This is a genomic window from Nostoc sp. LEGE 12454, from assembly GCF_056620565.1.
The window spans coordinates 1-115,343 of sequence record NZ_JBWQXL010000015.1 but is presented as its reverse complement, the minus strand read 5'-3'; the positions used below and the strand labels follow the sequence as shown (position 1 = coordinate 115,343).

Annotated in this window: 94 protein-coding genes and 2 pseudogenes (1 of these 96 running past the window's edge); 54 read left to right on the top strand and 42 right to left on the bottom strand. The window is 42.3% G+C overall.

The window, feature by feature from the left end; genetic code table 11:
- On the top strand, positions 1 to 165 hold the 3' end of the coding sequence (locus AC1F2U_RS17810) for a glycosyltransferase family 4 protein (protein ID WP_480262307.1). 966 nt of this gene lie to the left of the window's left edge; only the last 165 of its 1,131 coding nucleotides appear in the window; its start codon lies off the left edge, out of view; its stop codon occupies positions 163 to 165.
- A 149-nt stretch (positions 166 to 314) separates the two neighbouring features.
- On the top strand, positions 315 to 2,936 hold the full coding sequence (locus tag AC1F2U_RS17805; protein ID WP_480262306.1) for a GAF domain-containing protein: 2,622 nt from the start codon (positions 315 to 317) through the stop codon (positions 2,934 to 2,936).
- A gap of 61 nt (positions 2,937 to 2,997) precedes the next feature.
- Here the strand turns inward: AC1F2U_RS17805 and AC1F2U_RS17800 are convergent, their stop codons facing one another.
- A complete protein-coding gene (locus AC1F2U_RS17800; RefSeq protein WP_322636799.1) occupies positions 2,998 to 3,273 on the bottom strand; it encodes a DUF7219 family protein in 276 nt (91 codons plus the stop codon).
- 629 nt (positions 3,274 to 3,902) lie between these two features.
- Here AC1F2U_RS17800 and purC point away from each other — a divergent pair.
- The 7 genes from purC (at position 3,903) to AC1F2U_RS17765 (ending at position 12,909) form a co-directional block, all read left to right on the top strand.
- The gene (gene purC, locus AC1F2U_RS17795; protein ID WP_480262305.1) at positions 3,903 to 4,640 is read left to right on the top strand and encodes a phosphoribosylaminoimidazolesuccinocarboxamide synthase; all 738 of its coding nucleotides are present in this window, start codon (positions 3,903 to 3,905) and stop codon (positions 4,638 to 4,640) included.
- A 176-nt stretch (positions 4,641 to 4,816) separates the two neighbouring features.
- On the top strand, positions 4,817 to 7,360 hold the full coding sequence (locus AC1F2U_RS17790) for a BamA/TamA family outer membrane protein (protein WP_480262304.1): 2,544 nt from the start codon (positions 4,817 to 4,819) through the stop codon (positions 7,358 to 7,360).
- 211 nt (positions 7,361 to 7,571) lie between these two features.
- Positions 7,572 to 8,417, top strand: coding sequence for a UDP-3-O-acyl-N-acetylglucosamine deacetylase (gene lpxC, locus AC1F2U_RS17785; protein WP_480262303.1), 846 nt, complete (start codon positions 7,572 to 7,574; stop codon positions 8,415 to 8,417).
- A gap of 80 nt (positions 8,418 to 8,497) precedes the next feature.
- Positions 8,498 to 9,028, top strand: a complete 531-nt coding sequence (gene fabZ, locus AC1F2U_RS17780; RefSeq protein WP_289797905.1) for a 3-hydroxyacyl-ACP dehydratase FabZ — start codon at positions 8,498 to 8,500, stop codon at positions 9,026 to 9,028.
- 311 nt (positions 9,029 to 9,339) lie between these two features.
- Positions 9,340 to 10,158, top strand: coding sequence for an acyl-ACP--UDP-N-acetylglucosamine O-acyltransferase (gene lpxA / locus AC1F2U_RS17775; RefSeq protein WP_480262302.1), 819 nt, complete (start codon positions 9,340 to 9,342; stop codon positions 10,156 to 10,158).
- A gap of 133 nt (positions 10,159 to 10,291) precedes the next feature.
- On the top strand, positions 10,292 to 11,458 hold the full coding sequence (gene lpxB / locus AC1F2U_RS17770) for a lipid-A-disaccharide synthase (RefSeq protein ID WP_480262301.1): 1,167 nt from the start codon (positions 10,292 to 10,294) through the stop codon (positions 11,456 to 11,458).
- Between the two features lie 197 nt (positions 11,459 to 11,655).
- Positions 11,656 to 12,909, top strand: a complete 1,254-nt coding sequence (locus AC1F2U_RS17765; RefSeq protein ID WP_480262300.1) for a DNA cytosine methyltransferase — start codon at positions 11,656 to 11,658, stop codon at positions 12,907 to 12,909.
- Between the two features lie 34 nt (positions 12,910 to 12,943).
- On the opposite strand, the gene AC1F2U_RS17760 is transcribed toward AC1F2U_RS17765, so the two are convergent.
- The 4 genes from AC1F2U_RS17760 to AC1F2U_RS17745 form a co-directional block, all read right to left on the bottom strand.
- Complete coding sequence (locus AC1F2U_RS17760) at positions 12,944 to 13,909, bottom strand: aldo/keto reductase (RefSeq protein WP_480262299.1); 966 nt, start codon at positions 13,907 to 13,909, stop codon at positions 12,944 to 12,946.
- Positions 13,910 to 14,202: 293 nt separating this feature from the next.
- Positions 14,203 to 14,445, bottom strand: a complete 243-nt coding sequence (locus AC1F2U_RS17755; protein ID WP_480262298.1) for a hypothetical protein — start codon at positions 14,443 to 14,445, stop codon at positions 14,203 to 14,205.
- Between the two features lie 129 nt (positions 14,446 to 14,574).
- Positions 14,575 to 15,375, bottom strand: a complete 801-nt coding sequence (locus tag AC1F2U_RS17750) for a hypothetical protein (RefSeq protein ID WP_480262297.1) — start codon at positions 15,373 to 15,375, stop codon at positions 14,575 to 14,577.
- A 181-nt stretch (positions 15,376 to 15,556) separates the two neighbouring features.
- Positions 15,557 to 16,078 (bottom strand): hypothetical protein, encoded by a 522-nt coding sequence (locus AC1F2U_RS17745; protein ID WP_480262296.1) that lies wholly within the window; start codon positions 16,076 to 16,078, stop codon positions 15,557 to 15,559.
- Positions 16,079 to 16,319: 241 nt separating this feature from the next.
- On the opposite strand from AC1F2U_RS17745, the gene nfi reads away from it, so the two are divergent.
- From nfi to AC1F2U_RS17705, 8 genes and pseudogenes are all read left to right on the top strand, one after another.
- Positions 16,320 to 16,985, top strand: a complete 666-nt coding sequence (nfi, locus tag AC1F2U_RS17740; RefSeq protein WP_480262295.1) for a deoxyribonuclease V — start codon at positions 16,320 to 16,322, stop codon at positions 16,983 to 16,985.
- A gap of 107 nt (positions 16,986 to 17,092) precedes the next feature.
- A complete protein-coding gene (locus AC1F2U_RS17735) occupies positions 17,093 to 17,644 on the top strand; it encodes an FHA domain-containing protein (RefSeq protein WP_480262294.1) in 552 nt (183 codons plus the stop codon).
- A 122-nt stretch (positions 17,645 to 17,766) separates the two neighbouring features.
- Positions 17,767 to 19,725 carry an FHA domain-containing protein gene (locus tag AC1F2U_RS17730; protein WP_480262293.1) on the top strand — a complete coding sequence of 653 codons (1,959 nt, stop codon included), beginning with the start codon at positions 17,767 to 17,769 and terminating at the stop codon, positions 19,723 to 19,725.
- A 506-nt stretch (positions 19,726 to 20,231) separates the two neighbouring features.
- Positions 20,232 to 20,726 (top strand): class I SAM-dependent methyltransferase, encoded by a 495-nt coding sequence (locus AC1F2U_RS17725; protein WP_480262292.1) that lies wholly within the window; start codon positions 20,232 to 20,234, stop codon positions 20,724 to 20,726.
- A 745-nt stretch (positions 20,727 to 21,471) separates the two neighbouring features.
- Positions 21,472 to 22,002: a hypothetical protein gene (locus AC1F2U_RS17720; RefSeq protein ID WP_480262291.1), complete on the top strand. Its 531-nt coding sequence runs from the start codon at positions 21,472 to 21,474 to the stop codon at positions 22,000 to 22,002.
- 149 nt (positions 22,003 to 22,151) lie between these two features.
- Positions 22,152 to 22,280 (top strand): annotated as a pseudogene (locus AC1F2U_RS17715) (UPF0175 family protein); the annotation flags it as partial.
- Positions 22,281 to 22,305: 25 nt separating this feature from the next.
- Complete coding sequence (locus AC1F2U_RS17710; protein ID WP_480262290.1) at positions 22,306 to 22,533, top strand: PIN domain-containing protein; 228 nt, start codon at positions 22,306 to 22,308, stop codon at positions 22,531 to 22,533.
- Positions 22,534 to 22,967: 434 nt separating this feature from the next.
- Complete coding sequence (locus AC1F2U_RS17705; RefSeq protein WP_480262289.1) at positions 22,968 to 24,734, top strand: tetratricopeptide repeat protein; 1,767 nt, start codon at positions 22,968 to 22,970, stop codon at positions 24,732 to 24,734.
- Positions 24,735 to 24,811: 77 nt separating this feature from the next.
- Here the strand turns inward: AC1F2U_RS17705 and AC1F2U_RS17700 are convergent, their stop codons facing one another.
- Entirely contained in the window at positions 24,812 to 25,309 is a 498-nt protein-coding gene (locus AC1F2U_RS17700; RefSeq protein ID WP_335182881.1) for a pentapeptide repeat-containing protein, read from the bottom strand.
- A gap of 291 nt (positions 25,310 to 25,600) precedes the next feature.
- Here AC1F2U_RS17700 and gcvT point away from each other — a divergent pair, with 291 nt between their 5' ends.
- The 3 genes from gcvT to gcvP all read left to right on the top strand — a co-directional run bounded on the left by gcvT (position 25,601) and on the right by gcvP (position 30,362).
- A complete protein-coding gene (gcvT, locus tag AC1F2U_RS17695) occupies positions 25,601 to 26,737 on the top strand; it encodes a glycine cleavage system aminomethyltransferase GcvT (RefSeq protein WP_480262288.1) in 1,137 nt (378 codons plus the stop codon).
- Positions 26,738 to 26,862: 125 nt separating this feature from the next.
- Positions 26,863 to 27,252: a glycine cleavage system protein GcvH gene (gene gcvH / locus AC1F2U_RS17690; protein ID WP_289797706.1), complete on the top strand. Its 390-nt coding sequence runs from the start codon at positions 26,863 to 26,865 to the stop codon at positions 27,250 to 27,252.
- Between the two features lie 197 nt (positions 27,253 to 27,449).
- On the top strand, positions 27,450 to 30,362 hold the full coding sequence (gene gcvP, locus AC1F2U_RS17685; RefSeq protein ID WP_480262287.1) for an aminomethyl-transferring glycine dehydrogenase: 2,913 nt from the start codon (positions 27,450 to 27,452) through the stop codon (positions 30,360 to 30,362).
- 675 nt (positions 30,363 to 31,037) lie between these two features.
- On the opposite strand, the gene AC1F2U_RS17680 is transcribed toward gcvP, so the two are convergent.
- The 4 genes from AC1F2U_RS17680 to AC1F2U_RS17665 form a co-directional block, all read right to left on the bottom strand.
- A complete protein-coding gene (locus AC1F2U_RS17680) occupies positions 31,038 to 32,015 on the bottom strand; it encodes a LysR family transcriptional regulator (protein ID WP_480262286.1) in 978 nt (325 codons plus the stop codon).
- Between the two features lie 319 nt (positions 32,016 to 32,334).
- The gene (locus AC1F2U_RS17675; protein ID WP_480262285.1) at positions 32,335 to 33,192 is read right to left on the bottom strand and encodes a WGxxGxxG-CTERM domain-containing protein; all 858 of its coding nucleotides are present in this window, start codon (positions 33,190 to 33,192) and stop codon (positions 32,335 to 32,337) included.
- A gap of 828 nt (positions 33,193 to 34,020) precedes the next feature.
- Positions 34,021 to 35,322 carry a HEAT repeat domain-containing protein gene (locus AC1F2U_RS17670; RefSeq protein WP_480262334.1) on the bottom strand — a complete coding sequence of 434 codons (1,302 nt, stop codon included), beginning with the start codon at positions 35,320 to 35,322 and terminating at the stop codon, positions 34,021 to 34,023.
- A 104-nt stretch (positions 35,323 to 35,426) separates the two neighbouring features.
- Entirely contained in the window at positions 35,427 to 35,840 is a 414-nt protein-coding gene (locus AC1F2U_RS17665) for a QcrA and Rieske domain-containing protein (protein WP_480262284.1), read from the bottom strand.
- Positions 35,841 to 36,354: 514 nt separating this feature from the next.
- Between AC1F2U_RS17665 and AC1F2U_RS17660 the strand changes: the two genes are divergently transcribed.
- The 8 genes from AC1F2U_RS17660 (at position 36,355) to AC1F2U_RS17625 (ending at position 46,350) form a co-directional block, all read left to right on the top strand.
- On the top strand, positions 36,355 to 38,001 hold the full coding sequence (locus tag AC1F2U_RS17660; protein WP_480262283.1) for a ferredoxin--nitrite reductase: 1,647 nt from the start codon (positions 36,355 to 36,357) through the stop codon (positions 37,999 to 38,001).
- Between the two features lie 335 nt (positions 38,002 to 38,336).
- Positions 38,337 to 39,839 (top strand): NarK family nitrate/nitrite MFS transporter, encoded by a 1,503-nt coding sequence (locus tag AC1F2U_RS17655; protein WP_480262282.1) that lies wholly within the window; start codon positions 38,337 to 38,339, stop codon positions 39,837 to 39,839.
- Positions 39,840 to 40,098: 259 nt separating this feature from the next.
- Entirely contained in the window at positions 40,099 to 42,324 is a 2,226-nt protein-coding gene (locus AC1F2U_RS17650) for a molybdopterin oxidoreductase family protein (RefSeq protein ID WP_480262281.1), read from the top strand.
- Positions 42,325 to 42,620: 296 nt separating this feature from the next.
- Entirely contained in the window at positions 42,621 to 43,079 is a 459-nt protein-coding gene (locus AC1F2U_RS17645; protein WP_480262280.1) for a phosphate-starvation-inducible PsiE family protein, read from the top strand.
- A 106-nt stretch (positions 43,080 to 43,185) separates the two neighbouring features.
- On the top strand, positions 43,186 to 43,635 hold the full coding sequence (locus AC1F2U_RS17640) for a nitrate reductase associated protein (RefSeq protein WP_480262279.1): 450 nt from the start codon (positions 43,186 to 43,188) through the stop codon (positions 43,633 to 43,635).
- Between the two features lie 293 nt (positions 43,636 to 43,928).
- Positions 43,929 to 44,531 carry a DJ-1/PfpI family protein gene (locus tag AC1F2U_RS17635; RefSeq protein WP_480262278.1) on the top strand — a complete coding sequence of 201 codons (603 nt, stop codon included), beginning with the start codon at positions 43,929 to 43,931 and terminating at the stop codon, positions 44,529 to 44,531.
- Between the two features lie 187 nt (positions 44,532 to 44,718).
- Positions 44,719 to 44,844, top strand: coding sequence for a hypothetical protein (locus tag AC1F2U_RS17630; RefSeq protein WP_335002856.1), 126 nt, complete (start codon positions 44,719 to 44,721; stop codon positions 44,842 to 44,844).
- A gap of 123 nt (positions 44,845 to 44,967) precedes the next feature.
- Positions 44,968 to 46,350 carry a PrsW family glutamic-type intramembrane protease gene (locus AC1F2U_RS17625; RefSeq protein ID WP_334719882.1) on the top strand — a complete coding sequence of 461 codons (1,383 nt, stop codon included), beginning with the start codon at positions 44,968 to 44,970 and terminating at the stop codon, positions 46,348 to 46,350.
- Between the two features lie 367 nt (positions 46,351 to 46,717).
- On the opposite strand, the gene AC1F2U_RS17620 is transcribed toward AC1F2U_RS17625, so the two are convergent.
- The 4 genes from AC1F2U_RS17620 to ndhM form a co-directional block, all read right to left on the bottom strand.
- Positions 46,718 to 47,365, bottom strand: a complete 648-nt coding sequence (locus AC1F2U_RS17620; protein ID WP_480262277.1) for a hypothetical protein — start codon at positions 47,363 to 47,365, stop codon at positions 46,718 to 46,720.
- A 146-nt stretch (positions 47,366 to 47,511) separates the two neighbouring features.
- Positions 47,512 to 49,086 (bottom strand): CHAT domain-containing protein, encoded by a 1,575-nt coding sequence (locus AC1F2U_RS17615; protein WP_480262276.1) that lies wholly within the window; start codon positions 49,084 to 49,086, stop codon positions 47,512 to 47,514.
- Positions 49,087 to 49,439: 353 nt separating this feature from the next.
- On the bottom strand, positions 49,440 to 51,707 hold the full coding sequence (locus tag AC1F2U_RS17610) for a protein phosphatase 2C domain-containing protein (RefSeq protein ID WP_480262275.1): 2,268 nt from the start codon (positions 51,705 to 51,707) through the stop codon (positions 49,440 to 49,442).
- A gap of 648 nt (positions 51,708 to 52,355) precedes the next feature.
- Positions 52,356 to 52,715, bottom strand: coding sequence for an NAD(P)H-quinone oxidoreductase subunit M (ndhM, locus tag AC1F2U_RS17605; protein WP_480262274.1), 360 nt, complete (start codon positions 52,713 to 52,715; stop codon positions 52,356 to 52,358).
- An 866-nt stretch (positions 52,716 to 53,581) separates the two neighbouring features.
- Between ndhM and AC1F2U_RS17600 the strand changes: the two genes are divergently transcribed.
- Complete coding sequence (locus AC1F2U_RS17600) at positions 53,582 to 53,866, top strand: Npun_R1517 family heterocyst differentiation transcriptional regulator (RefSeq protein ID WP_094350942.1); 285 nt, start codon at positions 53,582 to 53,584, stop codon at positions 53,864 to 53,866.
- A 655-nt stretch (positions 53,867 to 54,521) separates the two neighbouring features.
- Here AC1F2U_RS17600 and AC1F2U_RS17595 read toward each other — a convergent pair.
- The 4 genes from AC1F2U_RS17595 to ctpB all read right to left on the bottom strand — a co-directional run bounded on the left by AC1F2U_RS17595 (position 54,522) and on the right by ctpB (position 60,604).
- A complete protein-coding gene (locus tag AC1F2U_RS17595; RefSeq protein ID WP_322671518.1) occupies positions 54,522 to 55,217 on the bottom strand; it encodes a response regulator transcription factor in 696 nt (231 codons plus the stop codon).
- A 337-nt stretch (positions 55,218 to 55,554) separates the two neighbouring features.
- The gene (locus AC1F2U_RS17590; protein ID WP_480262273.1) at positions 55,555 to 57,552 is read right to left on the bottom strand and encodes a putative bifunctional diguanylate cyclase/phosphodiesterase; all 1,998 of its coding nucleotides are present in this window, start codon (positions 57,550 to 57,552) and stop codon (positions 55,555 to 55,557) included.
- Between the two features lie 573 nt (positions 57,553 to 58,125).
- Positions 58,126 to 59,115 (bottom strand): glycosyltransferase family 2 protein, encoded by a 990-nt coding sequence (locus AC1F2U_RS17585; RefSeq protein WP_480262272.1) that lies wholly within the window; start codon positions 59,113 to 59,115, stop codon positions 58,126 to 58,128.
- Between the two features lie 148 nt (positions 59,116 to 59,263).
- Positions 59,264 to 60,604 carry a carboxyl-terminal processing protease CtpB gene (gene ctpB, locus AC1F2U_RS17580; protein WP_480262271.1) on the bottom strand — a complete coding sequence of 447 codons (1,341 nt, stop codon included), beginning with the start codon at positions 60,602 to 60,604 and terminating at the stop codon, positions 59,264 to 59,266.
- A gap of 312 nt (positions 60,605 to 60,916) precedes the next feature.
- Between ctpB and AC1F2U_RS17575 the strand changes: the two genes are divergently transcribed.
- The 4 genes from AC1F2U_RS17575 to AC1F2U_RS17560 all read left to right on the top strand — a co-directional run bounded on the left by AC1F2U_RS17575 (position 60,917) and on the right by AC1F2U_RS17560 (position 63,059).
- A complete protein-coding gene (locus tag AC1F2U_RS17575) occupies positions 60,917 to 61,615 on the top strand; it encodes a YdcF family protein (protein ID WP_480262270.1) in 699 nt (232 codons plus the stop codon).
- A 78-nt stretch (positions 61,616 to 61,693) separates the two neighbouring features.
- Entirely contained in the window at positions 61,694 to 61,987 is a 294-nt protein-coding gene (locus tag AC1F2U_RS17570; RefSeq protein WP_480262269.1) for a type II toxin-antitoxin system RelE/ParE family toxin, read from the top strand.
- Positions 61,988 to 62,000: 13 nt separating this feature from the next.
- Positions 62,001 to 62,306 carry a HigA family addiction module antitoxin gene (locus AC1F2U_RS17565; RefSeq protein ID WP_480262268.1) on the top strand — a complete coding sequence of 102 codons (306 nt, stop codon included), beginning with the start codon at positions 62,001 to 62,003 and terminating at the stop codon, positions 62,304 to 62,306.
- Between the two features lie 129 nt (positions 62,307 to 62,435).
- Complete coding sequence (locus AC1F2U_RS17560; protein WP_480262267.1) at positions 62,436 to 63,059, top strand: hypothetical protein; 624 nt, start codon at positions 62,436 to 62,438, stop codon at positions 63,057 to 63,059.
- Between the two features lie 194 nt (positions 63,060 to 63,253).
- Here the strand turns inward: AC1F2U_RS17560 and AC1F2U_RS17555 are convergent, their stop codons facing one another.
- On the bottom strand, positions 63,254 to 64,456 hold the full coding sequence (locus AC1F2U_RS17555; RefSeq protein WP_480262266.1) for a 3-dehydroquinate synthase: 1,203 nt from the start codon (positions 64,454 to 64,456) through the stop codon (positions 63,254 to 63,256).
- Between the two features lie 462 nt (positions 64,457 to 64,918).
- On the opposite strand from AC1F2U_RS17555, the gene AC1F2U_RS17550 reads away from it, so the two are divergent.
- From AC1F2U_RS17550 to AC1F2U_RS17520, 7 genes are all read left to right on the top strand, one after another.
- Positions 64,919 to 65,797 carry an EboA family metabolite traffic protein gene (locus tag AC1F2U_RS17550; RefSeq protein WP_480262265.1) on the top strand — a complete coding sequence of 293 codons (879 nt, stop codon included), beginning with the start codon at positions 64,919 to 64,921 and terminating at the stop codon, positions 65,795 to 65,797.
- A gap of 214 nt (positions 65,798 to 66,011) precedes the next feature.
- A complete protein-coding gene (locus AC1F2U_RS17545; RefSeq protein ID WP_322712138.1) occupies positions 66,012 to 66,920 on the top strand; it encodes a TatD family hydrolase in 909 nt (302 codons plus the stop codon).
- Between the two features lie 88 nt (positions 66,921 to 67,008).
- Positions 67,009 to 67,941 carry a UbiA-like protein EboC gene (gene eboC, locus AC1F2U_RS17540; RefSeq protein ID WP_480262264.1) on the top strand — a complete coding sequence of 311 codons (933 nt, stop codon included), beginning with the start codon at positions 67,009 to 67,011 and terminating at the stop codon, positions 67,939 to 67,941.
- A 147-nt stretch (positions 67,942 to 68,088) separates the two neighbouring features.
- Positions 68,089 to 69,315 carry a metabolite traffic protein EboE gene (gene eboE, locus AC1F2U_RS17535; protein WP_480262263.1) on the top strand — a complete coding sequence of 409 codons (1,227 nt, stop codon included), beginning with the start codon at positions 68,089 to 68,091 and terminating at the stop codon, positions 69,313 to 69,315.
- Between the two features lie 11 nt (positions 69,316 to 69,326).
- Entirely contained in the window at positions 69,327 to 70,700 is a 1,374-nt protein-coding gene (locus AC1F2U_RS17530) for an alkaline phosphatase family protein (RefSeq protein WP_480262262.1), read from the top strand.
- A gap of 207 nt (positions 70,701 to 70,907) precedes the next feature.
- Positions 70,908 to 72,401, top strand: coding sequence for a catalase (locus AC1F2U_RS17525; RefSeq protein WP_480262261.1), 1,494 nt, complete (start codon positions 70,908 to 70,910; stop codon positions 72,399 to 72,401).
- A 54-nt stretch (positions 72,402 to 72,455) separates the two neighbouring features.
- Complete coding sequence (locus tag AC1F2U_RS17520; protein ID WP_480262260.1) at positions 72,456 to 72,797, top strand: hypothetical protein; 342 nt, start codon at positions 72,456 to 72,458, stop codon at positions 72,795 to 72,797.
- 239 nt (positions 72,798 to 73,036) lie between these two features.
- Here the strand turns inward: AC1F2U_RS17520 and AC1F2U_RS17515 are convergent, their stop codons facing one another.
- From AC1F2U_RS17515 to AC1F2U_RS17495, 5 genes are all read right to left on the bottom strand, one after another.
- Positions 73,037 to 74,728: a tetratricopeptide repeat protein gene (locus AC1F2U_RS17515; RefSeq protein ID WP_480262259.1), complete on the bottom strand. Its 1,692-nt coding sequence runs from the start codon at positions 74,726 to 74,728 to the stop codon at positions 73,037 to 73,039.
- Entirely contained in the window at positions 74,722 to 76,161 is a 1,440-nt protein-coding gene (locus tag AC1F2U_RS17510) for a caspase family protein (RefSeq protein WP_480262258.1), read from the bottom strand. Before AC1F2U_RS17510 ends, AC1F2U_RS17515 begins: the two co-directional genes overlap by 7 nt.
- The gene (locus AC1F2U_RS17505) at positions 76,161 to 76,358 is read right to left on the bottom strand and encodes a hypothetical protein (RefSeq protein ID WP_480262257.1); all 198 of its coding nucleotides are present in this window, start codon (positions 76,356 to 76,358) and stop codon (positions 76,161 to 76,163) included. The genes AC1F2U_RS17510 and AC1F2U_RS17505 overlap by 1 nt, the downstream gene beginning before the upstream one ends.
- Positions 76,358 to 77,533 (bottom strand): RBBP9/YdeN family alpha/beta hydrolase, encoded by a 1,176-nt coding sequence (locus AC1F2U_RS17500; RefSeq protein ID WP_480262256.1) that lies wholly within the window; start codon positions 77,531 to 77,533, stop codon positions 76,358 to 76,360. Before AC1F2U_RS17500 ends, AC1F2U_RS17505 begins: the two co-directional genes overlap by 1 nt.
- Positions 77,534 to 77,703: 170 nt before the next feature.
- On the bottom strand, positions 77,704 to 78,132 hold the full coding sequence (locus AC1F2U_RS17495; RefSeq protein ID WP_480262255.1) for a hypothetical protein: 429 nt from the start codon (positions 78,130 to 78,132) through the stop codon (positions 77,704 to 77,706).
- 364 nt (positions 78,133 to 78,496) lie between these two features.
- On the opposite strand from AC1F2U_RS17495, the gene psbQ reads away from it, so the two are divergent.
- The 4 genes from psbQ to hemJ all read left to right on the top strand — a co-directional run bounded on the left by psbQ (position 78,497) and on the right by hemJ (position 81,967).
- Positions 78,497 to 78,952 carry a photosystem II protein PsbQ gene (gene psbQ / locus AC1F2U_RS17490; protein WP_480262333.1) on the top strand — a complete coding sequence of 152 codons (456 nt, stop codon included), beginning with the start codon at positions 78,497 to 78,499 and terminating at the stop codon, positions 78,950 to 78,952.
- A 91-nt stretch (positions 78,953 to 79,043) separates the two neighbouring features.
- Positions 79,044 to 80,147 (top strand): NAD(P)/FAD-dependent oxidoreductase, encoded by a 1,104-nt coding sequence (locus tag AC1F2U_RS17485; protein WP_480262254.1) that lies wholly within the window; start codon positions 79,044 to 79,046, stop codon positions 80,145 to 80,147.
- 146 nt (positions 80,148 to 80,293) lie between these two features.
- Positions 80,294 to 81,145, top strand: coding sequence for an alpha/beta fold hydrolase (locus AC1F2U_RS17480; RefSeq protein WP_480262253.1), 852 nt, complete (start codon positions 80,294 to 80,296; stop codon positions 81,143 to 81,145).
- Positions 81,146 to 81,385: 240 nt separating this feature from the next.
- Positions 81,386 to 81,967: a protoporphyrinogen oxidase HemJ gene (hemJ, locus tag AC1F2U_RS17475; RefSeq protein WP_480262252.1), complete on the top strand. Its 582-nt coding sequence runs from the start codon at positions 81,386 to 81,388 to the stop codon at positions 81,965 to 81,967.
- Positions 81,968 to 82,060: 93 nt separating this feature from the next.
- Here the strand turns inward: hemJ and AC1F2U_RS17470 are convergent, their stop codons facing one another.
- Positions 82,061 to 82,954 carry a peptidoglycan-binding domain-containing protein gene (locus AC1F2U_RS17470; protein ID WP_480262251.1) on the bottom strand — a complete coding sequence of 298 codons (894 nt, stop codon included), beginning with the start codon at positions 82,952 to 82,954 and terminating at the stop codon, positions 82,061 to 82,063.
- Between the two features lie 229 nt (positions 82,955 to 83,183).
- Between AC1F2U_RS17470 and AC1F2U_RS17465 the strand changes: the two genes are divergently transcribed.
- Entirely contained in the window at positions 83,184 to 86,510 is a 3,327-nt protein-coding gene (locus AC1F2U_RS17465; protein ID WP_480262250.1) for a leucine-rich repeat domain-containing protein, read from the top strand.
- A gap of 115 nt (positions 86,511 to 86,625) precedes the next feature.
- Positions 86,626 to 86,892, top strand: coding sequence for a hypothetical protein (locus AC1F2U_RS17460; RefSeq protein WP_480262249.1), 267 nt, complete (start codon positions 86,626 to 86,628; stop codon positions 86,890 to 86,892).
- A gap of 437 nt (positions 86,893 to 87,329) precedes the next feature.
- On the opposite strand, the gene AC1F2U_RS17455 is transcribed toward AC1F2U_RS17460, so the two are convergent.
- From AC1F2U_RS17455 to AC1F2U_RS17435, 5 genes are all read right to left on the bottom strand, one after another.
- Complete coding sequence (locus AC1F2U_RS17455; RefSeq protein WP_480262248.1) at positions 87,330 to 87,548, bottom strand: transferase hexapeptide repeat containing protein; 219 nt, start codon at positions 87,546 to 87,548, stop codon at positions 87,330 to 87,332.
- A 75-nt stretch (positions 87,549 to 87,623) separates the two neighbouring features.
- Positions 87,624 to 89,342 carry an NAD+ synthase gene (locus AC1F2U_RS17450; protein WP_480262332.1) on the bottom strand — a complete coding sequence of 573 codons (1,719 nt, stop codon included), beginning with the start codon at positions 89,340 to 89,342 and terminating at the stop codon, positions 87,624 to 87,626.
- Positions 89,343 to 89,429: 87 nt separating this feature from the next.
- The gene (locus AC1F2U_RS17445; protein WP_163929288.1) at positions 89,430 to 90,176 is read right to left on the bottom strand and encodes an NUDIX hydrolase; all 747 of its coding nucleotides are present in this window, start codon (positions 90,174 to 90,176) and stop codon (positions 89,430 to 89,432) included.
- Positions 90,137 to 90,736, bottom strand: a complete 600-nt coding sequence (locus tag AC1F2U_RS17440; RefSeq protein ID WP_480262247.1) for a nicotinate-nucleotide adenylyltransferase — start codon at positions 90,734 to 90,736, stop codon at positions 90,137 to 90,139. The genes AC1F2U_RS17445 and AC1F2U_RS17440 overlap by 40 nt, the downstream gene beginning before the upstream one ends.
- Positions 90,737 to 90,801: 65 nt before the next feature.
- Positions 90,802 to 92,217 (bottom strand): nicotinate phosphoribosyltransferase, encoded by a 1,416-nt coding sequence (locus AC1F2U_RS17435; RefSeq protein ID WP_480262246.1) that lies wholly within the window; start codon positions 92,215 to 92,217, stop codon positions 90,802 to 90,804.
- Positions 92,218 to 92,670: 453 nt separating this feature from the next.
- Between AC1F2U_RS17435 and AC1F2U_RS17430 the strand changes: the two genes are divergently transcribed.
- Positions 92,671 to 92,823, top strand: coding sequence for a hypothetical protein (locus AC1F2U_RS17430; RefSeq protein ID WP_167306193.1), 153 nt, complete (start codon positions 92,671 to 92,673; stop codon positions 92,821 to 92,823).
- Positions 92,824 to 92,971: 148 nt separating this feature from the next.
- Here AC1F2U_RS17430 and AC1F2U_RS17425 read toward each other — a convergent pair whose 3' ends face one another.
- From AC1F2U_RS17425 to AC1F2U_RS17400, 6 genes and pseudogenes are all read right to left on the bottom strand, one after another.
- Positions 92,972 to 93,592 carry a Uma2 family endonuclease gene (locus AC1F2U_RS17425; RefSeq protein WP_480262245.1) on the bottom strand — a complete coding sequence of 207 codons (621 nt, stop codon included), beginning with the start codon at positions 93,590 to 93,592 and terminating at the stop codon, positions 92,972 to 92,974.
- Positions 93,593 to 93,692: 100 nt separating this feature from the next.
- Positions 93,693 to 95,204 carry a trehalase family glycosidase gene (locus AC1F2U_RS17420; protein ID WP_480262244.1) on the bottom strand — a complete coding sequence of 504 codons (1,512 nt, stop codon included), beginning with the start codon at positions 95,202 to 95,204 and terminating at the stop codon, positions 93,693 to 93,695.
- A 126-nt stretch (positions 95,205 to 95,330) separates the two neighbouring features.
- Positions 95,331 to 98,129 (bottom strand): malto-oligosyltrehalose synthase, encoded by a 2,799-nt coding sequence (gene treY, locus AC1F2U_RS17415; RefSeq protein WP_480262243.1) that lies wholly within the window; start codon positions 98,127 to 98,129, stop codon positions 95,331 to 95,333.
- Between the two features lie 528 nt (positions 98,130 to 98,657).
- Positions 98,658 to 100,505 (bottom strand): malto-oligosyltrehalose trehalohydrolase, encoded by a 1,848-nt coding sequence (treZ, locus tag AC1F2U_RS17410; protein WP_480262331.1) that lies wholly within the window; start codon positions 100,503 to 100,505, stop codon positions 98,658 to 98,660.
- A gap of 267 nt (positions 100,506 to 100,772) precedes the next feature.
- Positions 100,773 to 101,180: a thiol-disulfide oxidoreductase DCC family protein gene (locus AC1F2U_RS17405; RefSeq protein ID WP_334839835.1), complete on the bottom strand. Its 408-nt coding sequence runs from the start codon at positions 101,178 to 101,180 to the stop codon at positions 100,773 to 100,775.
- A 150-nt stretch (positions 101,181 to 101,330) separates the two neighbouring features.
- Positions 101,331 to 101,579 (bottom strand): annotated as a pseudogene (locus AC1F2U_RS17400) (Uma2 family endonuclease); the annotation flags it as partial.
- Between the two features lie 208 nt (positions 101,580 to 101,787).
- On the opposite strand from AC1F2U_RS17400, the gene AC1F2U_RS17395 reads away from it, so the two are divergent.
- The 4 genes from AC1F2U_RS17395 to AC1F2U_RS17380 all read left to right on the top strand — a co-directional run bounded on the left by AC1F2U_RS17395 (position 101,788) and on the right by AC1F2U_RS17380 (position 105,462).
- Positions 101,788 to 102,258 carry a hypothetical protein gene (locus AC1F2U_RS17395; protein ID WP_480262242.1) on the top strand — a complete coding sequence of 157 codons (471 nt, stop codon included), beginning with the start codon at positions 101,788 to 101,790 and terminating at the stop codon, positions 102,256 to 102,258.
- A gap of 431 nt (positions 102,259 to 102,689) precedes the next feature.
- Positions 102,690 to 103,742 (top strand): aldo/keto reductase, encoded by a 1,053-nt coding sequence (locus AC1F2U_RS17390; protein WP_480262241.1) that lies wholly within the window; start codon positions 102,690 to 102,692, stop codon positions 103,740 to 103,742.
- A 116-nt stretch (positions 103,743 to 103,858) separates the two neighbouring features.
- Positions 103,859 to 104,431, top strand: a complete 573-nt coding sequence (gene dps, locus AC1F2U_RS17385; protein ID WP_480262240.1) for a DNA starvation/stationary phase protection protein Dps — start codon at positions 103,859 to 103,861, stop codon at positions 104,429 to 104,431.
- A gap of 314 nt (positions 104,432 to 104,745) precedes the next feature.
- Entirely contained in the window at positions 104,746 to 105,462 is a 717-nt protein-coding gene (locus AC1F2U_RS17380; protein WP_480262239.1) for a pirin family protein, read from the top strand.
- 127 nt (positions 105,463 to 105,589) lie between these two features.
- Here AC1F2U_RS17380 and AC1F2U_RS17375 read toward each other — a convergent pair whose 3' ends face one another.
- The 3 genes from AC1F2U_RS17375 to AC1F2U_RS17365 all read right to left on the bottom strand — a co-directional run bounded on the left by AC1F2U_RS17375 (position 105,590) and on the right by AC1F2U_RS17365 (position 109,778).
- Entirely contained in the window at positions 105,590 to 105,856 is a 267-nt protein-coding gene (locus AC1F2U_RS17375) for a hypothetical protein (RefSeq protein WP_480262238.1), read from the bottom strand.
- 199 nt (positions 105,857 to 106,055) lie between these two features.
- Positions 106,056 to 109,394: a tetratricopeptide repeat protein gene (locus AC1F2U_RS17370; protein ID WP_480262237.1), complete on the bottom strand. Its 3,339-nt coding sequence runs from the start codon at positions 109,392 to 109,394 to the stop codon at positions 106,056 to 106,058.
- Between the two features lie 57 nt (positions 109,395 to 109,451).
- Positions 109,452 to 109,778 (bottom strand): hypothetical protein, encoded by a 327-nt coding sequence (locus AC1F2U_RS17365; protein WP_480262236.1) that lies wholly within the window; start codon positions 109,776 to 109,778, stop codon positions 109,452 to 109,454.
- 332 nt (positions 109,779 to 110,110) lie between these two features.
- On the opposite strand from AC1F2U_RS17365, the gene AC1F2U_RS17360 reads away from it, so the two are divergent.
- Positions 110,111 to 110,815, top strand: a complete 705-nt coding sequence (locus AC1F2U_RS17360; RefSeq protein ID WP_334839092.1) for a P-loop NTPase family protein — start codon at positions 110,111 to 110,113, stop codon at positions 110,813 to 110,815.
- Positions 110,816 to 111,136: 321 nt separating this feature from the next.
- Positions 111,137 to 111,859: a class I SAM-dependent methyltransferase gene (locus tag AC1F2U_RS17355; protein WP_480262235.1), complete on the top strand. Its 723-nt coding sequence runs from the start codon at positions 111,137 to 111,139 to the stop codon at positions 111,857 to 111,859.
- An 8-nt stretch (positions 111,860 to 111,867) separates the two neighbouring features.
- Here AC1F2U_RS17355 and AC1F2U_RS17350 read toward each other — a convergent pair whose 3' ends face one another.
- From AC1F2U_RS17350 to AC1F2U_RS17340, 3 genes are all read right to left on the bottom strand, one after another.
- On the bottom strand, positions 111,868 to 112,296 hold the full coding sequence (locus AC1F2U_RS17350; protein WP_480262234.1) for a YidH family protein: 429 nt from the start codon (positions 112,294 to 112,296) through the stop codon (positions 111,868 to 111,870).
- Positions 112,297 to 112,615: 319 nt separating this feature from the next.
- Positions 112,616 to 113,278 carry a hypothetical protein gene (locus tag AC1F2U_RS17345; protein WP_480262233.1) on the bottom strand — a complete coding sequence of 221 codons (663 nt, stop codon included), beginning with the start codon at positions 113,276 to 113,278 and terminating at the stop codon, positions 112,616 to 112,618.
- 79 nt (positions 113,279 to 113,357) lie between these two features.
- Positions 113,358 to 114,068 (bottom strand): cadmium resistance transporter, encoded by a 711-nt coding sequence (locus tag AC1F2U_RS17340; protein WP_480262232.1) that lies wholly within the window; start codon positions 114,066 to 114,068, stop codon positions 113,358 to 113,360.
- Positions 114,069 to 114,273: 205 nt separating this feature from the next.
- Here AC1F2U_RS17340 and AC1F2U_RS17335 point away from each other — a divergent pair, with 205 nt between their 5' ends.
- Positions 114,274 to 115,260 (top strand): LysR substrate-binding domain-containing protein, encoded by a 987-nt coding sequence (locus AC1F2U_RS17335; protein WP_480262231.1) that lies wholly within the window; start codon positions 114,274 to 114,276, stop codon positions 115,258 to 115,260.
- Positions 115,261 to 115,343: the final 83 nt, after the last annotated feature.

Here is a 115,343-nt window from a genome sequence, read left to right as displayed (position 1 = left end):
GGAGCGATCGCTGCTACTGTTCGACTCTTAGAACAAAAACAACAACGAGATATCATCCGTCAAAATGCCCGCCAGGAAGCAGAAAGCTGGGGTTGGGCAGCTGCTACCAGGCAGCTACAAGATTACTATCAAAAGGTGATATTTTCTGAACAGTTGGCAAAATAAGGTAGTGGGGAGATGAGAATAACCATGCCCTATGCCCAAAATCTAAAATCTAAAATTCCGATGAGCGAAACAGACTCATGATACAAGCCCATTTATTTATGGGGATTATTAATTTTGAATTTTGAATTTTTAATTCGGAGCGAAGCAACGTGACACTCCCCAACTCTGGCAGCGTCTTGGCTACATTAACTGAACTGACTCAAGTTAATCGCGCTCATGCCCTACTGCGTCGCGTCAAAGACTTATCTGTTAATGAATTTGTTTGCTTACTCGACTTTATAACTGCTGAGTTCCAGCAATTTCTGAGAGCTATTGAACTGATCAATAATGAAGCTCTAGAAACTATGTTGGAGAAAGTATTAGAAGCTATCACACTTAAAATTGGTCAAATTCTCCAAGCAGAACATACAGCTATTTTTTTAGTTGATTATGACAAAGGTCAACTGTGGTCAAAAGTTCCTCAAGATAATACCCAAAAATTCTTAGAAATTCGTACTCCCATTACAGTGGGTATCCCTGGACATGTTGCTAGTACAGGTCAATATCTCAATATATCTGAAACTTATACTCATCCCCTATTTAGCCCAGAACTTGAAAAACAAATGGGCTACAAAATCCGTAATATTTTATGTATGCCCGTTATCAGTAGCAAAAACCAGACTGTAGCGGTAGTGCAACTAGCTAATAAAACTGGGAATGTTCCGTTTAATCATGATGATGAAGAACGTTTCCGAGACTTTGCGGCTTCGATTGGTATTATCCTGGAAAGCTGCCAATCTTTTTATGTAGCAGCTCGTAATCAAAGAGGCGCAACGGCTTTGTTGCGGGCAACTCAGACACTGGGGCAAAGTTTAGATTTAGAAGCAACTTTGCAGATAGTCATGGAACAAGCTCGCATTTTAATGCAAGCAGACCGCAGCACACTGTTTTTATATCGTAAAGAGCTAAACGAACTCTCGACGAAAGTTGCAGTGGCAGCAGATGGCACAAACTTGATAGAAATTCGCATTCCCGCTAACCGTGGTATAGCGGGATATGTAGCTTCTACTGGTGAAGCCTTAAATATTTCCGATGCTTATAAAGACCCCCGCTTTGACCCGACTATAGATCAAAAAACTGGTTATATAACTCGTAATATCTTATGTTTACCAGTATTTAATTCTGCAAATGAATTGATTGGTGTTACACAATTAATTAATAAGCAACAAAACAGTTTTACTGCTTCTGATGAAGAGTTTATGCGGGCTTTTAACAATCAGGCAGGAATTGCCTTAGAAAATGCTCGGCTGTTTGAAAATGTGCTGTTAGAAAAACAGTATCAAAAAGATATTTTACAAAGTCTATCAGATGCTGTGATATCTACAGATATGGCAGGACAGATTGTCACGATTAATGATGCAGCTCTAGAGTTGCTGGGTTGTCCGATAGGAGACGCTAATAGTAAAAACAGCAAACTTTTGTGGGAACAAAATTTGATTGGTCGCCTAGTTTGGGAAGTTGTGCCAATTGAAAATCTCCAAATGCGACTAGAAGATAGTCTCAAAACTGGAGCTAAACATTATGTGCCAGAGCAAAGTTTGATGCTGGGACTTTATCAAGTGCTGAGTCCTGAGTGCCGATTACTGACCGAAACTCAGCACGGGCTAAACCCTAGCTATCCGCTAACACCACTCAGCACTCAGCACTCAATTTTAGCAGTGCGCGATCGCACTAACCCCGATATTTTTATTCCCTGGAATCAACCTCTGACTCCCCAATCTGAGTTTCTCACGTCTGATGAGGTACAAACATTAGAGCGCAATATCAATCTTACTGTTAATCCTTTGACTAACCCAGAAGGCGGTGTACGCGGTGGTTTGGTGGTCTTAGAAGACATTACTCAGGAAAAACGGATGAAAACTACCATGTCCCGCTACCTGACACCCCATGTAGCGGAACAAGTTATGGCACTGGGGGAAGATGCTTTAATGGTAGGCGAACGGAAGGAAGTAACTATCTTGTTTTCTGATATCCGAGGCTACACAACACTTACGGAAAATCTTGGTGCAGCTGAGGTGGTATTGCTGCTCAATCAATATTTTGAGACGATGGTGGAGGCGGTTTTTAACCACGAAGGCACTCTCGACAAATTTATTGGTGATGCCTTAATGGCGGTATTTGGCGCACCGCTACCATTGACAGAAAATCATGCTTGGAGGGCTGTGCAGTCAGCGTTAGATATGAGACGCCGCTTAGAGGAATTTAACCAACGGCGAATTATCCAGGCGCAGCCGCGAATTCGTATTGGCATTGGAATTAGTTCTGGGGATGTGGTTTCGGGTAATATTGGTTCCCGCAAACGGATGGATTACACCGTCATTGGAGATGGTGTAAATTTAAGTTCGCGTTTGGAAGCGGTAACTAAAGATTACGGTTGTGATATTGTTTTAAGTGAATTTACTCATCAATTGTGCAGCGATCGCATTTGGGTGCGCCAGTTAGATAAAATCCGAGTCAAAGGTAAACACCAAGCAGTGAATATCTACGAGTTAATTGGCGATCGCACTACTCCCCTAGATGCCAACACTCAAGAGTTTTTATTTCATTATCATACTGGACGGGATGCCTATTTATCGCGCAACTTCTCACAAGCGATCGCCTGTTTTGAAGCCGCCAAATCTATCCAACCCCAAGACCAAGCTGTTGATATCCACCTAGAGCGTGCGCGTAATTATCAACAAACGCCGCCTCCAGAGTCCTGGGATGGTGTCTGGACAATGCTTACTAAGTAGTCATTGGTCATTGGTCATTTGTCATTTGTCAATTCTCAATGCCCCGTATCCCATTCCCCATTCAATCTTTAGCCTCTCCCTGGTCATCTTGAAACGGATCTTCGCCAATTCCTAGCTCTTTTTTTGAGCGTTTCAACTGTTTCCACAGATCCTTTATTTGTTCGTAAGCTGCACCTGGAGGCACTTTTCCGCCTGTTTCTAAGTTGCAAATGTAACTTACCCGTTGAGCAAATTCCTGGAGATTTGCATTAAAAACCAAGTTTTCTGGCTTCACCTGACCGTAGTAGCGACCGCGAGGGAAGAGAAAATCATCCTTGTTCACTATTTTTTTGTCCATTTATTCAACTCACCTTGTGTTTGAGTGTCTGAAGCTGAATCACTAGCTAACCTAATCTTCTTTTGTCAAACTGGGGGAAATCAAATCATCCAACTCCTTTTCCAATTGGTGATGCAGAAATTGGTTGATTTAGATACTAGAGGATAAAGCTTAAAATACTTTAGTGTTGTAAATATTACAAAAAACTTTGCCCTAAATTATCTAGAGAAAATATTTGATTTTCCTCCCTGTTCTAAATTTATTTCATCTTAATTTATGAAGTTCAAATTGTAATTAACTTTAGCCAAAACCTTGAGGTACAAATTATCACATATCAGTATCTCTTAATAACTTTATTTTACAAAAAATTATTACAATCATGATAGTAAAACTACTTAGGTAAACATACTATATACAAAGTTAATTGTCCTCTATTAAAAGTTAGATATTTAGTTCTAAATCTTTGGCAACTGGCTATTAAACAGCGATTGAGCAGAGAAAACTGGTTTGGGCATAGGTTATTAGTTATTTAACCCTGCCCCAGCTTCCTCTTAAATAGTCACCAATGGCTAATAGTTAATAACTAAAGATAAAATGGTGAAGCTTCAAAGGACAATTTTTGTCCATCGCCTAAAACACTACCTGCCACCATGTCTGTTAATTCTAAGTTATACGAAGGCAAAGCGAAAATTCTTTATACAACGGACGATCCAGAAGTCTTGTTGGCTGATTTTAAAGACGATGCCACGGCGTTTAATGCCCAAAAGCGTGGCAACATCGAAGGGAAAGGAAAAATTAATTGTAGCATTTCTAGCCAGCTTTTTAAACAGTTGGAGGCCTATGGTATAAAGACTCACTTTATCGATAGTCCTGCCCCGAATCAAATGCGGGTGAGGGCAGTAAAGATTTTACCCTTAGAAGTAGTGATCAGAAATATTGCTGCTGGCAGTCTGTGTCAGCAAACAGGTTTACCAGTGGGTACAATTCTGAAACAGCCTTTGGTTGAATTTTATTACAAAAACGATGAATTAGGAGATCCTTTGTTGACACGCGATCGCCTGTACCTGCTAGAACTAGCGACTGCGGAACAAGTAGACGCAATTACACATCTTGCATTGCAAATCAATGAATTTCTCAATAACTTTTGGCAGCAGTGTGGCATTACCCTAGTAGACTTCAAACTAGAGTTTGGTTTGGACTCACAACAGCAGTTACTCTTGGCAGATGAAATTAGCCCCGATACCTGTCGTTTATGGGATACCGCAGAAAAGGACTCAAACCGCCGGGTAATGGACAAAGATCGCTTTCGCCGAGACTTAGGAAATGTAGAGGATGCTTACCAGGAGGTTTTACAAAGAGTGCTAAAAGCAGTAGAAACTATAAGTTAACCAGGTAACAACCAAAAGGTGAGAAGGAATTATATTTAACTTTTGCCTTTTGCCTTTTGCCTTGTAAAGTAAAAAAGCAAAAGAAAAAAATTATGTTTTGAAATTTTACCTTTGGCATAAGGGCATTATTGCCTTGTGATGGTGTGTGTGTGGTCGTGAAGAGGAATATAAGTAAAATGCGTTTATCTCCCGTATTGCTGGCAGCAGTAGCAATTGCAGCCCCTTTGGGTGGCTCATTGAATGCGAATGCAGAAACTGCCAACAATTCCAAACAGACAACAGAAGTTTTGACACTAGAAAAAAATCAGCATTCAGAAAAGAACACTGGTCAGGTTAACTCTAGTAAAAGTCTAGAATCTCAACCTAAATCTACAGCAACTATAGAGGCAGAGCGTCCCCAATCCCGCGTCGTCGCGATTTACCCTGCCAACCCAGCAGCAAGCGCGACCCCAAAGGTAATTGTGCCAACCTCCACAACGCCAACAACTGCACAAACGCCTGAAATTAATCCCAGTCCTACTCAACAGCCGTCTCCGGCTCCAGACATTCCACCGCCAGAAATTCAAGAACCAACGCCTTCCCAAACTCCTGAGACCACTCCAGGTCCAGAAAATGTTAATCCACCGACAACGGAACCTTTATTACCCACCACTCCAGAACCATCAGTCGCTCCAGACATTCCCCCCCCAGCTAGTCAACAAAGAACACCTGCGCCATTCCCAGGCGTTACTCCCAGTCCGCAGAATGTAAATCCACCGACAACTCCGGGCAATACTCCATTCCCAGGCACTACTCCTAGTCCGCAGAATGTAAATCCACCGACAACGCCGGACAATACTCAACCCAACACAGCCCCAGAAGCCAACGATCCCCGCGTACTGGTATCAGAAGTTGTAGTTAGATCCCTAGCTGGCCAACTATCACCAGAACTGGAAAGCCAAGTTTACAGAGTAATTCGTACCCAACCAGGACAAACAACCACCCGCAGCCAACTGCAAGAAGATATTAACGCCATCTTTGGCACTGGCTTCTTCTCCAACGTCCAAGCAGCGCCAGAAGATACCCCCTTGGGAGTGCGGGTAAGCTTTGTTGTCCAGCCTAATCCCGTTCTCAGCAAAGTAGAAGTGCAAGCCAATCCTGGCACTGGTGTCCCTTCTGTACTCCCAGCTAACACTGTGGATGAAGTCTTTCGGGAGCAGTATGGCAAAATTCTCAACTTGCGTGATTTGCAAGAAGGCATCAAGCAGTTAAACAAGCGGTATCAAGACCAAGGTTACGTCCTAGCTAACGTGATTGGAGCGCCACAAGTCTCTGAAAGCGGGGTTGTTACCTTACAAGTAGCAGAAGGGGTAGTAGAAAACATTAGAGTCCGGTTCCGTAACAAGGATGGACAAGAAACAGACGAGAAAGGACAACCAATTCGGGGACGGACACAGGAGTACATCATTACCCGAGAAGTGGAGTTGAAGCCAGGACAAGTATTCAATCGCAACACAGTGCAAAAAGACCTACAGCGCGTGTATGGACTAGGACTGTTTGAAGATGTGAACGTGTCCCTTGACCCTGGTACCGACCCCAGCAAGGTGGATGTAGTAGTGAATGTAGCTGAACGCAGCAGCGGCTCTATTGCGGCTGGGGCAGGGATTAGTTCTGCTAGCGGACTTTTTGGAACAGTTAGCTATCAACAGCAAAACCTGAACGGTAGAAACCAAAAACTGGGGACAGAAATACAGGTGGGAGAACGGGAACTGCTGTTTGACGTGCGGTTTACCGACCCCTGGATCGCAGGAGATCCTTACCGGACTTCCTACACAACCAATATTTTCCGTCGCAGTTCTATTTCGTTGATTTTCGATGGTAAAGATGAAGATATTAGGACGTTTGATCCGGGTAATCCCACCGATGTAGATTCTCAGGATCGCCCCCGGATTCTCCGTGTAGGTGGTGGTGTTACCTTTACCCGTCCCCTCTCTGCAAATCCCTATAAAACTTCTGTCTGGACCGCCTCAGCGGGTTTACAGTATCAACGAGTTTCTGCTCGTGATGCTGACGGCAATCTGAGAAAAACAGGAGCGGTATTTGATGATGATACTGGAAACCGCCTCAGTGATGAAATTCCACTGACCCTCTCTAGCGGCGGTCAAGACGATTTACTACTGTTGCAAGTAGGGGCACAGCGCGATCTCCGTAATAACCCCCTGCAACCCACTAGTGGTTCTTATCTCCGCTTTGGAGTCGATCAGTCAGTCCCTGTGGGGCTAGGCAACATCTTCCTGACCAGATTCCGGGGTAGCTACAGCCAATATTTACCCATTAAGCTGATTAGCCTCAGCAAAGGGGCACAAACCTTAGCATTTAACCTGCAAGCAGGAACCATCATTGGAGACTTACCTCCCTACGAAGCTTTTACCCTTGGGGGTAGTAACTCCGTCCGGGGTTATGAAGAGGGAGCATTAGGTAGTGGACGCTCTTATGTGCAAGCATCAGTTGAGTATCGGTTTCCAGTTTTTTCAGTAGTTAGTGGGGCACTATTTTTTGATCTCGGTAGTGACCTGGGAACTAGTACTAGGGCTGCTGAAGTGTTGAACAAAAATGGCAGTGGCTTCGGCTATGGTCTTGGCGTTCGCGTCCAATCTCCACTGGGGCCGATTCGGATTGACTACGGTATCAATGATGATGGTGATAGTCGGATTAATTTCGGTATTGGCGAAAGGTTTTAATTAGTCGTTTGTCATTAGTCATTGGCCATTAGTGAATCACAAAAGACAACTGACAAAGGACAATTAACTTTTTTGGATTAGCTTGCTAATTGTTACATTTACCTCAATACTGTTCCGATAAAGGGATTAATGACATTTTTCAGGGAATATCAGGGATTTTACCAAAACAGGCGATGAACAATACTAAAGGAAATATATTAACTTTTCGGTTATGCGACAACACACTCTAGCAGCCCAAATCACCCAAATAGGGGTGGGACTGCATAGCGGTGTGAATACCCAGGTGCGGATATTACCAGCCGAGGCGGGAAGTGGACGCTACTTTGTGCGGGTGGATTTACCGGATTTGCCAATAATTCCAGCCCAAGTTGCAGCAGTTAGTCACACTGTTCTCTCAACTCAGTTGGGTAAAGGTGAGGTATATGTTCGCACGGTAGAGCATTTGTTGGCAGCACTTTCGAGTATGGGTGTGGATAATGCCCGAATTGAAATTGATGGTCCAGAAGTCCCACTTTTAGATGGTTCAGCAAGTGTGTGGACAGCTAATATTGCCCAAGTTGGCTTAGTCTCACAACCCGTTAACAACCCAGTTCCCTTGGCTATTACAGAACCAATATGGGTCTATCAAGGGGATGCCTTTGTATCTGCCCTCCCAGCACCAGAAACCCGCTTTAGTTACGGTATTGATTTTGACCTGCCCGCTATTGGTAATCAATGGCATAGTTGGTCGCTAATCGCTGAACTAGAAAACGCTTCTGCTAGCTTTGCTACGGAAATTGCTCCTGCGCGTACTTTTGGGTTACTACATCAAATTGAACACTTACAAAAAACAGGGTTAATTAAAGGTGGCAGTTTGGATAATGCACTCGTTTGTGGCCCAGAAGGCTGGCTAAATCCACCGTTGAGATTTGCAAATGAGCCAGTCCGTCATAAAATCTTGGATTTAGTAGGAGATTTGAGTTTACTAGGAACTTTTCCTCGTGCTCATTTTTTAGCGTATAAAGCCAGTCATAATTTACACATTCAACTGGCTCAGAAAATTTTAGATTCGATCTAAAGTTTGCATCCAGGATTATTAAGGCTTTGGATATACGCCTGCCTACTCAACTTTTAGATAAAAAATCAACTACACGGCCAATGTCAATCCTCACTGAAGTGAATACCATCGATACGACTACACCTACATCTACCGAACCACAGGGTATAAATGAGATTACAATCAGTTCTGAGATTAAAACAACTTTCACATCTGAAGAAATTCAGAAATTGCTACCCCATCGCTACCCATTTTTACTTGTAGACAAAATCATTGACTACGTACCAGGTAAAAAAGCTGTTGGGGTTAAAAATGTCACTATCAATGAACCCCATTTTCAAGGACATTTCCCTGAACGTCCACTGATGCCAGGGGTGCTAATTGTTGAATCAATGGCACAAGTTGGAGGCATTGTCCTAACTCAAATGTCTTCGGTCGAAGGCGGGCTGTTCGTCTTCGCTGGTATCGATAAAGTCCGCTTTCGCCGCCAGGTAGTGCCGGGGGATCAACTAGTAATGACGGTGGAACTGTTATGGGTAAAACAACGTCGTTTCGGTAAGATGCAAGGTCGTGCCGAAGTTGATGGTCAACTTGCTTGTGAAGGGGAATTAATGTTCTCTTTAGTTAGCTAAAAGTTTGCTTTCGTGGTATGGGTATAGCCGTGAAATGCCTCTACTGAATCCTGAAACAGGATAACAGTTAAAAAATCCACAATAGCATCTGAATAATTTCTTGATTTTCGCCACCCTCTCTACGAGACGCACTCACAAACACACTTAACTTGCTTTGCCCGACACTTTCGTTCACTGAAATATTTCACACTCAACAACGCCAGTCGCCTCAATGGGGCGGTAGTCGGTATAACTCTCTTAACCAGAGTAACGCGCTGCCTCAAAAACCCCGCCTGGCGCTGGATTATTAAGACAGTTCTGGAGATTCACCCTTGAAAACGCTAATTCATCCAACTGCTGTAATTCATCCGAAATCGGAACTCCACCATACAGTGCAAGTCGGTGCCTATGCTGTGATTGGAGCGCATGTCAAAGTGGGCCCTGAAACAATAATCGGCGCTCATGCAGTGCTAGAGGGGCCTTGTGAAATTGGGGCGCAAAATCAGATTTTTACAGGTGCAGCCATCGGCATGGAACCCCAGGATCTGAAGTTTGTAGGAGAACCAACCTGGGTCAAAATTGGTGATAACAACTTGATTCGTGAGTACGTTACCATTAACCGCGCTACCGGTGCTGGTGAAGCGACGGTAATTGGTGACGGTAATCTGTTAATGGCTTATGTCCATGTGGCTCATAACTGCGTCATTGAAGACCAAGTAGTGATTGCTAACTCTGTGGCGTTGGCTGGTCATGTCCATATAGAATCACGCGCTAGGCTCAGTGGAGTTTTAGGTGTCCATCAATTTGTGCATATTGGTAGACAAGCAATGGTGGGAGGTATGGCACGTATTGACAGAGATGTGGCCCCATATATGCTAGTGGAGGGAAATCCAGCGCGGGTGCGAACCCTCAATCTTGTCGGACTAAAACGGTCTGGTATGGACCCAGCAGATTTACAAATGCTGAAAAAAGCCTTCCGCATTCTCTACCGTTCTGATTTGTCTTTTAAGGATGCTTTGGAACAGTTGGAATTGTTAGGGGATAGCGAAGAATTGCAGCATCTGCGACGCTTCCTTCTACTTTCTCAGATGCCTGGAAGACGTGGCTTGATTCCCAGTAAAGGGAAAAAAGGCGCAAGTGATGAATCGTGAGTTAGGAGTTAGGAGTTAGGAGTTATGAGTTATGAGTTGATAAATTACATTTTTTAACTCTTCACTCCTCATTCCTAACTCTTCACTTTTAATTCCTCACTTCTAATTTCTAACTCCTAACTTTAATTATCAAATGCGGATATTTATCAGCACTGGCGAAGTATCTGGCGATTTACAAGGGTCGCTACTAATTTCAGCGCTGAAGCGTCAAGCTGTGGCGATTGGGTTGGAATTAGAGATTGTGGCGCTGGGTGGCGAAAAAATGGTAGAGGCTGGGGCAACTCTGTTGGGAAATACCAGTAGTATTGGCTCAATGGGTATTCTAGAAGGGCTGCCTTATGTTTTACCGACTCTTCAGGTGCAACGTCAGGCGATCGCTTCCTTAAAGCAAAATCCACCTGACTTGGTAGTGCTGATCGATTATATGACTCCCAATCTGGAAATTGGGACTTATATGAAACAGCATCTACCAGATGTGCCTGTGGTATATTACATTGCTCCCCAAGAGTGGGCTTGGTCAATAAGTTTGCGAAGAACTAACCGGATTATTGGTTTTACAGATAAGCTGTTGGCAATCTTCCCACAAGAAGCCCGTTACTTTCGCGAGAAAGGTGCAAAGGTTAGTTGGGTAGGACATCCTTTGGTTGACCGAATGCAAGATGCTCCTACTAGGGAAGCAGCTCGTGCAACATTAGGGATTGCACCAGAAGAAATTGCGATCGCACTCCTCCCCGCCTCTCGCCGCCAAGAACTAAAATATCTTTTACCAGCAATTTTTCAAGCTGCCCAAACTATTCAAGCTAAATTACCTGAAGTTCGTTTCTGGATTCCCCTATCGCTAGAAGTCTATAGACAGCCAATCGAAGAGGCTGTTAAGCGTTACGGTTTACGGGCAACAGTTATATCAGCTCAACAAATGGAAGTTTTTGCCGCTGCTGATTTAGCCATTAGCAAATCTGGTACTGTCAATCTAGAACTCGCTCTGTTAAATGTGCCACAGGTTGTAGTTTATCGCCTCAGTCGTTTGACTGCGTGGATAGCTCGGAAAATTCTCAAAGGTTCTATAACCTTCGCATCGCCACCTAATTTAGTAGTGATGAAGCCGATTGTGCCAGAATTTTTACAAGAGCAAGCCACAGCAGAAAATATTACCCAAGCAGCGATGGAACTGTTACTCAATCCCAGTCGCAGAGAGCAAACTTTGCTAGATTATGAAGAAATGCGACAAAGTTTAGGAGAAGTTGGGGTTTGCGATCGCGCTGCTCAAGAAATTTTGCAAATGCGACCAAATAATTCGTAATTCGTAGTTCGTAATTCGTAATTAAAAATAGAGAATCAATCAGTTTATTTATGAGTAAAATTAAGTGCAAACCACCTATTTTTGCCGAAACCCGCATTTATCCATAGGGTAATTACGAATTACGTTAGCGTAGCGGTAGCGAGTCCGCGAGCGTCATTATCAATTACGAATTAGATTGGGGTGTCATGGCTTATGAGATGAAAAAACAAAGAGCGATCGCAGTTGACTTATTCGCTGGTGCGGGCGGTATGACTCTTGGCTTTGAGCAAGCTGGTTTTGATGTGCTGGCGTCTGTGGAAATCGACCCGATCCACTGTGCAACACATGAGTTTAACTTCCCTTATTGCTCAGTGTTATGTAAAAGTGTTGTGGATACAACCGGGGAAGAAATTAGGAATCGGTCTGAGATTGGCGATCGCGAAATCGATGTGGTTATTTGTGGCTCACCATGTCAAGGATTTTCCCTAATTGGTAAACGCGCTATTGACGATCCCCGCAACTCTTTGGTGTTTCACTTTCATCGACTGGTTTTTGAACTAAAACCGAAATTCTTTGTGATGGAAAATGTCCGGGGAATAACGGTTGGCGAACATAAACAAATCCTCCAAACATTAATTAGCGAGTTTAGAATTCACGGCTATAAAGTAGAAGAAAATTATAAAATTCTCAACGCTGCAAATTACGGAGTACCACAGTCCCGTGAGAGATTATTTCTCATAGGTGCAAGAGAGGATGTAGAATTACCGAAATATCCTCAGCCGATTACTAAACAACCTTTACTAAATAATTTAAATTCTAAAAAAATATCTGATATTCCATCGAGTCCTACAGTATGGGATGCAATTGGAGATTTACCTGAAATAGAAAAATATCCAGAGTTACTAACAAGAGATTGGGTTATTGCAGACTATGAAAAGCCTAGTAACTATGCTCTTGTACTTCGCGGTATCAAATGCCTAAATGATGATTATTCTTACGAACGAGAATATGATTTGCGAATACTTTCTTCAAGTTTAAGAACCAAACATTCTGCGGAAACTGTTAAACGTTTTCAAGAGACTCAACAAGGCGAAAGAGAAAAAATTAGTCGTTTTCATAAGCTACATCCTGGCGGTGTCTGTAATACTTTAAGAGCCGGAACAGATAAGTATAGGGGTTCCTTCACATCTCCGAGACCGATTCATCCGTCTACGCCGCGCTGTATCACCGTCAGGGAAGCCGCAAGATTACATTCTTACCCCGATTGGTTTAGATTTCATGTAACCAAATGGCACGGATTTCGACAAGTTGGTAACTCTGTACCACCGTTACTAGCCAAGGCTGTAGCGGGAGAAATTATTCGCAGTTTGAATATTTTGCCTTTTAAGCCGAGTTTGGCATACAAGTTGCCAGAGGAGAAGCTATTACAATTTAATATGTCGCAAGCGGCACAGTATTATCAGTGTGAATAGTAAGAATACACTTTGTAATATGTGCAAGGTTGAGCTAAGTCCAAGCACGGAAGAATGTACTATCTTCCCAGATATTAGCAGTCAGTTGTGCGATCGCTGTTAATTCTTCCTTTTTAAGAGGCACAAAAGCTTTCGCTATCTTGACATTATTCTCTAGTTGTGCAATCGTCTCTGCTGCAATTACACAACAATGAACTCCAGGCTGAGACATTGTGTAACCTAAAGCTTGCTCCATACCTGTCAACCCACCTGGTTTAAATAGCCGACCATAAGCCGGGACTTTCATCGCAATCACACCGACATTTTTTTCTTGAGCAACTGGTAAAACCACTGGAATAAATGGACGTGGGTGGTGTTTGTCGGCAGCATTTACAGGTATGAGTGTAGTGTGGAAAGGATAGCGACGTAAGCCTTCGGCAATCACTTGAGGGTCGTGATGTCCGGTGATCCCAGCAAAACGCACCAATTTTTGTTCTATGGCTTCTTCTAAAGCTTTAATTGCGCCAGATGGACTAAATATGGTGTTAAGTTCTTCAGAAAAAGAAACGTGATGCAACTGCCACAAATCGAGATAATCTGTATTGAGACGTTTTAGCGATCGCTCCAATTCTCGCCATGCTCCATCCCTATCTCTTCGATCGGTCTTGCTTGTTAAAAACACTTTTGAGCGATGGGGTGGTAGCACTTTACCTAAATAATCTTCACTTGGCCCATAACTAGCTGCTGTATCAAAGTAGCGAATGCCAAGTTCTAGCGCTCTTTGAATAATTGCTGTAGCATCACCCTCTTTCCCTTCCCAGGATAACGGCGTTTGTCCTGCTCCTCCTAACCCGAAGATCGGAAGTTTTACTTCCGTGCGTCCCAGTACCCGTTCTGGCATAGTTGCTGGCGGTGTTGCTGTGTTGGTAGTATTTTGCTGAAAAGTATTAGTTGCCACAATACCTCCAGTTACAGCAATGCTGGTAATTAAGAAATTACGCCGCGTTTTTCCTTCTGTCATGATTGGCTTAGGGGCGAAATTACTTTTATTATAAAATTTTAGCTAAGAGCAATTAACTGGATATCCTTCTAAAGCATAGATCCAGATGTTGGTATGGAGGTAGAAGTCTACGCCTTGAATAGCATTTATAATTTTAGCGTTACCGATCAAATATATGAAAAGCTCACGCAGAGAGAAATAGAATATTTATCTTTTTTCAACTAGGATTTTATTTTGATAGGAATAGTTGAGCGATGCCTACGGCGGCAAGCAACGCACTCCTTTTTCTAGTTTAGCTTTGAGGTGCGATCGCGTTACTTGCCAGCGACGGCATTTTTTTCAGCGTAGTTGATATTTTTCTGATATTCTATGATTTTTTGCTGGGCTACTACATAATTTGGGCTAGAACATGGCACAGTTTTCATAAGTGCGATCGCACCTTCCCACTGACTCACAACTGTCTTCCACTCATCTGGAGATTTTGCTGATTGAGTCAGGTTAGCTGCATTAATTGCTTTACTTACTGCCTCTCGGAATGTATCAGTTTGGAGTAACACAGTCGGCGATTCTGAAGCTACTGGTGAGGGTGTAACTAATACAGGCTTTGATGGTATTTGTGTTGAACTTTTATAAGTTAGGGGGAGTCTTTCTGAAAATCTTGAATAAAAGTAGATTCCTAGAGAAATTTAAAATATTATAAAAACGAACAACAACTTTTTATTTAAATTACGATCCTTCCGTCGAGACTCGATAATTTTATTTTGTCCCTTATTCGATAAAATATTTGATTTTATTGTGTGTAACCCCATTTCTCCACGCAATCTATTGAGTTCTTTTTCTGTATTTTTCTCTGTATCTAAATTAATGTTTGGTTCACTGATATCTTTTTCTTTGTTGCCAGAATAAGCAGATATTATTCGCTGTTTTACCAAATATTCGATTTGATAAATCAGTGCCCCAGCAGAAATATAGAATAGCCCAAATATTAAGATTAAATTATTAATATTTTCTAGTTGTGTATAGGATTCAATTTGTCTGTCGTAGTCAGGATTAAATAATGGTATAAGTATTATAGAAAATAAAAGTGCTATCAATGTAGAAACTACAATTACAAGCCAAGCGTACAATCCTTCCCACCAACTCATTATTCCTGGTAATAATCCTTGTGTTCTACCTATTTCAGGTGCTTGAGTTTCTGATACAAACTGACTAACAAGTAAATGTAAGCAGTGATGAGTCAAAGAAATTATCGGAATTGGAGATAAAATTAGCAATATTGTAAATATTAAAAATAATTCTGGGCTATGTACGAAATATACGATGTCATAACCTAGCTTTCCAGTATTTTGAACTATAAATATAATGACTCTCAAAAATAGAGTCAAAATCAATGCTTTTAACCAAGAGCTAGGATAAGGAAACCATAAAGGCCAGTAAAACGTTTGTAATTTTTGCCTAACAACTTCCTGATTATTCGGCTGCATCATAACCTATAAATGCAAAAAATAAATTATTGTCTATCTTATGATTCCCCATTGACAGCTATAAGCAACATTATCAGAAATTTTATATTCCTATATTTAAAACTTAGTGAGATTTATTATGCCTCTTGCCAACAAGCCGATTTTAGACTCATCTTCTATATTCTTACGTAAGATAGATTAAACTCTAACGTTCCTTTGTAATCACAGAACTACCATTACTAATGCTTACTTTTTGAATAAAAACGTCAGTACAAGAGGATAAAATATCACTACTGATCTGATTAGCAATAAATTCAAAATCTTGATTTGTTAATCCCTGTGCAGTATCGCCACTTAAATTAATACAAATAGTTAGAATTTGAGGATTGTTAGAAGACTGTTCATTATCTACTGGTTCTAAATCAGTTTCTGCCATGCCCAAATCAAACTCTTTACTCCAAGTCGGAAACTCCTTACCTGTTTGTTGTCCATAAACTTTGACTCTTTCAACAGATGCAGCCCCTAAAGCTATTAACCCTTTGCGGATAAATGCAACTAAAATTTGCTGATTTGGTACTTGGGCAGATTCTAGCATTACCTCTAAGCAAGCATCTTGTAAAACAACTTTTGCGTTGATCCCTTTGGGGTGTAAGTGGCGGTTCATCAGAGATGCGATCGCATCTGCATCTCCCTTTTTTGCAAGTTTTAGAATATTTGGCTGTGTCATAACCAGTAAAAGAGAAAATCTAGAAAAATAAACTTATATTCTCAGGATTCCCTCTTGACAGCCTTAAGTAACATTGTGATGTAAAATATCAACTAACCTGGGCTAAAATGTTTAGTATAAAGATAGTTATTCACAGACTTTTACAAAAATATATTTTCCCTGTCTCAACATCAAAAACTTTTGTTTTTATGCTTGCAAATTAACAAGATTAATATTAATCAGTGAAATTCCAATTTTCAATATGAAATTTTACCGAGATCATGCTTGGCCCTCGACGCTAGAAGAAGCCATAGTTATCCAAGAAACGCTGCAAAATCAAGTAATTACTGAGGATCGACTGCAAGAACCTATCCAGTATGTTGCTGGAGTGGATATGGGTTTTGAAGTTGATGGGACAATTAGCCGTGCCGCTGTCGCAGTCCTGAGTTTTCCTGATTTGCAAGTAATCGAGACAAGCCTAGCACATCGTCCTACGACCTTTCCTTATGTTCCTGGGTTCCTTTCATTTCGGGAAATACCAGCTGTCCTCGATGCCCTGGAAAAGATTAAAACAACACCAGATATCATTCTGTGTGATGGTCAGGGAATTGCTCATCCCCGCAGATTAGGTATAGCTAGCCATTTAGGGTTACTTATAGATATGCCGACAATTGGTGTAGCTAAGTCGAGATTGATAGGTAAGCATGAAGAATTGGCAGAAATCAAAGGCAGCACGCAACCACTAATATATAACGGTGAAACCATTGGGGCAGTTTTGCGATCGCGCACAGGAGTAAAACCTCTTTACATCTCCAGCGGTCATCTAATTAGTTTACCGACAGCGATTGACTATGTATTACGCTGTACGCCCAAATATCGGCTGCCAGAAACTACACGTGTTGCTGATAAATTAGCGTCGGATAGATAAAGCTTGTTGAAGTTTTTTCTAAATACTTGCTTCCACCTACTCAATCATGTTAGGAATCGCACAGAAAGAAGTTGAAGTAGCTAAATACGATTTACAAAGTTAGAACCATGAACACACTAACTTTACAGTGGCACGATGCAGGTCAAGATAAAACTCAGAACATTTACGAACAACAGCCAAGTCAAAATCATGGCACTGTCCGCATCGGTCGCGATCCCCTCCGGTGCGATATTGTTCTGAGTCATCCTACTGTGTCTGGACTCCACGTTGAAATATTTTTTCATCACCAGCAACAGCGCTTTTATATCAGAAATTTGCGATCGCAAAATCCCCCCGTTGTCGATGGACGGCAATTAATCCAAGGTGAAATGCCTTTAACTGAAGGCATTAGTATCACTTTGGGACAAATAAAACTCAACGTTACAAGCGTTTCCACAGGTAGCATTCCAGCAACAATTTTGCTACCACCCAATCCAACAGTAAATCTCGGACATCACCATCACCCACAAACACCCCCCGCACCACCGCCAGGAATTTATGGCTTAGAATGCCCCAAATGTCATAAAGTTTCCCCAGGAGAGAATCTACAAATTGGCTGTCATTGGTGTGGGACATCTTTAGCTGCGGCTGTGAGTGTGTTGGTAGCACGGGGTAGTTGAGCAGGGGAGCAGGGGAGCAGAGGAGCAGCACTTCGGCTGCGCTCAGTGACTGAGGAGCAGGGGAGCAGAAGAAGAATTCCTAACTCTTGACTTAATGACAAATGACAAATGACAAATGACCAATGACAAATGACCTACAAATCCAATTAAGTTGGGAAGAACCAGCGACGGGTGAACGGCGAGAACCACTGTTAAATGTGCCGATCGCTTTTGGCCGAGAATTTGCTCGCTTACCTGCTGAACTCAGGGGAATGCGGGTTTCTCGGATGCTGCTTAACAGTAACGAAGTTTCTCGCTACCATGCCCTAATTGACTGGGAACAAGACCATTTAGTAGTGATTGACCAAGGTAGCGTTAACGGTGTCTATGTCAACGGTCAACCACAAACGCGCAGTGTTCTGGTTAATGGCGATACGTTGCAAATTGGCCCATATTTGATTGCAGTGACATTTGGTGCTAACGCCGCTGCACCAGATACTAGCCCCCCTTCAACGATTCACTTCAACGCAAATACCAATCGCCCAGACCCCAGCTTGCCTGTAGTCCAGCCGCTAACGCCCGTGGCAAGTAATTTTCCGCCATTGGCGTTTCAGGCACAAAAAGTCTCTGTGCAAGCACTTCATGCTACAGGTCTACCAGTAGATGAATCTGATTATCTAGCGATCGGGGCGGGATTGGGTAGCTTTTTATGGGCTGATTTGCTGCGAATTAGTGGTGTACGTGCTGACAAAATTGTGGCTTTGGGATTAGAGGCGGAACCTTATGCCCGTTACAAGCGCCTCTGTCTGAATTCACAGATTCCTTTATATGAAAGACTGCGTTCTAATTCTGACTCTTGTCCTGATAATATTTGGGGTTGGCCTAGTTATGCCTTGCGTGAAGCTTGGGGAGACTTAGCCAAGGGAGAAATAAAGTCAGCATTCAAGTATTTGTGGCAAGTGTTTGCCGAACCAACATTTGCAGAAACTTATACTCCTCGTGCCGATAATGTCTTTGATTCCATAGATAGGGAGGCGAAGCGCATTGGCTGGAATCAAATTTATCGCTATGGGCGAGTTAGGGTAATTCGCAAAACTGATGATGGCAGATATTGCGTAGCCTATTCTCGCGGCCCAGGAAATTATGCTTTTTTAGTTAGTCGTTATTTACATTTAGCTACTGGATATCCAGCAATTCAGTTTCTCCCAGATTTGCAAGCTTATAGAGAAAAATATCAAGACTTTAAATCTGTTGTCAATGCTTATGAAGCTCACGATCGCGTTTATGAGCAACTAGAGCAACAGGGTGGTACGGTATTGATTCGGGGGCGGGGAATTGTGGCTTCGCGGATTGTGCAGCGGATTTATGAAGCCAGAAAACGAAATCAGAATATTGCAGTTTTGCATTTAATGCGATCGCCTAAACCTCAAGGCAACAAATTTCAAAATACCCAGCGCCTAGTCAAAAATCATTACGAATTTCAACCCTTTAACTGGCCTAAAGCCTGTTGGGGCGGCGAACTCCGGGCAATGTTAGAAAAAGCCACTCCCGATGAACGCAAGCGTTTACTAGCAGACTGGGGTGGAACTACCACCGCCGACCGCCGAGATTGGCAGCAAATTACCGCCCAAGGGTTAAGCGAAGGCTGGTATCAAATTACCTTTGGTGAGGTGCTGGATGTGGAACGAGATGCCCAAAACCGGACTATTACCCGTATCCGAGAGCAAAGCTTTGGGGAAATGAAATTGCTAGCTGATTTTATTGTTGATGCTACTGGACTCGATGCCAAGGTAGATGCCAATCCCCTCTTGGCAGATTTGGTGAAACATTACAATCTTCCAGTGAATCATCTGGGGCGATTGACTGTAGCGAACAATTTTGAATTAGTAGAAATGCGTAGCGATCGAGGTCAAATGTATGCTGCTGGGGCTATTACTTTAGGTGGCCCTTATGCAGCAGTTGATAGTTTCTTGGGCTTGCAATACGCCGCATTAGTCGCCGTTGATGGACTCGCCGCCGCGCGTGCGCCTGGAGTGCAAAGGTTGAATACTATAAGTTCCTTTAGGCAGTGGTTGAAGTGGGTGTTAAATCAGTCACCTTAGTATTAGGAGGCAGAAGGCAGGAGAAATAGAGTATTTATCTGGCTGTTTTGAGTAGCAAATCCCAACGTTGAGAATAAAAGTGCAACTTCGAGGATAAAAGGTGCAACTTCGAGGATAAAAGGCTCAACGTTGAGGTTCAAAGGCTCAACTTTGAGGTTCAGATGCTCAACTTCGAGGATAAAAGGCTCAACGTTGAGGATAAAAGGTGCAACTTCAAGGATAAAAGGCTCAACTTCGAGGTTCAGAGGCTCAACTTCGAGGATAAAAGGCTCAACTTTGAGGTTCAGAGGCTGAAGTGCGATCGCTTATGAACTGCAACACCACTTAATAATATTGTCATCAGAAATTTCTTTTTATTTAGCTGGAGAGTTAAAAACGAACAATTGGTATTTTAATTTCTAGCATTTCACTTTTTTATTAAGAAAGATGTGACTAATGCATAGCACCTAAGCATCGAATAGGGAGAGTGAGATAATTACTCTAATTTACTATTGGTTGAGGATCAAATGACTGAACTATATGATTCTATTGGCGGTGTTTACGAGCAGTTTAAAACTTTAGCCACATTGCCGATCGCCGAAAAATTTACACTATTTAATATTCTTGGTAATTTTCAAGGGAAAACTATTCTAGACTTAGCCTGTGGTACTGGTTTTTATAGCAGATTGTTGAAAGAACAAGGATCTACAAAAGTTGTTGGTGTAGACATATCAGAGGAAATGGTAAAAGTTGCACGACAGCAAGAGATGAAAAATCCACTTGGAAATGAATATCAAGTGTTAGACATTGCCAAACTCCACAAAATTGGCAGTTTTGATTTAGTTACTGCCGTTTATCTTCTTAATTATGCAGAAAACAAAGAGCATCTACTACAGATGCTTTCTAATATTCGCAAAAATCTAGCGTCAAACGGGCGTTTTGTTGCCATGACGATTAATCCGAATTTTTCGTGGAAGAAATCAAACACGACAAAGTATGGACTTACCGTACTCAAACAATAACCTCTGTCAGAAGGCTTTTATTCGGAAGCTGAATTTCACACAAATCCACCATTTATTCTTAAATACTTTGGATTGAGTCAATCTATTTATGAATGGGCTGTAACAGAAGCCGGGTTTAAGAAGTTTTTATGGCATACTATAGAAATTCCAAAGCAAGCAATAGAACAGTACACAGAAGATTACTGGCAAGATTTTTTAGACAATTGCTTAATCATAGGTCTAAGTTGTGAGAATTAACCTGATTTTTTATGGGAACTTCTCATCCTAGTACTTTGTCACATCAACTTTAAATAAAATCAAGATTTAGGAGTAGTCAAAGCTCTGTGAAAGCCAGTCACCAAGCTGGATTTATCATCCTTTTGACAAACGTGCAATTACCTTAACCTCTCACGAATGCAATAGAGAGTGAGTATCAGCCTTCATGCGTAGGCTAGCAGAAACCGCAGGCATCGCACTCGATTACGATCGACATTCCCATATACAATTACTTACATTTTTAGTAAATTAAAAATCGTCTTCAATCTGCCGCTCAACAATGTGCTAGCGAGAATCGAGTCGGGTAGTACTTATGGTGTAAGTTTATAGTTTAGCTACCTTGCTAACTGAATAATCTAGAATTATATTAGGGTGCTTATGGCACTAGCAACGGTATTTCTAATCGTCGCGCGTTGTTATCAAATAGCGCAATCCTAATCTATTTCTAGAAAGAGAAATATATCTTTATAAATGGTTGAAATTAGCAATTATGAACCTTAAAAACATATCTCCAAATTTTCCCCGTCGTCAAATTATCAAAACTGCTCTCACTTTTGTGACTGGCTTAACTACGACATCACTGTTATCTTTTTTGATGACTAAATCCATAAAGCCAGCACAAGCAATTGTTGTGCAACGACCAAATGAATTTGAACTTGAGGGGAAAGATACTCACATCAAGTATTCAATACTCAATGGAGTTCCACAACTTGATTACAAAACTAAAAATATTTCTGAGCATTTTAGTGGCGATCAAATTCAGACATTAGCGACTGATATCGGTACACTACTGACAATAATTATTAGCAGACCACCAAACCCTGATTTAGGAGGAAATATAGTTAAACTGAGCTTTCTCTTACCAAGTATCAACCTACCGATTGGGACTCGAGAAACTCCTGTTCAAACCGAAGCCATTTTAACTACTGAAAGAACATCAGGAATTATTCGTACTCCCTTGTTTGGACAATTACAGTCATATCAAACTATAGCACTCAGCGGAACCGCGAGATACCGCTAAATACGGTCTAATTTCTGAAATTAATTCTTTGGGAAAATAAATTAGAAATTATCCCTTGACTAAGATTTCCTATTTGTGAAAAATCCAAGAACAGATCCTAAGTTTGTTATCTATCTAAGTAACGCTTCTTTTTAACACTGCTCTGGTGCAAATCCAGAGCAACAGAAATTGCTGGGCTAACTCGTGCTGAATTTATTAATGCCTTATCACGCTATAAAGTAGATTTTATGCAATATACTGCCCAAGAGTTAGCCCAGGAACTGGCAACTGTCGATTAATCGTATAATTATTAACTCTTCACCTTTGATTGTTCTTCTGAAAAGTCAGCAAGCAAAATTAATTCCCCAATTATTCACAGAAGCTTTAGTTCCATTCGGTGTTTTTGAAGAAGTCACAACAAAAGATGATGCGGCATCAACACAATTACCCAGTATTTCTTGGATACAAACAGTAGAAATTAATAATATCGATCCTGTTGTAGCAGCTTGGGATTTGGGAAAGGGAGAATCACAAGTATTGGTTTGGTACTAAAAAATTCCGATTGTGCCGCTATTGTTGACAATAGAGCAGCACGGCGTTGTGGTCAAGCTTTAGGTATTAATACTATCAGAACCTGAGGCTTGCTGATATTAGCAAAAAGACGTGGAATAATCCCAAGCATATCTCCTGGAATTCAAGCTTTGCGTGACGCTGGTTTGTGGTTATCCGATACTTTGGTCAATTTACTGAAAACTTCAAGCAGGGGAATAGCGATCGTTATCAATTGTAACTTCAAATAGCTTTTGCTTCCTTTTCTCTCTTCCTTCTTGCCCTCTGCAACTCTGCGGTTTGATTCTCATACTAAATAACAAAGTACGTAGCCACTAGATTTAAATATTTTTATACAAACGGTACTTTTCCCCTAAGCAGAGAAGATTTTCCAATGGAGACAAAGCTACAATAAAAATAAACTTCACAAGCTGTTTATGCAATGGGCTAATTTTCTAGCCAAAGAAGCTGCTACGAATGGCTTATCTCTAGAGCAAACGGCAGCTTTTGCAAAATATTTTCAGACAGAAAACTTAGATAAAACTAAAGTTAAACTTGCTAGCGAATTAAACGTTGATATTTCTGCTCTCACAAAGCGGATGGGTGAGGTGTATGACAAGTTTGCCCAGAATAATCCTGAGTTAGCGACTTTCAACAATCGAGATAAACTAGAAAAGTTACAAGCTTACCTAAGCGCAAAATATACTAGCGAATTAGATGCCCTCAAACCATTGGCGGCGATGAAACTATTAAAATCGCTAGTGGTTCGAGAACGACTGCAACAAGAAGCTTGGGTTGCGAGAAGAATTTGTAAATTTTTGGGATATTTGCCTTTAGCGTTAGAGTTAGTGGGACGATATTTGGATAAAATGCCAGATTTGTCTCTGGAAACACTGCTGAAGCGGCTAGAGAAGAAACGAGTGGAACATGAACCAGTAGTCAATGCTAACTCATTGATGCCTGATGAATACAGTATATTTGAAGCTTTTGAATTGAGTTGGGAACAGTTGGATGAAAATGCCCAAAGCTTTGGCTGTTTGCTAAGTTTGTGTGCTTTAGCTGACATTCCCCTATCTGTTGAGACAATAGAAGATAACAAAAAACAAGAACTCAACGAGAAAGCCATAGCCGATTTACTAGAATTACATTTATTACAACAGAAAAATAAAGGAATTTATCGTCTAAATCCACAGATTCGGCAACTTTTCCGAATGAAGTTGGATAAATCAAGTAAGGCGGATGAAGCAAAGACTAAATTTGCAGCCATGATGTTAGAGGTAGCAAAGCTAATTCCGCAACAGCTTAACCCAGAAGATATTCCCAACCTCACTCCACATATCCCGCACATTACAGAAGTTGCAACTCACCTATTTGAATATCTAGGCGATGACAATCTAATCACTCTGTTTACCAAATTAGCCTGGTTTTATCAAAGTCAAGCACTTTATCAGCAAGCAGAACCTTGGTTGCAACGATGTGTAGAACTAACTCAAAATCGTCTTGGTTCAGAACATATCCATGTCGCCACTAGTCTGAACAATTTAGCAGCACTCTACGAAACTACAGGACGCTACAGGGAAGCCGAACCCTTGCTTGAGAAAGCTTTAGCACTGAGAAAACGTCTGTTAGGAGAAGAACATACCGATGTCGTCACTAGCCTGAGCTATTTAGCATTAATCTACGAATATACAGGACGCTATAGCGAAGCCGAACCTTTGTATCAGCAAGCTTTAGAACTGTGGAAACGCCTAGTGGGAGAAGAACATCCTCATGTTGCCACGAGTCTGAATAATTTAGGAGCATTGTATTGTTATACAAAACGCTACAGCGAAGCCGAACCCTTGTTCAAGCAAGCATTAAAACTGAGAAAACGCCTGCTGGGAGATAACCATCCCGATGTTGCCACCAGCCTGAATAATTTAGCACAACTTTACGAATCTACAGGAAGTTACAAGCAAGCCGAACCTTTGTATGAGCAAGCTTTAGAACTGAGTAAACGCCTGCTCGGAAATAACCATCCCGATGTCGCCATTAGCCTGAACAATCTAGCAGCACTCTACCGTCATACAAGACGCTACAGGAAAGCCAAACCCTTATTTGAGAAAGCTTTGAAAATTTGCGAACGGACTTTAGGTATAAGTCATCCGACAACTATGACGGTTCGGGCAAATTATGCCAGCTTTTTAAGAGAAGCATATCACTAGCGATCGCTGCGCGTAATTCGTAATTCGTAATTCGTTAAAAAATATACCCCTCTCCACTAGCGAAGAGGGGTTAGGATTTACTTACATCCTAAAGATTTGCGAGTATCCACACCAGTTTTAGAATTCACACCACTTGCTTTAACACAAAGCTTTTTCACTTGTATTCCATCTAAAATTGCATTCGTAAAATCAGTACCTGTGATATCCACACCATCAAAAGTAGAACGCAGCATCATTGCATCAGTCAACACCGCATCACTTAAGTCAGCATCCTTAAACCTGCTTAGATAGGCTATGCCTTCACTAAAATCAGCACCATGCAGATTTACTCCCTCCAATACGCTACCGTTAAATACGCCACCACGTAAGTCAGCATTGCTAAAATTAGCATTCTCTAATTTGAGATTGGTAAACTCAGTACCAATTAAACTTTGACCAGAGTAATCTTTGCCCTTAAGTTCATCATTACCCACAGAACGAGTAATACTAGAAGAACTTGCAGCTTGTGCCGATAAGGGAAACAAAAAAAGAACCATAGCTAAGACAAAGCTAGCTAACAGTTGCCAATATTTCATAATCTCTTCTTAATAAATCTCAACATTGCCACCATTAACTATTAAACCTTACAGAAGGGGATAAGGGAGCAGGAGAGCAGGAGAGCAGGGGAGCAGGGGAGCAGGGGAGCAGAGGAGAATTAGTAGTAGTAAGTCTTTCTCCTCTGCCCCTCTGCCCCTCTGCCCCTCTGCCTCTCTGCCTCTCTGCCCCTCTGCCCTATGCCCCATAACCAATTCAATACATAAAGACTGTAAAACTAGAAAGCATCTCGTAGGATGATAGATGTTGAGGTGCGATCGCAATAATTACCTGTGGCTAATCAAGAAGACAACGCCCAATCTCTGGCGCGAACCCCTTTATATCAACTGGGTGTAGAACTCAAAGCACGCCTTACCAGCTTTGGCGGCTGGGAAATGCCCGTGCAATTTAGTGGAATTAGCCGCGAACACGAGGCTGTAAGAAATACAGCCGGAATGTTCGATATTTCCCACATGGGCAAATTTACCCTCCAAGGTAAAAACCTGATTTCCCAACTCCAGCCACTAGTACCTTCCGACTTGAGTCGTTTGCAACCCGGTCAAGCACAATACACCGTATTGTTAAATCCTCAAGCCGGAATTATTGACGACATCATTGTTTATTATCAAGGTGAAGACACCAGTGGTACACAAAAGGCATTCATCATAGTCAATGCGGCAACCTCTGATAAAGATAAAGCATGGCTATTGCAGCATCTTGACCTAGATAAGTTGCAATTCCAAGACCTTTCACCAGATAAAGTCTTAATTGCCGTGCAAGGGCCAAAAGCGATTAAGTATCTCCAGCCATTAGTTCAAGAAGACTTACAACCAATCAAAGCCTTTGGACATTTAGAAGCAACTCTACTAGGTAAACCTGCCTTCCTAGCCCGCACGGGTTACACCGGAGAAGATGGCTTTGAGGTGATGGTAGACCCAGATGTGGGAGTAGAATTGTGGCGAAGTCTCCATAAAAGTGGTGTTATCCCCTGTGGACTCGGTGCGAGAGACACTCTGCGCCTAGAAGCAGCGATGGCACTTTACGGACAAGATATCGATGACACCACCACACCCTTAGAAGCAGGTTTAGGGTGGCTAGTTCACTTAGATACTAAAGGCGATTTTGTTGGTCGGGAAGTTTTAGCACAGCAAAAATCCAAGGGAGTGCAGCGTCGATTGGTAGGTTTGCAAACCCAAGGACGCAACATTGCCCGTCATGGCTATCAAGTGTTATCCACAGGTAAAGTTGTGGGAGAAGTTACTAGTGGCACCCTGTCACCTACACTTGGTTATCCTATTGCATTAGGCTACGTTCCCACCCAGCTAGCAACTGTCGGTCAGCAGCTAGAAGTGGACATTCGTGGCAAAGCTTATCCAGCAGTTGTAGTTAAACGTCCCTTTTATCGGTCAAAAAATCGTGTTGCCAACTGATAAGCGCTGAGGTTTTTGAGGAATAATGTGTTGTGAGTTATTCAATCTACAGTCAGGTTCATTACCAAATATGGCTTGGATGACTATTGGGGCAATAATTTTTTTAATAAGGGAGAGGAAGTGATATGTCTTTTGAATATCCTCAAGATTTCAGATACCTGGATTCTCATGAATACGTGCGAATAGATGGTGAAATTGCCACCATTGGCATTACTGAGTTTGCCGTACATGAATTGGGTGATATCGTCTTTTTGGAACTGCCAGAAATTGGCGATGCTCTTACCAGAGGAGAAAACTTTGGCACAATTGAATCAGTGAAAGCCGTTGAAGAACTGAATTCACCAGTGACAGGCACCGTTATAGAACGGAATGAAGCTTTAATTAGTTCTCCTGAAGAAGTGTCAGAAGACCCTTACGGGGAAGGGTGGTTTTTGAAAGTGCGCGTCAATGACCCTGGCGAAGTTGAAGATGCCTTGACAGCAGATGAGTATCGCGCCCAAGTAGAAGGGGAGTAGGAGTGCTGAGTGCTGTTAGCGGATAGCTAAGGTTTAGCCCGTGCTGAGTGGAAGAGTAAGGGAGTAGGTGAGTGGAGGAGGTAATTAACAATTACTCTTATTCACCTATCCAATATCTTCCGAATCCCCAGTCCCCAGCCCCCAGTTTAAGAGTATTTATTGCAAAATATGAAATAGTACCATCTGGAGAGTAATTTGTGGTATTAAACGCCCCTATTCTCAAGTCTAATGAGCAGCAAGTGCTGGACGAAAAAAGTCAAAAGTTAAGTAGTTTTGTGCCAAGACACATTGGCCCTAACTCTGATGATATTCAGCTTATGCTTAAGGTTTTGGGGTTTCCCAGCCTGGATGCCCTAATCGACCAAACAGTTCCACAGGCAATTCGGCTGAAGCAACCGCTAAAGTTACCAGCAGCAGAAAGTGAGTATGCAGCACTGGCATCTTTAAAAAAAGTTGCTGCCAAAAATCAGGTTTTCCGTTCATACATTGGTATGGGCTATTACGACAGTATCACTCCACCTGTGATTGGGCGTAATATCCTAGAAAACCCAGGTTGGTATACTGCCTACACTCCTTATCAGCCAGAAATTGCCCAAGGGCGACTAGAAGCGCTGCTGAATTTCCAAACTCTAATTATCGACCTTACAGGTTTAGAAATTGCCAATGCTTCATTACTTGATGAAGCCACAGCAGCAGCTGAAGCGATGAGCCTAAGCTATGGTGTCTGTAAAAATCAGGCAGATGCTTATTTTGTCTCTCGTGATTGCCATCCCCAAACCATTGATGTGTTGCAAACACGCGCTAAACCATTGGGGATTAAAATTATTGTCGGCGATCATCAAACATTTGATTTCGATCGACCAATTTTTGGGGCTGTTCTGCAATACCCTGCAAGTGATGGCACTATTTACGACTACCGCGCTTTTATCGAAAAAGCCCATGCTAAGGGTGCATTGGTGACGGTAGCAGCAGATCCTTTAAGTTTAACTTTGCTGACCCCTCCTGGGGAATTTGGCGCTGATATTGCTGTCGGAAGCACTCAGCGGTTTGGTATTCCTTTGGGATTTGGGGGGCCTCACGCGGCATACTTTGCTACGAAGGAAGAGTATAAACGGCTGGTTCCAGGGCGAATTGTGGGTGTATCAAAAGATGCCCAAGGTAAGCCTGCATTACGTCTCGCCTTACAAACCCGCGAACAGCACATCCGCCGCGAAAAAGCTACTAGTAATATTTGTACTGCACAGGTGCTGCTGGCGGTAATGGCGAGTATGTACGCTGTCTATCATGGGCCAGATGGACTGAAGCAAATTGCCGAAAATATCCATTCTTTGACGGCGTTGTTGGCAGAAGGACTGAAGCGTTTGGGTTACAGCATCAGTTCCAAAGATTTCTTTGATACGCTGCAAGTAGAACTGGGAAGACACAATTTAAAAGATATTCTGGCAGCTAGCAAACAACTTCAAATTAACCTGCGGGTTTTTGATGCAACTACTGTTGGTATTTCGCTGGATGAAACAACTACACCAGAAGATTTAATCGACCTTTGGCAGATTTTCGCTGGTACAGATGATTTACCCTTCACTTTAGAAGAATTAACTTCTTCCTCATCCTCACATCTTCCTCTCTCCCGTACAAGTACATATCTCACTCACCCAGTTTTTAACCGCTATCACTCAGAAACTGAATTATTGCGCTATCTGCACAAGCTTGAAAGCAAGGACTTGTCGCTAACGACATCGATGATTCCTTTGGGTTCTTGCACAATGAAGTTGAATGCAACTGCTGAGATGATTCCGGTAAGTTGGGAGGAATTTGGCAAGATTCATCCATTTGCCCCTGCGTCGCAAACGCAAGGTTATCAAATCCTATTCCAGCAACTTGAGGCATGGTTAGCTGAAATTACCGGGTTTGCGGGAATTTCTCTGCAACCAAATGCTGGTTCTCAGGGTGAATATGCCGGACTTTTAGTAATTCGCCAATATCACGAAAATCGGGGCGAAGCACACCGCAACGTTTGTTTGATTCCCACCTCGGCACACGGGACAAACCCAGCGAGTGCGGTAATGTGTGGGATGAAGGTGGTGGCAGTTGCCTGTGACTCACAAGGTAATATTGATGTTGCTGACCTGAAGGCTAAGGCAGAAAAATACAGCAATGAACTCGCCGCCTTGATGGTGACATATCCTTCAACTCACGGTGTTTTTGAGGAGCCAATTCAGGAAATCTGCGCTGTTGTCCATAGTCACGGTGGACAAGTTTACATGGATGGGGCAAATATGAATGCCCAAGTGGGAATTTGCCGTCCTGGGGATATTGGCGCGGATGTCTGTCACTTGAATCTGCACAAAACCTTCTGTATTCCTCATGGTGGGGGTGGCCCTGGTATGGGGCCCATTGGTGTTGCATCTCATCTTGTGCCTTTTCTCCCCGGACATCCTGTTGTTACTATCAACGACTCAACTCAGCACTCACATATTGGTGCTGTGGCGGCTGCACCTTGGGGTAGTGCGAGTATCTTGGTGATTTCTTGGATGTACATCGCCATGATGGGTGCAGATGGTTTAACCCAAGCAACGAAGGTGGCGATTCTCAATGCTAACTACATTGCCAAGAAACTGGAATCGTACTATCCGGTTTTGTATCAGGGGCAAAATGGTCTAGTTGCCCATGAATGTATTTTAGATTTGCGATCGCTCAAAAAATCTGCTGCGATCGAAATCGATGATGTCGCCAAGCGTCTCATAGATTATGGTTTCCATGCGCCGACTGTCTCCTGGCCTGTAGGGGGTACAATCATGGTGGAACCTACAGAAAGTGAATCAAAACAAGAGTTAGATCGTTTCTGTGATGCGTTGATTTCTATTCGCCAAGAAATTGCCGAAATAGAAGTTGGCAAGGTGGATATCCAAGATAATCTTTTGAAGAACGCACCCCACACTGCCGAAAGTTTAATTACCGGGGAATGGCAGCATCCCTATTCTCGCGAACAAGCTGCCTATCCTGCGCCTTGGACTCGTGAATATAAATTCTGGCCAGCTGTCGGTCGCATTGATGCAGCCTTTGGCGATCGCAATTTTGTTTGTTCTTGTCTGCCAATGGATGCTTATTAAACTGAAGTAGGGGCGCACAGATGTCATTGGTGTCAAGTTAACGTTAAATGGGCGGTTATAAACCGCATCTACACAGACAAAACTCACCTCCGTGGGTTTCAAACACTCAATTTTTTTAGTCCGCGCAGGCGGACTTTGTTTGTGTAGCCGCGAATTTCATTCGCTGGGGCTTAAGTTGACACCAATGCACAGCTGTGCGCTCTACAATAGATGATTTTTTTCGCTGGAATGTCACTAAGCATTTTTTCCTTATCTTTGCAGGACAAACGCATTTAAATTCTCAAAATGAAAACACAATTAGAAACATAGGACTTACGCAAAAATTGCTAAAAAGCTTAATTTATCGAACCGCCAAGACGCCAAGATCGCCGAGAATTCGTAGAGTGTGCGTAAGTCCTAAAACAGTTAAATCATCAGTATTTACTTGTTTCTATCTGTGATTGTTTAGTTTCAATACTTGGGAATTAAACGATTACAGCAGTTTTCATGTATTTGAACCACACCTGTCGTAGGGGCGCAAGGCCTTACGCCCCTAACGCGTGGTCTATTTCTCTGAAAATAGCTGTAAGCTTGTTGTATTTCTGGACGACCATCTTCAACCACAAATGAAGCCCACTTATTAAGCTTGTTTTTTGTCTGACGATGCCACTTAATGACTGACTCACGTTGATTTAATTAACTTACGTTGTCCAACAAAATCGCAGTTGACGAAGGCGATCGCTGCTGGTCAATTTGCAGTGGGATATTTTCCCGCACGAGTTGCCAAAAATGTTTAATGGGAGGAATTTGCAGACGATCTTGAGTTGTCACCATAACTACCCGTCGAGTCAAACTGGAACCATCTGCTAAACCACTAGTATTATTACTGGCTAAAGATCGAATCGCCAGGGTAGGGTCAAGACGTGCTTCCAGTAATGCTGATTGAGGTAGCAAAGCTATCAATTTCCCTTGGCGCACAACTCCCCGGAAGGCATCTAGGGTATTTACCTCTAAAACCGACTGGAGTGTAGCTTCCATCCGCTCAAATTTATCTTGTATTAAGCGTTGCATCCCATAACCATCTTTAAAAACCACTTGGGGATAACGAATTAGCTCCGACCAAGGGACGCATTCATATTGTGCGAGGGGATGATTGGCTGCGGTTAAAAGTTCTATAGGTTCATCATAAAGTACTTCTACCACCATTTCTCTACTGGTGGTTAAAAAGCGATTATTCATCACAATTGCTAAATCTACCAATCCATCTTTGAGGACTTTCAGGGCGCGATCGCTTCCTAATGAAGTCACCCGCAATTGCACATCTGGATAATCATGACAGAATTTTTGCAACACTGGTGGTAAGTAAGATCCACACAGAGAGTGAATCACGGCAATGCAAAGTTCTGGTTGCTTTCCGGCGATTAAATCGGCTAATTCTTCTGTAGCAGTCTGCCACTCTTGACAAATTTTGCGGACGCGGGGTAACAAACGTTCGCCTCCTAGCGTCAGTTTGGCATGAGTGCTTCTATGAAACAGTTCTATCCCCAAATCTGCTTCTAATGCTTGGATTTGGCGACTAATCGTCGATTGGGTAACACCAGATGTTCGCGCTGCTTGTTGAAAGCTGCCGGTTTTGGCGATCGCTAGAAAGGCTTGCAACTGCTCTAGGCGCATTTTTATGTAGCCTGAATTACATTTATCAGTTTTAATAAGTTAACGGATTTTTAAAAGCATTTTAGTAAAATTTGTTACAGGTCTTTGATTCGAATTGACATTTAAGTAAATCAGTTTTACCGCCTTTATCGTCAATTATGCGCCTTGCACCGATTTTTTCGGAAGATACTGCCAAAAAAGAATTGACTACTTTCTGCTGAAATATATGAATTTTTAGATAAGACTTTTACAGAAACCTATGGCAAAAACACTTTATCCGCCAGAGGCTTGAACCTCTGGCGGTTTTTCGACTTTTGTAATAAGTCTAATGTGGTTAATACTATCTGGAGCGAGTACCTGTTACTTCATTAGGGTCGCTATAAGCCCGAACTTTTTCGCGATTACGAGTCAGACCTGCTAAACCAGCTAGGCCAAGCAACCCTAGCCAACCCAAATTGAAACCGCGATCGGTATTTCTTTCGGAAGTTGTGATGCCTGCATTTCTGTTAGTACCTGTGGCATCAGAGCCTGCTGTTCCAGTACCTGTAGAATCAGAGCCTGTTGTTCCTGTTGTTCCAGTACCTGTAGAATCAGAGCCTGTTGTGCCAGTACCCGTTGTTCCACTACCCGTTGTTCCAGTACCTGTGGAATCAGAGCCTGTTGTGCCAGTACCTGTGGAATCAGAGCCTGTTGTGCCAGTACCCGTTGTTCCACTGCCCGTTGAGCCAGTACCTGTACCACTGCCTGTACCTAGACCACTGCCTGTACTTCCACTGCCTGTAGTTCCAGTACCTGTAGTTCCAGTACCTAGACCACTGCCTGTGCTTCCACTGCCTGTAGTTCCAGTACCTAGACCACTGCCCGTACTTCCAGTACCTGTACCACTGCCTGTAGTTCCAGTACCTAGACCACTGCCTGTAGTTCCAGTACCTGTACCACTGCCTGTAGTTCCAGTACCTAGACCACTGCCTGTAGTTCCAGTACCTGTACCACTGCCTGTAGTTCCAGTACCTGTACCACTGCCTGTAGTTCCAGTACCACTGCCTGTAGCTCCAGTACCTGAGCTAGAGCCACCACTAGAGCCACCACTGCCAGAACCTCCACTCTGGGCAAAAACTGAAGGAGGTAAGGATACAGAAGCGAAACTGATGGCAAAGACAGTAGCTAAAACAGTTTTAGATAAATTCAAAGGTTTCATACTTATGGTTCCTTTACGTTCTAGATTTCTGTGAGTGATTGATTTTCAAAACCGATATTGTCTACTCAATCCACTGCTAAACAGGTAAATATTTACAAGAGTTGAGGAGCCTTTCACCTAGCTTCTTTTGGAAAAATTGAAAGCATTTGAAGATCCCACAACAAGTTACTATTGGTTAGGTCAAGCAAAATAATTCATAATCAGTAATTAGTAGTTTAGGATTAGTAACTTACGACTAAGCTCGCTTGTTCGCAATAGATAGATAAAGAATAATAATTTCTTTTTTTAAGATAAAATTAATATTCATTTCTACCTGATTTTTAATTACTTTTTGTGAATTATTTTCTAACTGCTACACAAGATAACTGCTAGTTTTTTGCCTGACTTCTACCATAAGAGTAAAACCATTTATATCGCAGGGATTATTTTGGCATTTTAGTCTGTGAAGGTGAAAAGCATGAAACGTTTTAGAGCTTACAAGCGATTAGATAAACCCCTAGAACATGTGAGGCGTAGCTTGCTTTACCGAAATAAAGGGTCTACTACAAACTTTTAATTCTTTACACTCATCTACTTAATAAGTACAAGCGATCGCTAACTTAAGCAAGATTTTCATCTCAATAAATATAATTACTTTTTTGACATTAGCTTTTAGTTATTTGGATATAAATGAACTAGAGACTATAAGCAACCAGATGCTGCCAACGTATGAGGCTCTATTAACAAGACTTCATAATCTTATTTCGTCTGAGAACTTATAACTTCATACTTCAGGTGTGTCTTACTTTAGACTTAAGGAATACTTTTATTGTTAGTTATAGCTAAAATTTACCATTCAGCTAAAGCGATCGCTATTGCTTGTTTTAAATCTGGTGTGATTGCGTCATTATTCGCTAACTGCTGCAATTGTTGATGTGTGGCTTCTCCATCCAGATTTTTCAGTGCTGCGATCGCATGTAGTTTCACCGATGCATTAGAATCGCCTAGCAGCAAAATCAATGGTTCAATCGCTTGCATTTTGCCTAACTGCCCTAAAGAGAAGGCGATCGCACTTTTGATGCTAGCAATCTCTGTGGCTGGATGTTGCGTTAGCAGTATTTGCAGTAAGATTTCTGTCGCTGGTGTAGTTAACTGCGGTTTTTGGACTCGTCCCAAAACTGTGACAATTTCTTGCCATACTGTTTCTGATGTACTTTGATTCAGTGCGGTTTGCAAATATTCCAAACTCGATAACGTCCCCACCCAACTTAAAGCGCGGATGGTTTCCAATTGCAGCGTTATCGGTGTCTGGGGTGAAATCAGCAAATCAAACAAGTGTTTGGCAGCGTCATCGCTACCAATCCGAGAAAGGGTAACTGCGGCTGCACAGCAAACATCAAGGTTAAAGTCGTAAAGTTTGGGTTGCAGTCTCGTTATTAAATCTAATGCTTGGTGTAAGTCGGGGCGAAAACCTAAACCAAGCACTGCTGCACGCCTCACTGTGAGGGCTGGATCGTCCAAAGCTTTTAACAATACTGGCGGTACACGTTCATCATGAAAACTGCTGAGGGCTTCAATTGCGGCGGCGCGGATTGCTGCTTGTGGATCTTGCACTACACTCAACAGCGGCGTGATGGTTTCTGGTTGCCGAATACAACAAAGCGATCGCACTGCTAACAATCGTGTATTTTCGTCTAATAGAAGTTCAGTTAGTGAAGTAATCGCAACAGTACCCATTTGTCCCAGTGCTGTAGCTGCGATCGCTTTGAGTTCTTCATCCTCATCATTTTTCAACAATTCAACTATTGACGCGATCGCTTCTGGGTGTTTAAATTCGCCTAAAGTCCTTGCCGCATACCAGCGCAATTCGTCTTCTGCGTCTTCATCTTCTAATATCTCAATGAGAGGTGGGATCGCAATATTTCCCAAGTGAGTCAACACTTTGGTAATTTCCCACCGCTGCTGAAAATCTCCCATCTCTAAGATTGAAAGTGTTAATTTCAGGAGATATTCTCGATTTTTAACTATTTCTGGATCTTCCGAGTTTGTCCCTAAAATTAACTGTTGCAAATATTGAATTAGTGATGACCAATCAGCCGCATAATATGCTGCCTCAGCTTGCACCAATAGCTGTTTGATGTTATTCACAATATCTTGCTTGAATTATCATCTTCTGCCCCTTGCCTCATTTCTCTACGAGAGGCTGCGCCAACGACTACGCTCAGTGACCACCTGCCTTCTGCCCCCTGCCTCCGCTAGGTTGGCTTAACCACAATCGAATTGCCCTCAATCTTAGCGGCGTAAGTTTTCAGGGGGTCGGTTGCTGGGCCTTTTTGCACTTTACCGTCGGCTCCATATTCCGAACCATGACAGGGACAAGTGAATTTTTTAGCATCAGCTTTCCATGCTACAGTGCAACCTGCATGAGTACAAGTAGGGTCAACAGCAGTTAGATTTCCGGCTTTAGATGTGCCAACTACCAACACAGGCCCAGCAGGTGAGTTTTTTGCCAGCAATTGACCTGTTTTATCTAAATCTGCCGATGTACCTACTGTTTGCCAATCTTTAGATGCTGGAGTTGTTTGAGAAGAACAAGCTGCGATCGCTACAGGTAGAGAACTCGCAATCCAGCCCAAACCTACCCAATTAATAAAGTCACGACGTTTCATAGCTGCTGAAATAAAATCTAAGTTTTAGCTAACATCTCCCATTCAATTTTGGATTTTAGATTTGAGATTAATCTATGGCGATCCAAAATTGCTTCAGTCTTCTCAAATACCCTTGATTAAGGGTGCTGCATCGCTTATGGATGACTTTAATGCAAGTAATGCATAGTATTCATGCGTTTTTTAAAAACTTTTCCGAAAAACGTAACAATTTATACGATTTTAACAAAAAAGTCACCTTAAGTTATGAGTATCGAAATTGTTACATGAACATTATCTAAACGTGCTTGACAAATTCCCAAGATGTAAATGGCCACAAATTTTCCTTAACTAACCACGGATTTGGAGTTTCGCATTGGAATGTTCTTGAGTAAAAATAATCAGCCGTAGTTAAATATTAAGTTTTTATTCCCTAACCCTCGTAGATACAGCACCTGATGTAACTACGGCTTGATTGGTATTGGGATACGACCACAGTTACCGAGCATATCAGTAATTTGCAACGAGATTCAGACTCATGACAGACACAGCAACTACCACTAGCCTTAATAAGTTCGAGAAATTAAAAGCAGAAAAAGATGGACTCGCCATCAAGAGTGAGATAGAGAAATTTGCCGCTCTTGGTTGGGAGGCGATGAACGAAACAGATCGCGATCATCGACTCAAATGGGTAGGCGTGTTTTTTCGCCCAGTTACCCCAGGTAAGTTTATGATGCGGTTGCGGATGCCTAACGGTATTCTTACCAGCAGCCAGATGCGTGTTTTGGCGCAAGTAGTGCAGCGTTACGGTGATGATGGTTGCGCTGATATTACTACCAGACAAAATATTCAATTACGGGGGATCAGAATTGAAGATTTACCAGATATCTTTAATAGATTTCACGCAGTTGGTTTAACCAGCGTTCAGTCAGGGATGGATAACGTTCGTAATATCACAGGCGATCCCGTGGCGGGGTTAGATGCAGATGAGTTGTACGACACGCGAGAGTTAGTACAACAAATTCAAGATATGCTCACCAATAAAGGGGAAGGAAACCCAGAATTTAGCAACTTACCACGCAAGTTTAATATTGCGATCGCAGGTGGAAGAGACAATTCAGTTCATGCTGAAATTAACGATTTGGCTTTTGTGCCAGCATTTAAAGAAGCAGGGGAGCAGGGGAGCAGCACTTCTCTACGAGAGGCTGCGCCAACGGCTACGCTCAGTGACCGGGGAGCAGAGGAGCATTCCCACGACAAAATTTTCGGGTTTAACGTTTTAGTCGGTGGCTTTTTCTCAGCTAAACGTTGTGAGGCGGCGATTCCTCTGAATGCTTGGGTGGCTCCAGAAGATGTGGTAGCTGTATGTAAAGCAATTTTGGAAGTATTTCGCGATTGTGGGCCACGTGCTAATCGGCAAAAATCGCGCTTGATGTGGCTAATCGATGAATGGGGTTTAGATAAGTTTCGAGCAGAAGTAGAAAACCGTTTGGGTAAATCATTAATATCCGCAGCACCTAAAGACGAGATCGACTGGGAAAAACGCGACCACATTGGGGTATATAAACAAAAACAATCAGGATTAAATTACGCAGGCTTGAACATTCCTGTTGGTCGGTTGTATGCCGAAGATATGTTTGAAATCGCTCGTCTGGCAGAAGTTTACGGCACTGGTGAAATCCGTTTCACAGTTGAGCAAAACATTGTTATCCCCAATATTGCCGACTCTCGTTTAGCAACATTTTTAACAGAGCCTCTGCTGGAAAGATTTTCTATCGATCCAGGTTTGCTGACGCGATCGCTAGTATCTTGCACAGGCGCACAATTTTGCAACTTTGCCCTCATCGAAACCAAAAACCGCGCCCTGGCAATGATTAAAGCCTTAGAAGAAGAGTTAACCTTCACCAAACCAGTACGAATTCATTGGACAGGTTGTCCCAACTCCTGCGGACAGCCACAAGTTGCAGACATCGGCTTGATGGGAACTAAAACTCGCAAAAATGGCAAAACCTTGGAAGGTGTTGACATCTATATGGGTGGCAAAGTTGGCAAAGATGCCCATTTGGGAACTTGCATTATCAAAGGTATACCATGCGAAGACTTACAGCCAGTATTGCAAGACTTACTCATCAAAAACTTCGGGGCGAAACTCAAGCAAGAAGCCTTACTAGTTGGTAACTGCTAGTACTTATCGGAAATATTCGGCATTGGGCAAAACTCATACTTCAAACTTAAAGCCTTAACCTTCAAACTTTAAGACTTAACCTTCGACCTTTAAGACTTAACCTTCAAACTTTAAGACTTAACCTTCGACCTTTAAGACTTAACCTTCAAACTTTAAGACTTAACCTTCGAACTTTAAGACTTAACCTTCGACCTTAAAGGCTTAACCTTCGACCTTAAAGGCTTAACCTTCAAACTTTAAGACTTAACCTTCGACCTTAAAGGCTTAACCTTCAACCTTTAAGGCTCAACTTCGGCTACCTCTTCTCCGTATTTTATTCAATTAGAAAGATTGGAATGCTTAAAAACTTATTTTCATTTAGCGATCGCTACCGGATCTTACATCAGACTTGGTTTGCTTTCTTTCTCACCTTTGTCTGTTGGTTTAACTTTGCCCCTTTCGCTACAACCATTGGCAGAGAACTAGATTTAGCACCAGAGCAAATCAAAACTTTAGGTATCTGTAACCTCGCCCTTACAATTCCCGCACGACTAATTATTGGGATGCTTCTGGATCGTTTTGGCCCCAGAATCACCTACTCAATTTTGCTGATGTTTGCGGTTATTCCTTGTTTAGCGACGGCGCTAGCGCAAGATTTTAATCAACTAGTCATCAGCCGTTTGCTGATGGGGATTGTCGGATCTGGGTTTGTTGTGGGTATCCGCATGGTGTCCGAATGGTTCCAGCCGAAGGAGATGGGAATTGCTCAAGGTATTTATGGAGGTTGGGGCAACTTTGGGGCTTTTGGCGCAGAATTTGCCTTACCGATGATTGCAGTTTCTACGAGCTTTTTCGCTGGTGGTGCTTCTAACTGGCGATTTGCGATCGCATTTACAGGGATTATTGCAGCTATCTACGGCGTAATTTATTACAACAACGTCCAAGATACGCCTACAGGGAAAGTCTACAAAAAACCTAAGAAAAATGGTTCTCTAGAAGTAACCAGTGTTAAAAGCTTTTGGGCGATGATTGTCTCGAATTTTGGTTTAATTTTCGCCTTGGGTTTATTGGCTTGGCGTTTGGAACAAAAGAACATTCACTTCCTAACTTTGAGCCAAATGTATCTGGCTTGGTTACTATTAGCAGGATTGTTTGCTTACCAAAGTTACCAAGCTTGGCAGGTAAACCGAGAACTTTTAACTGGCAAGAAAACTTATGCTCCATCTGAACGCTTCCAATTTGGTCAAGTAGCCTTACTCGAATTCACTTACATAACAAACTTTGGCAGCGAACTAGCAGTTGTTTCCATGCTCCCAGCATTTTTTGAAAAAACTTTTGCTTTAGAACATGTTGTAGCTGGGATGATTGCCGCTACCTATCCATTCTTAAATTTGATTTCTCGTCCTAGTGGTGGCTTAATTTCTGATAAATTTAGCTCCCGTAAGTGGACAATGACAATTATCAGTGCTGGCATTGGTGTTAGTTATTTGATGGCACATTTTATTAGTAGTAGCTGGCCGATTCCGGTAGCGATCGCAGTGACAATGTTTGCCGCTTACTTTGCCCAAGCTGGCTGCGGTGCAACCTACAGCATCGTCCCTCTAATTAAGAAAGAAGCCACTGGACAAATTGCTGGGAATGTGGGGGCTTACGGTAATTTTGGCGGCGTAGTTTACCTGACAATTTTCAGCTTAACCGACGCTCCAACACTATTTACCACAATGGGTTTAGCTGCACTAGTCTGTGCTTTTATGTGTGCCTTTTTCCTCAAAGAACCAAAAGGTTCCTTTGCCGCTGCTTATGAAGGTGAATTACCAGAAACCGCAAAGAAAAACCCTATCTTCTTAACTGAAGAATAATCAATTCAAGGATAAAGTAAAAAATTCACTATCAAATCTGAATTAGGTAACTTTACACTTCATCTTTCCATAGCAATCCTAATTCATGAAAATCTCCTTTTCTTCTCTCTGCGTTCTCTGCGTCTTGGCGGTTCGTTAAAAAAAATGATGAAAAAACGAACCGCAAAGGAATAAGAGTTTTAAAGAGTTTATGCCTAACAAACAAATTTCTCAACCTGGCGCTACATCTGAGGTTACACAATTAAAATAACAAAATGCCATGAGTGAATTTACTAAAACTCTCTGTCCCTACTGTGGTGTTGGCTGCGGTTTAGAAGTTTCACCTCCAGCCCAACTTGGCAAAGCAACTAATCGAGATAGCCAAGGAACTCCAACTTGGCGGGTGCGGGGTGATAAAGCCCATCCATCTAGTCAAGGTATGGTTTGCGTCAAAGGTGCAACGATCGCAGAATCTTTAGATAAAAATAGATTACATTACCCAATGGTGCGAGACTCCTTAGATCGAGAGTTTCGCCGCGTTAGCTGGGATGAAGCTTTCGATCTGATCGCCAAACGCATTCAAACCGTGCGTTTCACCCAAGGGCCAGAAGCCTTATGTATGTATGGTTCCGGTCAGTTTCAAACTGAGGATTATTACATAGCCCAGAAACTCATGAAAGGCTGTCTGGGTACTAATAATTTTGATGCCAACTCTCGCTTATGTATGTCTAGTGCTGTGGCTGGCTACATTCAAAGCTTTGGCTCAGATGGCCCGCCCTGCTGTTACGATGACTTGGAATTAACTGACTGTGCATTTTTAATTGGTACTAATACGGCTGAATGTCACCCCATCGTTTTTAACCGATTGGAAAAGTATCACAAAAAGAACCGCAAAGTCAAAATGATAGTGGTCGATCCCCGTCGCACACCAACCGCAGAAGCCGCTGATTTGCATTTAGCTATTCGTCCCGGTACAGATATCGACTTGTTAAACGGCATCGCTCACTTGTTGATGCGTTGGAACTACATCGATACCATGTTCATGGACGACTGCACCAGCAACTTTCCTGCTTATGCTGAGGTGATTCGCCATTATCCGCCAGAAGTGGTAGCTCGTCAATGTGGAATCAGTATTGAAGATTTAGAAACAGCAGCTCGCTTATGGGGTCAATCTGAGCGGGTACTGTCTTTGTGGTCAATGGGTGTGAATCAATCCTCAGAAGGGACGGCTAAGGTAAGAACGATAATTAACCTGCATCTGATGACTGGACAAATTGGCAAACCTGGCGCTGGCCCTTTTTCCCTCACAGGTCAACCAAACGCGATGGGAGGACGGGAAGCCGGAGGCTTGGCGCATTTATTACCAGGTTATCGGGCGGTGAAAAATCCGCAGCACCGTGCAGAAGTTGAGGAGTTTTGGGGACTTAAGCCGGGACAGATTTCGCCCAATCCCGGTTTGACTGCTTGGGACATGATTACTGGGTTAGAAAATGATGCTGTAGGGTTACTGTGGATTGCAGCTACCAACCCAGCTGTGAGTATGCCAGATTTAGAGCGGACTAAAAAGGCATTGTTGCGATCGCCTTTCACTATTTACCAAGACGCATATTATCCCACAGAAACTTCTGCCTACGCTCACGTTCTACTACCAGCTGCCCAGTGGGGTGAAAAAACTGGTGTGATGACAAACTCCGAACGAGTAGTAACTCTGTGTTCGGCATTTCGCCAACCACCAAGAGAAGCTAAAGCCGATTGGGAAATTTTTGCAGAAGTTGGACGTAGATTAGGTTTTGAGAAAGAATTTGCCTTTGCTAACTCTGCTGAAGTTTATGCTGAGTTTGTCAAACTAACTAAAAATCGCCCCTGTGATATGACAGGTCTGAGTCACGCGCAATTACAGACACAAGGGCCTACTCAATGGCCTCATCCAGAAGAGAGCAGGGGGAGCAGAGGAGCAGGGGAAGCAGGGGGAGAAGCATCTGCCAATTGCTCTGGGAAAAGACTCTACACCAATCTCCGCTTCCACAACCCTGATGGACGCGCTCGATTTGGGGCATATTACTCCAAGGGATTGGCAGAACCACCAGACCCAAATTATCCATTTGTGCTAACTAATGGAAGACTTTACGGACACTGGCATACCCAGACACGCACCGGTCGAATTGAAAAAATTTGCAAAATGCATCCCGAACCGTTTATCGAAATTCATCCGCGTGATGCTGCTCGGTTGGGTATTGTCGATAGTATGTATATAGAAGTGCGATCGCGTCGGGGTAAAGCGAAGTTTCCTGCTAAAGTAACAAAAGCGATCGCGCCTGGTACAGTTTTTGTCCCTATGCATTGGGGTTCACTGTGGGCAGATAATGCCGAAGCCAACGCCCTCACCCATCCAGAATCTTGCCCCGATTCGCTACAACCAGAATTAAAAGCCTGTGCTGTGCAGCTGATACCAATTTCGGTGGAAGTTCCTATCAAAAATCATCAACTCCAGTCTTCACGATGGTAAGCTGCAAAGTGTAGCTCGAAGCTGGTAATTTATAACCAGCAATAGGTAATTTAGTCAATAATCAATAGTCAATAGTTATTATCATTTTTTATAACTCCCTAATTTTGACTGTTACCAATTACTATGTCTAAAGAGGTAAATTTTTAGTAACAAGGGATTTTACTAGAGTTTATTTTAGCTATGGATAAAGAATAATACAAAGATAGAAAACTTACAAAGTATCAGCAAGTAATCTTTTTTCAATCCTCTAGATTTATCTATGGGATTTTCTTTTATTTTAGAATCGGGTGCAGCAGATGAAAAAGCTAGTGAGGCGAATTCTAGGGGCTACCAAAGATGAGAACTTCATGCACATCATTGAAAATATAGAAGTGCTAGTTTCTAAAGTTCTATCTATTTTTATGGTGGTCGTAATTTTGGTAGCGATCGCAGATTTAGGAGTCTTTATTTTTAAAGAATTATTTACAATCCCTTATGCCAAGTTTAACACAACCCTGTATAAGATTTTTGGTTTATTTCTAAATATTTTAATTGCTTTAGAAATTCTAGAAAATATTACAGCCTATTTAAGAAGACACGTTTTTCAAGTTGAATTAGTGATTGTCACTTCTTTAATTGCTGTTGCCAGAAAAATTATTATTCTTGACTTAGAAAAAATTGGAGGTATTGATATAATTGGTCTAGGTATAGCTATTCTTGCCTTATCAATTAGTTATTTAATAATTCGTCTCAGTAATTCCAAAGATGCAAGTTGAAGTAATTCGTAATGGTGATTTATACCCCACCACAAAACTTGCCACTTTTTCCATTCCCTATTCCCTATTCTCCATACTCCCCCATTAACTTTGGGTTTGTCGAACAATGACAGATTTCTTTCAATTTGAAGCAGACTTTGTTGATTCTCTGCGTTGCATCCCCATGCAGGTGCGTTGTAAATTAGATACCTGTGGCATCAAGCTAAAATTGCCTGACTGGAATCAAATGACGACAGATGAACGGCAAGCTTTAGTAGAATTACCTTGCACTACAGAAACAGAAATTCAGTCTTACCGCGAGCATATCGAGCAATTAATCATACAACGCACAGGTGTACCAGCTACAAAATTGCCCATCGAGCCTCATCCTGCATGGCTAGATGCCACTGTACCAGCTAGCCTTCAGGAAAAAGCTCAAGAAATAGGTGTAACCTTGACACAGCAAAATTGGGCAGCTTTAACGCCCTTACAGCGTTTTGCTTTGATTAAACTCAGCCAGCCAGGACATGAAAACAAAAATTTTAAGAGAGCGATCGCAGAATTTCATCTGCTTTAATTTACCATTCGCTCGTAATCGTTGAATTATCGTCTTCTTAGTCTCCTAAAGGCAAGCTAATAAGAATCTCAATATGAAACTTAGATCCTTGTTGTGGTATTGATAAACCCGTGTACCTGTAAGATGTATTAATTTTTGTTAATTTGCCACTCTGAAATGATACATGACAGCACAGTGATTGATGTTATGTATCAAAAACTTGTATATAAACTAACCCCAAAAAAAGCTGACTCTAAATTAATATTTACTTTAGAAACAACTATTGATGACTAATAAGTGAGGGTAACAAATATATGGCTGCAAAGAAACTTTTGATGCTTGTTGGCGACTATGTAGAAGACTATGAAGTGATGGTTCCTTTCCAGGCATTGCAAATGGTGGGACACACTGTCCACGCAGTTTGCCCCAACAAAAAAGCTGGCGATAAGGTGCGGACAGCAGTTCATGACTTTGAAGGAGACCAGACTTACAGTGAAAAACCCGGACACAATTTTACTTTAAATGCAACGTTTGCAGAAGTAGAAGCCACAACCTACGATGCCTTAGTCATTCCTGGAGGAAGGGCACCAGAATATCTCCGACTCAATCAGCAGGTGCTAGAAATCACCCGTCACTTTGCCCAAGCCAATAAACCGATTGCTGCCATTTGCCACGGCTTACAGTTATTAGCAGCTGCTGATGTACTGCAAGGCAAGAGATGTACTGGCTACCCTGCTTGTAGCCCAGATATCAAGAGTGCTGGAGGGATCTATGTTGATATCCCTGTCGATCGGGCAATAGTTGATGGTAACTTAGTGACAGCACCAGCTTGGCCTGCTCACCCACATTGGCTAGCAGAATTCCTCACAGTACTTGGAACTAAGATTGAACACCCAGAATTGACTACAGTTGTTTGAGGCAAAATACTATAAATCTTTTGGTTCACTTCATAATAGTTTCTTCCCCTACTCCCTACTCCAAAAGAGCTTTGGCAAAAACAACTGACAACAGACGACTAAAAATTATATATTTTTGAAATGGAACTAAATGCAGTAAAAAATACTATTTTTTAATAAATTGCAGTGGGTTTAATTTGCAGCTACGATGTCAAAAGTACAGCATCGAGACAATCTGATTGAGCCGCCGAACAAGCCAGTTTTAGGGCAAACTCTCAGCAGATGGAATACTTCTTTACATGAGGTGAAACAATTTGAAATTTTGCACCAATAATTTTAAATTTCTTAGCAGTAAGTGAAGCTATAGTGGATTTAGCAATGCTGCTGCTAATGTGGCTAAGGTTAGTCCTGCTGCCAAATTATGTGAAGAATTAGTTTAGAAACGCACTTCTTATCGATGACAGGCAAAAACGCAAGACATAATGCATTTCTGCGGCTAGTGTCTGGTAATGGGGCAGCTTTGGGAGCAGAATCTCGCTACTCGCTGCCCCCCAGTAAAGAGATGGTAATTGGACGCGACCCCAGCTGCCAAGTTGTCTTGGATGCCATGATGTACCGAATGGTATCTCGTCGTCATGCAGTGGTTCGTCCCCTCTCTCTATCCCCAGATAGCAAATTTAGCTGGGTGCTTTGTGACTTGAATAGTGCTAATGGCACTTATTTGAATGGACAACGCTTATATGAATGTCAGGAATTGCACCCAGGCGATCGCATTTCTCTAGGTGCTGATGGGCCGCAATACATTTTTGAACACGAGTATACCTCACTTACTCCGGCGACGACAGTCAACCAAATTACACCATTGCCTTCAGCGACGAACTACCACAACCACACGCAATTAAAGCAGCCAGATTCTGTTAGCTTCACCCAGCTTTTTCCGATTATTTCCACTGGTAAAGATTTAACTAGTAAAGCTTACCTTGTACCCGGAATACTGACCGTAATTTTTGTGGTGCTGATGTTCGCTACAGTCGGTCGCCCCCAAGCTAATCAAGTGATCGTCGCAAGTTACATCGCTTTCGCTGCCTACTATTTTGTTTACCAACTTTGCGGAAAACAGAAGCCTTGGTGGGTGCTAATGGCTACGTCATTGGGTACAATCCTGATTTTGCTCAGTCCCCTGTTGGATCTATTTATTTTCGTATTTCGCGGCATTCTGCCTGGAAGCTTGCCCACACCCCAAGAATCTATCACCTTCACAGAGTTACTGGTGCGGATGTTTTTTGGCGCTGGGTTGATGGAGGAATTACTCAAGGCATTACCTGTACTAGGGGCTTTTGCCATCGGTAGAATGTTGTCTTCACCTTGGCGAGAACGCATCGGCATCTGGGAACCTCTAGATGGTATTCTCCTGGGTACGGCTTCTGCCGTTGGTTTCACTCTCTTGGAAACCCTCGGTCAGTATGTGCCTGATATCACTCAAAATGTCACGCAACAGGTGGGTATAGGGGCCGCTGGTCAACTGGCAGGTTTACAACTGCTAATTCCGCGAATTTTAGGCTCTGTAGCCGGACATATGGCTTATAGTGGCTACTTGGGTTATTTTATCGGGTTGGCTGTCCTCAAACCTAGTAGAAGTTGGCAAATTCTGTCTATTGGTTATTTGAGTGCCTCTGCGCTCCACGCTCTCTGGAATGCTACAGGGTCAATTAATGCCTTACTGTTGGTAGTTGTTGGAGTGTTATCTTACGCCTTTTTGATGGCGGCAATTCTCAAGGCACGGGCGCTGTCACCAACGCGATCGCAAAATTTTGCTACCCGATTTCTTGGCCCAAAATAGGGGGAGCAGGGGAGCAGCACTTCGGCTACGCTCAGTGACCGGGGAGCAGGGGAGCAGGGGAGCAGGGGGGAGAACAAGCAATGCTTGAGTATTTACCTCTTGGGATAGATGGCCTCATTTGAAAATCAGCGTACTGTTAATTTATTATGGGGTAAATATACTTACAATAATAAAAATCATTAGACTTTTTCTTGCAAAAGTGTTGATTTTCGACTCTACATCTTTGCGTAAGCAAAACCAACATCTTTGCAAAAGGCACCTCTGAATCGAGTGAACGCAAAGCGCGGGTAAGACGAACACAACGTGTAATGAAAACTTTTCTTATTCCCTACTCCCTACTCCCTACTCCCTACTCCCCATTCCCCATTCATAGTTCTGGCTGAGACTTGTTAAGTTCAGTAAAGGCGTAAGAAGCGATCGCTAAACTAACCTTTGCTTTCTCTACTTCTGATAAAGCTGTCCACTCGCTATTTTGAAGATTACTGAGTGCAGATGCCGCATTTTGCGATTCGCTGCTTCGCATAGCGTAAGCAAAAGGACGAGCCAAAACGATCAGATCCTCTGTTCCCCAAGCTGGTAGTACTGTCTGAACGCACTCAACTAGTTGCTCGCTGATTAATTGGCGAGCAGCAAATATCTCAGCAGCTTTGGTGGCAATGGTGTTGAGCAATATTTGGGGGACACAGGCAGAAAAATTTGTACGTAATGTTTCTTGAAGGTTAAGCACTACTGCCTGTTGTAGGTTATCATTATGGTCAGGTGTCGGAGTAATACTAGACCAAAGTGTATCTAGATGTCCGTAAAAATCTTGCGATCGCCTCATTAGTTCTTCATCAAGCAAATCTTCCATTTCGAACTGTTGTTCTAGTTCCTGAAAATAAGCTTCTGATTCTTCATCACTTGGATTCCAGGGATAGTTAGCATCCTCTGGTTCTAGTAACGCTTCTAATAACTCTAAATCTACTTGAGATGGCAAAGATGAGGAAGTGTCTGAGCCATTAATTTTGTGAGCCATATTTTCTTCCCTCATGATTATTTGGTGGTATTGACAGCTACAAGTTCTAAGAGCAGATTTCCGCAAAAAATGTTGATTTTTTCTCTAAAAAAACAGATTTGAAAAGCTAATGCTAAAGGCTCAAATTCATTTATGCAATAGCTTTGCTAGGAGTCTTCAATCACAAACTCCCAGGTTTCACCTCTCGCACTTCCAAACTTTAACTGCATCCCCGATTTCAAAGGGACTTCCTCTCGGAGGATTTGTTGCCAGCCATTAGGGCCTAAAAACCAGGTTGTCCCATAGGTGGAAAAATCTTGCAAGTAATAAGTTCGCATCAGTGTAGCATCTGTAAGAGTGTTGCGGCAGAAGATTTCGGCGTGGCGTTTCGATACAGATGGTTCGGGGATGACAATATCATTATCTTTCGTGCGGCCGATGCGGGTAACTCCATAACGCAGTAGCCAGGTTTTGCCTTTTGGAGTCAGCGATCGTAAACTTGCAGTTGGAAGCGAGGAACCGACCTCAGGAATGGCTGTATCTGGAAGTTCGGTAATACCTTCATCCAGATTCTTAATAAGTTCGCCATTAAAATCTGGATGCAGGTAGAGAACAGGCAAAGTCCAAGCAGGTTGATTAAATTTATACAGTGTTAGCAACTCTTGCCTAGCCTGTGCTACGGCTTCATCAATTGGCTTGTGCGATCGCAAAGCTTCGGTAAAGGCTTGAATAAAACTGTGGCTTTCGTGGTCAGCGATTTCATCGCGCATCCCCAAAACCGCAGGTACACCATGACGAATCAGTACTTCTGCTAAACTGCTGGCAGGGATAGCTTGATGATTGATAGCAGCTGGTTGTGCGCCCCAACAGGCGTTGAAAACTGCTAGTTTCACACCTGTACGGGTCAATACTTGCGCCAATTCTATGCCATTGAGGGGCATATCTGGTTGCAAAAACAGTAACCCTCCGTCTGGGTCTGGCAAACCATGTCCAGCGTAAAAGAAAACATTGTATTCTTTGGTTTCTAATTCATCAATCAACTGTTGTGGAGTTGGTTGGATGAGTTGATTCACTACACAAGGTGCATATCTTTGGGAATTGCCAGGCGTATCTACAAGAGCTTGCTGTAAGATAGCGGCTTCTTGCTCTAGTTGCAGCTTGTCATCATGACCTAAAACCAGCAGGATACTTAAAGCCTGGTCAGTTCGCAAATACGGTAAAGCGTCAACTTCAGTGGTGGTGCGACTAAATAGCAAATCTTGCGAAAGAGACATCGCCGATTGACCAGGCTCACGCTGCATAATTTCCCAAGGGAAAGCGATCAGATCCGGGTCGCGAATTTCTAGTCGAAAGCGCAAACGTGTATGCTGACCCATAGCAATACCGCGACTGCGTTCTAGACTACCAAGAATTTGCCCGTCGAATACCCAGCGCCATAAATTCATTCCCAAGTATTGCATCAGACGACTGCTGTAAGGGCCAGTGGTCTGACCTGAAGGGGGTGAAATCCAATCTATGGGGAATGGGTTGCTCTTTTGAGATGTTGAGTTTGCGGAAATATCTAGGCGACCATGACCAGCAAACATCTGCTGCCATTCTTGCCAGACTTGGGTGAGTTCAACAGGCCATACACAGTCGCGTAAAACGTAGCCACTGGGATACGGAGCCTTGACCACCCAAATGGCGAAGTTGTCAGTGCCAGTGTTTAGGAGACGGGCGATCGCCAAATTCAGGGATGGCATGGATTCATTAAACTAAAATCTAAAACAAATAATTTCAAGAGAAGAAGAATTCAGAAGTCAGGAGTCAGAATTCAGAGTAAATGAGTGAGAGATTTAAACCCGACATTAATTGTTTTGCACCAAATTAGAGACATGGTAGGGGTTTTGAACTTGGTTATTCATCCACCCAGTAGTACATAATTCATTCTGAATTCTGACTCCTGACTCCTGACTCCCGACTCCTGACTCCTAAATTCTGTTTTGATAACAATTCTCCAAGATCAAAATTTTCTATTTTTTTGAGCTTGTAAGTTTTTTACTCTGATTGTTACCTGTTATTATTTCAGGTTTTTACCAGTTTATCGAGTATTTGATTAAGTTGGACTGGTGTCAGATGGTTCGGTAACTGGAGGTTGCGTGACAGTTCTACATGGATTTGGTGCGTCTGATTGTAAAACAACGCCAAAACGGTTGACTTGGGAGGAGTTTAGCAATACTGTTGCTGGCAAAGGTTTTGAATTTGGGGGAACTGAGGTAGTTACATCTGGGTTATTAGGATTAGCTGGAGTTTGGGTACTTTTATTGGCACAGACTCGCATAGACACCAAAAAGCTGCCAGAAGCAGGATTTGGATTTGATTTTTTCTCAATAACTTCTAAAAAAGTCCCACGGGGGAGTGATTGGTTGTTTCCCAAGGAGATGTCATTATTGGTTTTAATTACCCAACCAGTAGAAAGATTAGCTAGCGATCGCGGTGTAGGTGTCGCTTCGATGCCAGGATTTTGAGTTTGTAATGGATTGGAAAAAATTGGAGATGCCCCTGATGGCGATCGCAGTTGCTTGACGAACAATCCTAAAAAACCTGCTGCTACCACAAATAATAATGGAACTATCCACTGTAAGGGGAATTGACGACTTCTAGCAGGCTCGGTGTCTGGAATCACCTGAGTCTTGTGGTTTGGGCTGCCTAAAACTGTCGCATCTGTCGCCCTGGATGCTAAATCAACAGTTTTGGCAGAATAACTCTGGGGAATCACTGCTTGGATGGTGATTTCTGGTTCCCAATATTGGACTTGATAGTGAACTAAAGCAACGGTGACATTATCGTGTCCATTTTTAGTATTAGCAATTTCGACTAATCTATCGGCAACAGTTGCTATATTTGCTTCCCCAGCTAAAATCGGCAAGATTTCTGTTTCCCAGTACTCCTCTACCCGATCGAAGTCACTCAAACCATCGGACGTGAGCAGAAAAACGGCATCTTCATCGAGCATAAACCGTCCCGATGTGGGATGCAATGAAGTGCTAGAACCCATCCCCAAAGCTTGAACCAGAGATCCAGCGGCACTCTGTTGTACTGCCTCGCGGTAAATGGCATAACCTAGCCGCACTTCGCGGGAGGCGACATCATCATCGAGAGTAACTTGATAACAGCCGTGGCGTGTAATCCAGTAAGCACGACTATCGCCAACGTGGGTAATATACATTTCATGAGCAACAGGCAATGCCATGACTAAAGTCGTGCCCATGCGTTGACGCCCTTGGCGATTTTCACTGTCATTGCGTTGACTGATTTTGTCATTGGCCATTGCCACTGCCTTGTCTAGGTCATTCAGCAGCATTGCAGGGTCTATGTGGTCGTAGGGAACCTTTGTTAGTTGTTGTACCTGCTGCTGAATTGTTTCAATGGCTAAATTTGAGGCGACATTGCCGCCCTCGTGTCCGCCGATGCCATCACAGACAATTGCTAAGGCTGTTGGCTGGGGTGGTTTGCTTACTGGAGTTCCACTGGGAGGACTACAGGCATCTTCGTTACGTTGACGACTTGGCCCGGTGTCGGTTTTGGTGATAATTTGGATTGTGGGTGTTTGCGATCGCCCTAACCCAGCCAGTCCCCGATCTAAAACTCCGATTAATTGATCGGTGGAATTAATCTCTCCCTGAATTAAAGCCAGGCTAACGCGATCGACAAATTCCGCGATCGCTGGTTTGGCAGTGCTGACCAACTGCTGCCAAAATTCACCTAATTGCGGCAATTCTGGTGATGTGGCGCTGTCAAAACGCAATTCCAACAACCGGACTAACGATCCTTCTACCCGTAATACATCAGAGTCAAGTAAGCTAGAGGCGACACCTTCACTCACCAGAGGTTGCCACAGATGAGCTATTTGCCATAACCAATTCAGTTGACGCATTGATGTTGCATCACGCCAAGCGGTGGTTAACTCGCTGCCCAAATTAACTTGTTGGATAGTGTCATCTACTAATAGTGGCGGTTTTTCTAAGAGTAATATTTCTTGGTGGGAAGACCCGTCAGCAACAAAAAGCACTCCATATACCTGCGGTACGTGTAAACGGTAGGGAATCAGTCTCAGGTAGGCTTTTAGAGGCTGCAAATTATCTAACTCAGGCGTTAGCGCTAATAAACCAGGCTTCGTATCTAAAAGAAGAAATTTATCAAGGATTAAATAGCGATCGGCTAATATTTCTCCTGGGCTACCCACACTTGGGCTATCTACCACAGCCCAGAGATAATTTTTGGGTAGAGGCGTGGAACATCGCTGGCAAAACTTGTGAGTCAGGGGGTTGGCAGCCTGACAATTTTCGTTTGGACAGTAGAGCGTTGCCGCGTCATTTTCCATAGTTTTCGCACCGATCAGCGATTGGCAATTTCTTTAATAGCATTAGTAGGGACAATCTAGACCGCTCATCTTTCTTAAACTTGACATACCCAGACTTTAGATGATGATTTTAGCTGGCGGATATCAGCAGGTGCTAATACAAAACTTATCCAAAAAATACGCTCCTAAGTCAACCCTACAGCCTAATCATAGCTTCTATTGCCCTGTGACTCTCCATCGCCAAAGCAACTAACTCCAACCCTGTCACCACAGCATAACCCAAGCATAACTGCACGATTTGCTTTTGGTAAATTACCCCATCATCAACAGGCAGATAATGTTGGTATTTATTTAGTTTATAAGTAGGATAGCAAGAATTAACTTTAATTTAAGAATTAAGAATAGCAAATATTAATTTTGGCAAAAGTACCTGAGAAATGCAGTGACTCTAAAAATTTCTTTTGGATTACTGTTAGTGGCAGGGCGGGGTAGCCAGTGCTGAGTTAAGAAGTACAGATAATCGTAGGGGCACAACATGTTGTGCCCCTACCCGTGTACTTCATTTACCTGAAATACGCTGGATGAATTTTTCCACTTTCAGCCGAGACACTTTTAACTCAGTACTCTTTGTACAGAAGGGTTCAGGCAGCCCGCTACCAACTCATTGGCTTATTGCTTGTCGTCAATGGCAACTTGAGGGACTCCCATGCTGTAATTAGTAACACGGCCAGAAAGATTGTAGCTGACTTCGCCGAGTTGCAGAAGCGATCGCAGATAATGCTCTAAGTCTGACCCTACACGGCGCAAGTTATAGTCTGTGAGGTCTGCGCCACTAGATGCTTCTACTAGTTCATCAAATTTTCGATAAATTTTTTGTAGTGCATCTTCATTCCAATTAAATTCGTTATCTGGGTCAACATCTAAGGTTAAGACTTGTTGACTAGGAACTAGATCGCCATCCCGGTCAATTTCACCTGCAAAAATGCGGATGTGCCGGGTTGTGGACTTGAGCAGCATCGGGTTATCCATAAAAAGGTGTAAGATTTGCGTGGATTACACTGAAATTATTGTAGACGTTATATTCGAGCTTGAATGCTCTCAATTTCAAAGCTTTGAATGCTGTTTTCAAAGGGTACATTGAATGGTCATAAGTAAAAATATCATCTTTAACGATGAGTTTGCTACTACTGTTATGAGTTGAAGATATATTTAACTGCTAGTACTGACAGTAGTCGAATTATTTTTCTGTAAAAATTAATTGGTAAAGTATTTTCATTTAGTCTATAAATCTGACTTACTGCTAAGATTTTCGGACTCCATCAATCCCAAATGGCGGTAAAACAAGGTACTCAGCAGGAATGATTCGATCTGTGTACTTTTTTTATGGAGAACAAAAGTTTTGACATTAATAATTATGCCGAGCAATTTCTCCGGAATTTTCTATTGCAAAAAACGTACATCAAGTAATTTCACTGAATAGCGCTACATCGACCGCTGGCTTTAATAAACTCCAAAAAATTCAGCGGTTTTACTTACGTATAAACACTAAAATTTGAGTAACAAGTCAAACTGTTATTGACGTTCACATAAAGTTGATGTAAAAACCTTTAAAAAGGTTGAACAACTTCTTACAGAAACTTTATTGTGTAGAATCTTAAAAACTGAATAATAGTTATGGCTTACCATAAGCTACATCTGGCACAGAAACCTTAAAATCTAGACACTGAAAATCTAGCTTGAAAATACACCACAGGAGAGTGAAATGGAATACAAAGGTGATTGATGAAGAAAAATTCTTAATTCAAGCACTTTGGATTCAAAAGAGATATAAAGAATTTTGCTGGACATCTACCTCCTTACCCTCATGACAACCAAGTAAAGGAATCTCAATAGCTATGAACTCCAAAGCATTACCACGCCAGATAAATAATCTCGAAGTAGGTGTTTATGAGTGTGAAATACATCTCAAATTCCGGTTGATTGAGGAAAAGAGTCTATTGAGCGATCGCGAGCAACTCTTACAGGTGCTACTTGATGCTTTAACCGAAGGTTCTGATGACTTTCTAGAAACGCTACAAGCGTCCGTTAAAGCCCAGGAAGTATCTGAGTTTAAAGCCTCGCCTCAAATGCGGCGTCAGCTAATGCGCTTGCGTAATGTCGCGGAAAATTCTCCAACCTAAAGGTGTAATTTAAGTAGTGAAAAACGTGAATTGGGCATCAAATCAAATGTTGATCCCATACCCCCGTTGCCATAAAAACTAAGCAGTCAGTAGATTTCATAAAATATTTTGATTTCTACCTTGTGAAAGTCTTATTTAGCAGCAGAAAGTCCCAGGAACAGTTTCCGCTATTAAAAACTTTGTAGCAAAGAATACTGGTAGAATCTGAAAGCAAATTCAGCCGGGTGCATTTTACCGAGTTTTTATCAAAACATTGCAGAATAATAAAACCCTGTGTCTTTACAGATGGGGAATTGGACAACAGGCGCAAATCAAATGAAAATCTAAAAGAGCAAAGTGAAAATAAATAACCTTTCTTTTAGCTTTTTGCTTAAGCTAAGTGCCTGATTTGCTGAAATACTTATGTTTTATCTCTTACTGGTAATAGGTCATGGTTTAGCAGCTAGTTAGCTATTATCAATTACCCAGAGGCAAGGGAGACAAGGGGACAAGGGGACAAGTCTCTCTCTTCTTCCTTGTCCACCTTGTTTACCTTGTCTCTTCTCTATACCAACTCTTGGAGAGGCTGTGTTAACGGCTTCTCTACGAGACGCTACGACGCGAACGCGGTTCGTGAGCTTAGTCAAAGGGCAGTACAAGTAAAAATTCCCAATCTTTATTTAGCAAGACCGTGTTCCAGAGCAAAACGAACTAACTCTGTACGGCTATTGGTACCGGTTTTACTAAATAAACGGCTGACGTATTTTTCTACATTGCGGACGCTGGTTTCTAAGCGACGGGCGATTTCTTTGTTCATCAACCCTTCTGCGACCAAATTTAAAACACTTTGTTCTCTGGGGGTCAAATCAATTTTAAAAGGGGCTGGCGATTGGGAAATAGCATTTCTTTGAGTTAACAATGCTTTAATTTGGGAAATCTGATTGGCTAGTTCAGCAAGATCGGGGGTTTCAGCGTCATCTCCCGTACTCGCAGCCTTAGCGGCGCGACGGGCTAGCAAATTTTCGACTATAGCCACTAACTCGTCTGGATCGAAGGGTTTGGGTAGATAGGCATCAACACCAGCGTGATAGCCTTGAATGCGATCGCCTGTCATACCTTTAGCAGTTAAAAATACTACTGGGAGTGCTTGGAAACGGGGATCTTCCCGTAGTTGCTTCAGGAACTGATAGCCATCCACTTGAGGCATCATCACATCAGAAATCACTAAATCAGGTGTATTCAGCTGCATCCATTCCCAACCTTCAAGGGCGTTACTGGCGACTTGAACGCTGAAACCGCTCTCTTGCAAATAGTCTTTCACGGCTTCCCGTATCCCTGGTTCATCATCCACCAGTAACAATTGTGCTGACATTTAAAATTCCCTTGAGTTTTCCTTTTTCCAATTTAGCGAAAGTTGGTAGGCATTGAGCAACTTGAATTCACCTCTACCGCCTCAAAAGCTTTTAAAGTTCACATCTGTGCCCGATCGTGCCTTCATCGGGACGGGGTGGCCGCAAAGTTTTTCAACATTCCCCTATAGTAAGATCCCAACAGTTGATGGTTTCATGTTGGCTACTGCTAAGAAAAGTTGGCTCGTCTTGAATCAAACTAAGCGACCATATAGTCAGGCAGTCTCCAGTAGCTATGATTCATGATTGCTATGAGAATGAAAAGAGCGTTCTTATCAATTACGAATTTCTTAATAACCCTTACCATTGAGGATTTTCCATAATTAATGCTTCTGCTGCCGAGCTATTTAACGGAACTGAGAAAAAATGTCCTTGGCCATATTGACAGTTTAACTTTCTTAGAACTAATAGTTGCTCTTTTGTCTCTACCCCTTCGGCAAGCACATCCACACCTAGCTTGTGTGCCAAAGTGACAATTATCTCAATAATTTCTAAATTCTTACTATTAGTGCCCATCAAGCTGATGAAAGAACGGTCGATTTTCAACACACTAATCGGAAAGTTATAAAGACCACCTAATGAAGAGTAGCCTGTACCAAAGTCATCAATTGATAACTCAATGCCCATCTCTCGAAGTTGTAAAATTGCGGTAGTTACCTTATCGCCATTTTCCACAATTGCCTTTTCAGTAATCTCTAGGATTAGAGTGCCAGCATCAAGGCCAGTTGAGTGCAAAATTTGTCCAATCTGCTCTATCAAATCCGGCTGAGAAAATTGCTTGACGGAGAGATTAACACTAATTTTCTCTAGTAATTTAGAACGATGACATACCCGCCAAACTTGCATCTGGCGGCAGGCTTCATGCAAAGCCCATTTGCCAATGGAGAAAATTAGTCCAGTTTCCTCTGCTAGGGAAATAAAATCTGCTGGATTAAGTAGACCACGCTCTGGGTGCTGCCAGCGCAATAGAGCCTCAAAACCTAAAATAGAGCCACTAGCGAGCGAAACAATCGGTTGATAATAAACCCGAAATTCTTCGCGTTCAATTGCTCGCCGCAAATCAGTCTCTAACTGCAATCTCGCTAGAGCATCAGCATACATATCTGAGTTGAATAGCTCATAACGCGCTCTGCCTATCATCTTGGCTCGATACATTGCTGTATCTGCATCCCTCAACAGTTCTTCTGGGTGTTGATAGTCTACTGTCGAACTCAACGCGATGCCAATACTTGCCGTGATGAAGACTTCTTGTCCGTCAAGTTCAAAGGGTAATGCTAGTTCCTTCTGAATCCGTTCAGCGACTTTGATGGCATCTGACATATCCTGGATTCCCTCAAGCAGGATTGTAAATTCGTCTCCCCCAAGCCGCGCTGCTGTATCTATGGAGCGTACACATACTTGTAGTCTACTTGCTATCGCAAGTAGCAATTGGTCTCCATTTAGGTGTCCAAGACTGTCATTGATCACCTTAAACCGATCTAGGTCGATAAATAGCACAGCATATAGATAATCTGAATGCCGTTTTGAATAATTTATCGCATGTTTTAGGCGGTTCATAAATGCAACGCGGTTTGCCAGACCCGTCAGTGTATCGTGAAAAGCAAGGTGCAGTAGTTGTGACTCGACTCTTTTACGTTCTGTAATTTCATTTAGCAATTTCTGATTTGCTTTTACCAGTTCCGCTGTTCGTTCCGCCACCCGTATTTCTAACTCACTGTAAGCTCGGTACAACATTTCTTCAGCTTGTTTGCGTTCACTAATGTTGCACAACAGCCAACGCCAGCCAAGGTGCTTCTTCTCAAGATCGTATACTACATCGTATACTACAGACGCTTTCACATTAGCAGGGAAAGGCTTTCCTCTTTGTGGCTGTAAGTGAATTTCCCAGTTCACTATCTCTTGCAAATTGTTTATTTGATAGTTAAAGGACTGGCGGTCTTGTTGAGCAATAAAAAGAATTAATGGTTTACCTACTAAATATTTTTGTTGGACACCGAGCAAAGTTGCTGCTACATGGTTAGCCTCTTGGATTATTCCGTGGGTATCACTTACCAAGTAACCATCTGGAGCAAACTCGAACAAGTCTTGGTAACGTTGGCGCTCTTTCTCTACTGCCGCTCGTGTTACCTTTAACTCCTCGGAAGCTGTCAATAGTTCTTCCATTGCGGTGTTAAGTTCCTCGAAAGCCTCTGTTATCATCTCCTGTTGTGAGTTCAGCTTAGTTCCATAGTATTTTAATAGTTCCTGTATCTGTAACCACAATTTATCTATGTGTCGATCAAATCCATCCACTTTCATGTTGCTCAACTCACAAAACTATAAAGCGTAAGTGTGAATGCAGAAAGCAGTGGAAGCAAACCTCATGCTTTCTTCAAGACTTCAGACGCTATTGAGCAGGCAAGGAGAGAAGGTTACTTGAAAGAGCGGACACTTTATAAATATTAAAGAAGTTGGTTTTTTGATTTACTAATTTATCTTTCAATAATCACGAAGCAATCAAATTTGTGTAGCCTCAATCAACTTTTAGCCATATTTATTGCCAAACAAAGTCCTGAGTGGCAACAAGCCCTACCTACTGAAATTTTTATTTTATTAAATACAAGGTACTAAAGTCCAAAGATCAATAACAGCATATTTGCTTTACCTACTTTTGCAAATACTTCTTAAGATACATTCGCTTTTGTGAGCTAAGGAAAGAATAAGGTTCTCAATCAATGCTTCTAGACTGACAAGAACGTTTTTGCTCAGGTGTGACTAAATTCAGGTATGAAAATGATTTTGCGTAATTTCAAAACCTTTCTAGAGACTAGCAATTGCAACGTCTCTATACCAAGATTTACACATCTAAATCAGCAACGCCCTTTTTTTTAGTTACAGTCGAGCAATTATCTTGGCATTCTCTGGTAGCTTGGTGTCTCTTTGTCCAGCAGTACGCGCCCTAGCTGTGAATAAACCAATGGGGGTATTTAATAAATCTACAAGAGTGGCTTGACTAACAATGCCTGGGGCGGGCTTCGCCAATGCCTTTTTAACATCTCTTGGTATTTCCTTCAATAACCAACGTGCCAAGCGATAGCCGTATTCTCTGGGTGTCATCTCTCGCATTAAATCTACACCGTGCAGTTCGTGCAAATAGCGATTTGAACATCCATAACGCCGCCATTGACTTTGCAGCTCTTGAAGTGTAGCGCGGTGGCGGTGCTGAACGATCGCATTTGGGGCAAATTCCAAACGCCCGATGTTTTCCCCCAAAATCCGCCAACAAATATCAGCATCACCACCAGTGGTTAGATAGGGGCGAAATAAACCCACTTTTTCAAAAGCAATGCGTCGAATCGCCAAATTAGCTGTTTGACCATAGGGACGAAAGGAATGGTTAAGGGTATGCTTTTGCGATAAAGTTTCTTGACGGTCTGCGTGTTGTTCTAGCAAAGTTGTGCCTGGTAGTGCCAAAATTTCACCAGCAACAATTACTACTTCTGCGTTGACAAAAGGCTGAATTAGTGTGTCTAACCATTGTGGTTGTGGGCGACAATCTGCATCGGTAAAAACCATAATTTCACCCGTAGCGGCGCGAATCCCGGTATTACGAGCAGCGTAAGAGCTTTGAATTTGGGTTTCGCTTAAGGGGCGAATTGTAATTGGGCAATTTTCGGCAGACGTTTTCAGGATGGTGAGAGTGCGATCGCTACTGTTGTTGTCCACCAACAAGTATTCTACCCGGTCTTTTGGGTAAGTTTGAGACAACAGACAATTGATTAACTCTGATAAATCTGCCTCACCGTTATAAATAGGAACAACCACCGACACCATTGGTAAAAAGCTGGTGGCGGTGGTTGCATCAACTGGCTGATGATTCATAAATTTGAGATTTTGGAGATGGGATTAGTAGCTAGTATTCCCAAACCAAAATCTTGGAACGGCATATCAAGCAGTTTTCATAACTCCAAAAATCTGGATTTGGGAATACTACTATATAAACACCTGGAAACAAATCATTCGCGTCAATTTAAAATTTCAGGTTATCGGCGCGGCTCATGGGTCGAGTGGGCTGATTTGCTGGCGGCTGGGCAAAGTTGTTATTTGATAGAATTGCGATCGCACGCGCATATTGCGGATCGCTCTTCGTTCCGATTAAATCGGGATTAGAAGCTAACTGCCGCTCTTGTGCCTCTGTCAAGTCTAGCTTGATATCTGGGGCAATCCCTTTATGGTTAATATCCGTTCCCGCCGGAGTGTAGTAATGGGCAATAGTGACAGCCAAGCCGGAACCATCTGCGAGTTCATGAACTGATTGAACTAAAGCTTTGCCAAAGGTTTGACCACCTACGACTACTGCCCGCTTATTATCCTTGAGCGCCCCTGTGAGGATTTCGCTAGCACTCGCTGAATTACCATCAACTAAGACCGCTAAAGGACGATTTGTTAAAGCAGTGCGATTGGCTTTAGTTTCCTCAGTGCCGCCCACACGGTCTATTGTCTTGACAATTCCGCCGTCATTATACCACATCCGAGCAATTTCAATGCTTGCCTGCAACAAACCGCCAGGATTTCCCCGCAAATCCAAGACATAAGAATCAACTTTCTTGGTGTTCAAATCGCGGATGGCTCGTTGCATTTGGTCTGCGGCGTGGGCGCTAAATTCCCGCAAACGGATATAGCCAACGCGGCGATTCCCTTCTTGTCTGAGGGTATAGCGTACCGTTGGGACTTCAATACTTGCCCTTGTCAGCTTCAATTCAAAGGCATTTTGACCCGTGCGTCCCAATCGCAGCTTAATGGGAGTACCCGCTTTACCACGGATGAGCTTAGAAGCATCATCCACTTTCATTTTGAGAGTGGATTTGCCGTCAATTGCCAAGATTTGATCGCCTGCTTTGATTCCAGCTTTCAGCGCCGGAGAGTTTTCTATGGCTTCGACAACGGTGAGTTGCTGAGTTTTTTCGTTCACTTCCATCCGAATGCCGATACCAGAGACTTCCCCTGATGTTTGGCTAGTCAGAGCTTCAAACTGTTGGGGGTCCATGAACCGAGTGTAAGGATCTCCCAACTTTTGTAAAGCTTCACGGATGGCAGTGTATGCTTCTTCCTTAGAAGAGTAGTCTTTGCTCAACAGGCTTTGCCTGGTTGCTTGCCAATCTTGTTGATTAAATTTACCATCAACATATTCATGATTTACCAGTTGCCAAACTTGGTCAACTATCACTTTTGGGCTGTCTTGTAGGGCTAGAGCAGCACGGACACCACGAGTCCAAGCGGGGCCGAACACAGACATGGTAGCAGTTGTGGCGATCGCTCCACCAATCAAGGCTACTTGGAGCGGTGAGTAACTTTTCGCAGATTGGTTCATGTATACTTAGCTGGAATAATTGTGTTGTTGACAGTTTAGCAATCAGGCTTTCCAGAAATTTTTAAGTTTTTATACCCCAGAATCAACTATGCTCCTTCATCATTTTTATCTTTAAATGATGCCCAAAATGCCGCATTAGTTATTAACAATCATTTCTCAGTTTGTTAGTCTACTCCGGAAGGCTATACTGAGCGTGTGACACTTTTATTAGCGTCATCTTTGCATTCTAGATTACTTTTATAAGATAGCACTTTGCTCACTGAATTGCAGTACTGTTATACAGCAATAAAATCAGTTTTTCTTACTTAAGTCATGAAACGCAAATTTACCATCAAATCATTAATTTCTATTAAAAAAAAATCTACTAATCTGTGGCAATTGTTACAAAAACTCAGTGGTGGATTGTACGTTGTCCTGGGTGTTTGGCTGATTTTTACTACTATAACCTTAGTTTTTGCTTCTTCGCAGCCAGGAGATGCGTTCTTTGTGCTTGGTGGCAGTATTCGTCGAGAAACTTATGTTGCCCAACTAGCAAAACAATACCCACAAACCCCAATTTTAATTTCTCATGGTTCCCCAGATCCGTGTATACGGTTAATTTTTCAGGCGGAATTAGCAGAGGTACAAAACGTTTGGTTAGAAAACTGCGCGAATTCTACCTTTGAAAATTTTTATTATAGTATTCCAATTCTGCGCCGTTGGGGAGTGCATAAAGTCATGTTGATTACTTCGCCCAGTCATTTACCCAGAGCTAAATGGATGGCACAGATTCTTTTGGGCGCTCATGGTATTTGGGTAGAGCCAAAAATTGTTCAAGAATTGGGTATTCCTGGTAATCAGGAATCTTGGACTAAAACTGGATTAGATGTAACACGCAGCTTATTTTGGGCAATTTTAAGTCAAATTATTCAACCGCAATGCTCAAATGTGACAAAACTTACTGATGTAGATATGCAAGCTTGGGAGCATCGAGGTTTTCATTGCGAACACCAAGGGGGGTTGAGCAGATAAGGGAGATGGGAATTTACCAGAGGAGTATGATGCTACTCCATTTTTTGCTAGCATGATAACCGTGTTATCATGCTAATTATGATAAGATCATTTAAGGATCGAGGAACCGAAAATATTTTTGATGGCAATGACTCAAAGGAAGCTCGAAAGCAATGTCCTATATATTGTTGGGACATTGCACGTAGAAAATTAGATCAACTTAATGCAGCGTTATCTCTAGATGATATTAAAGTTCCACCGGGTAACAAGTTAGAAGTATTAAAAGGTGAACGTAAAGGTCAGCATAGCATTCGGATTAATGACCAATATGGAATTTGCTTTATATGGACACTCGAAGGTGCATCAGAAGTTGAAATAGTTGATTACCATTAGGAGATAACAACAAATGAGAGTTCCAAAGTATAGACACCCATCACATCCAGGTGAAATATTACTTAAAGATTTTCTAGATCCAATGGGAATAACCCAAAGAGAACTTGCAGATGCACTTCACGTTCCTTATCAACGAATAAATGAGCTTGTAAATCAAAAGCGAGGTATGACACCTAGTACGGCAATAAGGTTATCAAAATTTTTCGGAAATAGCTCAGAGTTTTGGTTAAACCTCCAACAAAATTGGGAACTTTACCACGTTCTCAAGGAAGAAGAAGAGGAACTAAAAAGTATTTTGCAATTTAGAAGCACGAAGTAGCGCTTAAAAATAAAGCAAGTTCGTAGTAAGCACTTTATCCCTTATTTTCTAAGCACTAAAGTGATTACTACAAACCCTATACTTTAAAAAAGTTGTCATATTTACTTTATAAAAAACAAGTATAAAAATATGGGAGAGAAATTTGTCAACTATCAAATTTGTTCTAGTTCAATAGAGAATGTCGTAGACATTGTTAAAAACCTAACTAGAACAAAGGCTTATGTATCTCCTCCAAAAAATGGTTGGATTACGGTTTACGATCGGATGTCTGATTATGAATTTAAATATACTGAGATTAGTAACTTTTCTAAAAATTTATCTGCCAGTCTTTTAACTGTAGCATTCGCTTTTATAGTTTTTCCTGGCTTACATTTTATATATTTAGTATACGACACAGGAAAATTAGTAGATGAGTTTTATGACGATCCTGAAGCATCTGAATTTGGTTTTGATTATGTAAATGATGCTGTAAGAGAAAGATTTAAAGGTACTCCAGATAAATTATTAAAATACTGTCTACCAAGTACTACCTTACAATCAATGTCTCATATCTTAATATCTAATAAAAATAGAGATATTGAGTTTCTGGGACAAGAAGCTGCTTATGAACTAGCGCTATTACTGGGTATTGATGAATATAGAGCAATAAATGGATATAGTTATTTTGAAGATCGTAATCTTTATAATGAAAGAAATCCAGATATAGAAAATGCTAAAGATTTTTTACTAGTCAAAAATTTTTTCAATAACTAGTTATTAAGCTTCCTTATTCTTGTTAGAAGGCATTATGTAAAAATTTTGGTGCTTGTATATGACGCGATCGCCATAATATTCGTAACATTTATCGGCTTTAACTTTACAAGCACCGGACTAATTTTTTCATATAGGTATCGGGCGACTAGCTTCGTTGATTGGCAGGCATTCTGCAATTGCATCCAAGGGATAAATCAATGCAAAAGTTCCCAATTTTTCAGCATGAAAATAGCATCTCTATACAAAGACAAATCCACATGGTTAACTTCTATTCCCTCTCCGATTCCTTGTAGAAGGGTAATTGTCAATTTTCCTCCCAAATGTTCGCGGAACTCGGTAAGTCCCCTAAATATACAATGCGGATGGTCTAGTCGATCTAATTGCTCTGTCAATGCTGATACGTACAAAGTAAAGCCTAATTTTTTGAGCGTAGTTAGAACCCTTTGCCACTCTGATTGCAAGAGTTGCCCTGTTAAATATGAATAGGTTGTATCTAAAGCGATGCCGATCGCTACAGCTTCACCATGACGTAAGCTGTAATTAGTTAAATGCTCCAGTTTGTGAGCAGCCCAGTGTCCAAAATCTAAAGGACGCGATGAACCCATTTCAAAGGGATCGCCACCACCAGCAATATGCTCTAAGTGCAACTGAGAACAACGATAGATCAGTCTTTCCATTATGTCCATGTCTCGATTAGCCAATTTCTCGGCATTAGTCATAATGAAATCGAAGAAATCTGCATCTTTAATCAGCGCTACTTTTACCGCTTCTGCAATACCCGATCGCCAATCTCGATCGTCGAGGCTAGTAAGAAAATCAAAGTCATTCAAGACAGCATAAGGTGGCATGAATGTACCCAAAAAGTTTTTCTTACCGAAGGCGTTGATTCCGTTCTTGACTCCTACACCCGAATCATTTTGCCCTAATACTGTTGTTGGTACTCGTAGTAGCCGAATTCCTCGGTGAGCCGTTGTTGCTGCATATCCTGCCATGTCTAGGACGGCTCCACCTCCAATTGCTAAAACGTAAGAGTGACGGCACAATCCAGCTGCATTGATCTGCTGATGAATTTGCTCTATAAATCTAGAATCGTTCTTGACTGCCTCTCCACCTGGAACTACTATCGGTTCACCACTCAGTGTTATTACATCCTCATAACATTGGGCATAGGCTGATAATTTTTTTAACAGCCCATCTTGATATTGTAAAAAGCCTGCATCTACCACAGCTAGCACTTGTTTCGGGTTTATCTCCCCATCTGCGGCGATCGCTTGTGCAAGTAAAGGATTATCTAATTCAAACAGACCTCTAGTGAAGTGAACATCATAATTGAAGGTAACACGGACACATTGGTTAATTGGTTGTAGATTAAGAGCGCTTTTTTGTTGAATAGCCATTTGAATATTATTACTTTTTAAGTAACTGTAAATAGATACACTATTGCCACTAAAATAGACATGATAAATCCATCACGTAATTCAAGATTTAAATGAACTACTAGACAAATCTATTTACTAAATCAATCATACTTTTGAAGTATTTCACTTAATAGATAAAATTTAAAATAACATGAATTTACAATTTATATTAATGCTTATGCTTTATATCTGAGGTTAGTAATGGGGATCGTTATTACATAAAATTCTAATTTTTTTCCGTAAGATAATTTGAGAATTTATCTAATCAAAATGGTATCTTTACAGTATCTTCTTTAAAGTCAGGAGATTTTTATAGATTCAGTGAAGTTACGATCCCAGTAAGATATTATCTAACTGCTTCAAACCCAAAATATTAGGTTTAGTGCTATATTTTATACTTGGTTGTCACAAAGAAGTTGGGCAACTTATCCTGAATTTATCATGAGTAAAGTAAACAAATTACTGCATCACTGGCTGTTAAAGTCTGTTTCAGAGAAAGCTTTTACTTGGTTGGAACAGAAGCAGGCACAGATTGCTAGCGGCGCTGCTGAGAGTGTGTTTTTTACGGCTTTTAGTGCTGTGCCGCGTTATCTAGGTAAACAGGATTTGCAGCTAACATTCCAAGACTTGGAAGCAGCAGAGGATCTGATTCCCGGCTGGTATCCTGGTAATTGGAGTGTAGATCAAGCAGGTCGCACACTTTTGCTTTTAGCTTTGCCCCACGATGATGCTGAGGGCTATGTGCGATCGCTCGATCGAGTCTTCTCCACTGCCGATATGGGGGAGTTAGTTGTCCTTTATCAAAGTTTGCCACTGTTACCACATCCAGAGCTACATCGCCATCGTACTGCTGAGGGAATTCGCAGCAATATGAGTAATGTATTTCAAGCTATAGCACTGCGTAACCCTTATCCAGCAAATTACTTAGATAATGCTGCTTGGAATCAGATGGTGCTGAAGGCTGTGTTTGTCGGCAGTCCGTTGCATCTAATTTGGGGGCTAGATCGGCGTGCTAACCCAGAATTGGCAAGGATGTTGGCAGATTATGCCCATGAACGTTGGGCAGCTAAACGCTCAGTTACACCAGAACTTTGGCGACCTGTAGGACGATTTGCAGATAGTACAATCATCACAGATTTAGAAAAAGTACTGACTAATGGGGATACACACGAGCAAGAAGCAGCAGCGTTAGCTTGTGCCGAGTCTCCTTTACCCCAAGCGCAAGCATTACTTTCCCGTTACCCAGATTTACAGTCATCCATTCAACAAGGTAATCTGACTTGGAACAGTTTTAGCCGCGATGCCTCTGGTGGTCACTGAGCTTTGTCGTACTCCTCCGGAGAAGCAAGCTACGCGCAGCGTCTCGTAGAGAAGTGCGAGCTGCGCTAACGCCTTTTTGTTTACAAATAGAAGGGAGTAGGCAGTGTGGATGAGGGAGAAATCAATTCAAAATTAAAGTACTTCTGCCTTCTGCCTTCTGCCTTCTGCCGCCTGCCTCCTGCCTCCTCTTTCCCAATACCCAATTATTAAAACCATGATGTTTATCGATCCTCACATTCACATGTGTTCCCGTACTACTTACGATTACTTAGTAATGCGGGAATATGGAATTGTCGCCGTTATTGAACCAGCCTTTTGGTTAGGACAACCCCGAACTAACGCTGGCTCATTTAAAGATTACTTCAGTAGTCTTGTGGGTTGGGAACGGTTTCGTGCTAGTCAGTTTGGCATCCAACACTACTGTACAATCGGTCTAAATCCGAAAGAAGCTAACAATGAAGCGCTAGCAGCTGAAGTTATGGAACTGCTACCACTTTATGCCTGTAAAGAAGGAGTTGTTGCTATTGGTGAAATTGGCTATGACGACATGACAGAAGCAGAAGATAAGTACTTTTGTCAACAGTTAGAATTAGCCAAAGAACTCGATACGTTAGTACTAATTCATACACCTCACCGTAACAAGAAGGCGGGTGCTAGTCGGAGTATGGATCGCTGTATTGAATATGGCTTAGATCCTTCACAAGTAGTTATCGATCACAACAACGAAGAAACTGTTGAAGAAGTATTAGGACGTGGTTTTTGGGCGGCTTTTACGATTTACCCACAGACAAAGATGGGTAACGCCAGAATGGTAGAAGTTGTCCGCAAGTATGGATGCGATCGCATCATTGTAGATAGTAGTGCTGATTGGGGTATTAGCGATCCTTTGGCAGTTCCCAAAACGGCTCAGTTGATGTTAGATAGGGGTATTCCTGAAGAACATGTACGAGCAGTTTGTTATGAAAATGCCCTAGCTGCTTACAGTCAAACTGGGCAAATGAAAGCTTCAGATTGGCTCAATCCTCAATCTATCGATCAACGTCAAATGTTCAGTGGTAATTCTGTGCTACGGGGACAAGAACCAGGAATTAAATCAGTTTCAGATTTTGTGTTGATTGAATAGAAAATTGAGAGTGGGGAGTGTATAAATATCTGGTTAATCTGTAATATGCGGTTTATTTTGAGAGGTTACTAGGCATGGAGGCAGATAAGTGAATGTTGCAAGCTTAAATTTTCAAACCTGGCGAGGTTATCTGGAATTGATGCGTCCCGCTAATATTGTTACTGCTTGGGCGGATATTCTTCTTGGTTTTGCTGCTTCTGGTTCTGGAATTATTTTTGTTCAATTAATGAATGGAGAAGCAAGTTTTTCCATAGTAATTCCATTAGCTTGGTTGTTATTAGCTACAACTGGTTTATATGGTGGTGGGATAGTTTTTAACGATGTTTTTGATGCAGAATTAGATGCAAAAGAACGACCAAATAGAGCAATTCCTAGTGGTCGCGTATCTCGTGAAAATGCTACTTTATTGGGGAGTATACTGTTTGCAATCGGGATTATAGCTGCTTTTCAAGTATCGTTGTTGAGTGGTGCGATCGCAACATTTATTACTCTTTCATGCCTCCTCTATAACTCACTCGCCAAACATCATCCTTTTTTCGGCCCTTTAAATATGGGTTTGTGTCGTGGCAGTAACTTATTATTAGGTGTAAGTGCTGTACCCGAAATAATCGGAGAACGTTGGTATTTAGCATTGATTCCTGTTCTTTATATTGCTGCTATCACCGCAATTAGTCAGGGTGAAGTTCATGGAGGTAAGAAGATTACGGGAGTACTAGCACTACTGCTAATTGCAATAGTTTTGACAGCAGTTTTAGCTTTAGGATTATTAGAAGAGTATAGAGCGATCGCAGCCTTACCATTTGCTATTTTCTTAGCTATCAGAATCTTGCCTAATTTTATCAAAGCGGCGCGGGAACCGATAGCCGAAAATATCCGCAATGCTGTAAAAATAGGCGTTTTATCTCTAATAGTATTAGATGCAACCATTGCATCTGGTTTTGCTGGTTTGTATTACGGTTTATTCGTTCTAATCTTGCTACCAATTTCAATGAAGTTAGCAAAAGTATTTGCTGTTACTTAAATTAGAATGTATACACCCAGTAATGCCATTGATCGGTTGTAGGGGCGCACATCCATGCGCCCCTAACCATAAATATGTAGCAAGTATTTTGTGAAACAGTTTAAGCCAAAGAAAACAGATTACATATACAAGGGATAGAGCTAGAAAATGAAAATTACAAAAAACAATAATTTTCACTTAACTTATTGCAGCAATATTCATCCTGGTGAAAGTTGGCTAGAGGTTTTCGCCAATTTAGAAAAGTATATTCCCGAACTCAAATCACGTTTATCGCCAACAGAACCTTTTGGTATTGGCTTGAGGTTAGCAGATGTTGCTGCAAAAGAACTTTTAGAAAGTAATAACTTGGCTCAATTTCAAACTTGGTTAACTCAAAAAGATTTATATGTTTTCACCTTAAACGGATTCCCTTATGGCGGATTTCATCGACAGGTGGTAAAAGACCAAGTTTATGCACCAGATTGGTCTACACAAGAACGAGCTAATTATACATTAAACTTGGCACATATTTTAGCTGCTCTGTTACCCCAAGGACTTGATGGTGGAATTTCTACACTACCATTATCCTATAAACCTTGGTGGGTAAAAGACCAAGCAACTTTCGAGATGGTTCTGAAAAAGAGTTGTTTGAACATAGCATCAGTTGTTGTAGAAATGATTCGCATCGGTGAAGAAAGAGGCAAGATACTCCATATTGATTTAGAGCCTGAGCCTGATGGGTTGATTGAAAATACCTCAGAAGTAATTGACTTCTATCAAAATTGGTTATTGCCAATCGGTGGTAGTTATTTATCAGAAAAATTAAATATTGAGCAGAATTTAGCAGAGACTAAATTGCTAGAACACGTTCGGGTTTGCTATGACACCTGCCATTTTTCAGTTGAATATGAGCAGCCAAATTCAGTATTTACGCGTTTGCAATCGGCAGGAATTAAAATTGGGAAAATTCAAATCAGCGCTGCAATTAAAGTAAAAATACCTGCGGAGGTTGAGAAGCGTAGTTTGATAGTTGAACGCTTACGTCCTTTTGCAGAATCTACTTATCTTCACCAGGTAATAGAACGTCGCAGTGATAGTACACTCCATCACTATCCTGACTTAATCACTGCATTACCACATTTAGAGCAATCTCTAGCTGAAGAATGGCGTACTCACTTCCATGTCCCAATTTTTATTCATGATTATCAAATTTTGCAATCTACGCAAGATGATATTGCTACTGTTTTACAACTACTTCAGACAAATGATGCTTGCTCACATTTAGAAATTGAAACTTACACTTGGGATGTATTGCCATCAGAAATGAAGATAGATATGCTGACTTCTATTCAACGTGAATATGAGTGGGTATTAAAAGAATTCGCTGCAAATTAAAAAGTAAATTTATGAAAAAGACAGTTATTCTAAATGTTGTCGGATTAACGCCCAGTTTACTAGGAGAAAATACGCCGTTTTTATCTTCTTGGGCGGCTAAAGGGCAAATGGTTCCCATCAAAAAAGTGCTACCTGCTGTAACTTGTTCGGTTCAGGCTACTTATTTAACAGGAAAATTGCCTGATGAACATGGAATTGTCGCTAATGGTTGGTACTTCCGCGATGAGTGTGAAGTGAAATTTTGGCGGCAATCTAATAAACTAGTGCAGGCTCCCAAAGTTTGGGAAATAGCTAAATCAATCGATCCAAATTTCACTTGTGCCAACCTTTTTTGGTGGTACAACATGTACTCTACAGCAGATTATGCGATTACACCGCGCCCAATGTATCCCGCAGATGGGAGAAAATTACCTGATATTTATACCTATCCTAGTGATGTGCGATCGCAAATTCAATCTGATTTAGGCAACTTCCCTTTATTCGATTTTTGGGGGCCAAAAACTTCCATTAGTTCTAGCCAATGGATTGCCAATTCCGCAAAATGGATTGAGGAACGTTACAGCCCGACATTATCACTGGTTTATCTACCACATTTAGATTACTGTCTGCAAAAATTTGGTAACAATCAAACACAAATTAAAGCAGATTTGCAAGAAATTGATGCTGTTTGTGGCGATTTAATTAAATATTTTGAAGCACGCAACACTCAAGTAATTATTCTTTCTGAGTATGGCATTACCCCAGTTTCTAAAGCGGTGGATTTGAACCGCGTACTACGGGAAAACGGTTTAATTGCTGTACGCGAGGAATTAGGGCGAGAACTGCTCGATTTTGGTGCTAGCATTGCCTTTGCCGTTGCCGATCACCAAATTGCTCATGTATATGTGAACGATCCGGCATATATCCCGAAAGTGCGATCGCTTTTAGAAGCAACTGAAGGCGTGGCGCAGGTATTGGATGAAGAGGGTAAACAAGCCTACCATCTGAATCATCCTAGATCGGGAGAGTTGGTGGCGATCGCTCAATCTGACGCTTGGTTTACCTATTATTATTGGCTCGATGATGCAAAAGCGCCTGATTTTGCTAGAACTGTAGATATCCACCGCAAACCTGGTTACGATCCTGTAGAACTTTTCCTCGATCCACAGATTAAATTTCCTCAAGGAAAAATTGCTCTCAAGTTACTTAAGAAACAACTGGGTTTTCGCTACTTAATGGACGTAATTCCTCTGGATGCTTCCCTAGTTCGTGGTTCTCACGGTAACGTTACCACTTCTTCAGATGAAGGGCCTCTATTTATCACCCATCAAACTCACCTAGTTGACGAACATCAAATTGAGGCGACAGATGTTTGCTCGTTGATTCTCAAACATTTAAATACCTGAAAAGCAGCATAGAGGCAATATATAGCCTCTATATTCTCCCAAAATACAAAAAAGTTTCTGGTAATTCATAATCATATCGAGTATGCTTTTTATATAAACTCGTTATGACTATGAATTAGATTGTTCTATCAGTAGGCAACCGTCAATCTACTGACTAAAATCTACTGGGGGCAATCTGAGTAACTTACATGGAGAGCTTCTTTACCCATGACTGAACCCCAAAACTTGACAACTGCTGATGGTATTCCAGTTAGCGATAACCAGAACTCACTCACGGCTGGAGCGCGTGGCCCTGTATTAATGCAGGATTTCCACCTTATAGAAAAGCTGGCTCATTTCAACAGAGAACGTATTCCTGAAAGAGTTGTCCACGCTAAAGGTGCGGCTGCTCACGGCACTTTGACTATTACCAATGACATTACCCGCTACAGTAAAGCCAAACTTTTTTCTGAAATTGGCAAGAAAACGGAACTTCTCTTGCGCTTTTCTACAGTCGGAGGAGAAAAAGGTTCAGCAGATGCCGAGCGCGACCCTAGAGGTTTTTCCCTCAAGTTTTATACTGAGGAGGGTAACTGGGATCTTGTAGGTAACAATACCCCTATTTTCTTCATCCGCGACCCTTTGAAGTTTCCTGATTTTATCCATACCCAAAAGCGCAATCCCCAAACCAATTGCAAAGACCAGAATGCAAAGTGGGATTTTTGGTCACTCAGTCCAGAATCGCTTCACCAGGTGACAATCCTCTTTTCAGACCGGGGAATTCCCAAAACCCATCGCCACATGGACGGTTTTGGTAGCCACACCTTCAGTTTAATTAATGCCGAGGGCGATCGCGTCTGGTGTAAATTTCACTTTAAGACTCTGCAAGGGCATCAAACCTTGACTGAGGAAGAATCGGCTAAGATTAAGGGCGAAGATCCCGATCATGCGACTCACGATTTGTTTGAAGCGATCGCTAAAAAAGACTATCCTAAGTGGCGGATGTGTATTCAGGTGATGACCGAGGAGCAAGCGGAAAAACATCCAGATAATCCTTTTGACTTGACCAAAGTTTGGAAACAAGGAGAATATCCTTTAATTGAAGTCGGGATATTAGAGCTAAATCGTAACCCTGAGAATTATTTTGCCGAAGTAGAGCAAGCTGCTTTTAGCCCTAGTGCGGTGGTTCCTGGCGTTAGTTTCTCTCCTGACAAAATGCTTCAAGCTCGAATTTTTTCTTACCCAGATGCTCAACGGTATCGCTTGGGTGGTAACTATCAGCAACTACCCGTTAACCAGCCCAAATGTCCAGTGATGCATTATCAGCGAGATGGCTTTATGGCATCGGGGAACAACGGCGGTAGCGTTCCTAACTATGAACCGAATAGTGCTGAGGGTACGCCTAAAGAAAATCCAGTTTATGCAGAACCACCTAGTCATTTGGGCGATGTCACAGTCGATCGTTACAGTCATCGTGAAGGAAACGACGATTACACCCAAGCAGGTAATTTGTATCGGTTACTAACTCCTGAACAGCAAGAGCGTCTTGCTAAAAATATTGTCGGTAGTCTGAGTCAAGCAAGGCAAGACATCCAAATGCGTCAACTTTGCCACTTCTTCCGGGCAGATATTTCTTATGGTCGTCGTGTAGCTGAAGGATTGGGTATTTCAATCGATCCCTCAATGCTGGGTGCTACTGCTCAACCTGTAGGTAACTGGTAGCCTCGTAGTTTCGTAGGGTGTGTTATGCCGTAGGCTAACGCACCGAAACACCGGATGGTAAGCTACGTACTTAAGCTAGATTTAGATCCCCGATTTCTTGAAGAAGTCGGGGATTTGATCAATGAAAACAGACTCGTTAACGGAGATAAAAGCCTCGTTAACGGAGCTAAAATACTCGTTAACGGAGCTAAAATACTCGTTAACGGAGCTAAAATACTCGTTAACGGAGCTAAAATACTCGTTGACGGAGATAAAATACTCGTTGACGGAGATAAAATACTCGTTAACGGAGATAAAATACTCGTTGACGGAGATAAAATACTCGTTAACGGAGATAAAAGCCTCGTTAACGGAGATAAAATACTCGTTGACGGAGTTCAGAGGCTCATTAAGTAGGTAAACAAAAATATTTACAGTAATTGCGATCGCACCCTTCGCAAAGCATATCGTAGAGAAGTAGTTTTAGGGGTTGCGATCGCATTATTTTGCTTCACTGCATTTGCAATGACATTGTGTAATTAATTATGTTGCCTACTTATTAGACTAAGATTTGAATCCCAGGCGGGTAATATAGCCGATGCAGATTACCTAAATTACTGAAACCAATGGGAAACAAAAGCAACCATTCTCCTGAATCAAGGCTGACGATTCCCCCGCAAGTATTCCAGATTTTCACGAATGGTTATTGTATTGGGATGATTTACCCCCAACTGTTGTTCAGCAATCGCCAAAGCTTGGATGTACAAAGGTTCGGCTTCGCCGTACCTTCCTTGTGAATCGTAGAGTCCTGCCAAATTGTTCAAGCTAATTGCTACATCTGGGTGTTTATCCCCCAGTAGGCGTTTTGTCATTGTCAAAGCTTGGATGTACAAAGGCTCGGCATCGCCATACCTTCCCTGTGAATCGTAGAGTCCTGCCAAATTGTTTAAGTCAATTGCCACATCTGGGTGTTCATCCCCCAGTAGGCGTTTGTCTATCTCCAAAGCTTGGATGTACAAAGGTTCGGCTTCACTGTACCTTTCCTCTGAACGGTAGAGTTCTGCCAAATTGTTCAGGCTAGTTGCTACATTTGGGTGTTCATCCCCCAGTAGGCGTTTTCTCATCGTCAAAACTTGGATGTACAAAGGTTCGGCTTCACTGTACCTTCCTTGTGAACGGTAAAGTTCTGCCAAATTGTTCAGGTCAATTGCCACATCTGGGTGTTCATCCCCCAGTAGGCGTTTGTCTATCTCCAAAGCTTGGATGTACAAAGGTTCAGCTTCGCTGTACCTTCCCTGTGAACGGTAGAGTTCTGCCAAATTGTTCAGGCTAGTTGCTACATTTGGGTGTTCATCTCCCAGTAGGCGTTTGTCTATCTCCAAAGCTTGGATGTACAAAGGTTCGGCTTCGCTGTACCTTCCCTGTGAATCGTAGAGTCCTGCCAAATTGTTCAGGTCAATTGCCACATCTGGGTGTTTATCCCCCAGTAGGCGTTTGTCTATCTCCAAAGCTTGGATGTACAAAGGTTCGGCTTCGCTGTACTTTCCCTGTAAACGGTAGAGTTCTGCCAAATTGTTCAGGCTATTTGCTACATTTAGGTGTTCATCCCCCAGTATGCGTTTTCTCATCGTCAAAGCTTGGATATACAAAGGTTCAGCTTCGCTGTACCTTCCCTGTGAACTATAGAGTCCTGCCAAATTGTTTAGGCTATTTGCTACATTTGGGTATTCCTCTCCAAAGCGTTTTCTTGTGGCTAATAAACTTTGTTCATACCAAGTTAAAACTTCCCCGTACCAAAGTAAAACTTGCTCGTCAGTCCTTTGTCCTGCGTAAGATTTACCTAAGCCAACAACAGCCGAAATTAAATCTTCATTGCTGATCCAATCTTGATCAACTGTGGTAACTTCTGCAAGGTGAGGGATGGCAAGGTTTGCTTGAGCAATTTCTTTCAATGTGGGTGTCTGAGGAATATTTCGCGCTATGGCTACCATTGCCTGACAAAAGCCGCGCTTGAGTTGATCTGCTTCAGTAAACTCTTCTAACTTATGCTGTAATAATTCCTGAATGCTTTCGTGAACTTGGTAAGTGTCATCTGCCAATTCTTGCAGCAAATAATGCTCAACTAAAACAATGCAATTAGCTTTCAGGTCAAATTCCAAAGAGCTAGCACTTGCTGCTGATTCTACCAAAGACCAAGGGATAGGAGCCAAAGCAAACAAACTCAACAGACAAGCTAATTTTTGCGCTTCTGGTTCTAAACATTGCCAATTCAGCTCAAAAGCTGCTACTACACCAGACTCGCCTGTTAATGCTTGCTTCTGTAGCCGTGCGAGGATATCTGCTAGCATAATACTCTCCCTGGCTCTCGGCATTGTGCTGCTATTTGGTAAAGTCCAATAGGTACATAACCCACAAACCTGCAAAGTCCTTGAGCAAACTCTAATTCCTTCTCAACTCTATCTTTTCCCAGCAGGGTTGTTAATAATTCTAATGCTCCATCTGCTGACAATTTATCTAACGGCAGTGATGGATATGTTAACCCTGTGTTTTGACGAGTGGTAATTAAAACCTTAAACCGAGAACCTTTAGGTGGTAGATAGGGTTGAATTTGCTTCCAGTCTTTGACATCATCAAACACTAATAAAACTTTGCTTGGTTGCCAATTCTTCCAGCAATAAGCAACTTGACCTGCTAGGCTTAAACCATCTGGTGGATTAAAGTTAGGTAAATTCACAACTCCAAACTCTACTAACTGGGTTCCCAAATCAATACCTTGGGGATTTAACCAACAACATCCGCCAGAATAATCTTCCAAATATTGCCATGAGTATTGAATAGCTAACTCTGTTTTACCAACCCCGCCTTGTCCAGTCACATCGCTAATTACCACAACATCATTTGCTTGTAATAGCTGACGCAATTGTTCTATTTGTTCATCCCTCCCAACAAATTTACGAGCTTGACTCTGTTGAATATTATGCGGGATATCAAACGGGTTGAAATGAGATTTTTCAATATCTCCATTCCAACTGCGGGAATAAAAATAAGTCGGCAGTTGTTTTTTATCTAAACTGCTAAATCGCTGCTTAACTGCCTCAGTCACTTCCCTCATATTCGGCGGAAAATTCCCATTAGCTGCGGCAAAAGCCTCTCTTACAGCTTGAGAAAAGTAACCTGTTTTATTTTCAGAATTTACCTCAGCTTTTTCTCCTTCCCGCGTAGCCAGTAACACAAATTGTTGACTATCTTTATGTGGCTGTCCATTCAAAAAAACTTTGCCACCTAAATTAGTTGGTCTCCCCTTCGACTCTAAAACATAATTGGCACAGGCATCAATAATACAAATATGATTACGAATCTGAAATTTATCGGAACCCAACAAAACTAATAAAGAATTAAAATCTAAATTCTGCCAATTCTGTTTATTAGCATCAGCACAAAGCAACCGACGCTCTCGTTCTGAGGTAATCAAACCATGTCCCGCCCAAAAAATGTAGAGTAAATCCCCCGACTTTGGGGATAAAAAGTTAGTCACAATGTCGGAGATATTTTGCTCTGTTGCTAACTCTACAGTTAACCCACATTCCCCAATTAACTGATGATTTTCTTCCAGTGCTGATAAACATAACCGGATATTTTCTTTCGGTACACCGTGCAGATGCAGCCAACGAGCAAATTTCAGCGCGTCATCGGCTGGCCCCCCTCCAGTTACATTCCAAGCAGTTTCGTGGTACTTTTCAATACCCACAATTAAGCCAAATGTCCGCTCAGGTTTAGCCATCAACTGCATAATGTTGCACCAAGCCCCGGCGAATGGAATTCGCGGCTACACAAACGAAGTCCGCCTGCGCGGACTAATGGAAAATTAAGGCTTTCAAACCCGCGTAGGCGGGTTTTGTCTGTGTAGACGCGGTTTCTAACCGCCGATTTCCGCCTTTTGGAAGAGAGTTTTTCTAGATACCGTAAAAAGTAAACCATTATGGCAACCTCGAAATAATCGCCTCCCAGGTTTTGGCATTTGTCCAATAAGCACCGTGGGAACGGGGAAATGGTTGTCTGCTATCCACTACCACATCCTGCACTCTATCAGGGAAAATTCTATTACCCACGTAACTAAGAAAATCCCGTAAATCGTAGATATTCAACCATTGCGGGAAATGCTCTGGTAATAACTGCCCATATTCTAAGCTGTAGAGAGCGTTAATCTCATATAAAAATGGTGCTTGGGAACCAACTGTTACCAATAATTCCACCTGAGACAACTGCTGCTGCACTAGCAAATCTACACAAGCGATACCTCCCAAACTATGGGCGATTAAAACCACTGGCGGTTCTGCTTGGGCAATTTGTTCTTGGATAAACGCCCTGATCTTTTCACCCCGCGTCTGATACAACAAAATATCACCAGGCATAGGCGAAATTTTATCAGTTAACTCAAGGCGGTTTCCTCTGACATAATTTGTTCCGCCGTGCTGTGCTAGTGCAACAAATGGCTTTAATAACCAGCCACCCAATCCTAACTCCGCCTCTGTCAAAGCCAGAGTCAGCAATTCGACAACTTTATCGCGCAATTGGGCATCGGTGAGTATGGGGGGAAATTTTTCTTGCAGTTCGCTAATAAACATTGCTTGAGCCACAACTGCTCTAGCTATTGGTGCATAATATTCACTCAAATCAGATTCGGAAACTGTGAGCAACGCCCGTTCATACGGTTCACTGTGGATAACCGCCTCTCGTGCTGGCTCAAATACCTCTGCAATTCCCGCCTCTTGCAACTTAGCTTCCAGTTGAGAAGCCGGAGTGAGACTCGCTACACGAGATTGTAAAACATCCCCTGGTTCTTCCCCAAAGGGATTTCCTGACTCAATCGGTTTCAAGGACAACAGCCGCAATTCATACAGAGGATCGCGGTATAATTGCCCCCACAATACAATATCTGCATCTTCTTCTCTTTGAGATAAAGCCAGTGTTGCATCTTCCAAGGGTACTGATGCCCGATTATCATTGAACTTTGCACCTAATACACCCCAAAGGCAGGGAGCAACTTTGATATCAGGACGTTGGGCGTGAATCTTTTGCTCAATTATCTGAAAGGTTTCGTTGTATTCTCGTTCCCTAATGCCTGTGCCATGTACAAATATTACGGTAGTCAAGTCGCTTCGCTCCAATTAAAAATTAAAAATTATTAATTAAAAATTGCAATATGTTCTCTACAAGACGCTGCGCGAACATGGGAGAGGTTTCCTCCTGCCTCACCTCGGCTGCGCTCGGCGACCACCTGCCTGGTTGTTGAGCGTAGTCGAAACACTGCCTCCTGCCCCCTTCATTCACTTGGTTTATTAAAAACTTCTAAAATCTGTCGGCAAATATGTTTGAGCTTATCCTCGATTTCATCAGAAGGCGAAGATACGCCGACAACACTCCAGTTTTCTACCGTAGAAAGTCGCCACGCTTCACCGCGATGATCGAATCCAGCTACCTCCACACCGATCGCACGCCGGGAATTATTGATGGGATCTTGATAAAATCGGATTTGAATTAAAATACTACGACTTCGCCAAGATTTGCTGATACCAGGAAAGTGAAAGCCAATATCTATAGAATCTGGATCGATTAACTCCCTAGTTTCCGGGTCATTTTTCCAGGGTTTGAGATCGGATTTGGCATCAGGAAACTCGAATTTGAACAAATTAACCACTGTGGCAATGTTGTTGGCGAGTTCAAGGTTCGTTGCCTGTTCAGCTGCGTTCACTAAAAAACACTCCTATAATTGCGTCGGCATCTTCGGGGATGTGAAGACAGAAAAACCGCCAGAAGGCTTATATTATTGGTGTTACAGCTTATCAAGACCTTTGAGATTTAGCAACTCTAAATCAGACTTCCCTAACAATCGTTGTTACTAACAGATGTGAAAAATAGCTTCTTTTTGGGACTGTCTAACACCTATTAAGTAATTGTACTTAAAATTTCCTAAAAAGCAGATAAAACTCTGCCCTTTGGATCAAATATCCAAATTTTCTGCAAAATCCTTGGCAGACAAGAACGAAAAATTGCACTAGCGACGATCTAAAATGACACTGTTAATCGGCAAACAAAAAGCAATTAAGTTCATTGTCATGGCGCGTCAACGCTCGATTTTTTCCTTTGTTCTAGTATTATTGGCCACATTCCTCATGAGTTGTGGCGGCCCTAGTGCTTCAGTAACACCTCCAACTTACACACCTACTCAACTTGAAAGAATTCAGGCTTATGTTCCTGAAATTCAGGCTGTGCGCGATCGCTCAGATGAGTTGAAAACCCTGATCCAAAAAGGTGATTGGATCAATGTGCGTAACTTTATACACGGGCCCATAACAGAAGCAAGGCTGCACTTGACTTATGTCACTTCCAACCTTCTGCCCAAAGACCAACCCGCAGCCCGTCAGATAACGCGAGATTTGTTTAACGACCTGGTTAAACTTGATAAAGCTACTAGTGCTAGCAATCCTCTAGTGGCCTTGAATCAATCCCAAGCTGCTTTCGCAGATATTGACAAATTCCTCAATCTGCTTCCTAAAAAAGAAGAAGGTTAAAAGTACAGACGCGATTATCGTGTCTGTATAGGAGTTAGGAGTTGGAAATTTTTAACTCCTCACTCCTAATTTCTCACTTAAAGCACAAGTAATGAATGTAGTAATTATCGGTTGTGGTGTCGTTGGGGCTGCGATCGCTTACGAACTGAGTCTAGTAAAAGGGCTGAAAATTACAGTTTGCGATCGCCAACCACCAGCCCAAGCTTCCACGGGCGCTGCACTTGGCGTTTTGATGGGCGTAATCAGCCAAAAAATCAAGGGCAAAGCTTGGCAGATGCGACAAACTAGCATCCAACGCTATGAAACTTTGATTCCCGAATTAGAAGCTTTAACAGGTCGCAAAATCCCTTTTAATCGTCAGGGAATTCTCATGCTTTTGTCTGATTCTTCCCTAGAGGGGATGTCAGCATGGGAAAAACTTGTAGAAGTTCGCCACTCTCAAAGCTGGCATTTAGAAATTTGGGACACGGCTAAACTCCAGAATATTTGTCCTCAAATTAATAACGAAAAAATTACTGGCGCTGTCTATTCTCCCCAAGACCGCCAGATCGATCCAACTGCCCTCACATTAGCTTTAGTTGAGGCTGCCCAGCAAAATGGTGTAACTTTCAAATTTGGCGTGACTGTTTTGGATGCCCCAATCTCAACACCTGAATTTTGCGATCAACTTGAGACTACAGAAGGAAAAATAACCGCTGATTGGTTTGTAATTGCAGCAGGATTAGGTTCAACACCCCTAACAGCAAAATTAAATCAGATAATTGATATCCGCCCCGTACTTGGGCAAGCGCTGCAAATGCGTGTAGGGCATCCATTAGGTAATCCCGACTTCCAGCCAGCGATAACGGGTAACGATGTCCATATTGTTCCTGTGGGCGGTGGAGATTATTGGGTAGGCGCAACAGTGGAATTTCCCAGCAATGGCGATGAGATACCGCCAAATCAAGAACTGCTGGAATCTGTTAGAGAACAAGCGATCGGATTTTGTCCAGAATTAGCCACAGCAACTATTCTCCGCACTTGGTCAGGGTTACGTCCCCGCCCTGAAGGTCGCCCAGCCCCAGTTATTGGTAAGTTACCAGGTTTTAGTAACGTCCTCCTAGCCACCGGACACTATCGCAACGGCGTTTTATTAGCACCCGCTACAGCTTATGCGATTCGTGAGATGATTATTTCTCAGGGAATGGGGGGATGAGGGAGCAGCACTTCGGCTACGCTCAGTGACCAAGGAGCAGGAGAAGAATAACAAACAACTCAATGCCCAATTCCCACTTGCCCTGAGCGACTTGTACTGAGCGTAGTCGAAGTAAGCCGAAGGGATGCCCAATATAGGAAAATAACGTGTCAATAACAGAACATAAAATCAATGTAGATTCACTGGAATGGTTTTATCGAGAATCTTTACCAATCGGCAGAAGTGACTTAGCGCCTGTGGTGTTGCTACACGGCTTAGTTTCACAAAGTTATAGTTGGCGTCATATTATACCTGCGTTGGCGAATCAGGGGACAAGAGCGATCGCTCCTGATTGGATTGGTTACGGCTTTTCTGCCAAACCAGAAAAACGAGATTTTGCTTACACTCCCGATGCTTTTATCACAGCTTTAGAAGGATTTATTAAAGCCTTAGAACTCGAACATTTTTCTTTAGTTGTCCAAGGCTTTTTAGGTTCCGTAGGACTACAATATGCTTTGCGTCATCCAGAACAAATTGCTAATTTAGCTATTTTAAATACACCCATTTCAACGGCTGCTAAATTACCCTGGAAAATTAAACAAATGGGTTTACCTTTAGCAGGTGAAGTCATGACCCAAGACCCCTTATTAGTCGATCGGACGCTAGAAGGCGGAAGCCGTTATCGCATAGGAGATAAGGATTTAGATATTTATCGAAAACCCTTTTTAAAAAGTTCTTCATCTGGTCGAAGTCTCTTAGCAAGTATTCGCAATTTACAGCTTGATTCTGCAATGACAGAAATACAATCTGGCTTTAAAGAATGGCAACAACCAATTCTGATTCAATGGGGTATGATTGACCCTTGGCTACCTGTAGACATTGCCGAAAACTTTGCCAATTCCGTACCAAACACTGAATTAATAAAACTTAATAACGTCGGACATTATCCTCAAGAACACTACCACGAAGCGATTTTGGAAGACCTTTTACCCTTTGTGCGTCGTAAAGATGCTCATTGAGAATATAGCTCTGGCAAAAATCGATATTATAAAAATGAATGTCAGAATTCAGGAGTCAGAATTCAGAATCAATTAGTCGAGGATTCCAAATCACTACTAAATGGAAGATGAAGTGGCTAAATTGAAATATTCTTTATTATTAAGATTCCATCCTTTCACGGTTGGAGGATTATGAATTCTGACTCCTTTTTATTACCATTAAAAATGGATCGCAACCAGAAGTAAAGGAGATTATGATTCATGGCTTATTCATGGTTTAAAGCTTTTCATATTGTCGGATTTGTAGTTTGGTTCGCTGGTTTATTTTACTTAGTACGTCTTTTTATCTATCACGTTGAAGCGAACGAAGAACCTGAACCAGCACGAACGATACTGAAAAATCAGTATCAAATTATGGAAAAGCGCCTTTACTCTATCATCACTAATCCAGGAATGTTCGTGACGATCGCAATGGCCATCGGTTTATTAACCACTGAACCGGACGTTTTAAAAGAGGGTTGGTTGCATATCAAACTTCTGTTTGTGGCGATTTTAATTGGCTATCATCATTACTGCGCTCGGTTGATGAAGAAATTAGCAGTAGATGAGTGTCGCTGGAGTGGTCAGCAATTACGTGCTTTAAATGAAGCGCCTACAGTTATGTTAGTAGCGATCGTTTTGCTGGCTGTGTTTAAAAATAATTTACCTACAGATATCGCTGCTTGGGCTATTTTCGCCATGATTATTTTGATGGCAGTCACTATTCAACTTTACGCCAAAAAACGCAGGCTGGATAAAGAGAAATTGACGGCACAAATAGGGCAACCACAAGAACAAAGTTAGACAAAGTAAGGTAGCACAGTCGTGCTACCTTACTAAACGTTGCATCACAACAATAAATGCTACCAATTAACCATTACCTCATCCTGGAAACGTTTACAGTAAATCATCCCCAGGAATTACGGTACTGTAGAAAACATATTTGCGATTAGCGACATAACGTCGGTCTTGTTTAATAATTGCCATAAACTCTCTATGTCCCTCACGGCTACGTCCCACTAAACAACCCGCGCTAGCAAGGCGAATATCATTTTGGGGAAAATCAAAGCCGTAGTGTTGATTCACATAAAAATTATCACCTGTATCAAGTTTGTCGCCAGTCCGTTTAAAATCTTTGTTGAAATCTCTACAAACAGTTATATCTCCAACTTGCACTAACGCTTCATGAGGTTCGGCGGTGCCGTGAGTACCAACAGCCCAAGCTTTGTATTGTCCAAACTGAATCCTAGCTGCTCCTTTGGAATTCATCGGATTGTAAGTGTAGTACCTCCCTGGTTCTGTTGTAGCTTCCCAGTGATCTACGATTTTGGGAACACCATTTACTACTTCAATGACAATGCGGCGATCGTTAAATTGATTGGGTGTATCACTGTTGAGAGTCCAGTCTCCATTGATACCCTCTACATAAACAATATTGTATTCTTTGGGATTGGTAAATACTTGATAACCTTTGGCTAACATATATTTCACAATCTTACTAGCGATGTCATTGCCTAGTTTTAAAGGGGGTTTAGGAAGATCGTCTATTTTAGTTTCAATTAGCTTTTTGGCTGTGACTGCTCCTAAAAACCCACTCTCTTCAGTCTTTGTTAATTCTTGAAATTTTTTGATAGCGATCGCAGAAACAGGGCCAAATTTCCCATCGGCTGGAGGTTCTAGCAAACCTAAGCCGATTAACAGTACCTGAATCTGACGAGCCAAGTCTGCATCTTCTGCGATCGCATCAAACGACCATTTTTCCTCTTTTCCCAAGAAATCTTGTAGTTTCATTATGCACCTGCTTTCATTTACTGAGTTCTAAGTATAAACATCATTTTTAAAACTGATGTCGTCTAAAACTATACTACAACCTCAAATATGATGTCATCTGGAGACTGCGATCGCACGCGCATTGCCTGAATGCAATACTTCATACAGGCTACATTATTAATTAGCTCAATTTCCTGCTGCGCGTCCAAGCAGCAACTCGTCGTCAGGCATCGCCTCTGTAAAACCCGAAATGACTAACGAAGAACTGCTGCAAATTATTGAAGAAGCTACTAGAGACAAAGCAACAATATTAAACCTATCTGGCAAAAACTTAACAAAGTTACCAGCAGAGATTGGTCAACTCATAAATCTCAGCAGGCTTTACCTTTACTCCAATCAACTGACGACGCTACCACCAGAGATTGGCCAACTCACCAACCTCAATAAGCTTTACCTTGGCTACAATGAACTAACGATACTGCCAGCAGAGATTAGTCAACTTATTAACCTCAGTGAGCTTGACCTAAGCAATAATAAACTGACGACGCTACCAGCAGAGATTGGTCAACTCATCAACCTCAGTGAGCTTGACCTAAGCAATAATAAACTGACGACGCTGCCAGCAGAGATTGGTCAACTCATCAACCTCAGTGGGCTTAAGCTCCACTACAATCAACTAGCGACGCTGCCAGCAGAGATTGGTCAACTCATCAACCTCAGTGGACTTGACCTAAGCAATAATAAACTGATGACACTGCCAACAGAGATTGGTCTACTCACCAACCTCTACCTGCTTTGGTTGTATTTTAATCAACTGACGACGCTGCCAGTAGAGATTGGTCAACTCGCCAACCTCAAAATGCTTCATCTCAGCTACAATCAACTGACAACGCTGCCAGCAGAGATTGGTCAACTCATAGAACTCAGTGTTCTTAACCTCAGTAACAATCAACTGACGAGACTGCAAGTAGAAATTGGTCAACTCCTCAACCTCAAATGGCTTGACCTCAGCAATAATCAACTAACAAAGCTACCGGCAGAGATTGGTCAACTCTCAAACCTCAGTGAGCTTGACCTCAGCAATAATCAACTAACAAAGTTACCAGAAGAGATTGGTCAACTCTCAAACCTCAGTGAGCTTGACCTTAACAACAACCCACTGATGAGGCTGACACCAGAAATTGGTCAACTTACTAAATTAGAAGAACTCAAGCTTAGTAATAGTAGATTAGAAACTTTGCCTGTAGAAATATGGAAACTCACCAACTTGACTCTACTTGACCTACGTGATGGACGAATAAAAATGTTGCCTGATGGGATTGAGCAGCTTTTTGAACTAAGCAGATTAAACCTTCGCAACAATCTTCTAGACACACTACCTAAAGAAATCTGGCAACTTACTAAGCTCAAAAGATTAGACCTAAGAGGTAACAAACTTCCTATTCCACCTGAAATTTTAGGAGTAGCGGATCTCCGCAGAAATCCTGGCGATCCATCTACGATACTCAACTATTTTTTCCAACTTCAGAAAGAAGAGAAAAAGCCTCTCAATGAAGCCAAAATGCTACTAGTTGGTCAAGGTAGTGTTGGTAAAACCTCTCTTGTTAAACGGCTAATCGATAATTACTACAATCCCCACGAACGCAAGACTGAAGGCATCAATATCAGAAACTGGCAGATTCCTGTCAACAATCAGTTAATCCGGCTCAACGTGTGGGACTTTGGTGGACAAGAAATCATGCACGCCACCCACCAGTTCTTTCTTACTAAACGTAGTCTTTATCTGCTAGTGCTTGATTCTCGCGTAGATGAACTGCAAAACAAACTAGAATACTGGCTCAAGATTATTCAGAGTTTTAGCAATGATTCACCTATTTTGATTGTTGGCAACAAGATTGACCAACATCCCCTCGACATCGATCAGCGCGGCCTGTGCCAGAAATATCCCGCTATTAAAGGCATCATGTCTATATCCTGTCAGACTGGGGAAGGTATAGAGCAATTGCAGTCAGCTATTACTAACCAAATTGCCAACTTAGATCACATTCACGACCCATTACCCCAAAGCTGGTTCCAGGTCAAAACCCGCTTGGAACAGATGCAACAGGACTACATCCCCTATAGTGAATACGAAAGTCTGTCTCAGGAGGAGCAAGTCAGCGATTCATTAAGCCAAACTACCCTGATTGAACTTTTGCATCAACTTGGTATTGTTCTAAATTTCCGGGATGATCCGCGTTTGGCAGAAATGGGAGTTTTAAATCCAGAATGGGTAACGAACGGAGTTTACAAGATCCTCAATGACAATCGCCTGATGACTGAATTTCGGGGTATTCTGGATCGCACTCAACTTAACCGGATTTTAGATAACTCCCGCTATCCTGGCAATAAGCCACTATTCATCATCGATATGATGCGGAAGTTTGAACTCTGCTTTCCGCTAGAGGATGGCAACGGCGATCGCTTTCTCATCCCCGACTTGTTGCCTAAAGAAGAACCCGCCACGGGCGATTGGGAAAGTGGTTTGGCATTCCAGTATCATTACAGCGTCCTCCCCAACAGTATTATCTCCCGCTTTATTGTACGGATGCACCATAACAGCGATCGCCAGACTTGGTGGCGTAGCGGCATTGTTCTCAAACACCTTGGTAATCGGGCACTTGTCAAAAGCGATCAGGAAGACCGCAAAATCTTCATCACTATCAGCGGTTCACCTTCCACTCGCCGAGAATTACTAGCAATGATCCGTTCTCAGTTTGATGCCATCCACCAAACTATTAAAGGGTTGCTACCAGAAGAGAAAGTACCGATTCCGGGACACCCAAATATTGTTGTGGACTACAAAAACCTGCTCGTTTATGAACAGAAGAACTTACCTATCATTCCCCCAGGTTTGACAGAACCATTCAATGCTCGACAACTGCTTGATGGCATTGAACTCAAGGAAGAACGACAGGAACGACAGCGTGAACAGGATCAAGAAGAAAATTGCATAGTAACTCGTCCATCTACACCAGAATTCGAGAAGGAAATTTTCATCTCTTATGCTTGGGGTGGAGAAAGTGAGCAATTTGTCAATAAACTGGATGAAACTTTCCAGTCAAAAGGAATCAAAATCATCTGGGATAAACGTGATTTAGGCTACAAAGGACTAATTAAAGCTTTCATGGAACGGATTGGACGGGGTAAATGTGCGATCGCAGTTATTAGTGATAAGTATTTAAAATCTCCCAATTGTATGTTTGAGCTAGTGCAAATTGCTAAAAACGGTGAATTTTATAATCGAATTTTCCCGATTGTGTTAGCGGATACCCAAATTTATAAACCTGTTGCAAGACTTAAATATATTAAGCATTGGGAAGACGAAATTAAAGAATTAGACGAAGGGATGAGAGAAGTTGGTGCAGCTAATTTGCAGGGATTTCGAGAAGAAATTGATCAATACACCGAGATTCGCAACACGATCGCGGAACTCACCAACCTGCTAAAAGATATGAACACGCTCACCCCTAATATTCACAGCGAATCAGACTTTGAGGAATTGCTGAATGCGATCGCACACCGTTTAGATGAGTAAAAATAGCCTATTGATTAAGCTCAGAGGCTGAGTAATGTTTCCGGTGGGCTAAACCTACGCCCTTTTAACTCGCCAATTTGTATTCTGAGGTGCAAGCTTTAAGTTCAAAAGTAAAATGATAAGGATAAAAGGTGCAACTTCGAGGGTAAAAGGTTCAACTGCGAGGATAAAAGGCACAGCTGCGGGGATAAAAGGCGCAACTTCGAGGATAAAAGGTGCAACTTCGAGGGTTAAAGGTGCATCTGCGAGGATAAAAGGCTTAAGTTCGAGGGTTAAAGGTCAAGCGATCGCTTCTGTAACTCGACAACTCATGTTCCAAGGTGCAATCTTCAAGTTCAGAGGTGGAATGGTGAAGGTTGAAAGTAAATCTTTAGCTCTCTAATTCACTTTAGAGCTTACACAGTCCAATCCTGTGTTATTAAGTTTGGAACTTTGCTGAAGTCGCTAGTGTTGCGAGTCAATAATACTAAGCTCCGGGAAAGTGCAATCGAAGCTATTCTTAAATCCATCGTGGCTATACGAACTCTTGGCGCTCGTAACCCTTCAAATATGGTTACTGCTTCAGCATCGAATGGTAAAATTGGTGCTGCCGAAAACCCCGAATGATTTCCATTAGCAGAGTATATCCCCGAACTACATTACTAGGTGTTTGAAAACGAGTAATAAAGGTATGAGCGCCAATTACTTGCTCATGGAAACTAACAATAGAAAAAGCAAAATCTGTAGCCTAATGCTGGGCAATATGAGCAGCTAATGTTAAAAACTCTGTTCCTGAGCGTCTTTGAAGAAAACTGATATGGTCAGTGTCCAGTAGATATCTCACAGTTGCTCGCCAGCCTCTTCTGTTAATATGTCAGCGTGGCGTAATGACCGACCATACTCTAAAGCTTCCAAAAATGCTGGTTCATCAGAGATTGAGCCAATAACCTTTTCTAGCCAATTACTAGAGGTAGGCGCATCAATGACTTGATGTTTGATATCTGCAACTGTTTGTTCAAGAATCGCTAAACGTTGTTCAAAATTTGCTTCATCTAACATAATTTTCTTTGAGACTTTAGTTTCAATGTTAATGCTTATCCGCGCCTGGACAACGCGGATGAGCATCGTTGTCCATCACAATAAACTAAGGTTAGATGTAGCTGTAGTTTTAGCCTGGTAAGCCTTTTTGACACCAACCCAGTTACTAGCAATTGGCATTCGCCAACCAGTTCCAAAGGCGCGATCGGTGATTTTTAAGCCGGGGGGTGCTTGTCGCCGTTTAAATTCAGCCCGCGCCACCATTTGAATTACTCTGTCTACAATCACCGCATCGTGACCGGCTGCAACAATTTGCGCTGCTGATTGGTGGTTGTGAACCAGGCGTTGCAAAATATCGTCCAAAATTTCGTAAGGTGGTAGAGAGTCTTGATCCACTTGGCCTGGTTTGAGTTCGGCGCTGGGTGCTTTAGTCAAGACGTTTTCCGGGATGATTTCATTATTGCGATTTAACCAATGGCAAAGTGAATACACGCGGGTTTTAGGTACATCTGCAATCACTGCTAACCCGCCATTCATATCGCCGTAGAGTGTACAGTAACCAACTGCCATTTCTGACTTGTTACCGGTAGATAAAAGCAGATAGCCAAATTTATTAGCGATCGCCATTAATAAATTACCGCGAATTCGGGACTGTATATTCTCCTCAGCCAGTCCAAACTCTGTACCTGCAAACAAATCGCCTAATGTTTGATCGAAGCCTTGCATTAACTCTCCAATCCGTAAAAGATTAGTTTTAATCCCCAAATTTTCGGCTAATGCCAAAGCATCGCTAATGGAATGCTCGGAACTATAAGGGGAAGGCATGAGAACACCAAGGACATTTTCTTTACCAAGTGCCGCAGTGGCGATCGCAGCTACTATGGCAGAGTCAATCCCGCCACTTAAACCCAAAACTACTTTAGAAAAGCGGCACTTACGAGCGTAATCTCGCACTCCCAAAACCAAAGCTTGCCAAATTTCTTCATCTTCCGATTCATAGACTGGTGCTATAGAACCCAACTGTAAATCACGTTGCACCTCGTCAAATTCAACTACTAATAAATCAGTATCAAAGCCACGGGCACGACACATAACTTCACCTTGACGATTCAAGGCAAAACTCCGCCCATCAAAAATTAGGTCATCATTTCCGCCAACCTGATTAGCATAAATCATCGGTTGTTGAAAACGTATTGCACTATGCCTGAGCATTGTTTCTCGAAACTGCTGTTTGCCGGCAGTGTAGGGGGAAGCAGACAAATTTACAATTAAATCTACACCCAAAATTGCTAAGTCAGCAATCGGATTGACTGCGTAACTGCGTTTGCCCCAAAATTCCTCATCGTTCCATAAATCTTCGCAAATAGTTACGCCAATATGGATATTATCTAAAGTGAAATAATTGGCTTGTAAACCTGGTTCAAAATAGCGACGTTCGTCAAATACATCGTAAGTAGGCAAAAGTCGTTTGTGAAAAACTTGCTTGACCGTGCCATTCTCTAACAAAGCCATGCTGTTAAATAAAGTTTTAGCGCCAGTAATAGACGCTTCGAGGTTCTGTTCAACAGTTCCTACCAACACAGCTAAATTTGGTGGTAAATCCTGAGCCAAGTTTTGTAAAGTGATGCCCATCGCTTCCACAAAACTAGGATTTAGTAATAAATCTCTTGGTGGATAGCCGCACAAAGAAAGTTCTGGTGTTAACAATAAACGCGCACCGCTAGATGCTGCTCGTTGTGCCGCCTCTAGAATTTTTTGGGCATTTAAAAGCAAATCACCGATAGTAGGATTAATTTGAGCGATCGCAATTTTCATATTATTTTTCATTTGTCATTGGTCATTTGTCATTTCTCAAGAGTCAAAATAGGTTACTCAGGACTTTTGACTCTGAAAAGTGATTGGTTAAATAAACACCAAAGGTTTATCTTTTAAGGGAGCAAAAGCTTCCGCGTCAAACTTATACAAACTAGCCGGACGACCAGCACCTCGTGATACCTTAATTCCGGTATCGCATAAAAAACCTAACTTGAGTAGACGCGCTCGAAAATTAGAATAATCGGAAAAGTTATCACCTAAAACTGTGGCGTATAACTGATATAAATCATTCAAGGTGAACATTTCTGGCAAGACTTCAAAAGCCACTGGGCTATACTCTAATTTATTTCGCAATCGCCTGTGTCCATAAGCCAGAATTTCATTATGGTCAAAAGCTAATTGCGGCACTTGTTTTACCGGATACCAAGCGATGCCAGTCATGCGATCGGCAATCAATTCGGCTTCTTCAAATCGCACTAGGGCAAAGTAACTAACTGATAAATAACGCACACCATAACTATCAGTTGCTTCCCGTGGATCGCGATTCGGCCCGCCAAATGTATACAGTTGTTCTAAATAGAGATTGTTGACCTTAATTTTCTCCGCCATAATGCGATAAGCGGCATCTTCTAAAGACTCTCCTGGACGTACCAAAGTACCGGGAAGACTCCAATGATTTAGAAATGGTTCTTGCTGTCGCATTACTAGTAGAACTAACAGCCGATTTTGTACAGTATCTACAGAAAAAATTACATTATCAACACCAACCTTGAAATCGGCCAAAGGTTGTTGGTTTAACGGAGTTGGTATCTTTTTTGGTGAACGTCCTGGCATTCGTACAAATGCTCTCGATTAATATAGGCAACTACAGGGGCTGTGAGGGCTTGGGGATCTCTATGTTCGCGGTACGCTGTTGAGGAAACATCTAGACCGGTCAGACTAGCGATCGCAATTTTCCCTCCCAGCTTTTGCACTACCTCTGAACTAGACTCATCTATTACATATCCGGGTCGCGGTACAATCAGTAGTTGCACTTCCTGTAACAAATCTTCAATGCGATACCAACGTGGTAGCTGACTCAGTAAATCTGAACCAACAATCAACGTCAATTCCGCGTCTTCACCCCAAGTAAGCTTGGCTTTTTCCACTGTTTCCAGCGTTCTGAAGCTACTCAATTCTTGTTCCAAAGCAATATTGTGCCGTGGTGCGTCTATATCCGCAATCAACAGTCGCAACATTGCCGCCCGATGTTCTAAGGGTGTTTGATGAGACTTAAACGGATTATCCGCCGCCCAAACCGCTACCCAATCATAACGCTCAGACAACCAACTCAGAATTTTTTGATGTCCAGCAGTTGGTGGATCGGCACTAGTTCCAAACAAAGCAACTCTCATAGTAATTCGTAATTCGTAATTCGTAATTCGTAGTTCGTAATTAAGACATACCGAAAGAGTAATTATTACCTCTGTGTACTCAGCGCCTCTGCGGTTCGTTTCTTAGTTTCTTCAGTCAACACCCGTAACCCCTCAGAAATTTCCACTTCTACAGCTACAGGACGATCCAAGAGCCGTGTTTGTTGTGGCAAACTAGCAACTGAAGCGGCGGTACGCTGACGAATTGTTGCCAACGACTCCAACGGCTGCACCCGTTCACCTTCTTGGACTACTAACTGCAACAAAGGTTCTTCGTCCAGAAGACTTTCACCTAAAAGTCCCAACCTGTCTGCTTTTACCTTTCCTCCCGTAAACGAGCGAAAAATCTGCTTGCGTCCTGGATAAGTAACTTTACCACTAGACTGTTTCATCACGGGGATGCCATCAATGTCTACAAGTTTATAAACTCCATTGACAGGCGAACCTGTAACTAGTCGCGTTCCCAATCCGTAACCATCAATTTGCGCCCCAGCAGCTTTTAATCTGGCAATTTCCCACTCATCCAAATCACCACTGGCAAAAATTGGCACACCGGGAAGGAGCGATCGCACCTGTTTTGATAAGGTAACTAAATCTCCTGAGTCCAATCTCACTCCTGTTAATTGCATTTCCCCGGAATTTACTTTTTCGGCCAAGCGCTGGGCAGCAGCAATGGTATCGTAAGTATCAATTAGTAATGGCGCACCCGGAAAATAGCGATGAAATGCACTAAAAGCTTGTTCTTCAGTGCCTTCTATTGCTGACAATGCCATCACCAAGGCGTGTGCCATCGTACCACTTGGCTTTTGTCCCAGTTGTAGCGCCGCTAACACATTGGAAGTGGAATCTAACCCACCCGCCAACGCCGCCCGCGCCGCCCACAAAGACCCTTGGGGACTAAATGCTCGTCTGGTGCCAAATTCTAAAAGTGTTGCTGATTCCCCCGCTACATCCCGCAACCGTGCTGCTTTTGTGGCAATCAAAGTCTGGTAATTAATCGTATTCAGCAGGTAAGTTTCTACTAGTTGCGCTTGCCAAAGAGGTGCTTCCACCCGCAACAATGGTTGATTGGCAAACACAGCCGTCCCTTCTGGTACTGCCCAAACATCACCCGTAAACTTTCCCTCAGCTAAAAGTGACCAAAAGCGATCGCCTGCGTGAGCAAAAATTCCCGTTGCCTGTAATGCCGCAATTTGCGCGGAACTAAAGCGGATTTTGGCTAAATATTCCAATGCTTGCGTTAGCCCCATTGCAATCAAATAACCAAAACCCTCTGGCAATCTTCTGACAGACAATTCAAAGCTTGCCCGTCGTTGTTCTATACCTTCGCCTGTGTAACAAGCTGCCATCGTCAACTGGTAAAGGTCGGTCAGCAAGCTGTAGTCATCGGCAGAAAGGTTCAGTTCCGGGTTCTGCTGGCTTTGCTGTTTATATACATAGTCCAAATCTGGCAAAGTTGTCATGCAAGAGCTTCCTTACAAGATGCTTCTTTTATTTATGGTAATATTTACCATAAATAATGTCAACTCCCTGCAAGTATATTGTCTGAGATTGCCGTAGAACAGTAGATTTATCGGTAGCTTAATACTAACTTCATCAAATACTTAATGTTTTTTAATAGTAATGGCTAGTAATAATGTTAATTATATCGGGCGGCTAATGAAGAAAAATAATATCCTGTCAGAGAAAGTTTGTTTTGCTTCGCTCTTTTCCCAAATGGGTTGAAAGAAACAACTATGTTACAATTAGAATCGAAGAGAAAAGCTTGACTTTTTGACAAGCTAAAGTATTGCAAAGTTATCTGAATAAACATTGCATATATTCTCAATATATTGAGAATATATGCAACGCTTCAATATCAGTATTAGAGTATAGGTAGCACAATTAAAGCGGCTCGAAAAAAGGAGTCCAATATTATGGCTATTTCCAACATCATTGCGAACATAACCAAGTATATTTCTGAAGCTGCAATGCGGATTTTTGGACCTAATGATGACGCTTATCCTGCTACAGGCGTACAACCTTTTACAGGTGAGCCTTACGATAAGCGTAAAGATGATAATAATTAGGTGCTGATATAGTAGGTGCTGATACGGCATGTGAAAAATATTTATGAACAAAAAGATCCCCGACTTATTGAAGAAGTCGGGGATCTGATTTTTTCGGTGGAGAACCAATCAAATAGGATTGCTATTGTTGCGTTGCGATTGACATAAACTACTTAGTAACAGATTGTCTAGCCGAAAATATTTGTTGTGCCGTTAGTTGCAAGTTAGGAAAGATTAAGGAGATAAGTCGATCGTTATTTTGAAATAATTGTTTTTGATACTCATCCTTTATGAGGTTGCAAATTGTCACCGTTGGCTGTTTGGGTTTGCCAATATATTGTCTGCCACCAATACCTAAATAATCAACAATCCAATATTCAGGAATTCCTAACAGGGCGTAGTCTTCGGCTCTACGGGCGTAATCGTTTTGCCAGTTTGTGCTGACAACTTCAGCAATCAGTTTGATTGAGTTTCCTGATATAATTACAGCTTGTTGTTGCCATAATGGTTCATTAATTAATTGAGTTTGGTCTAACACAATTACATCGAGGCGAAAAGCTGTTTCTGTTCCTAAGAGTTTGATTAGACAGCGATGGGGAATAAAGTAGCTTAGATCCTGACGCTCATTTTCTACATTTAGCTTTCGCCCAATCAATGCAGATACTTGCTCGTGTGGCCCGGTTGGTTCCATCTCAATTAATTCACCATCAATTAGTTCATAGCGATCGCACTCACCGTAATGGCTAATAAATTCATCAACGGTTAGAACTTTTGAGGCTGATTGAACCATTGTGATTATTCCCAAAAATCGTAGAGTGTACGTAAGTCCTAATATAATTCAACCCACTTACTTAAGATAAAGGCGTGAGTTTTTCCTCACGCCTTTTTATTTAAACTTTTCGATCGCCGATTGCTAAGAGTTCCAGAATCGCTCCATTTGTCCAGCCGAAACCAACTTCGTTAGAACTATATCCAAAGCAGATTTCGTCGGAAACGTTGATAGAACAGCGTTCAACATCATATTTCTCAACTAGGGTATTGTGACGCTCGAATTCTTTAACTGCCATAGCGAGAAATTTATTGGCAATGCGATCGCCTTCTGTATGATATCCATAGCGGTGAAGTCCCTGGACGGCAACTAATGTTAATGGGGCCCAGCCAAGGGGAGCATCCCACTGGTTGCCGGTGACACGAGTACTGGTAAAAATTCCGCCTGGGGCTTCAAACAAAGAGAGATTTTCTACGACGCGTTTGGCTTGAGTTGGAGAAGCAATTCCCAGCCAGAGAGGATAGAACGTGGTAGCAAATTCGTAGCGGCGGCGTTTTCCACTCTGGAAATGATAGTCGAAATATAATCCTTGTTCTTCATCCCAAAGAAATTCATCGATCCGATCGCGGCGGATATCTGCACGATCGCTCCATTGTTGTTCTAGTTCTTCGTTGCCGAAAATATGGTTAATTTTCGCTAAATCTTGTTCCACTTGATACAGGAAACTGTTGAGGCACACAGGAGCGTAGTGGAGGATATCAGCACTGAAGGGGCCAAATCGGTTGGTGATATCAAAACCGGACTCGCGCATGGTGCGATCGCTTTTGTAAAATAGATTAGTCAGTTCGTCATTTTCGCGATCGTAGTAAAGATTGACATCGTAATCTTCAACCTCAAAGGTTTGGTAATATTCCTTGACGCGATCGTAATGGCTTTTTCCCTCTTCATCTCGCTCGGAAAACAAAACTTCTGGCGCCGGGCCTTCGCCAAAGGCATAAAATCTGGATAAGCCGGTTGCAGCATTCAGATGGGGCGGTACTACCCAGTAATAATAAAATTGCTCTAATAGCGGTACGGTTGCCTTTAACCACTCTTCATCTTGGGTGTGCTGGAATAAGGCCAAAACCATCATACTCAGGACAGGGGGCTGCGATCGCGACAGCATATAAGTCCGGTTGGCGTTGAGGATGATGCCGTAATGTTGCACTTGGTACAACAATTGATCGACTTGACTTTGTGCTAGCTCTAATTCTCCATCGTGCAAAAGTCCTAGCAATATAAAGTAGCTGTCCCAGCCATACATTTCGTTGAAGCGACCACCTGGTACGACATAAGGCCCTGGTAGGTATAGTAACCCATGCTCTTTAATCGCTTCTGCTTCTGCTGGCAAAGTGCGAATTTCTAGCTGTTGCATATCTTTTGGAGATAGCGATCGCTCTAACACGGTCTGAATGTTGGGACAATCTTCTGAGGGGGAAATGTAGACAATCCAGGGAGTGTCGGTTTTATGGTCTAGTTTGGTATCCTTGGCAGATTGTAATAAGTGTTCGTGCGATCGCGTTAAAGTTTTCCACATTTTTTTGATGTGGAGACGCACAGCTTCAATCTGCGCGGTGGTAAGTGTTGGAGTCATAATTACAGAATTGTTTTTTTAACGCATAGGCGCTTCGCCTTCCCGCAGGGTAGGAACGCCAAGGGAAGCGCAGAGGAACGCTGAGGTTTTACAGGGTTCTCTCTGCGTGGGACAAGATTTTTGTTTTTACTCGGCAGTGCTAATTAAGAGGGCAACTGGGAAATGGGTGAGGGCTGTTGCGATTGATAGGGTTTCTGTAGCTTGTAAGGGTTGCTGGGTTAGGACGTTTTTCCAAGTGGGGGAAGTTCCGGGGGGTAGTTGCAGGTGCGTATCTTGCCAAACTGACTCGCCCAAGGGATTGTCTCCTGGCTGGATGAGGCTGGTTAAAAAGCGGGGCGCGATCGCGATCGCTGTTTGATTCCCCTCCCGCCGTGCAAAGGCGATAATATGATTGGCGTAGGTTCCCTGAACTTCTAACGGTAAATAATCGCCGTCCTGGAATAAGGAGACATAGTTTGTTCTGGCTTGGAGTAATTGAGCCGTTAAAAACAGTTTGATTCTGCCGTCTGTTTTGTCGTTTAGTAACTCCTGAATTAGTCCCAAAATGTCTGTTTTTGACTGTTCGCGGATAGCGCTTAAGTAAGTACGTCGCTGTTCAAAATCCACAGGACGGCGATTATCTGGATCTACTAGACTCAGTTCCCAAAGTTCCGTTCCCTGGTATAAGTCGGGTACGCCGGGTGCGGTAATTTTCAGTAGAGTTTGGGAAAGGGAATTGAAGATACCGTACTCTGCAATTCGCTGTTGAAATGGACGAAAGGCTTCTAGAAATTCCCCGGATATACCAGGATCGAGTACTTTCTCTATGAAGGAGGTACAAGCTTCTTCATACTCGCTATCAGGTCGTAACCAGGCTGTATGCACCTTGGCTTCTCGTATTGCTTTTATTATATAGTCTTTCACCCGTTCCACGAAGGAGGCATGTTCGTGTTCGGCAAAGGGAAACGCCCCTACTAGGGTTTGATAGAGAAAATACTCGTCGTTGCGATCGGGCATCGCAAACCCGTGGCGATCGCTCCGATGTCCTCGATTAATCGCACTCCAGGTATTTACCTGCTGATCCCATTCATTAGGGATTTCTGAGAGAACATTCAACCTGGCTCGCACATCTTCGCCGCGTTTGGTGTCGTGGGTGGCGGTGGTGTTCATTGTGTGAGGCCAGGTTTCTTGGTGCTGTTTGTTAAAGGCATGAAATTTGGCTAATTCAATGCCAAAATGTCCGGGATTTCCGCCGACTTCATTCAGCGACAGCAACCGATTGTAAACATATAATGTGGTGTCTTCTACGCCTTTTGCCATTAGCGGGCCGCTGTATTGCTGCATTCGCAAGACAAAATATATCCACTGTTCGCGTTCTGTTTGAGTCAGAGAATTATCAAACTCTAGCAGCATTAACTTTTCAATAAAATTCAGTTCGTTCTGCAACAGGGGCACTTGTTCTTTGGCTTGGCGAATTACTTCTTGAATGGTAGCGCGATCGCTATCTCCAATTCCATCGGGTGTAATGTAGGTGCGGTAAATTGGGAACAGTGTCAAAACTTCGGCGATCGCTCTTTTTAGTCCATTCAGTGTAAAATCATTGCCATAGCGATATTTGCTGGAAACGTTTTTTAACAAAAGAGCCAGATTATCAATATCACCTGCTAAATTCTTTTCCAAAATCAGGTGCTTTTTATCCTTCACTACTGAGGCATAATCTACTCTGGAGCTAATAAAGTTTTGGTAAATTTTATCGAGGGATGATTCATTTTCTGTTTGACAAAATACCCCATTTACATAATTTAAAAAGTCGTATCCAGACGTACCTTCTATTTTCCAGTTTTCCGGCAACTCTTCGGTGAGTTCTAAAATCTTCTCGACGGTGATATAAACATCTCCCATCTTTTCTTGCAGTCTTTCGAGATACTGAATTGGGTTATAAAGTCCATCAATATGGTCAATCCGTAAACCAGTAAATTTGCCTTCTTCAACCAGCTTTTGAATTAGGCTGTGGGTATTATTAAAAACCCGCACTTCTTCAACTTTAACGGAAATCAGTTCATTAACAGTAAAGAAACGACGGTAATTCATTTCCTCCGCGCCAACTTTCCAGAAGGCGAGGCGGTAAAACTGGTCGTTTAGTAATTCATCTAGAAGGTTAAAGCTTTCTGAATTACCGGGTTCTCCGTTAAAAGTTTTGATATTTTCGTCAATAAACTCGCGGATGGTATCGTTTGTGGTATAGAGTTCCCAAAGCAATCCTTTAATAAATGCGATTTGGTCTTGTCGCTGTTTTCCGGCAACTTCTGATGGCACACTTTTGAGAATGTAGAGAATCCCCAATAGCTTAATAAAATCGGGATGATTGCGTCCGAGTGTACGCGTGAGTTTACCTAAATTCTGAGTGATAAATTTTGTGTAAGACTCTAACCGGAGTGGCAGTTTCAAGCTGTAATAGTTGACGGTTAAACCGTTTTGTTCGTATTGCAGTTGAATGTGTCCGTTTTCCAGGGATGTACCATAGAAATCTCCCAGCAGAGGCGCGAGAATTCGCTCTTGGCGATCGCCAAAGGGAGCATTCCAAGAAAGATCGAAGTAATCGGTATAGCTGGAATCTGGGCCGTGTTCCAATACGTCCATCAAGTAATCGTTTTCGCTGCTATAGGCCATGTGGTTGGGCACAATATCTTGTAACCACCCCATACCAAGGGATTGGATTTCAGCAACTAATGCATCAAAGGACTCATTAGTTCCCAGTTCTGGGTTAAGTTGAGTGGCATCTACTATATCGTAGCCGTGCGTACTCCCGGATCTGGCTTTGAAAATGGGGGAAGCATATAAATCGGAAACACCTAAGTCTGCTAGATAAGCTGCGATCGCTTTGGCGTTGTCAAAGCCAAACTGAGGTGTAAACTGAATTCGATAAGTGGCGGTAGGAATTCGCATATTTTTTTAGTAGGGAGTGGGGAGAGACGCGATGAATCGCGTCTGTACAAAGCGGGGAGTAAGGGGGATGAGGTTTTGAGAGTAAACGCTGAACCTTTTAGAGAATATTTGAAAAGTCCTCTTCACGGTAGTGAAACATTCTAGATCCCCCTAAATCCCCCGATAAATTGGGGGACTTTGATTCCGGTTCCCCCCTTTTTAAGGGGGGTTAGGGGGGATCAATAAGTGCCTAAAACCACAGCCAACTACTTTTCAAACAACCTTTTAGCTCGAACATTAAGCCTTATTGCTCGAACCTTAAGCCTTATTGTTTGAACATTAAGCCTTATTGTTTGAACATTAAGCCTTATTGCTCGAACCTTAAGCCTTATTGCTCGAACCTTAAGCCTTATTGTTTGAACCTTAAGCCTTAATGTTTGAACATTAAGCCTTATCGTTTGAACATTAAGCCTTATTGCTCGAACATTAAGCCTTATTGCTCGAACATTAAGCCTATGAATCTGAAACTTTAAGTTCTAACTCTCTCCTTCATCCTTTTTCATAGAGTACTAAACTAGTAGGTTGCAATTTAACTTCTTCACCCACAGACAGATGTTCAGGAGCTTCAGAACCATGCCCAGACCATGAGGTATCAGCAGAGTCTAACAATTTATTGGCATTTTGCTCAAACGGCAAAGCCACTGTCACTGGCGACGAATTGAAATTCATCACAAATATTATTTCACTCGATTCGCACCAACGGCGCACGATGACTACCTCTTTCTCTTCATCGCTAGTCGCTTCGATGAAATTGCGGTCTTGGTTGAGAAGTGCTGGATGTGTCTTCCGTAAATTAATTAACTGGCGATACCAATCCCAGAGAACTTTGTGCTTACCTTGATTGCGTAATTCCCAGTTGAGTTTAGACTTTAGGAAAGTTTCTGACGATTCGGGATCTGGGGGATCATCTGCGAAGTGAAATGCCTCAAATTCTTGTCTGCGTCCGGCTCGAACTGCTTGAATTAAATCGGGATCGGAGTGACTGACAAAGTAAATGAAGGGTGCTGTTTCGCCGTATTCTTCTCCCATGAACAACAGGGGTAAATTGGGCGACAGTAGCACAGCGCCAGCAGCTAACTTTAATCCTTCAAAAGAGATCCGCTGGCTGAGGCGTTCTCCTTTCATTTGATTGCCGATTTGATCGTGATTCTGAATGCAGACTGTAAACTGTGACAAAGGGCGATCGCGGCAAGATAGGCCATGAAATCGTTTGCGATCGGGCGAGTGTTTCCAATCGTAGACAAAAGTATCGCTATAAGCTTTTGCTAAATCAGCACATTTTCCAAAATCTTGATAATATCCTTGGCGATCGCCTGTCAACAGTGCGTGCAATGAATGGTGAAAATCATCACTCCACTGAGCATCGAGTCCATATCCACCCAATTCTGCTGGACGAATTATTCGCGGATTATTCAGGTCACTTTCGGCAATTAAATGGCGTTTCCACTTTTGCCCTTGTTGTGAGAAATGATGAACTGCTTCCGCCAGTTCCCACAGAAAATGCTTCGCCCCCAAGTCATAAATTGCTTGAATGGCATCCAGGCGCAATGCATCTATGTGGAAGTCGCGCACCCAGTAAAGCGCATTTTCGATAAAATAATTTCGCACACCCTGACTATGGGCATCGTCGAAATTCAGCGCTTCGCCCCAAGGCGTTTTATAGGTTTTAGTAAAGTAGGGCGCGAACTGACTCATATAGTTGCCTTCTGGCCCAAAGTGGTTATACACCACATCCAGCACAACGGCAATTCCGTGTTGGTGGCAAGCATTTACCAGTTGCTTCAGTTCGGCTGGGCTACCGTAGGAATTTTGGACAGCATAAGGGTAAACGCCATCATAACCCCAGTTGCGGTATGCAAGAGAAGCTTCAATATGGGTATCTCCCGGAAACTGGGAGATGGGCATGATTTCAATGGCGTTAATTCCCAGTTCTTTCAAATCCGGTAAGCGGGGAATAATACCCGTGAAACTTCCTTCAGGCGTGAAAGTCCCAACGTGAACTTCATAGAAAATCATCGACTCCACAGGAATGCCAGTCCACCCTTCATCAGTCCACTCAAACTGTTGATCGACAATTTGAGACGGGCCATGCACCCCTTCAGGTTGATACTGCGATGCGGGATCGGCAAAGTTGTCTTGCCCATTTAAGACATACCGATAAAGCGTGCCCGGATACACATCGTTAATTTTCGTGTGCCAGTATCCCTCAGACTGAGGCTTGAGGGGAATTAACTGCTCTTCAGGCGTCAAAATTTTTACCGTGACGCTCTCTAATAGCGGAGACCAAACTGTAAATTCACACTCTCCGTTCCCCAAGTAGTTAGCACCAATTCTCACGCAGTATCCTCCCATCAGTTCAGTTTGTTGTGCCGAATCATGGCGCGATCGCAAAAGTCATTGATTGCACAATGTTTACAAACTACGCCAGATAGCATGATGGTTGGTCTACCGGGCTTTTAGCTAGCACCTGTAGGCGGATTTTTGACCAGAATAAATTCTCTCTAACGACAAATTAAGGAGACAGGAGGTAGGGGGTAGGAATTTTGAAACCCACGGCGGTGTGCAAAGCCTGGTGTAGCTGCGGTTTCTAAGGGTCTATTTAACTTAAGTTGACTTGCAGCTACCATCAACACAGTATGCCGATTGATATGTATTAGAACGCTTACCAAATATGGTGTAGCGGTTATCGCGGATTTGTTCGTAAAAGCGATCGCCTGCCCATTTCATCCCCGGTAAGGCTCGATAAGCGTCTACAAATATACTTCCTGCTGGTAATAACCGCCCAATTTCTTCAGCGGCGTTACTACCTTGCCAACGTCTCTGAGGGTCATTGCCATCAATTAAAATCATCCCCTGTTCGCAGTCTTGGGCTGTAATTCCCCACCGTAAAAGTGTCTGCTCATCTTGCATAGGACTGTAGCGAAACAGCTTTCCTTGGTCTAAGGTTTCTAGCAATTGCACTAGGGTAACGCAGAGATTACAATTTCCGTCGTAGATTACGTAGTAATTCATAAAAATAACGGCTCTTTGGCAATTGAATTGTCGGAGTGTCTAAAACACAACTTTGGTATTCTAGCTTAGAAAACCGTGGCGATCGCTCTTGCCTGAGTAACGCAGTAGTAAATAATCCGAGCCACCTCAGCCAAAACAAAATTTAATTCATTAAATATGCATAATGTCGTCTAGCTTAAGTTGTAAATTTGGCAAGATAGCAGACGAAATACTATCTCCTAAGTGATATTGTTGCTACTGGTATATACCGTTAACTAACTGACAAACAGTAAATGTGGGTTGTTTAGGATTGCCGATAAATTGCAAACCACCCAAGCCACGAAAGTCCACAATCCAATATTCTGGGATATTAAGAAAAGCATATTCTTCCACTTTTCTTGCATAATCATCTTGCCAATTTATTTATATATAAATTACTATTCCCACAAAAAATAATTAGCATTCTTATTTTTTAACAAAAAAATCTTGTGTATTGATTGCTATTTAATATATAGTCTTTTCTCGTACACACATTGGCAGAAGAAAATACTGGATGCTTGCGATATGTAAGTATATCCTTTAGTTTCAGATTTTGTATCTTAAAACACCAATTACCTAATAAAAAAGTATGGCTAATATCACTGGAACCCCTCTAAACGATGTTCTTAACGGTACTATTGGCAACGATGTAATCAATGCACTGAATGGAAATGACAACCTTGATGGTAGAGATGGTAATGATATTCTAATTGGCGGATTGGGTAGAGATATCTTAGTTGGTGGAGCAGGATCTGATATCTTCCGTTACAACAGTGCTTTAGAGGGTGGCGATATTATCAATGACTTAAAGGCATCTCAAGGTGATAAAATCCAAGTTTCTGCATCTGGATTCGGAAGTGGACTCGTAGTAGGACAATTACAACGTTCTCAATTAACTCTCGGTAGTGCTTTCACCAATCCTAACCAACGCTTTAGAGTTGACACCAGTAGCTCGATTCTATTTTTCGACAAAGATGGTAGCAGTTCGCAATTTGGCTCCGTCGAAATTGCTAAAATAAACGGCGTTAACGGCCCTCAAATTATCGAAGTAATCGCCTAGAATATTTTTGGTTTTAGATTCTAGGGTGGGGTGCCGTAGCTAGATAAACTATGGCACCATTAGCAGACATCAAAAAAATCAGAAGCCGAGTTTCGTAAATTTAAAAACCTAGTTATAGAAAAATATTCAATTTCAATTTTCTCATATTATTAAAACAACAATATATTTAATAATTTATTTTTGTAGGTTGGGTTGAGCTTTAGCGTTATCCAACAAACCTTGCTTTTAGCTTGGGTTTCGTTCTTCAACTCAACCTACACATTTTTATTTTTTAGCCAAAACCTACGTAGTATTACAAAGCGATCGTTGCATTTAAATAACACGACAACACAAATATTAAACGGCTTGTTCTCAAACATCGCCCCCAGTTTCCAGTTATCATGCCTTTGGGATGGTATTTGCTTAGTTTTTTCATTAATGAGAAAATATTCATGAGATACAAACTCTTGGGCAAAAGCGGGTTAAGAGTCTCTGAACTCTCCTTGGGAACCATGACCTTTGGTGAAGATTGGGGTTGGGGTGCATCTGTTGACGAAAGTCGGAAAATCTTTGATAGCTATGTAGAAGCCGGGGGAAATTTCATTGACACTGCTAACGGTTATACGGATGGTAGCAGTGAAAAAATTGTCGGTGAGTTGATTGCTAAAGAACGGGAACGCTTTGTAGTTGCGACAAAATATTCCTTTCCCTTGCAGATGAATAACAAAAAGGGCGACCCTAATGCCAGTGGAAACCATCGCAAGAACTTAATTCAGTCTTTAGAAGGTAGCCTGAAACGACTGAATACCGATTACATTGATTTATTCTGGTTGCACGCTTGGGATTTCACAACACCGATTGAAGAAGTCTTGCGATCGCTTGATGATGTAGTCCGTCAAGGTAAAGTACTTTACATCGGCATTTCTGACACACCCGCTTGGATCGTTTCCCAAGCAAATACTATCGCCCAATACCAAGGATGGACGCAGTTTGTCGCCCTACAAATTGAGTATAGTTTAATTCAACGAACCCCAGAACGTGATTTGCTACCGATGGCTAAAGCCTTAGATTTAGCAGTAACACCGTGGTCGCCTTTGGGTGGTGGTGTGCTTACAGGTAAGTATAATCAGCCTCCTCAAGAGAGTAGCGAACAAGGAAGATTAGTAAATCCAGCATTTGGAACTATTTCAGAACGGAATTTAGCGATCGCTCAAGTTGTCAGTGAAGTTGCAACCGAAATTGGACACACACCTTCACAAGTAGCATTAGCTTGGTTACACGCTCAAAGTGGTGTGATTATTCCGATAATTGGGGCACGTAAATTAACGCAGTTTCAAGATAACTTAGCTTCTTTAAATATCACCCTTTTGCCAGAACATTTGCAACGTTTAAATGAAGTGAGTCAAATTGAACTGGGTTTTCCCCATGACTTTTTGCACAGTGATGTTATTCGCGATCGCCTTTTCGGTGGTACATTTAATACCATAGAAAACCATCGAATTTAACTAATAGTAATAAACAGTAACATATTCAGGCATTAATTCAATCCATCGTCAGAGAGTTTCGCCAAATCTTGCAATTCTGTAAAGTTAGATTTAAAAGGCATTAACAACGTAGAATCATGAGCGACAACAGCATTACATCACGTTTGTACCCTACCCGCATTGACATTCCTGCTGAAGCACGAGTGCAAATCGTGGTACTTCTCAACCAAACTTTGGCAGCTACTTCCGATCTTAAAACCCAAGCAAAGCAAGCGCACTGGAATGTTAAAGGTACTGACTTTTACCAGTTACATTTATTATTTGATGAACTTGCTGGCGAATTGGAAGGATACATCGATATGGTCGCTGAACGCGTCACAGCTTTAGGCGGATACGCTTTTGGAACAGCCCGCGCCGCAGCTAGTAATTCAATTTTGCCAGAATATCCCTTAGATATTTTGGATGGTAAAGACCATGTAACAGCCTTGTCAGATCGTTATGCATTCTATGCTAAACATCTCCGACAAGCGATCGATAAAACTGATGAATTAGGCGACCTCGATACCGCCGACCTTTACACCGAAATTTCCCGCACCATTGACAAACGACTCTGGTTCTTAGAAGCTCATCTGCAAGTAGCAGAAATTAAGGCAGAGAATGGCAAAGCGGCTACTACTAAAACTCAAAAGATACCTGCTGGTGTAAAGTAAGCACTTCTGAGAAAAGTAGTCTTTCGTAAATCTAAATAGTATCTTTTTGGTAAGTACGTCACTTTTAAGTGCGTACTTTTCATTTATATATATATCCTTTAGTATTGAAATAGTTCAAAACTAGCTCGAAAAATTCCAGAATATCTTCGACAAGTGATACATCAAGATTAATACTGCAACTTGAATAAGCTAGTCGGTTAGTGAAAAAGTATCCTAATTCCATTCGATTACTAACTCTTGTACAAAGGCGATTCATCGCGTCTCTTCTACAATTAATCGCGTCTCTAAATACTCATTAACAACGAGGTAAATATATGTCTCAAAATACAATTACCCACCTAATTCACGATCGCAACTCCCGTGGTCACGCTAAAATGGGCTGGCTCGATAGTTATCACACATTTTCCTTCGGTAGTTTTTACGATCCCAACCGTATGGGATTTCGCTCTCTGCGAGTGATTAACGACGATCGCATCGCCCCTGGTGCTGGATTCCCTACCCACAGCCATCGGGATATGGAAATCCTCACTTATGTCTTAGAAGGTGCTGTAGAGCATAAAGACAGCTTGGGTACTGGCTCGGTGATTCGTCCCGGTGATGCCCAGATTATGAGCGCTGGAACTGGAATCAGTCACAGTGAATTTAATCCTTCGCCAGATGAACCACTACACTTGCTACAAATCTGGATTCTTCCCGATCGAAAAGGAATAACGCCAAGATACGAACAAAAATCTTTTCCTCTCGAAGAAAAGCGCGGCAAATTACGCTTAATTGCTGCTAAAGATGGGCGCGATGGTGCTGTAACAATTCACCAAGATGTTGATTTATACACATCTGTTTTAGAGTCAGGTGATGTTGTTAATTATCAAGTTAAACCTGGTCGCTATGCCTGGTTACAAATAGCGCAAGGCATAGTTAACTTAAATGGTGAAGAACTCAGAGCCGGTGATGGTGTACAAATCAACGGTGAAGAACAGCTAGAAATTAGCACTAACATTGGCGGCGAAATCTTGCTTTTCGATTTAGGCTAGTATCTCCTTTATCTGTTAAAAGGCTCATTTAAATGAGCCTTTTACTCAGAATATTACGTTGACTAATTAAGTATGTTTGCGGGTTCCGTGAAGGCAAAGAAAATCTTGGAAATGCTAGCAGAACGTCTCAGAGTGCTTGGTGTAAATCCAGATTCTTTGGTTTAGGATGTGCTTTGGGGTAAATTATGGCGATCGCAATCTCCGACAACCAAGCCACAAGTCTAAAAAACTGCTGAACGAGTATCAAAGACTCATTAATGGAGTTAAAAGCCTCTTTAATGAAGCTCAAAGACTCATTAATGGAGTTCAGAAACTCTTTAATGAGTATCAAAGCCTCATTAATGTAGTTCAAAGCCTCTTTAACGAGTATCAAAGACTCATTAATGGAGTTCAAAGCCTCTTTAATGAAGCTCAAAGACTCATTAATGGAGTTCAGAACCTCTTTAATGAGTATCAAAGGCTCATTAATGGAATTCAAAGACTCGTGGATAAATCAATTTAACGCGAAATAGGCGATGATCGCTTACAGGAATTCTTCAAAATAGGCGACAGATGCCAACCTATAAAGCCAAATTAAATTCTCACTTTCTTAATTACGAATTACGAATTAAATCTTCTACTCTCGCCACCACTTGCCCTAATCTCTCAGCATCAGGAGATTGGATACGCTGCAATATCTCCCAGGCTGGCTGCAAATAATCTAGAGCTTGATTGTAATCGCCCTGTTGTTCTGCTATATGCCCTAACCACCACAACGTCGCCGCCTGAGTTTGGACATCACCGATTTGTTCAGTGATAGCGAGGGATTGTTGATAAAGGGCGATCGCATCTTCTATTTCTCCTCTATTGGCTTTGAGTCTCCCCATTTCGTGCAACGTCACCGCCTGAGTTTGGACATCACCGATTTGTTCAGTGATAGCGAGGGATTGTTGATAAAGGGCGATCGCATCTTCTATTTCTCCTCTATTGGCTTTGAGTCTCCCCATTTCGTGCAACGTCGCCGCCTGACCTTTGACATTACCGATTTGTTCTCTGATAGCCAGGGATTGTTGATAAAGGGCGATCGCTTCTTCTATTTCTCCCCGATTCGCTTTGAGTATCCCCAATTGGTTCAACGTTGCCGCCTTACCTTGGATATTACCTGTTTGTTCAGTGATAGCGAGGGATTGTTGATAAAGGGCGATCGCTTCTTCTATTTCTCCTTGATTGGCTTTGAGTATCCCCAAGTTGTGCAACGTCGCCGCCCGAGTTTGGACATCACCAATTTGTTCAGTGATAGCGAGGGATTGTTGATAAAGGGCGATCGCTTCTTCTATTTCTCCCCGATTGGCTTTGAGTATTCCCATTTCCTGCAACGTCTCCGCCTGAGTTTTGACATCACCGATTTGTTCAGTGATAGCGAGGGATTGTTGATAAAGGGCGATCGCTTCTTCTATTTCTCCCCGATTGGCTTTGAGTATCCCCAAATAATGAATAATTGATGCTTGTTCTTGTTTATCTTCTAAGGGACAAAGGCTTAACGCTTGTTGATAACGTTCTAGTGCCTGATTAACCTCACCAACTTGGCTCTCACAATAACCCATCTCCTTGAGAACGCGATAGTCTTTAGTAATTTCTAGAGTTGATTTGCACAGTTGCACTGCTTCTCTAAAACGACTTTGATACAACCAGCGATTTGCTAAACTGCTAGCTATGTCGGCTGATTTTTTTCCTTCCTTCCCCAACAACGCCAACCTGTGAATTTCTAGCTTTTGTTCCTCGCTTGATGTTTCCGCGTCTTCCCACCACAGGCGATACAACACCTCAGCCGCTTGCTTATACAAACCTTCCCCATCTTCCGATAACTGCACAGGCAAAATACGCGGCACTCGCAACGCCTCATCATGGCTCACTTCCAACAGTCCCAACGCCACTGCCCGACTCATATAATCTGACAAATTGGCGATATTCTCACAAACCGCCGCTAAAGCTTCCCTCGGTACTGGTAACTCAAACACCAAACCCCGTGACAACATCTCCCGCATGGTTTTATCCATCTGTTGCAACAGCGCCTCAGCTAAAACTTGCTCTCGCAACTCCACCGGATCTGCTGCTAACCGATTTAAAATTACTGCTTGATCAACTGTTGTATTTTGCAGAATCTTATCCAACCATTCCAGCAACCGGGGATTCCCATCCGCCAACTTCTGCGCCTGTAACTTCAACGCCTCATTCACCTGAGATTTATCACCAAAAGCAGTGAGGCGATTAAACTTTTTTCGCAAATCTGCACCTTGCAATCCATCCAACGGCTGCTTGTAGAAATGCTGCAACTGGGTAAATTCAAAATCGTAACGGCAGGTAATAATGATGCGGTGGGACGTTGAATTTTCTCGAATTGCCCAAACTAAAGCCTTCAACACCTCTGCTGCTTCCGGTTGCAACACATAACCATCGTTGCGGGGTTCTAAATTTCCCTCAAAGTCATCCAGCACCAACAAAAACGGCTTCGCTGCATCATGTAACTGTTGGAAAACCCTCCGCAACCGAAATTTCAATTCCTCATCGTAATTTTGCAGGCTTTTACGTTGTTCGCTGTCATCCAACTTTTCCGCCAACCGACTCACCAAACTACCTTCATCAATACGTCCCACCCAAACAACCCGCTCAAAATTCGGCAGGCGATCGCACAGCCTAGCTGCTAAACTACTTTTACCCAAACCACCCATACCATGAATCAACACACCAACTTCATCGCTGGGCTGACTTAGCACCCGCAAACAACTTTGCAATTGCCGACGACGACCAACAAAACTCTCTCGCGTCGGGACTTTCACCTTACCCGCAGGATCTAAAAACTGGGTAGAAACAGAAAGCGGTGGTGCTGGTTTCCGTCCACGAGTCCGCAAAGGTGTGACTAATGAACTTGGTAAATTACCTGCTGCATAAAGCCGCAATAAATGCCAATCCCGCGCCTTGTTCTTAATTAATGTTTGATAAGTACAAGCAACAGCCTCAATGATTTGCTTTCCGGCTGACAATTCCTCATATAATGCGGCTGCTGCGGCTGTAGCATCAGGATCTAAAACCTTTTGACCCCAACCCAAAACCGCTTTTGCACCCGATTTGAGCAATTCTTCAGCCATTGACGGCACAGAACCCGAATTGCCAGCTTGCCCAGTGCGACAACCAGAGAGGAAGATGAGTTTAGGCAATCGAAATTGTAATTCTTGGGCGATATCCCCAGCACTGGCATAGAAAGCTTCACCTGTTGCCGTTTCTGTAATAAAGCGGGGTTGCCCATCTTGTAAAGTAGCATGGCCCGTCAGGTGTAAAACATCAAAATAATCCCCGTCGTAACCATCAACTAAATAACCCAACTCCGACAAACAGCCGCTTTCTTCCACAGTCAAAGCTAAAGGTTGCCGCTTTGTCGCCTCCAAAATCCGTGCTTCCTCTCCCTCAAAATCCAGCACAGGCTCGACATTCAACGGCGAAGTCGCCATAAACAAAACTTGCAGCGCCCGGTTCTCTGCTTTTCCGTCAATGGTCAATTTTTTTACCGTGCTATCCGACACCCACCGCACCGGGACAATAGCCGGGACACGCTGCACTAAAAAACCATTGCCATCGTGCAGCACTTCCCAAGGCAGATGAGCAAGTTTTTCAGATGTAGCGATCGCTAACACAATCCCCTTCCCTCGATGCTTATCTAGCAAAGCTTGCAGCCAGCGATCGCTCCCATCCAACCAGTTATACAACCGCCGTCCAGTTACCGTATAATCCTCTGGCAAAAACGAAACATAATAATCTCGCTCTGCCAACTCAATCAAATCGGCGACTTCTGTTAGAGAGAGCGATCGCTTTTCATACTGGTTTGGATTATCAATAAAGTAACGTAGCTCTACGTAATTCTCATCAACTGGTTTGAGGTCGAGGTGGAGCGTTTGCACGTTCTCAATCCTGAGACTTTAGTATTTACCCCAAGTCTACCACCCCCAATTCCGTCTCTATGATTCTAAAATTTGGCGAATCTCTTCCAGGGTTGCATCCTCTAAAAGGAGTCGCCTACCATTGCGCCCGACAATCAACACCTTTTCAATTCTTTTACCAGACTGTTTGGCTTTATACTCTTGATACCACTTGCGGATTTGTTCAGCAATAGCGATCGCACCCCCAACAATACCAACGATAGTAGCAACTGTAGCTGTTACTCCTTCTCTTTCTGGTGTATTTGAACTCACTGCATAGTTACCAGATATACCAGGAATTGCCAAAAGCGCCTCTGTTGCTGCGATCGCATCTTTACCCTCAATCGCCAACTGAATTTCTGCCATAGTGTCGATCTGCAAGTAACTCCAGGCTTATTTTAAACAACTTCCCTTGGCAATTTCTTCTAAAAATTCCTAATTCTTGTCGTAAAGAATGTCTGAAAACCTAAATTTTCGGTTTTTAGTTCTCAATCAACTTACAACAAGGAGCTTAAGCCCCTTGTTTTGTTTTAGACCGCGAGACGGACTTTGCCTGTGTAAAATGAGACTGTTGGAATATATCCAAATCACGGCTATACTTTCTCATAAAACCACCAAAACACAAGGGGGCAATGGCCAAAAAGTTCTTAGTTTGGGAAAGATATATCAGACTTTAATAACTATTAGAGGTGGCTGTAATGCCGACGATTCATTTTGTGGATGGTGAAAAAGGCGGGGTAGGAAAATCTCTCTTTGCCAGGACAATGATTCAGTATTGTCTAGATAAGAGAATCCCATTTGTACCAGTGGAGACAGATAGATCGAATCCAGATGTCGCAGGGGTATATAAGGAGATATGTAAGTATGCTGTGTTTAGTGAGAATGAACGACAGGCAAATAAGGCAGATAGAATATTTGAGTGGGCGATAGAGAAGCCAGTAATTGTAAATTTAGCCGCGCAATCGCATAGAGCAGTACAAGGGTGGATTGAATCTAATCAATTACTTGAACTAGGAAGTTCGCAGGGAGTTCTGTTTTGCAAATGGTTTGTATCGACAGGAGGATACGACAGCATCAACCTGTTTGCTCAGTCAGTGAATACTTACGGTGATAAAATCCCTCATATTCTGGTGAGGAATTTAGGGCTGTGTGATGATTGGGAGCATCTAGACTCAGACTCCAACTATCAGAACATAGTAAATAAATATCAGATAAAAGTTATAGATTTTCCGAAGTTAGCATACAGAGAAAGAAACATAATTGACCAAAATCGCCTGACTTTTGCAGAGGCTAGAGAATATAAAGAATTTGGGATAATTGGGAAACAGAGAATAGTCAATTTTCTGAAGCTTGCTTATGGTGCTTTTGAGAAAGTAGGTATCTGGTATGAAAAAGTTGAGTAGGAGTCATTTGTCATTTGTCATTTGTCATTAGTACCCATGACTTCGGACAAACCTTAGAGGATGTTTGAAAAGTCTTGTTGTTGGTAGCAAAAAGTTTTAGATCCCCCTAAATCCCCCTTAAAAAGGGGGACTTTAATAAGTTTCCCCCCCTTTTTAAGGGGGGCTAGGGGGGATCAAGATGTGCTTGTATCACAGCTAACCACTTTTCAAACAACCTCTTAGCAGGAGATTGGATGGGTGTGCGATCGCGTACCCCCCCCACCATAGGCGATCGCTTTGCGAATTTGACTACAATCCTTAGAAAGAGTAGCAAAAACCTAAATGTCTAAAAAGTCGGATTCTCAGTTTCAAAATCTCTTTAGTTCACCCAAATCAACCAACTGGGACGAAAGATTAGCCCAAATAGCCTATCGCTTTAACCGAGAATATCAACGTGAAACCTTTGAACTCCCAGCAGAAGTACAGGCGATGCCGATATTCCGCGAGTGGATTGGAGGTAGTTTCTCAAGTAGAATTGCTTCCCCTTTTTGGGAAGTTGCTGAACCTAAAAAGAACCAACACTGTATAGATATTGGCTGTGGGATCAGCTTTTTAATCTATCCTTGGCGGGATTGGCAAGCATTTTTTCATGGGCAAGAAATCAGTAATGTGGCACGCGATACCCTAAATTCTCGCGGGCCACAGCTGAATTCTAAGCTGTTCAAAGGTGTTGAGTTGGGAGCAGCTCATCAGTTAAACTATTCACCAGAGCAATTTGATCTTGCGATCGCCACCGGATTTAGCTGCTATTTTCCCCTCGAATATTGGGATGCCGTACTACTAGAAGTCAAGCGGGTGTTAAAACCAGGTGGACATTTTGTATTTGACGTTCTCAATCCAGAACAGCCTTTAGCGGAAGATTGGGCAGTTCTGGAAACCTATCTGGGTGCTGAAGTGTTTTTAGAGCCTTTGGCTAAGTGGGAAAAAACGATTAAGTCCGCTGGTGCTAAAGTCGTAACGCATAAATCAGGGGAATTATTCGAGTTGTATAAGGTGCGATTTTAAAAATCTTATTACTCAGGGATAAGTGGACTCATTGGATCTAAGGAAGTTGTAAAAACAAAATAGATTACCCCAGCGCCGAGAATCATCACAGCGAGACTGAACAGCAACACCCACCGATCTGTTGGTTCGTAAGTATCTTCTTCGATATCACGACGGACAGCAAAATAGTGTCCTGTTGAGAGCCACACCGTGATTAAACCCACCAGCGAGAAGACTAAACCTAACTTCCAGCCATTGCCAGGACGGGGTACTAAAGGTACTTGGAAGGCACGCAAACGTACAATAACAACACCAAAACCTAAAAGAGCGATCCCTGTCCGCATCCAAGCGAGGTAAGTACGCTCATTTGCCAAGTGATCTCGGATTCTGGACGGATTCAGTCGTCCTGGCTTTTTTTTATCTTTTTCTTCTTCTGTAGGTTTCAATTTTAACTGCATCAATAACACCCTTATCCCCAAAGCGGCTCTTATCAAAAAAATGCGAAGGTAGTAGAAAATCTCTTTCCAGATGACTTGCACCCAGCACAATAGTTGCGCTGCTGAAATATGCCTGTTGTGATTGTACATTTTTTCCAAAATTTATTTTAATGCAGATATCGAAATAAAACAAGCCTAAAATTGAGGATAGATAAATTCAAAAAAATAGCCAAGATCGGAGAGATGTTTCACCAGTGTTTGTCCTGTTTTTCTCTGATTTTGGCTGTTACCCTATTTAAATTCAGAACAATCATTCAAAAATAGACTATGCAGTTCTATTTTAAGACTGATTGCTAGGCGCATTAGGAACTCGTGTATTTATGAGATCCTGCGATATATCTGGGATAAACCAGTTAGCCTCTTTGCTGTTTAGAACTTTTACAGTCGGGACATTCAATTCAATCGCAGCAGTATCTGGATTCCTCTTAATTACCAACTGAGTTCCATCAAGGATCTTCAGAGCAGCGGCTCCTGTCAATTCTTCACCTTGCCCATTAGGACTAGAAGTGAAATTTTCTACCTGGACATCATTCGGTAGATAGATGCCATCACAATCCCAGTTATTTTTAGTAGATTGACCATCAGCTAGAAAATATAGACCATTCTCGTATACGGCATCTTCATCTTCATCATCATTTGGTCTTTTACCGTATACCGCTATGGTATTACCTGTTTGGTTGTTGCATTGACCCCAATTGATTCCCGTCTCTAAAGCATATTTTTGCAGTGTTAATTCCTCGGTTCTCTTTTGAATTTCTTCTGGTGTGAGACCTTCAACTTGAGTTTGAGTATCTTTTGTCTGCGAGAGTTGCTTAAGTGCTTTAGTGACTTCGATGTAATCAGGATTTTTACTAAATTTTGGTCTATCAGCAAAAGAAGGTTGAGCAAAGGCTAGATTAGCGACAATCATTAAGACAATTAGCAGAGATTTCCAGATTTTCATGTTTTAATTCCTGTTATGGGTAAGATATTTTCCAGTTGAGAATTCATTTTGCTCAGAAAATTGATGATGCACCTCTTTATTAGACACTTAATTTTTCTTGTTCTTCACTCGACGACTGAGTATTGAAACCTAAAATTAATGAGAATATATAACTAGAAACTACAGATAAAAGAGTCCAATTAACATTTTCTGTGACAATAAACACGCCCAAACCAATCAAGATACAAGGGACAAAAGTATTGCCATTTTCAGTTAAAAAGTTGGCGATCGCAGGCAAGTAGGTTAACTTGTAAGCGGTATAAGACCATACACCTACTAGCCCAAAGAATACACTTAGTATCACTAACAGACTATCTAATTCTGAGTTGGCAAACAGGGGCACGTAGACACTGATATTATCACTGCCATTGGCAAAGGCGATCGCAGCGACATTGCAAGTTTGCGGCGAGAGAAAACTTCTAACTATAGACGGACAAGACGGCTCGGTTTCTTCTTCGGCTTCCTCTGCTGAATCCTCTTCGCGTTTTAGTAAACTGCTCACACCAATGATTATGGGCATAAAACCAAGTAGTTTAATCCAGTCCTGCGGTATGATTAGTCCACCGAAGAAACCGGGAAGGCTAGCAACGATCAATGCTGCAAAACCGAGATACTGACCAGCAAGGATGTGACGACTACGAAACGTTTTACTGATTTGTGAAAAAAGCAACGTCAGAATGACAATATCATCGATGTTGGTGGCAGTGAATGCGGTAATCCCTGTGGTAATTGCAGTTACTAAATCGTTCATTTGTGAATGTCCTTATTTTCATGCTTGGGAATTGGGCATTGGTTAATTCCCCGTGCTTCCCTTCTCTACTTCGCCGTTTGAGTCCGTGCCGAAGCCTTGATTTATACTTTAGTCAAACTAACCGATAGAATCAAATGCTTTTATTTGTCAGAATGATAAATGAAAGTGATTAAAATTTTGACACCAAGTCTTGGGGATACGATAAATGGCAGGAATGACGCTTGAGCAGCTAAAAATATTTCTGGCTGTGGCGCAGAACTTACACTTTACTCGCGCCGCAGAGGAGCTTTATATTACACAACCTGCCGTCAGTGCAGCGATCCACAACTTAGAGCAAGAATACGGAGTGAAACTATTTCATCGGATTGGTCGCCATATCGAGATTGCGGAGGCGGGTAAATTACTGCAAGTGGAAGCGCAAAAAATTCTCGATCAAGTTTCCTTGACAGAAAGGGGATTGCGAGAATTGAACAATCTGCAACGGGGTGAATTGAAATTAGGGTCGAGTCTGACAATTGGTAACTACTGGCTACCAAGTAAGATTAGTGAGTTTAAGAGCCAATATCCTGGTATCCAGATTGACTGTACCCTTGCCAATGCAGAAACGATTTGTGTCGGTACAGCGATGGGGCAGTTTGATTTAGGTTTGGTGGAAGGAGATGTGAAACCAGCGCTTCAGAATACTCTAGAGTACGAAATAGTGGCGAGCGATCGCTTACAAATTGTGGTTGGTCAAAAACACCCTTGGTTTGAGTGGGGAGAAATTGATTTAAGCCAACTAACTCAAACTCCTTGGGTGATGCGGGTGCGGGAATCTGGAACACAACAAAGGTTTGAAGAAGCGTTGCAAAATTGGGGGATCAACCTCAGCGAACTGAATATAATTTTAGTGTTTACCAGTGGTGAGATGGCAAAAGCCGCAATTGAAAATGGCGTAGGCGCAACTGGAATTTCTGAGTTGATGGTAAAAAAAGAAATCCAGCTAGGAACTCTGCGGGCAATTCGAGTTATTGATAATAGAGAAGGCAACGGTGCGATGACTACGGCAGACTACGCCTACGCAGAAATAGTTCGACCTTTTTTCAAAATCAAGCATCGTCAGCGTTTTCAAACTGCTCTTTCCAAAGTCTTTGAACAAATGTTGATATCGTCTATGTCGGATGCTTTACATCAACATGTATCAGTTATTTAAAAGAGATTGGGGATTGGGTACAAGGGGTAGAGGGGCAGAGGAGCAGAGGTGCAGAGGGGCAGAGGGGCAGAGGGGCAGAGGGG

Coding starts and splice junctions, on each gene's coding strand:
- AC1F2U_RS17565 (WP_480262268.1), top strand. CDS start 62,001: ATGAGAGTTCCAAAGTATAGACACCCATCACATCCAGGTGAAATATTA.
- AC1F2U_RS17380 (WP_480262239.1), top strand. CDS start 104,746: ATGTCTCAAAATACAATTACCCACCTAATTCACGATCGCAACTCCCGT.
- AC1F2U_RS17510 (WP_480262258.1), bottom strand. CDS start 76,161: ATGGCTAAACCTGAGCGGACATTTGGCTTAATTGTGGGTATTGAAAAG.
- AC1F2U_RS17420 (WP_480262244.1), bottom strand. CDS start 95,204: ATGACTCCAACACTTACCACCGCGCAGATTGAAGCTGTGCGTCTCCAC.
- AC1F2U_RS17545 (WP_322712138.1), top strand. CDS start 66,012: ATGATGTTTATCGATCCTCACATTCACATGTGTTCCCGTACTACTTAC.
- AC1F2U_RS17505 (WP_480262257.1), bottom strand. CDS start 76,358: ATGGTTTACTTTTTACGGTATCTAGAAAAACTCTCTTCCAAAAGGCGG.
- nfi (WP_480262295.1), top strand. CDS start 16,320: ATGAAATTTTACCGAGATCATGCTTGGCCCTCGACGCTAGAAGAAGCC.
- AC1F2U_RS17360 (WP_334839092.1), top strand. CDS start 110,111: ATGCCGACGATTCATTTTGTGGATGGTGAAAAAGGCGGGGTAGGAAAA.
- treY (WP_480262243.1), bottom strand. CDS start 98,129: ATGCGAATTCCTACCGCCACTTATCGAATTCAGTTTACACCTCAGTTT.
- AC1F2U_RS17655 (WP_480262282.1), top strand. CDS start 38,337: ATGCTTAAAAACTTATTTTCATTTAGCGATCGCTACCGGATCTTACAT.
- AC1F2U_RS17335 (WP_480262231.1), top strand. CDS start 114,274: ATGGCAGGAATGACGCTTGAGCAGCTAAAAATATTTCTGGCTGTGGCG.
- eboE (WP_480262263.1), top strand. CDS start 68,089: ATGAAAATTACAAAAAACAATAATTTTCACTTAACTTATTGCAGCAAT.
- AC1F2U_RS17745 (WP_480262296.1), bottom strand. CDS start 16,078: ATGACACAGCCAAATATTCTAAAACTTGCAAAAAAGGGAGATGCAGAT.
- AC1F2U_RS17700 (WP_335182881.1), bottom strand. CDS start 25,309: ATGAAATATTGGCAACTGTTAGCTAGCTTTGTCTTAGCTATGGTTCTT.
- AC1F2U_RS17520 (WP_480262260.1), top strand. CDS start 72,456: ATGGTAAGCTACGTACTTAAGCTAGATTTAGATCCCCGATTTCTTGAA.
- AC1F2U_RS17560 (WP_480262267.1), top strand. CDS start 62,436: ATGGGAGAGAAATTTGTCAACTATCAAATTTGTTCTAGTTCAATAGAG.
- AC1F2U_RS17650 (WP_480262281.1), top strand. CDS start 40,099: ATGAGTGAATTTACTAAAACTCTCTGTCCCTACTGTGGTGTTGGCTGC.
- AC1F2U_RS17530 (WP_480262262.1), top strand. CDS start 69,327: ATGAAAAAGACAGTTATTCTAAATGTTGTCGGATTAACGCCCAGTTTA.
- fabZ (WP_289797905.1), top strand. CDS start 8,498: ATGTCAATCCTCACTGAAGTGAATACCATCGATACGACTACACCTACA.
- AC1F2U_RS17765 (WP_480262300.1), top strand. CDS start 11,656: ATGAAAAAACAAAGAGCGATCGCAGTTGACTTATTCGCTGGTGCGGGC.
- AC1F2U_RS17590 (WP_480262273.1), bottom strand. CDS start 57,552: ATGAAAGTGGATGGATTTGATCGACACATAGATAAATTGTGGTTACAG.
- AC1F2U_RS17485 (WP_480262254.1), top strand. CDS start 79,044: ATGAATGTAGTAATTATCGGTTGTGGTGTCGTTGGGGCTGCGATCGCT.
- AC1F2U_RS17630 (WP_335002856.1), top strand. CDS start 44,719: ATGTCAAAAGTACAGCATCGAGACAATCTGATTGAGCCGCCGAACAAG.
- psbQ (WP_480262333.1), top strand. CDS start 78,497: ATGGCGCGTCAACGCTCGATTTTTTCCTTTGTTCTAGTATTATTGGCC.
- lpxC (WP_480262303.1), top strand. CDS start 7,572: ATGCGACAACACACTCTAGCAGCCCAAATCACCCAAATAGGGGTGGGA.
- AC1F2U_RS17455 (WP_480262248.1), bottom strand. CDS start 87,548: ATGTTAGATGAAGCAAATTTTGAACAACGTTTAGCGATTCTTGAACAA.
- purC (WP_480262305.1), top strand. CDS start 3,903: ATGTCTGTTAATTCTAAGTTATACGAAGGCAAAGCGAAAATTCTTTAT.
- AC1F2U_RS17465 (WP_480262250.1), top strand. CDS start 83,184: ATGACTAACGAAGAACTGCTGCAAATTATTGAAGAAGCTACTAGAGAC.
- AC1F2U_RS17470 (WP_480262251.1), bottom strand. CDS start 82,954: ATGAAACTACAAGATTTCTTGGGAAAAGAGGAAAAATGGTCGTTTGAT.
- hemJ (WP_480262252.1), top strand. CDS start 81,386: ATGGCTTATTCATGGTTTAAAGCTTTTCATATTGTCGGATTTGTAGTT.
- ndhM (WP_480262274.1), bottom strand. CDS start 52,715: ATGGATAACCCGATGCTGCTCAAGTCCACAACCCGGCACATCCGCATT.
- AC1F2U_RS17425 (WP_480262245.1), bottom strand. CDS start 93,592: ATGGTTCAATCAGCCTCAAAAGTTCTAACCGTTGATGAATTTATTAGC.
- AC1F2U_RS17570 (WP_480262269.1), top strand. CDS start 61,694: ATGATAAGATCATTTAAGGATCGAGGAACCGAAAATATTTTTGATGGC.
- AC1F2U_RS17555 (WP_480262266.1), bottom strand. CDS start 64,456: ATGGCTATTCAACAAAAAAGCGCTCTTAATCTACAACCAATTAACCAA.
- AC1F2U_RS17660 (WP_480262283.1), top strand. CDS start 36,355: ATGACAGACACAGCAACTACCACTAGCCTTAATAAGTTCGAGAAATTA.
- AC1F2U_RS17720 (WP_480262291.1), top strand. CDS start 21,472: ATGAACCTTAAAAACATATCTCCAAATTTTCCCCGTCGTCAAATTATC.
- AC1F2U_RS17365 (WP_480262236.1), bottom strand. CDS start 109,778: ATGGCAGAAATTCAGTTGGCGATTGAGGGTAAAGATGCGATCGCAGCA.
- AC1F2U_RS17625 (WP_334719882.1), top strand. CDS start 44,968: ATGACAGGCAAAAACGCAAGACATAATGCATTTCTGCGGCTAGTGTCT.
- AC1F2U_RS17445 (WP_163929288.1), bottom strand. CDS start 90,176: ATGCCAGGACGTTCACCAAAAAAGATACCAACTCCGTTAAACCAACAA.
- AC1F2U_RS17355 (WP_480262235.1), top strand. CDS start 111,137: ATGTCTAAAAAGTCGGATTCTCAGTTTCAAAATCTCTTTAGTTCACCC.
- AC1F2U_RS17395 (WP_480262242.1), top strand. CDS start 101,788: ATGGCTAATATCACTGGAACCCCTCTAAACGATGTTCTTAACGGTACT.
- AC1F2U_RS17665 (WP_480262284.1), bottom strand. CDS start 35,840: ATGAAACGTCGTGACTTTATTAATTGGGTAGGTTTGGGCTGGATTGCG.
- AC1F2U_RS17460 (WP_480262249.1), top strand. CDS start 86,626: ATGATAAGGATAAAAGGTGCAACTTCGAGGGTAAAAGGTTCAACTGCG.
- AC1F2U_RS17800 (WP_322636799.1), bottom strand. CDS start 3,273: ATGGACAAAAAAATAGTGAACAAGGATGATTTTCTCTTCCCTCGCGGT.
- AC1F2U_RS17635 (WP_480262278.1), top strand. CDS start 43,929: ATGGCTGCAAAGAAACTTTTGATGCTTGTTGGCGACTATGTAGAAGAC.
- AC1F2U_RS17435 (WP_480262246.1), bottom strand. CDS start 92,217: ATGACAACTTTGCCAGATTTGGACTATGTATATAAACAGCAAAGCCAG.
- AC1F2U_RS17760 (WP_480262299.1), bottom strand. CDS start 13,909: ATGACAGAAGGAAAAACGCGGCGTAATTTCTTAATTACCAGCATTGCT.
- AC1F2U_RS17620 (WP_480262277.1), bottom strand. CDS start 47,365: ATGGCTCACAAAATTAATGGCTCAGACACTTCCTCATCTTTGCCATCT.
- AC1F2U_RS17730 (WP_480262293.1), top strand. CDS start 17,767: ATGACAAATGACCTACAAATCCAATTAAGTTGGGAAGAACCAGCGACG.
- AC1F2U_RS17735 (WP_480262294.1), top strand. CDS start 17,093: ATGAACACACTAACTTTACAGTGGCACGATGCAGGTCAAGATAAAACT.
- AC1F2U_RS17345 (WP_480262233.1), bottom strand. CDS start 113,278: ATGAAAATCTGGAAATCTCTGCTAATTGTCTTAATGATTGTCGCTAAT.
- AC1F2U_RS17430 (WP_167306193.1), top strand. CDS start 92,671: ATGGCTATTTCCAACATCATTGCGAACATAACCAAGTATATTTCTGAA.
- AC1F2U_RS17790 (WP_480262304.1), top strand. CDS start 4,817: ATGCGTTTATCTCCCGTATTGCTGGCAGCAGTAGCAATTGCAGCCCCT.
- AC1F2U_RS17680 (WP_480262286.1), bottom strand. CDS start 32,015: ATGCGCCTAGAGCAGTTGCAAGCCTTTCTAGCGATCGCCAAAACCGGC.
- AC1F2U_RS17615 (WP_480262276.1), bottom strand. CDS start 49,086: ATGCCATCCCTGAATTTGGCGATCGCCCGTCTCCTAAACACTGGCACT.
- AC1F2U_RS17585 (WP_480262272.1), bottom strand. CDS start 59,115: ATGAATCATCAGCCAGTTGATGCAACCACCGCCACCAGCTTTTTACCA.
- AC1F2U_RS17705 (WP_480262289.1), top strand. CDS start 22,968: ATGCAATGGGCTAATTTTCTAGCCAAAGAAGCTGCTACGAATGGCTTA.
- AC1F2U_RS17340 (WP_480262232.1), bottom strand. CDS start 114,068: ATGAACGATTTAGTAACTGCAATTACCACAGGGATTACCGCATTCACT.
- ctpB (WP_480262271.1), bottom strand. CDS start 60,604: ATGAACCAATCTGCGAAAAGTTACTCACCGCTCCAAGTAGCCTTGATT.
- AC1F2U_RS17515 (WP_480262259.1), bottom strand. CDS start 74,728: ATGCTAGCAGATATCCTCGCACGGCTACAGAAGCAAGCATTAACAGGC.
- AC1F2U_RS17450 (WP_480262332.1), bottom strand. CDS start 89,342: ATGAAAATTGCGATCGCTCAAATTAATCCTACTATCGGTGATTTGCTT.
- dps (WP_480262240.1), top strand. CDS start 103,859: ATGAGCGACAACAGCATTACATCACGTTTGTACCCTACCCGCATTGAC.
- AC1F2U_RS17610 (WP_480262275.1), bottom strand. CDS start 51,707: ATGGAAAATGACGCGGCAACGCTCTACTGTCCAAACGAAAATTGTCAG.
- AC1F2U_RS17390 (WP_480262241.1), top strand. CDS start 102,690: ATGAGATACAAACTCTTGGGCAAAAGCGGGTTAAGAGTCTCTGAACTC.
- AC1F2U_RS17675 (WP_480262285.1), bottom strand. CDS start 33,192: ATGAAACCTTTGAATTTATCTAAAACTGTTTTAGCTACTGTCTTTGCC.
- lpxB (WP_480262301.1), top strand. CDS start 10,292: ATGCGGATATTTATCAGCACTGGCGAAGTATCTGGCGATTTACAAGGG.
- AC1F2U_RS17405 (WP_334839835.1), bottom strand. CDS start 101,180: ATGAATTACTACGTAATCTACGACGGAAATTGTAATCTCTGCGTTACC.
- AC1F2U_RS17750 (WP_480262297.1), bottom strand. CDS start 15,375: ATGATGCAGCCGAATAATCAGGAAGTTGTTAGGCAAAAATTACAAACG.
- AC1F2U_RS17550 (WP_480262265.1), top strand. CDS start 64,919: ATGAGTAAAGTAAACAAATTACTGCATCACTGGCTGTTAAAGTCTGTT.
- AC1F2U_RS17525 (WP_480262261.1), top strand. CDS start 70,908: ATGACTGAACCCCAAAACTTGACAACTGCTGATGGTATTCCAGTTAGC.
- AC1F2U_RS17575 (WP_480262270.1), top strand. CDS start 60,917: ATGAAACGCAAATTTACCATCAAATCATTAATTTCTATTAAAAAAAAA.
- AC1F2U_RS17725 (WP_480262292.1), top strand. CDS start 20,232: ATGACTGAACTATATGATTCTATTGGCGGTGTTTACGAGCAGTTTAAA.
- AC1F2U_RS17350 (WP_480262234.1), bottom strand. CDS start 112,296: ATGCAGTTAAAATTGAAACCTACAGAAGAAGAAAAAGATAAAAAAAAG.
- AC1F2U_RS17645 (WP_480262280.1), top strand. CDS start 42,621: ATGAAAAAGCTAGTGAGGCGAATTCTAGGGGCTACCAAAGATGAGAAC.
- AC1F2U_RS17640 (WP_480262279.1), top strand. CDS start 43,186: ATGACAGATTTCTTTCAATTTGAAGCAGACTTTGTTGATTCTCTGCGT.
- AC1F2U_RS17600 (WP_094350942.1), top strand. CDS start 53,582: ATGAACTCCAAAGCATTACCACGCCAGATAAATAATCTCGAAGTAGGT.
- AC1F2U_RS17595 (WP_322671518.1), bottom strand. CDS start 55,217: ATGTCAGCACAATTGTTACTGGTGGATGATGAACCAGGGATACGGGAA.
- AC1F2U_RS17440 (WP_480262247.1), bottom strand. CDS start 90,736: ATGAGAGTTGCTTTGTTTGGAACTAGTGCCGATCCACCAACTGCTGGA.
- gcvH (WP_289797706.1), top strand. CDS start 26,863: ATGTCTTTTGAATATCCTCAAGATTTCAGATACCTGGATTCTCATGAA.